Below are 114,797 nucleotides of genomic sequence, written 5' to 3'. Positions count from 1 at the left end.
GGAGTGGCACTGGCGCTGGAGATCGGCATCGTCGTCATCCTTGACGTGGTGATGGTGGCCAACCCGAGCCCGGCCGGAGTCACCTTGAGCTCGTTCGATCCCGCCGTCTTCACTCACGGCACACTGGGCATCGCAGTCCTGTTCGCGCTCACCGGATTCATCGGTTTCGAGGCCACCGCGGTATTCCGAGACGAGGCGCGGGATCCGGAACGCACCATCCCGCTCGCCACCTATGCCGCGGTCATCATCATCGGCGCGTTCTACGCCATCACCGTGTGGGCGTTCGTCGTCGCCCTCGGGCCCGATCAGGTGACCGCGACAGCCGAGAAAACCCTTGCCGGAGAAGGCAATATGCTGCTGGACACCGCCGGTGACATGCTGGGCACGATCGGGCGAGACATCGTCAACGTGCTGCTGTTGACCAGTCTGTTCGCCTGCGTGCTGTCCTTCCACAACGTGATCGCGCGCTACCAGTTCGTGCTGGCCGGAAAGGGGTTGCTACCGGCCAGACTTGCCGGCGTGCACGACAACCACGAGTCGCCGGCATTCTCCTCGGTGGTGCAGACCGTCACTGCCGCCGCCATCGTCGGGGTGCTGGCGATTCTCGGGATCGATCCGCTGGTCGGCGTCTTCGGCTCGATGGCGGGCGTCGCCACTGTCGGCATGGTGGTGCTGATGCTCACCACGTCGATCGCGGTACTGGCGTTCTTCCTGCGCGGGCGCGCCACGGGCTCACTATGGACCACCCGTCTGGCGCCGGCACTCGCGGTGCTCGGGTTGCTGGGCAGTCTGTGGTTGGTGCTGTCGAACTTCACCTTGGTCACAGGCGGCAGTGCCACGTTGAGCGCCATCTTGGCCGCGATCCCGTTCGTCGGCTTGGTCGCCGGTGCGCTCGCCTGGCGGCCGTCGCAGTCGTTGGCACCCTCGACGACCTGATTCGGGACGCGGGGGTGCCGAGCCCGTCCTGCCGCGCGGCCTCTAACGTTCGCGAGGTCGCGCGGTAAGACGCTCGGGGACTAGAAGTTCCAGTCCTCGTCTTCGGTGACGACGGCCTTGCCGATGACGTAGCTCGAACCCGACCCGGAGAAGAAGTCGTGGTTCTGCACTAGCCACAGGTAGGTGTTCCGAAATAGGTTTTGAGCTGGCATAACTCATATCTGCAGTTCCCTCCAGATACCCGGAGATGCCGCACTATTGTGGGCAAAATGTGGGCACGGATGAGATGAGACCACAGACGCGCCCAACGGCTTTGTGATGGAACGGCTGCTGTCGCGAGGCGCACGGCGGCGTTCCACCCGGTCGGTTTGAGATCCATATAGACGATCGAGTCCGGCGCGATGCGACTAGTGGCCCTTGCCGTGCCCCGGCAGACCGCCACTTGTAACGCTCCGCACCGTCGTTGCGTTGCCTAGCCATGCTCGCTTCGGTCTCTGGTCGATCCGCGCATCCTTCGCACGGTCCTTCTCCCAGTACTCCTGCACATCACTTCGGCGCTTTTTGGTTGGAGCCTTCGAGGGATTGGTCTTCTTCAACCTCGCCAACTGCGTCTGCACACGATGCAGTTGCGCTCGCTGGTTGTCGATTTTCTGTTGCAGCTTGGCGACCTTGTCCCTCGACGATTCCAATGACTCGCTGGCCTCTTCCGCTGCCGTTCGCCACCATTTCGCCTCGTAGATGGGCAATAGTTCCTGGCATGCTCGACACACCCGCTTCGGACGGTCAGGGCCTTCTGCGGCGATCTCCGAAAAGGGGTGCCCGCACAGTGCGACAGTGTTGCGGTTACGGATGTAATCCCAATGATGCGCCGACCTCGACGCCACGTCGCGCACGAACCAATACTCCGGCTCCATATCGCACAATTATAGGAACAGCGAAGTAGTAAGCCACCGCAATATCAGTCAGCTCCGCTGACTATGAAGGGCGGGCGGCAGGGTGAGGAAAGGGCGCACCAGAGATGGCTAAGGGCCGTGATGGATGACAGTGATCCAGACGACGCAGTAACGAAGATCATTTCGAGCCTCGTTGTTGGCGCAGTAGTAGTTGCAGCGGTTATCGCGGTTGTTCCGAAAGAGGTTGGGATTACTCTCGGCGTTATCACGGCGGTCGCGCTTCTAATCGGCTTGACGGTGCGGGGTTACAACAATCGCGACAAGCGCCGTGCAGAGTATGCGGCTTACGCCGAACGCGACCGCGAAGCGCGGGCACGAGAAGCAAAGCAACGGCGCATCAGCACCCTCGGCGAGGATTATGCCGCCCTCGTCGAATTTGCACTGAATGCGGTCATGCAGATTGATGGATCTGAAGCTGCTCGCGCAGGGTGGCTTGGTGATGTCGACTTCAGCGCGGATATCCAGGAGATCGCGCAACAGTTCGGGAAAGCACACGCCCTTCGCAAGGTTTCCAGCGAGTTGTCGGCTCTGGACAAGCCTAGCCTCGATGATTGCAAGATCATCGAGGAGGCAATGACCACCATTGCCAATTTGGAACGCCCTGCGATCCATCGCATAGAACTGATCGACAAGTGCGCGACAGAAGCTCTGCTCATCGACGCATCACTTCATGCTGAACGAGTGGACGCTCGGACCGCTGAGCAACGTGCGGAGCTACAGGGAAAACTGAGCGCGATGCTTTACGGAGTCAATACAACATCGAAAACCACTCCAGCAGACTCGTCAGCTAACGCCGTCATGGCACGGATCATGGCCTATCGAGAGATCAAGAACCAGATTCCACGAGCACGTGGCGTCTGACTGGTGTAACGGTTTCCGGGTACGGCACGTTGTGACGATAAACAGCGACGTGGAATTTCGTGGCTGTGTCGGTGCCACAACGCACACAGAGGTGTCGCTGGGTGGCGTAGCTTCCCCGGCATGTCATACCTACACGAACCGTTGCGCATCATCAGCGTGCAACTGCCCGATGAGGCGCTCAAGAGTCACCGCACGCTCAACGACGGAAACCCGGATCTCTATCCGGTCATCGTGGGATTCAGTCGGCCCGTGAACGCCTACGAGCGGCTGGCGTTGCGGGACTTCGGCGTGATCGGCGAGAACGACAACCACCACTGGGCACTCATCGAGGACACGACGCTGGAGGCTATCGCCGATCAGCTCGACGAGTACCACTCGGTGCTCGACTCGGCGGTGGAGAAGGCGCGGCAGATGCGGGAAGAGGCAGAGGCGGAGGACGAACGGCTGCGCAAGGGCACGCTCCAGCTCGTCTACCGCCTACGTCAGGAACACGGTCTCGACGCACCCCACGAGGACGAGAGCTGGCGCAAGTCTTGAGCCGAGTGGCCAAGTCATAAGCTGCGGCGACAAGCATGGTCGTCTTGACACTGGTCGAGTACTCCCGGTCTGGAACGTCATCGGCCAAGGCCTCGGCCCCGTAGCCATTGCTATTGAGCGGCTTGTTGGTTCGGTGCTTTACGAGTCCACGGACCCGTATGGCGCGGACAGCATCGACGACGATGACGATGGTTCGGACTGAGTCTGAGGTTGCGGGACCTGGGAATACAAGGTGGTCATAGTGTGAAGCAATCCGACTTCCCTATGAGAGGACGTAATGGCAGCGCCAGAGTGCATGGTCGAGGGGTGCGGATCATCCGCGTACACGATCGACGACCTGACACCCGATCGCGAGTGGGCGAGCCTTCCTGGCGAGGTGATCGTGTGCAATCACCACCGGGACGAGTTGGCTAAACCGGAGACTGAATGGGTCTTGATCCGGGATGACCGGAAGGTTTACGTCGGCGACCAACTCCGCAAGCTCGACGAATACATCCTGCTGGAGGCTCCACGCGAGTTGATTGGGACCGGCTCGAATCGCGAGTTCAGCGATGAGGCAAGCGATGACGGTTGGTACTTGCCGCTCAAGGTACGCAAGCGCGGTGATCGGCGAGAACAGACTCTGACGATCGTGATCCCGTCGAACGAGCTTCTGCGGGAGATGGCCAGTCTCATCGAGGACATCTAGGCGAGCGCGCTAGAGGTTTGGTAGTCGACGACCAGGCTCGCCGCGCCGCACTGCGCACCTTCACGTGGTCGCCGATAAATACGTCCCCACGTGCGGGTTGACGGGTGATCAGTTCGCTGAACTACTACGCGATTGAGTGCCCTGGGGTGCGCCCAGGACGCACTCAACGTCGGGTACCCGGTCTGCGAGGCTTTCGATTCCGGCCAGAGCGCGGCAGTCAAGGCGGTGCTGAAGGCTTACAACGGGCCGGGCCAGTCGAACGCTGAGTACCACGCAACTCTCTTCGCGACCTATGCGGCGCACGAGCTGTGCCCGCAGCACGACGGCGAGATCGCGCCGATCTGACAACGCAGAGAAGCCCCACCTTGGAGTGATCCAGGTGGGGCTTCTTCGTGTCGGGGACGGTGGATAGTGTCCACAGAGGCGCTGAGGAACCGATGACTGGAGGATCTTGTGACTAGCAACAGCACTGCTGAGGCGGAACTGGCCGAACTCGCTCGCCAGGCTGCATGGGGGCTGATGAAGGGAGGGGACCTCGACACGTGGGACGAGGGGAAGCATGCCCTGAGCCTCCGCCTCGACATCCTCGATGCCGCCAAGCGGGCCGGTATCCACATCAACCGCGCCGCCGCAGGTATCGGCGAGATCTACACCCGCGCTGAGGTAGACGGCGATTCCTGACCCGACAACGCAGAGAAGCCCCACCTTCAATCGAGGTGGGGCTTCTTCGTGCTCGGGGTGAATACCCTCAGACCGCCTGAGGGATTAGCGTCGGGACTCCACCGCCTCGGGCCTCCCCGCCGGGGCGGTGTTTCATGTGTCTGCGGTCTTACTCCGGGTCGCCCTCGCCGACGGGCACGACCTTTGTGATCATCTCGTCGGTGGGATACGTCCAGGTGGCCTCCCCATCAGCAGACGCGGCGAACTGACCATCAGATGCGTTGAAGTCGACCACCGCTGTCTTTCCGGTGAAGCTCACCGACGACTTACCGCCACTGACTGCCCATAATGGGACGGGATCGACCATGACAACGTCCCCGCCTCCGGGAGCCTCCCTGCAAATCCAAAACTGACGTCTCGCCCTTGTGAATCTCGGCGAAGGCATCTCCAGCTTTGACTTTCTTACGGCCATAGAGAGGGTTGTTCATCGCATAGGCCTTTTCGCGTGGCTGGGTGGGTATGCAGTACGGACCATAGGACAAGCCGCCGACACTTTCGGGCGTGTCGCACCAACGAAGTCCTACCGTGACGGCATGGCCGAGGTTGGTGACGTGTTGCGAGCTGGATGGAATCGGTGGATCGTCAAACCGCCGACGCACTGCCCCAACGGCCACGAGCTGAAGCCCGGCAATGTCCTCGTCGGCCATCAGCCGTGCCGGGGTCACGGTGCCGGGCACACCATCTGGCACTGCCTGACGTGTCCCAAGGAGGAACCGCCGACGGACGGACCCGCACTGGGTGCGCACTGCACGATCTTGGACGGACCGGCGTTGGTGCGGACTTGAGCACTTGCTGAATTGCTGCTGCCGACGTTTCCGGCACCGAAAATGCCAAATAGCTTTTAACTTTGAGAGCGTGACGGCCGAAGAGACCGAGCAGCTTGACGACCCGTATCGCTCCGTCGAGTGGTGGCACGACCTCGAATATCCCTTCATCGCCTCGACTGAATTGGTTAGCCGGGGTCAGACATTCACCTCGCCCCTCAAGACCACCGACGGCACCTTCACCATGACGGTCATGCTGCCGAGTCCGCCTGCCGATGAGGCCGACCACGTAGCTAGCCACCTAGCGCCGCCCCCGGATTGGCGCGCAACGCCAGTCGAGACCAGCGAAGACTGGGGCACCGACTACAAGCACCCGGCGTGGGGTTCGGCACATGCGATCGTCAAGCGGCTGGCGTTCAGTGCCGAGATCCCCCCGGAAGATGCGGTGCCTCCTGCTGCACGCGAAGAATGGGGTGTCGACCTTTTCAGCATCGAGATCCGCAACTCAATGGAGCAGTGGTGGGACAACGTTCGAACCTGGATCGAGATCTCGACAGGCCAGCGGATCGCTCGCGTGGGTCACGAGCCACCGCGACTGCGAGGAGCAACCTGGCACGAAAGCTCGATCACCCCGATTTGGCTCGTGTCCGCCAAGGGCAACCGCGAGGAATGGCGGGGCGGTGCTACGGAACTCACCGTGCGTCCGCCAGTTTACGGGCTCACGCCTGAACTGTTCGCGGCTTGCTTGTCGTTGTCCGAAGTAGAACCGGACCTGGCGTGGACCCTGCTTCGGGATGCACGGGCGCTCCAGGATGTGGGTCAGTACCGGCGTGCAGTCATTGATGCGGCGACCGCCGCCGAACTGGCAGTGATCAGACTCGTCGACGCGAGGCTAGATGCTGTGGAAGAGAAGATTCGAGACGCGCTGGCGGAGAAATTCCGGATGCTGGGCGGAAAGGCCAGTCTCCTCAAGAAGCTTGGCAATGGTCTGCCCAAGAGCTTTACCGACGACCTCGTGGAGAAACGAAATGACGCTGTTCACGATGGAGTAGATCCGTCGTGGGCGGAGTGTGACGCCGCGATACAGGCCGCTCTAGCGCAAGTGAGGAGGGCGTTTCCCTTGCCCACTCCACCAGGAGCTGCTGAACCGCTGGTGTGTCGGTGGGACCCGCCCGAAGAGATTGCGAATAGCGGCCTGCCGATAGACCGCGTGCTGTGACGCCCCCACACACCGTCTCGCAACTTCTCACCGCTGCTCGCGCCAGGCGTTCTGGGCTGACCACGACTTCGGATGACTCTTCCACCCGACGCTCCAGCAGCGTCCTGATGGCGGCGATGTCGGTCTTAAAGGCCTCGACGTCGGCCATGAGGTTCTTGGCTCCGGCGGCAGGGAGAACATGCCCACGGTCAGTCCCTCGGGCGGCATTCCGTCTGCATCGATGGTGGGCGGTTATCAGTTCGTCCTCGTGTGGCCAAGTTCGGCGGTGCAGATCAGCACGAGGTGTCTTGGTCAAGGCGTAGCTTGCACTTGAGAAAGCCCCGAGGGGGTAGGCCTCAACGTTGATCCGTCGACCGCGTGCCGATCCGTGTGCAACGGTCCACAAGTCGCGACCCCTGCTCTCGTCATGCTGTTTGACCCACCGGAAGGAGAACGAGTCATGCCCAGGGGACCTGAATGCCAGGTCGAACGCTGCAAGTTCCCGGCGACCAAGATGCATCGACTCAAGGAACAGAACGGTTCATTCGACTTCCCCACCGATTTTGTCGTGTGCGACATCCATAAGGACAAACTCTCCGACCCCGCAACCGAGTGGATGCTCCTCTACGAGGACGACGGCGTGCGACGCCTGCTAGTTGGGCCGATGCTGGCTGAGTTGGACGAATTTTTGGTGCTGGCACCGATCACCAAATTGACGATGCATTCGCAGAGCAGCCGCGTAGTCAGCCATCCTGAGAGCAACGGATATTACGTGCCAATTCGCGTTCGTCGTCGCGGTGGCGAGGAGCAGACGTTGACGCTCGTGCTCCCCTTCGATGCACTGGTAGAGACCGCCGACTTTCTGCATCACATTGCGCACCTGAACGACAAAGTTGACGAACCGTGACCGACCCAGACGCTCAGGTAGCGGAGTTCAACTCGTTGGTCGCGTCGCGCATCAACCGTTTCGCCGAGACTATGGAGTTCGGGAACGACACCGCAGACCGCTACAGACAAGTTCTGCTTGATCATCAGCCGGTAGATGGCCGAGCAAATGCACCCTGTGCCGCTCCGCACACCCAGAGCACTCCTTGGCCTTGCCGAGAAGTACGGCGTCTCAGCAAGGCTGACACGTATCCCACCACTGTTCAGGCCGCCGCACGGTGGCTGGATGTCCTGGCAAGCATGCGGGAGATGATCGGTGCGACGATCCCGCAAGTCATCGACAACATCGAGTACAACCTTCGAGTGGGCAGCCGCAACGCTGAGTACAACCGGCGTTTCGCGTTCAGCGCCTTCACGATGCCGTTCACTTACGCCCTCGCCGCTACACCCCCGCGTACCGGCAGCGAAGCCGAAGCGGCGATCGCTCCTCTGGTCGAAGCCGTGGAACTTGTCATGACCGATCCTGACGTCCGGGGCGCAATGGCCAGATTGGAAGAAACTATGGCTTCGGCTGAAGAGGCGCTCGGCTCGCTGCTGACTGATCCCGAACCCGCCACGGTCACCGAGTTGGTCGAAGAGTTGAAGCGTTCCCTCAAGGTGTCGATGCTCTCTGCGCTACTTGGTTCCTCGGGGATCGTCGAACTGGCGGACGCGGAGTTGAACGCCCGCCTCGAAGAACTCAAATACCCGCCACCGCAGGCTCGTTGGGTCGACTTGGCTGGCGTTCCGGTCAGTGTCGTCGGCACACCAAGTGACACCACTATCAGCATCGAGGAGGTGTATCAGTCGGCAGCACCAGGGGTGCAGGGGCTTCTTCAAGCTATGCGGGGTGAAGTGTCTCCTCCTCGAAGTACCGAGGTCCAACGCATCCAAGGTTCTCAGTGGATCAGCTTCATCTTCGCCGAATGGAACGACCACTACCGATTCGAGCTTGCCAAGGTGTGGGACTGCAGTCACCGTGACTACCAATTTCCCCTACTTGGGGAGCTGGGCAAGGTTCGGAACGACATGATCCACAACGGCGGTATCGCAAAGCGCGCCACTGCCAACTGCCAACTGCTGCGGTGGTTTACAGAGGGTCAGCGGATGCATCTGACTGCGCCGATGTACCTGGAGGTCGTGCAGCTCTGGCCGTGGAACGAACTGCTGGGCCGACCGACGCCAAGTCAAGATTCGCGGAACCAATATGGGGGTCGTGCGCCATTGAATTTGATCGACGCGGTTCAACGGGCCGCAGCCGTCGATGGGATCAAGCCCGATGACGTGATCGAGGAAGCGTTGACGCTTTGGTTACAGCGTGGTGAGTAGTTGTTCCCAAGATCGAGATCGGCAAGTGCGCGAAGCCGTGGCGAGTGGCGTGGATTAGCCTGCAATTTTCGTTCGTACTCACATCCCGCTGAGCGCCAACATCCGCCCCTTCGTGATCGCCGGGACGACGACCTCGTGCAAGTAAGCGCACTTCAGTGACGACCAATTTCCACGGGACGGGTGTCGAAGTGACACCCAGGCGAACCGGTTTCCGCCGAACTCGCAGGCCACGACATTCGGAGCAACTGATTTGGTGACCCCGAGGGTGGAGAAGAGCGTGTTGTCTAGACCCGCCCCTTGCGAGATCACGAGCGTTGGTTGAAGGATTTCGAGACTTGCGCGCAAGTGCCGTGAGCATGACTTCCGCATGACGCCGGTAGCCCGCGACTTTGCAGTTCCGTGATCCACCGCTGAACACAAGAGCAGGTTGGTCATCGCGTATGCGTCGAAGAGATGGGTGCTTGTTCCGTCGGCGAGCTGGATACGCTCGGTATCTGCGTCGACCGGTAGCCCGAACGCCAGGCGGAGTGCGAAGGTAACTCCCCGCATATGCTGATTCCGTTGGCCGAAAGTCAGCTTGCCGGAAGCGAGTACGTCCTGGGTGCGCTGCTCGACCGTTCGATGTTGCTTCGGTTCCCCGGTCTCCATTGGCAGGACAACTACCCGGTGCGGATTGCCGTCTACACGCATGTCGTAGAACGGGCCGACCATGTGCCCTTGAGCTTCGTAGAAGCTGGCACCGCCCTTCTCCGCAGACAAGCGGCACGCGCTCGCCGACTTGCACACGAAGCCCCCTTCAGGGTTCCAGACATTCGCCGACAGATACGACTCAAGGCGTGCCTTGCGCTGCTCCGAAGCTGCGCGATCGACCGAGAAAGCTTGCGACGCAATCGCTGATCGGTCAGCGTCGCTGCGCAATTGGGCGATGTCTTGATGCGGGTTGCGCCAGACCTCGGGGTCGAGTGCGGCAGGACCGACGGTGGTGAGGTCATCGGGAATGGGCACTCCGACGTCGGATACACGCACCGTCACATCCTGGTCGACTTTGGTGGTGGTGACGACGACAGCATCGTTGAGCACGGCGGGATCGACGGTAAGCAGGCCCTTGTCGATGAGGCCCATGAGCATGATGTGGGTGTAGATCACGCGGTCGCAGATGCGGGCGATACCGGGCGCAGCCGCGTAGTACCGCTCGTCGATGCTCAAGTCGCGGATAACGGGAGACCTCGGCGACTTGGCGTGGATGACGTCACCGTAGAGCCAGGAGTACATCAACTTGCGGTCGGTGACAGTCCCGCTGGGCGTGGCGACCCAGTAGGCCTGGGCCGCTAGATTGCCGTCGATCACGTCCTGCCAGTAGTCGCGCCACCACTGCAGATCGATCTCATCGTCGAGCGTGTCGGTGCCTACGAGTTGTTCCAGTGCGTCGAGCGCCGTGCCGTAGTAGATCGGCTCCGACGCAAGGATCAATGGGCGCACACGGCTCGCCAGAGACTCCAACGCCTCCTCGGGCGGGTACTCGACTTGCAGCCGGTGGCTCTCCTCGCCGGTCTTGGTATTGACGGTAACCATGATCGTTACCTCGCCGGTGTGCAGCTTGACCATCAGCGCCGCCTGCTCACGAATCAGTTTGTGCGCCATGACCCGTCGGGTGCGCAGCAGGAAGCCCTCGATGACGGCTCGCGGCGTCAATGGTGCGGAGGCCATGGCGCGATGCTATTGGGATTCGGTAAGTGTTGTAGGCGTGGAAGCCGAATCCGATTCTTCAGAGCGTCCCGCGCTAGGCGGGCGAGCCCCCGGCCACCTCGGCTTGGGTGCAGCGGGGGAACTTCTCTTCGCCAGCCGGATCGCGCTCTTCGGTTACCAGGTGTACCGGCCTCTCGCCGACGATCGCGGAGTGGACCTAGTTGTTGACGTCGGTGATGGCCAACATGCGATGGTCCAGGTGAAGTCCGTCCACCCCGGCAGCTACGTGTTCATGAGGAAGTCAACGTTCGCGTTGAAACCGTGGGTAGCTGTCGGCGTCGTGGTTTTCGACCAGGATCACGAGATCTGGCCGGGCTTGTACTTGATTCCGGCGACGGCGTGGTTGGAGCCCGTCAGCCCGCTCGTCGATCACGAGTATGAAGGCAAGAAGTCAGCTCCCGAGTTCGGTTTGAGTATCCGCAAAAACTGGCAGCAGGAATTGGATCAGTGGAGCGCCACCGAGGCGCACATCGAGGCAGTCTTAGAAGCGGCGCGTCGCCGGTAATCGGTTCAACCATTCTTGTATGTCAGAACCGCGTAATGGATGGCGTTGTTAACGGTGGTTTTTGAGACGCCGAGCTCATCAGCTATCTGCTGCTGCGTCCGTCCTTGGCCGTGCAAGTCCCGGATGGTCTCGTCTCGTTGGTGCCTTCTCTGACGCATAAAACTCGTCCCCATCGCGGCAATCTCGCGAATTGAATATCCCTGTTTCAACAGTGCGCGATGCCGGGCCTTACGCCGCTCCCGCTCCCGCTCCCGCTCAAGGTCGCCACGCACGTACGGTTTCAGAACACGGTTGTTCTTCAAGTCGTACCAGTCCAGGTCGTATTCGCTGCTGCTCATGTGGCGTTCCCTGGTTTCCAGAGGTTGGAAGAGTCTTACTACGCGACACGATGACGAAGCAAGTGTTCAGAGTTCAGCGGCTTTTAGTTACTACGTCCAAGATGTGCCGGCAGCGACATCTGACGAGGACGCCGGTCTCCCATTACCTAAACCGCGTGCATGACGACCTCATCCCCGAATTGGTCAAGCGCCCCGCGTCTTTCGAAGTAATTCACGCGACGGTCGACGGGAACTCCGACAAGTAGCGGTACACCGTGGCGCGAGAGACGCCGAGCATCTTCGCGATGTCGGTGGCCGCGATGCCCTTGTCGCGCAAGTCCGGCGCTTTTGCGGCATCGACGTCGTCGACCTTGCGGGGACGCCCACCCTTACGCCCGTTGGCGGCAGCCGCTGCGAGACCGGCGCGGGTCCGCTCGATCATCGTGTCACGTTCGAGTTGGGCGAACGCCGCCATGATGGTGAGCATGGCTTTACCCATCGCGCCCTCGGTGTGGAGGCCCTCGGTGATGCTGCGGAAGCCGATGCCGTGTGACGTCAGTTGATCGACGACCGTCAGCACATGCTGGGTATTGCGTCCGAGACGGTCGAGCTTCCACACCGTGAGGACATCGCCTTCGCGGAGGTGATCGAGACAAGCATCGAGGCCGGGACGGTCCGAAGTGGAGCCGCTAACGCCTTGGTCGCGGAACACACGCTCAACCCCGGCATCTTTCAGCGCATCGAGCTGCAGCGCCATGTTCTGGTCGGCGGTCGAGACCCTCGCGTACCCAATGACTGCCATTGCACCCCCGTCTCATAAACCCGTCGGATTCCAGGTATTGAGAATATCAGTTATGAGACTAGTTTTCGAGACACATACAGGAGCCCTTTGTTCCAGCTCGCCCGGCGGAGGCGTCCAGTACGCCTATTTCTCGGCAACCCATCGTTTTTAAGACAGCTACGGGAGTTCGCCAGTGTCTTGAATGTCGACTATTCCGAGACGAATGTTCGGGGGCGGTGTTGGCCCATGCCAGCTCACCGTGCGCACGCTGGCCGACATCGAAACCAGTGTGCGCCGCGCGAGTCCGGGAACTTACGCGATGTCGGAGAACAGGCTGGCCTGGGTAGCGGGCACCTTCGACATCGCCGGGGGCAAACTCAAAGAATGCGTGCCACTGCGGCGCGACAGCCCCGAACGGCGATAGTACTTCCACACCACCGACGCGCTGTCGCCTGCCTCCACCGAGGAGCTATTGCCGGAGCTGCGCCGCCCCCGGCACAAGCGAGTGATCTATGAACAGCCATACGTCAATTCAAAAAATGTAAACATGCGCGTTATTGCCACCATTGCATTTAATGAGATTGTCCGCTATCGCCCCACAGTCCATGGGAATTGGTCCCAGGCCGGGAACTGTCGGGCTGATCACTGAAACCCCGCCGCTAGAGCCCATTGCGTACTGCCGTGCGTAGGCGTCCCGCACTGCCATCGCGAAACGGCAGGAAGTGTAGGGTGCTGTACCGGATGCACCTAGGCCTTGAACGCCGAGATCGGCCGCAACTGAAGTAAAGAGTTCACTGGTGCCAGGGTCGCACATATCCGTGTTCCGCGGTTGCGCCGCTTTTGCTGGCGGAGTAGGCGACGTTGTCGATGACACAGCCGTTGGAACACTAAAGAAACCCAATATAGTTATGATCACCAAGCTGAAAAGCGCGGTCAAAATACACTCGACCACTCTTCTAACTGTTCTGGACAATAGAAAAGCCGTCGCAATCGCACCAGCGACTACGGTGACGATCACCGTTATCCCCACACTGAAGCCGATGTAGATTGCCCAGTGAATATACGTCCCAAGGGGAAATCCGATTCGGTTTAACCCAAAGAGTGACGTGACAGCGCCGACGGCGGCCGATATGGCACTCTCAGAGAGGGGATTCACTGCGTCGCCAGCAGGATCACTCATTCCCCTCACCCCCGACAAAGGCCTTGGCCGCAGCAGCTAGCAGGAACCTTCGCGCAGCTGGCCCATAATCTTTCTGCAGCTGGCGACCGGCGGCACGCCAATCATTCATCCTCCTGCAGCTACGCGCCGAACCCCCGCCCCGCTGCCCCGATCGATGGCTACCTGCCACATAACCCCCTCGATTTGTGAACACCGTTACCCGTGAACTCGCTGGGAGGGTTATAGCAACAAAGATGAGGTGCGCTCTATGAATTCGTCAACATTGCAGCAAGTCAATCCGAACGGACCACAGCCGGAAAGGGCGGCGAGGCCGGAAGGGTACTGGCTGGGCTGATCGACCCTGATCATGTCAAGCGCGTCAGCAGGTTCGATGATCGACTTGGCCAGCAAGTCCTCGAATATCAGGAGCGCCGACGAGGAGCGCCCTGGCTATTGCACGCTTGTACCGACTGCGGCCACGTTTGCGTGCCTTCGAGAGTTCTCGTATTTCTAGTTTTCGCTACCCCGCCCCCACCAGCGACTGCGGCAATGAAGTAGACGTTGCAGAGGCCGGGGGGCGGCGCGCCAATTCCCGTTACGAACGGGCGCTATCTGTCAGCGTGATTCCACAAGCGATTCGCGAATACAGCGTTCATGATGTCGACGCTCAACGGGTCAAGTGCTCCGACGTGGCGGCAAGAATCCGAGGTGGTCGAGTACGGGCTCTTTTCCCTGTAGACAGGCATTAGCTGCTTTTCGTGAGGCCTAGCTACCCGCCGTCGGAACTGTTGACGGCATCGCTCACCGCAGCGTGCGACCTGCCATGGAGATACGAGGTCACCCGGACGCGACTCCCCAGAACCAGCCACCTCCAGCGAAGATCTGCTTGCATTCCATAAGGCCAAGCGTTCCGGGTGCGACTGCGCCGGGAGTTTCGCAAGGAACCATCGGCGCAGGGCCTAGGGGGTTCACCTCCGACGGCGGCGGCGGGGTATACGGAGTCATGGCGACGTTGGTGTTCGGAATCACCCCTGGCGTCAAGGACCATTCGTATCCGTCGGTGTATTGAACCCGTGAGCAGTAGTAGATCGCCCCGTCGGGGCCTGTGCCGATAGCTCCGCCTGGTGGCGGACAGGCTGAGCCCAGGGCTCCGGCGGGAGGGTAAGTAGGCCGCGCCGGGGTCGACACAGATTGTGTCGGCTGCGGCGGCGGCGGAGGAGGAGGCGCAGGGGGTAACGGAGGCGCAGTAGTCGCGCTCGTAGTGGTCGGTGCGGTGCTCGACGAAACGGCGGAAGTGTTCGTTTGCGCGGGCAGCCAGAGCACCCCGATGACCACGATCACGACGAGGAGGATTGCGCCCATTCCGCAAAGGACAAGCCGAGATCGCCGAACGGGCGGTTTGGTTAGGGTTCCGCCAATTGCGGAAGCGGGTGTTCGTGGTTGGCCTGCCGCTTGAGTGGCTGCGTTGGCGGACGCACCTGCCTGTCCAGGCATTGCAGCGTTCAAGGCCTGCGTGAACGCGGAACAGGACGCATAACGGTCAGCCGGGTTCTTGGCGAGTGCTTTCTGGAGTGCTTCGTCTAAGCGTGCGCAGTCCGGGCGGCAGTCACGCAAGTTGGGCGGTGTCGTGTTGAGGTGTCTGCTGATGACGACGGCGGGGTTGGAGTGAGGAAACAGTTGTGCGCCGGTCAGCAGGTTGTACGTCGTTGCGGCGAGGGCGTATTCGTCAGCTCGCCCGTCCATCGGCTCGCCCATAAGTTGCTCGGGCGCTGCGTAAGCGACGGTCCCCACCGTCATGTTCGTCGTGGTCAGGCCGTTGGTGTCTTCGAGCGGGCGGGCGATGCCGAAGTCGGAGAGGGAAATGGTCGGGTCGTCGGTGTCGAGGTCAGCGACCACGATGTTGGCGGGTTTGACGTCCCGGTGCAGCAGGCCCTTTTTGTGGGCGTGGTCCAGCGCGCTGGCCACCGCGCTGACGATGGGCACGACGAGTTCGACGGGCATGCCAGCCGGGTACCGCTGCTCCACTAGCTGGCCGAGGTCGGTGCCGTCGATGTAGTCCATGGAGATCCAGAGCTGCCCCTCATGCTCGCCTCGGTCGTGTACGCCGACTATGTGAGGGTGCCGTAGGCCTGCCGCGAGGTCCGCTTCCCGGATAAACCGGTCCCGGAAGGAGGGGTCGCTGGATATGTCCGCTCGAAGCACCTTCAGCGCCTCTTGCCGAGGCAAGCGAGGGTGCTGCACTAAGTAGACCTCGCCCATCCCCCCTGAGCCGAGCAGCCGCAGGACCCGATATCCGGCGAAGGTCTCACCGATTCTCAGAGCCATGGGCGCATGCTAGGGAGTGACCATGTCCGTGTTGATCATGAGGTCGCTTGACGCTTTGCCTCATCCATGGCGCGTTGATGGCGAGGGCATGTGGTGTTGACCGCCATAGCTACAGCCGTGCCCGCATCGCGGCCTCCGTAGCCGTATGGCGCGGCATACAGCACGTGATAGATGTCTTCGACACTCGCCACAGAAACACCGTTTACGTCAAGGTCATTGCAAATCAGCGCGTATACGTCGGCCACGGTCACTGCGTACACGTCCTTAGGGTTGGTTATGGTAGGCGGTCCGCTCGAACCACCTGCAGCCGATCCAGCCGACTCGTCTTGCCAATTACCTCCAAGGCACCCGAGAAACCCGTTCGATGAATACGGGTCGCAATTTCCCGTCGGGCGGCTAGGGCACGCCGGACCTGTCGGAGAATACGGGTCGCAACTGGTTGGTTCGGCCTGTGCAGTTGACCCAAGAACAGCAGGCAGCAACGCGCTGAAGCTGATAGCAGCGAGGCATCCCTGCCTCAAGATGTTTCGCAACATTTCCCCTCGGTGTACCAGTTCATCGTCGCGTCTGGCACCAGCGTTGGTGCCTGTGCGGCGGCGCTACTTGGCGACGGCCAAGATCACCGCATAGAGACTAGGGGCGTTCTTGAAAGTCGACACTAAGGATATTTCTTCAGATAGTCGATGAATACGGGAAAGTAGCTTGGACATGACGCCTTTATCGCGTAACCGATTGCCCTTTGCGTCTGCTTATAGTTCAGGTTCGTCTGCGACATGACGATCGAGACAATTGCCCAAATTTCGTGCGCAGTAGGCGTCTCCGCGACGGTGTTACAGATCTTTTTGTCATGTTCCATCGCGTACGCCTCAGGGCTCGGCCAGTAGTAATCATCGGCCCGAGCAGTAGTGGCGAACGCTGTAGTCAGCGCCACGACTGATGAAAGGAGCAAGGTTGCGCCTGCGACGACAGACCCTACTGGGCGTCCTCCCGTCGAACCAGTGCTCCTCCGGCGTAGACGCCTATTCCTCATCTGCCACCCCCGCCAACGGGCGACGGCGAGATTGAGCGCCCTCGTTGGTTTCGCTCAATGTCCCCCCTCGTCAGCCTCTTTGGGTTGCTAGTTTCCCACCAAGGCGGTTCCTATGTCGTCCGGCCGTTCAACGACGTTACATAGGCTGCGCCAAGATCAACAGCAAATGTATCGACACGGCGCCCCAGAATGAACATTCCAGATGTCCACGTGTTATAGGTCGGTTCCCACCTGCTCGGCGTCAATCGTGTCTCATTGAGGTTCCACTCGCCCGATCGCCAGGCTTCCGGCGGCAGTGTCGCCGCCTCCGCCTCCATCGCGGCGCACAACTCGACGTAGGTGTATCGGACGTCGTACACCGCGTCAGCGTCCATAGGTATCACCACCGACCATCCGGGCTCTGACTGACCCAAAGCGTCTCGATGTCAGACGATTTCGCGTTCCCACTTGAACCGAGGATGGCAACTTGGAGTGAAACTACATGGTTATTGGGCTCTGCAGCAGTGGTTTTCAACATCGTTGTGAGCGTTTTACCAGTTCAGAGGCCAAGAGATCCATATCAAGTAGGCTTGGATACAGCGGTTCTAGTAGCTATAACTTCGTCTTTCATTTTCATTCCACTACAGGCGCGCTACAGGGCCTCAGCGTCGCTTCGTCTTGAATCCACGCTTATTCGTCTGGCGGTTGTCCGGTGTGCGGTAGCGAACCCGGTACCGCTTGCCCTGTTTGGTCTCGCATGCGGCGACGGCTGCCATCTCCACAGCGTAGAGAAATGTGGGCAAGAGTTGCTCTGCGACCGTCTGATTGGCCAACAAGGGCGGACCGCTTTCAGCCCGCCCTTGTTCAAAAATCCCGCCAAACTAGGACTTTAGAAGTTCCAGTCCTCGTCTTCGGTGACGACGGCCTTGCCGATGACATAGCTCGAACCCGACCCGGAGAAGAAGTCGTGGTTCTCGTCGGCGTTCGGCGACAGCGCCGACAGGATCGCCGGGTTCACCTCGGTCTCGTCGCGCGGGAACAGCGCCTCGAAGCCCATGTTCATCAACGCCTTGTTCGCGTTGTAGCGCAGGTACTTCTTGACGTCCTCGGTCAGCCCGACCGAGTCGTAGAGATCCTGCGTGTACTCAATCTCGTTCTCGTACAACGCGAAAAGCAGCTCGTAGGCGTAGTCCTTGAGGTCCTGCTTACGCTCATCGGTCTGGACCGCATAGCCCTTCTGGAACTTGTAGCCGATGTAGTACGCGTGCACGGCCTCGTCGCGGATGATCAGCCGGATCAGGTCAGCGGTGTTGGTGAGCTTGGCCCGGCTCGACCAGTACATCGGCAGGTAGAAGCCGGAGTAGAACAGGAACGCTTCGAGGAAGACCGAGGCGATCTTGCGCTTGAGCGGATCATCACCGCGGTAGTAGTCGAGGATGATCTGCGCCTTGCGCTGCAGGTTGACGTTCTCCTCCGACCAGCGGAACGCCTCGTCGATCTCGGCGGTCGAGCACAGCGTGGAGAAGATCGAGCTGTAGCTCTTGGCGTGCACCGACTCCATGAACGTGATGTTGGTCAGCACCGCTTCTTCGTGCGGGGTGAGTGCATCCGGGATCATGCTGACCGAGCCGACCGTGCTCTGGATGGTGTCCAACAGTGTCAGGCCGGTGAAGACGCGCATGGTGAGCTGCTTCTCGTCGGCGGTCAGCGTGCCCCACGACGGGATGTCGTTGGACACCGGCACCTTCTCGGGCAACCAGAAATTACCGGTCAAGCGATCCCAGACTTCCGCGTCCTTCTCGTCAATGACACGGTTCCAGTTGATCGCCGTCGCCCGGTCGATCAGCTTCGTTCCATCGCTCACCGAAACCCCACTTCACCACGCTGTTTGCCCCGTTTCCGGCTGACGACCAAAACACTACCCCTGGGGTGTGACAACGCGCCGCAACACAACAACTTGTGTTGCGGCGGTGTCGAACCCACAGGTCCGACGCGCGTCGAGGCGGGGCTCGGCGTGTCGGGTCATCGCACCCCGGAGAAGCGGTATTCCGAGCGCTTCAGCGAACGGGTGGACAACCAGTACTGCCACGTCATGCCGCTCCACAGCGTGCGGTTCTTGCCGTGCTCGTCGAGATACCAGCTGCTGCAGCCGCCGGTGCTCCATACCGCACCCTGCAGATCGTCCTGCAGTTCGGCGTTGAAGGCGTCCTGGGCCGAGCGGGTCGGTGCCAGCGCCTGCGCACCGGCCTTGTCGACGGCACCGATCGCCTGGCCGACGTAGCGGATCTGCGACTCGATCATGAAAACCACCGAGTTGTGGCCCAGTCCGGTGTTCGGCCCGAGCAGGAAGAACAGGTTGGGCATGTCGGCGACGGCGATCCCGCGGTGCGCCTGCACGCCCTCGCGGTTCCAGCGGTCCACCAGATCCTCGCCGCCGGGGCCCTTGATGCCGACGTAGGTGTAGGAGTCGGTGACGTGGAAGCCGGTCGCGAACACGATGATGTCGGCCGGACGTTCGGTGCCGTCCTCGGTGACGATCCCGTGCGGGGTGATACGGGCGATGCGGTCGGTCACCAGCTCCGAGCGCGGCTCGGCGATGGCACGAAAATACCTGTTGGAGAACAGAACTCGCTTGCAGCCCACCCGATAGCTCGGCGTCAGCCGACGCCGAAGGTCGCGATCTTTGACCTGGTGGCGGATGTTCCACTTGCCGGCCATCTCCCCCAGCGTCAGCAGCTCGGGGCGTTTGGTCATCGCGAAGCCGAGGGCTTCCTGGAACCAGTAGATGCCGGTGCGCAACGCCGCCCGGGTACCGGGCACCGTGCCGAACGCGTTGCGCATCCACATCGGGATCGGATTGTTGGACCGTGGCAGCACCCATGCCGGGGTGCGTTGGTAGAGCTGCAGTGCGCCGACCTTGTCGACGATCTCCGGGACGATCTGGATGGCACTGGCTCCGGTGCCCACGACCGCGACCCGTTTGCCGGTGAGGTCGACACCGTGATCCCACTGCGCGGAATGGAACGCCTCCCCCTCGAAGTCGGCCAGGCCCTCGATATCGGGGATGGATGGGATGTGCAGCGCACCGGCCCCGGAGATGAGGAATTGCGCGACGTATTCGCGGCCGTCTTCGGTGAAGACGTGCCAGCGATACTCGGCGTCGTCCCAGTGGGCGCGTTCGACGCGGGCGCCGAAATGGATGTAGCGGCGCAGACCGTGCTTATCGGTCACACCCCTGAGGTAGTCCAGGATCTCCGGCTGCAGCGACCACATGTAGGTCCAGTCCGGCTTGGGTTCGAAGGAGAAGGAGTAGAGGTGCGCCGGGATGTCGCAGGCGCAGCCCGGGTAGCTGTTGTCGCGCCAGGTGCCACCGACGTCGTCGGCCTTCTCCAAAATCAGGAAGTCGACGCCGCGGCGCTGCAGCTCGATTCCCATCCCCAGCCCGGAGAAGCCGGTGCCGATGACCAGCGCCCGGGTGTGGACGGGTTCGGTGGTGGCGTCGGCGACGGCAGGCTCAACAACGGTCATGCGACCAAAATACCCAATACCGGCGGTATCGCCTAGGTGTGTTCGGGCTCAGCCGGCAGCGACACGGCGCTGCATGGCGTCGTGAATCGGGCGGTCGGGATCAAGATTGACGCCCAGCAAGTCCGCGGTGCCGTTGACCGTTCCGAGCATGATCGTGGTCAGGTGATTGATGAACTCGTCCGTCGGCATCCGGCGCGGGCTGTCCGGATCGGGGCCCAGCCACCAGTCGGTGGCCGCCGAGCACGCGCCGAACGCAGCCGCCGCAGCCAGTTGTAGCGCAGCGGGATCGAGCTGCATGCCACTGAGCTCGTTGTTGAACGTGTCGGCGAATGCCATCGTGATCTCGCGCCCCTCGTTGAGTGCGCGCTGCGTGGACTCGGACTGCTCGGGAAAGCGCCCCTGGAGCATGAACCGCAGCACATTGGGGTGCTGCTCGACCAGGTTGACGTACTCGGCCACCCCACGGCGGACGACCTCCCGGGTCGGGTCCGTGGCGGCGTCGATGTTGGAGAAAATCGCACTCCAGAGCATGTCGCGCAGCCGCTTGCCGATCGCCTGGAACAGGTCTGACTTGTCGGTGAAGTGCCGGTAGATCTTCGGCTTGGCGGTGCCGGCCTCTTCGGCGATCTCACGCAGGCTCACCTCGGGGCCGTGCTTGTCGATCGACCGGAACGCGGCGTCGACGATCTCGGCACGGACCTTCTTGCGGTGCTCCCGCCAGCGCTCACTGCGCGCGTCGACCTTGCCGGGCTCGGACCCCGACCGCGATCTGGAGACTTTACGCACGTCAAGAACTGTACCTGCAGTGTCGGCTGACCAGGGCCGACCTTGCGTGACGACTATTACATCGGTCTGACGCAGGCCATCGCCGGGCAGAGCGGCAGGGCGTTCTCCGATAGCATCGTCGCATCCGATAATCGAACCGAGACGAGACGTAGTGACCGAGCGATTCGACCTGGTGGTAGCAGGCGGAGGGCCATCAGGATCCGCGGCCGCGTGGCAGGCCGCGCAGACCGGCGCACGGGTGGTCGTGCTGGACAAAGCCCAGTTCCCGCGGGCCAAGCCCTGCGGTGACGGCCTGACCGCCCGCGCCGTGAGCTACCTGCAGAAGATGGGCCTGGCCGACGAGGTCAACACGTTCCATCGGGTCAACCGCGTGACGGTCTTCAGTCCGTCGCAGTGGGAGTTGTCGTTCCCCAAGCGTCCGGGGATGCCCGACCACGGCCACACCGTCAGTCGCGAGCACCTCGACACATTGCTGCTCAAGCACGCCGAATCGGCAGGCGCGACGGTGCGCCAAGGTGCCGAGGTGGCCGGACCAGAGCTCGACGCCAACGGCCGAGTGGTCGGTGTGGTGCTCAAGAGCGGTGAGAAGGTGCTCGGCGACGCGGTGATCGCCGCCGACGGTGCCTACTCCCCGATCAAGCGGGCGCTGAAGATCGATTCGGAATACAACGGCTACTCGGCGATCGCGATCCGCTCCGAGATGCCGGCCAACCGTCCCGACTCGGACAGCCTCGACATCTATTTGAAGCTGGCGTTCCAGGGCGATCAGCTGCCCGGGTACGGCTGGGTGTTCCCGATGGGCAACGGGGTGTTCAACATCGGCCTCGGCTACGTCAACAGCTACAAGAACTGGCAGTCGATCAACGCCACGCAATTCCTCGGCGACTTCCTGCGCACCCTCCCACCCGAGTGGGAACTGCCGCCGATCGAGGAGCTCAAGAAGAACAAGAGCGTTCGGGCCTGGCGACTGCCGATGGGGTTCACGGCCTGGCCCCCGTGGCGGCCGGGTGTTCTGTTCACCGGCGACTCGCTGGGCGCCGGCAAGCCCGCCTCAGGCGCGGGCATCTCCAAGGCCTTGGAGTCCGGTCTGGCCGCAGGCGAGTGCGCGATCGCGGCGCTGCAGAACGGCGGGCCCGACGACTTCACCAACTACGGGCAGCGCATGGAAGCCGCATGGGGACGGGAGTACAAGCGGGGACGCTACTTCCACAAGCTGCTGGGATACCCGCAGGTGGCCAACGCCGGGATCAAGCTGATTGACAACGCCACCTTCCGGGACGCGATGCTCAAGGCGCTGTACAAGAAAGCCCAAGGGCCGCAGCACAAGTACTGAGCGCATGGCGACGAAGGCGGTCGGCCTCAGCGACGAGGAGCTGGCACGGATCGAAGGCGAGTTCGGCTTCGAGTTCGCCGACGACCATCGAGCGTTTCTGTCTTCTGGTCTGCCCGTTGGAGATTCGTGGCCGGACTGGCGTTCGGCGCGGCGCCGGAGCCTGCACCAACGATTGCGGCTGCCCGTCGACGGCATCCTGTTCGCTGTCGAATGGCAGGACTTCTGGGGTTCCGACTGGGGTGTGCGGCCGGCCCGGATGAAGGACGCGTTGCGCAGTGCGAACTACCACCTGGCGCGGGTGCCGCAGCTGGTACCGCTGCACGCCAACCACTACCTGCCCGCGGGGCGCGGCACGTCCGGGCACCCGGTGCTGTCGATCTATCAGACCGACGTGAGTTGTTGCGCCGCAGACGTATTCGACTACGTCAATCCTGATCCGTCGCGGAAGTCGGCGTCGACGGTGCCGTTCTGGTCAGACCTGATCGGCTAGGCGCCAAGCGGGTTGAGCTGATCGGCCGTGGCGTCGTCGGCTGCCGTCGAGATACTCAGCGCCTCGTAGCGTTCGTCGGCGGCAAGCAGATCACGACCGGCAGCGGTGGCATAACGGTAGGCGTCGGGGCCGACCAGCAATCGAGCGGGCGGCGCGTCCATGTCGACGATATCGAGAAGCAGCGCAGCGACTTTCGCCGGATCGCTGGCGCCGAGATTCGCGGACTGGCTCAGCTCGGCGGCAGCGCCCACGGTTGCTTCGTACTCGGGGCGGACTGGTGCGATGCGCATCGACGAGCCGGCCCAATCGGTGCGCATTCCCCCCGGTTCCAGAACGGTCACCTTGATGCCGAGCGGGGCGACCTCCTGGGCGAGGACCCCGGAGTAACCGGTGACAGCCCACTTGGCCGACTGATAGGCGGCCAGCCCAGGTCGCGCCAATCGACCGCCGACGGAGGAGATTTGAATGATGTGGCCCGTGTGCTGTCGACGCATGACGGGCAGCACGGCCTGTGTGAGCCGGACGACGCCGAAGAAGTTCGCCTCGACCTGTGCGCGAAAGTCGTCGAAATCGACGTCTTCGGCGGCAGCCATGTTGGCGTATCCGGCATTGTTGACCAGAACGTCGAGGCGCCCCCACCGTTGGATCGCGGTGTCCACGGCCGCGCGGACCTGCTCGTCGTCGGTGACGTCCAGTTCGACGACGGCCAGGCGCTCGGGTTCCCGATCCGCGAGGTCGTCGAGCGACGTTGTGGAACGAACGCCCGCGACGACGCGATGCCCGGTGCTCAGAGCCGCCTCGGTGATGGCGCGCCCGAGCCCGCGAGATGCTCCGGAGATGAGTATGACGTGCGACATGACGATGACCTTTCGTTGCAGTGGTGGGGTTCAGCTGACGTTGCGGATGGTGCCGCCGTCGACGCGAAGGTCGGCACCGCTGATGTATCCGGCATGCATACTGGCGAGGAAGCACACCGCCGCCGCGATCTCCTCAGGCCGTCCAAGTCGGCCGATGTCGTTGGGGAACCACGTTGTCGCTGCTGCTTTTTCGATGTCCGGCCAGGTGGGTCCCCAGCCGTTGGTGGCCGCAGCCTGCAACACCATGTCTCGGGTGCTGTCGGTGAGGATCGCGCCCGGGGCGACGATGTTGGCTGTGACGCCGGTGCCGGACAACTCCCGCGCGAGTGACACGGTCAGGTTGTGCCGAGCGGCCAGAGTGGCACTGTAGTGAGGCTGTTCCGCGACCGGTTGAACGGCCAGACCGCCGCCGATCTGGATCACCCTGCCCCAGCCCCGTCTCCGCATGCCGGGTACCACGTGACCGATCATCCGCACGACGGATACGACGTTGCTCTGGTGGATGCGGGTCCACTCGTCGGTCGGGAGGTCCGCCCACGATGCGGCGTCGTAGTAGCCGGCATTGTTGACCAGGATGTCGATGTCCCCCGCCGCTTGCGCGACCGCGGCAGCGCCCTCGTCGGTCGAAAGATCACCGAGTACGGCGTCGGCATCGCCGTGGTTCGCACGGATGGCGGCCACCACGGCGTCGGTTCGATCGGCGTCGCGCCCGTGCACCACAACGGACACGCCCTCGGCAGCAAGCATCTCGGCGATCGCGCGGCCGAGGCCGGCGCTCGAGCCGGTCACCAGCGCCCGCTTGTGGGCCAATCCCAGTTCCACCGCGGCCTCCTTGTCTACACCTGTATACCTTCCGATGTATACGAACGTAGACTTACGCTGGTTGATTCCCGGCGTCGCGGTTTGGGCTTGCTAACCTTCGATCAGCGCGGCGATTACCGGCTCGACCAGCTTCTCCAGCTCCGCAGACTTGCTGGTGCGCAGCGCGCGGGTTCCGATCAGACCGCGCATCATGAGCAATCCACTGATGACCGCGAGCAGCATCTCGCTGCGAAGCTCGCGATCAGCCGAGTCGAGTTGCCGGGCCAGGCGTGCGCCGACGTGGCGTTCGATGGCCTTCCGCACGATCGCCACGGCGACCGGATTCGACGCGGACTTCAGCATGATCAGGAACGGCTGCGGCGCCTCGGCCCGCGGCGCGCTCTTCGCCACCAACGCCTTGACGGTGTCACCGATCAGGTCGTCAGACTGCTCACCGATGAACACTGGTGTGGCGAAGGCAGTTTCGACGGCCTCGGTGAACAATCCCTCCTTCGAACCGAAATATCTGTTCACCAGCATGGCGGTGACGCCGGCGTCGTGAGCGATCTGACGCACTCCCACGCCGTCATAGCCGGCGCGGGCGAAGTTGTCGATCGCCGAGCGCAGAATCGCCTCGCGGGTCGCCGCCGCGTTACGTGTCGGTGACGTGGACGCCGTCATGAGAAGTCTCCGTCCTGTCGAGGAGCTGAGGGTTGCTACTGCAGCGGGGAACCCGCGATGGGTTCGAGGGTTCGCGTGTGAGTCGCGACGATGAGCGATGGGTCGAATTGCCGGTGGTCTTCGATGAAGTCCTCGCTGGTGGCATAACGCTCCGCCAGGGCGCCCGGGTCGCCGCTCGAATAGTCGACGAGCGCGAGGACGCGTGGCTCTGCGACAGACGGTTCGGTCCACACGCCGTGCACAATGATGCCGTACTTGGCCAGCGTGCGAATGTGGCGAGGCCAGAACTCGGAGACGTAACCCTCCAGGGCCGCGGCGTCAGCCAATGTGTACGTTCGCAGCTCCATCACGGAGCAAGTCTACGGGCGTAGATCGGCTAGATGTTCGACTCGTCAACCGGAACGCCGCGGGCCGGCGCGGCGGCGCCACCGTCGTCATCCGCTGGGGGCACGACGTCGAGGCCCAGGGTGTACGACGTCATCGACAGGGAACCGTAGGCGCAGCCATCGGTGAGCACGCCGACCTTCTCCGTGTGATCGGCAGCCACTCCCGCGAAGTACAACAGCGGCAGAAAGTGGTCTGGCGTCGGCACCGCGGCCGCGTAGTCCGGGTGCTCGCGCAGCCGCACCGCGTCGGCCGGATCGGTCAGCACCTGCGCGCGGGCCTGATCGTCGAAGCGCTGCGCCCAGTCAAAAGCCCTGTCCTGCAGCGTCGGATCCATCCCGGCCAGGTTGTGAACCACGTTGCCACTACCCAGGATCAGCACACCCCGCTCACGTAGCGCGGCCAGCTTGGCTCCCAGCGCGAGGTGATACTCCAGCGGCTTGTAGGCGTTGATCGCCAATTGCACGACCGGCACCGATGCCTCCGGGAAGGCGTGCACGAGCACCGACCAGGTGCCGTGGTCGATCCCCCAGCTGTCGACGTCGGCACCGACCCACGTCGGCTCCACGACGTCGGCGATCTCGTCGGCAAGCTCCGGCAAACCCGGTGCCGGGTACTGCACGTCGAAGAGTTCGGTGGGAAAGCCGTAGAAATCGTGGATGGTCCGCGGTACGGCCATCGCGGTGACGGCGGTGGCGTTGATGTACCAATGCGCACTCACGACGAGGATCGCCCTCGGCCGCCCGGCTGCTGCCTGCACCGATCGGCCGAACGCCCGCCACGCCGAGGTGTAGCGGTTGAGCTCCAGGGCATTCATCGGGCTGCCGTGCCCGATAAACGCGGCCGGCATGAGTGCGGACATAAATCTAGTTAACCGCGATATCACTCACTGTGGGTGAGCTGGTCGGCGAACGCCGCGCCCGCATCGCCGGTCAGCTTGGCCGCGTCGAAGCCGTAAGCGACGTCGTCACCACGGATCGCCCGTAGCGGGTCCTCGAAGTCGCGGAAATATCCCATCGCCCACGCGCCCTCCTGATAGCCGATCAGCTTCAGCAGATCGTCATCGAGGTCGCGTGCGACTTCCATTGGCACCGAGAGGAATTGGTTCTCCTCCTGACGGACCCAGCCGACGCAGTAGTTCACGTTGATGGCGCGCCGGACCTTCTCACTGCGGTTGGCGGCACCGCTGTGCACGATCTTGCCGGAGTAGAGCAGTACCGACCCCCGCGACATCTCCGCCTGCACGCATTCGTCGTCGGCGTAGTCGGTCGGCTTCTTGTCGCCCACCTGACTGCCCGGCACCACCCTGGTCGCGCCCATCTCTGCGGTGTAGTCGGTCATCGCCCACAGCGTGTTGCACTGCACGTGGTAGTCGTCCGGGAATGGGTAGAAGTCGAAGGCGTTCTGGTCGCGGTGCAGCGACTGATCGGTTTCGCCCGGCTCGATCGAGATCACCTGGGTGAGCATCAGCTGAAATGCGCTGGCATGGCCGAGGAAATCCTCGCAGACCCCGAGGATGGACGGATTCTGGATCAGCGTGCGACAAGCCGGGGACCGGGCGATCAGCGCACCGGTTCGCCGCGTCTTGCGACCGATCATCGCGTTGTAGCCCATCGGCGTCGCGTCGAGGTAGGGCGCGAGTTCGTCGTCGATCGTGTCCATCAAGGAGTCCGGAACCAGGTTGTCGACGATCACGTAACCGTCGCGACGCAGATGGTCGGCGAGCTCCGCCGGCGACGTGGTGGCCGGAACATGCGTCAGCATGGTCATGGTTCGAGTATCGCGGAGCGTATGTGTTGACCAGGTAAAACGGCGTCACACGACGGTTACGGCCGCCGCCGCTTGGTAGCGGCCGGCTTACGGGCGACCTTTCCGGCGGCGGCACGGGCGGCTTGCTTGGCCAGCGTCTTCTCCCGCGCGGTGCGCTTCGGAGTCGGCTGCGCCTGCCCGCGCGACGAACTCGGTTTGCGCCCCCGCACGATCCCGGTGAACTCTTCGACCAATGCCGACGGTTGCCCCGCCGGGAAGGCAAGGGCCACTGGACAAGTCGGCGCATCGGCGATCGGGCGGTACGTGAGGTCGCGACGATGGTACAGCCGGGCCAGCGACTGCGGGACGATCAGCACGCCCAACCCGGCGGCGGCGAGTTCGATTGCAGCCTCGGTGGTTTCGGGGCGGTGATCGATCGCAGTGCCCGGAGTGTCCGCCCAGCCGACGACGTCGTCGAGTGGCAACAGCATCGGTTCGTCGGTGAGATCGGCCGCGGTGATCTCGTCGGCGGCGCTCAGGAGGTGATCGATCGGCACCACGGCCACCGTCGTCTCCTCATAGAGCGGGATGACGGACAGTCCCGAGGTGTCGGCCGACGGGCGCAGCAAGGCGACGTCGACGGTCCCGTCGCGCACCGCGGCGGCCGCGTCCGCCGCGGTGACGGCGCACAGCGTCAGCGGAACATCGGGATGGCGCTCGGCCCAGGTCCGCGCCCACTTCGCGGGCGTCGCTCCGGGCACGTACCCGACGGTGAGCGAGGACTGGGTCACCGACTCAGGCTACCGATAGGCTCGTGCCATGAGCAGGCCGAACGCGCAGTCGATGAAACCCGCCACCGCGGCGAAGAAGCTGGACGTGTACCTGCCGGCGACGCCCGCGGAGTTCCAGGCGAATGCGATCACCCGCGACGAGCTGGCAGCTCTGCAGGCCGACCCACCGCCGTGGCTGCAGGATCTCCGCAAGAACGGGCCACACCCGAAGAACCTGGTGGCGGCCAAGCTGGGCGTGTCGATCGCGGGCCTGGCGCGCGGCGGAGTGGTCGATGCGCTGACCACCGACCAGATCGACGCGCTGCTCGCCGAGAAGCCGGACTGGCTGGTCGCCGAACGCGAGAGCTATCAGAACGTGCTGGCCGAGCAGCGGCGGCTGAAAGCGCTGCAGGCGGACAAGGCCCGGTGACACCTCACGCCACGTCGTCGGTCCAGAAGATCTGCCAGGAATGGCCGTCGAGGTCGTTGTAGCTGCGCCCGTACATGGACCCGTGATCTTCGGAATCCCCATCGGTGCCGCCCGCGGCGATCGCTCGATCGACCAAAGCGTCCACCGCGTCCCGACTGTCGACGCCGAGGCAGACCACGCATTCTTTGACCTTGGTCGCGTCGGCGGTCTCCAGCGGGTGCAATGAGTCGAAGTCGTCACGCTGCAACAACATCGCGAACTGGTTGTCCCCCAGCACGAGCGTGACTGCGCTATCCCCACTGAGCTGTTCGTTGATCGCGTATCCGAGAGCGGAGAAGAACTTTCGCGACCGGTCGACGTCGGCGACGGGCAGGTTGACGAACAGCATTGAGTGCATAGGTGCCTCCGTGGCTTTCGCGGGATCCGGCTGGGTGCCGTCGGAGACTTAGACCGGCCGGGCGCGCGAAACTCATCGTGGAACGCCGTCGATACAGAACTGAGGGCGACGATGTCGCCGTCAGTCTCGCTCTCAGTTCTGAGTCGATGCGACGAGCCGTACCCTGCCCTCTATGACCTACCGTCCAACGTGGGTGCGTGAGCACCGGATCGCACTGGCCACCGCCGGCTATGTGGGCTATTCCGCGGTGATGCTCCGGTTGGATCGTCAGATGCAGGCCACCGGCGGACCCGGCATCATCCCGTTCGAACTCGCGGGCTCAGCCGCCAAGGCCGAAGGCATCATGGCCCGGTGGGGCGAGGAGGGCATGCGCGCCGCCCGCAGGTCGATGTGGCTCGACTTCGGCTACATGACGAGCTACGGAATCCTGTTGGCATTGCTCGTCGACCGTCGGCGTCGACGCCGGGGTCATCCGGCCTGGCTATCAGCCCTGGCCGCGGGCGCGGTCGGGGGCGATGCGGTCGAGGGCGTCGCGCTGCTGCGAGTGCTCGACCACCGGGACGTCGCAACGAACGCGCACATCGCTCAGGTCTCGGCGTCGGTGAAGTTCGCCATCCTCGCGGCGGCTCTCGGTTACGCCGTCTACCCAGGAAAAAGTCAGGCCAGGGGTAATACTCCCTGGCCTGACTTTTACTTAGCTCAGCTCACAACATGCAGCTGACGCAACCCTCCACCTCAGTGCCCTCCAACGCCATCTGGCGAAGGCGGATGTAGTACAGCGTCTTGATTCCCTTGCGCCAGGCGTAGATCTGCGCCTTGTTGACCTCGCGGGTGTCGGCGGTGTCCTTGAAGAACAAGGTCAGCGAAAGCCCTTGGTCCACATGCTGAGTGGCCGCGGCATACGTGTCGATGATCTTCTCGTAGCCGATCTCGTACGCGTCCTGGTAGTACTCCAGGTTGTCGTTGGTCATGTAGGGCGCCGGGTAGTAGACGCGGCCGATCTTGCCTTCCTTGCGGATCTCGACCTTGCTCGCCACCGGGTGGATAGATGATGTCGAGTGGTTGATGTAGGAGATCGATCCCGTCGGCGGCACCGCCTGCAGGTTCTGGTTGTAGATGCCGTGAGCCTGCACAGACTGCTTGAGCCGCAACCAATCCTCTTGCGTCGGAATGCGAATGCCCGCCTCGGAAAACAGCTCACGCACCCGCTCGGTCGCCGGCTCCCACACCTGCTCGGTGTACTTGTCGAAGAACTCACCGGATGCGTACTTCGACTTCTCGAAGCCCTTGAACGCCGATCCGCGCTCGATGGCGATCTTGTTCGACGCCCGCAGCGCGTGGTAGAGCACCGTGTAGAAGTACATGTTGGTGAAGTCGATGCCCTCTTCGGATCCGTAGAAGATCCGTTCGCGCGCAAGGTATCCGTGCAGGTTCATCTGCCCGAGGCCGATGGCATGCGAGTCGTTGTTGCCCTGCTCGATCGACGGCACCGACCAGATGTGCGTCTGGTCGCTCACCGCGGTCAACCCGCGGATGGCCACCTCGATGGTCTGCGCGAAGTCCGGCGAATCCATCGCCTTGGCGATGTTCAGCGAGCCCAGGTTGCACGAGATGTCCTTGCCCACCTTGGCGTACGACAGGTCCTCGTTGAACAGCGAGGGCGTCGACACCTGCAGGATCTCCGAGCACAGGTTGCTGTGCGTGATCTTGCCCTCGATCGGGTTGGCCCGGTTCACCGTGTCCTCGAACATGATGTACGGGTAACCCGACTCGAACTGCAGCTCGGCCAGCGTCTGGAAGAACTCGCGCGCCTTGATCTTGGTCTTGCGGATCCGGGCGTCGTCGACCATCTCGTGGTACTTCTCGGTAACCGAGATGTCGGCGAACGGAACGCCGTACACCCGCTCGACGTCATACGGCGAGAACAGGTACATGTCCTCGTTCTTCTTCGCCAGCTCGAACGTGATGTCCGGAATCACCACACCCAGCGAGAGGGTCTTGATGCGGATCTTCTCGTCGGCGTTCTCGCGCTTGGTGTCCAGGAAGCGGTAGATGTCGGGGTGATGCGCGTGCAGGTAGACCGCACCGGCACCTTGGCGTGCGCCGAGCTGGTTGGCGTAGGAGAACGAGTCTTCCAGCAGCTTCATGATCGGGATGACTCCCGAGCTCTGGTTCTCGATGTTCTTGATCGGCGCGCCATGCTCGCGAATGTTGGTCAGCAGCAACGCAACTCCACCGCCGCGCTTGGACAGCTGCAGCGCGGAGTTGATCGAGCGGCCGATCGACTCCATGTTGTCTTCGATGCGCAGCAGGAAGCAGCTCACCGGCTCGCCGCGCTGGGCCTTACCCGAGTTCAGGAACGTCGGGGTGGCCGGCTGGAACCGGCCGTCGATGATCTCGTCGACGAGCTTCTCGGCCAGCGTGGTGTCGCCGGCAGCCAGCGTCAGCGCCACCATCACCACGCGGTCCTCGAACCGCTCCAGGTAGCGCTTCCCGTCGAACGTCTTCAGCGTGTAGGAGGTGTAGTACTTGAACGCACCGAGGAAGGTCGGGAACCGGAACTTCTTGGCGTAGGCGCGGTCGGTCAGCGTCTTGACGAAATTGCGCGAGTACTGATCGAGAACCTCACGCTCGTAATAGTTCTCGCGAATCAGGTAGTCGAGCTTCTCGTCCTGATTGTGGAAGAACACGGTGTTCTGGTTCACGTGCTCGAGGAAGTACTGACGCGCGGCCAGACGATCCATGTCGAACTGGATCTTGCCGTCTGCGTCGTACAGGTTCAGCATCGCGTTGAGCGCGTGGTAGTCGGTCTCCCCCGGCAACGCGTGCCCTGACGTCGTTACAGGCTCAGCAGCTGTGACTGTAGGTGGCACGTGTCCTCGTCCTTCCAGAATTTCGTTAGCTCCGCGCGGACGGCTTCCACGTCCTCTGCGGTTCCCATCATTTCGAAGCGGTAGAGCAGTCGGACCTTGCACTTGTGCGAAACCAGCCTGGCCGCAAAGCAGTACTCGGCACCGAATTGTGTATTGCCGGCCCCCACCACAGCGCGGATGTGGGACCGATTGTGCGGATTGTTCAAGAACCTGATGACCTGCTTGGGCACGTACCCCTTCGCGTCGAGCGTCGGGCTGTCGCCCCGGCCCCTGCCGTAGGTCGGCAGGAGCAGTACGTAGGGCTGGTGCACCTCGATGCGGTCGTGGAGCGGAATCCGGATGGCCGGCACGCCCAGCTTCTGCACGAAGCGGTGGGTGTTCTCCGAAACGCTGGAGAAGTACACCAACCGCTCCGGGCCTGCCAGGCCTGGGCTGCCATCCGGATTCATTGCTTCGCTTTCCGTGGCGCCCTAGCCGCTAAGCGCTCAGTGCGGTACCGGCGAGAGCCTTGATCCGGTCGGGCCGGAAGCCGGACCAGTGATCGCCGTTGGCAACGACGACCGGCGCCTGCAGGTAACCCATCGACATGACGTAGTCGCGGGCCTCGGCGTCCTCGCTGATGTCGACGACGTCGTAGGTCAGACCGGTCTTGTCCAGGGCCTTGTACGTCATGTTGCACTGCACGCAGGCGGGCTTGGTGTAGACGGTGATGGTCATCTGCGAATGGCTCCTCAGCGAAACATGGCGATGGACTTGAATGCTTGCCGCCTACCCACATGCAACAAGCAGTGCCTCTACCGCCATCCGCCACAATCCCTTCGCTTCGAATCTGCAATCGACATCACAGCAGACCGTCACGAATGGAGTGCTTGGAGTCACACCCTTAGCTGTATTGGCACTAGATGTAGTGTTCCACAACCGCGGCGCATACAACATCTTTTAATCACATCAGTGAAATTTTCCCAGGTCGCCCGGTGTGTCGTGTCTCCGCACTGGCGTGTCGCGGCAGGAGTCACGAACTGTCGAGCTGCCCAGCCTCGACTAAAGTAAAAGTCGTCTGCCATTTATCGGCCAAGGCCATCTCGAGCGCCTCCGCAAACGGGCGACGCGCCGGATAGAGCGCGGACGGAAGTCGTCCCGCCAGGGCGAAAGCTGCCCACGGGCTCCCCGGATCGCACTCCGGGCTATCAATCACGCGACGGACTGCACGCTTCGAGCTGCAGGAGTCTGTGGGTGGAGCCCTCCACCAGTCCATTCGCCGCAAATAAACCACAATTCGTAGTGCAGTAGCCACTCGGCGGCCCAAGGCACGATCGTCTTGGCGAGAAGCATGTCATCTCTCCACTCACCTGGGTAATAGAGACAGAGTTCGTCCCCTGGGTACACATGAGGCAAAACACTTGCCCCGGGACGACAGACAAGCTGCGGCGATACGACGAGCAGCCTGGGCGCGCGCCAATGCTTATAAATCAGCCGCACTGCGTAGCTGCGGCTGGCGGGACACGGTCGAATGGGGAGCAGGCAATCCAGCTCCCCCCGACAAACCGCCCCGCTCGCAGCAGGCAGGGCTATCTTCACCGCGGCGAGTTGCCGGGCGAGATTAATTGCCCGGACCGGAATCGTAGCCATAGAAGGTGTGGCTCCGCACATTCAGGCCAGACCCTGTCGTGAGCATCCCTGTCGGACCCATCCGCAACGCTCCGCTGGCTGTGCGCTCCCTCATCACATCGCCATAGCGTTGAGCGGCGCGGCGGATCGGACCACTGCCGAAACTACGTTCAAGTCGGGCAGCCACGGCGGGAAGACCCGCCCCATCAAGGCGTGCAGCGTCGCAGAGCGCCGACGAAATGTCCGAGCGCCAGTTGAAAAACGCGTCTCTTCTTTCGGGGTACTCACGCCACTTATCGGCAAAGTTCTCTTCCTCGTGCGCCGGATTGGGAACCCACCAAACACCATTCCTGTTCTCCACGAAGCGTTCCATGCCTGCGAGCGCCCGCTGGATGGCAGTGAACAGTTCCGTCTCACCCGCGTAAGCCTGCGCAGCCAAAGTCGTAATGAGAATGGAGGGCGGCCGGTTGTCCGGGTCGTCGGCAAAGAAGTCCATGGCGTGCCACTTCAGTACCTGCACCACACGCTGCAGTGTCGTGCGAAATTCCCACTCGGGCACCTCATCGATGCTGACGTCACGTTCGTGCGCAGCCGCCCGGAGCCGAGTTTGTAGTTCAGTGGACCTACCCCGGAACCAGTGCGCGTAGCCAATTGGGTTGCTGTGCTGCCACCGCTGAAGGTTCTTGTCGGTCAGCAGGATTCCGGAGGCGCCGTACTCGACGTCTGGAATCGACGGCAAGACGTCCATGTGAAATCCATGGTGCGGGTATTCGAGCGTCCAGCAACGCCGCCGCAACTCGCAGCCAGTCGGTCCTTCTCCGCCGCCATGTTGCTTCTTCCATCGAACGTAGCCACGAAGGAGCCGGCCGACCTCATCCCGTAGTTCGCGTTGAGTGACGTCCTCCTTTCGGCGGGAGAGCCGGAAGACTAAGTCGATGTCGTATTCGCCGTTACCGCTATCCGGACGCACGACCGTCCCCAGGCGGAATGAGCCCTGCGGGTAGATATCGCACGAAATGAGTGCATGCTCGCCCAGCCAGTGCGCTACTTCCTGATAGTGAGTCACCGCGCTGGCGTGGAGTTCAGCTGGTATGTCGAGCATGTCAACTGCTCCGTTCAGGAGGGTCGACAGAACCTGTTCCATGGTTTTCATGCAGTCTGCCCCACCGTCAGGTGACAAGGCGAGTACTCCGCGGCCACGTGATCAAGGAAAGTCCGCGCGAAGGCAGGTGCCTGATGCCGGCTCTCGTACCGTGCGAGGCCGATGAGCTCGGCCGAGTCGAGCTTATCGAGTTTCATTGCGCCAGTTGGCACGTTGGCGTTGAGTCGGACCACTCGATCGGCGCCGAGCAAGTGTCGCACCTGATTTGTAGCGTTCTCGCTCTGCGCCCGCATCAAGACGTCGACCGCGTCACCGGCCCAAGCGAGTCGACCACCACGGTCAAGACGTCGCCCTCTTCGCGGAATGTCGCTAGTCGTGCCGACACTGAGTAAACGCACAAAGTCGGATTGAATACCTAGAGGCCCCACGGCCTCAATCACCGCAATCATTGCAGGGTTATTCGCTACGACTCCGCCGTCGATCAAACGGGCGCCGCCGAGGGACACACCGGGAAAGTAAGACGGAGCTGCTGCCGTCGCCATCGCGACATCCACGGCGCATTCGCGCCAATCTCGGGTCAGAGTCGGCAAGTGCGGCGTCCGGAAGAGGTAGACACCACCTGCGTTGAGGTTGTACGAGGTAATCAGTAGGCGCTTACTGCTGTTTCCGAAGGTCTTGTCCCCAAATACTTGTGACAGAGCAGACCGCAGCGGGGCCGACGAGTACTTCGCCCGCAACCAGTGCAGCAGGTCCCGAAACCGCCCGGGATTACTAAAGATGTCTGGGCCGTGCGTTGTGTAAAACTCCAGCACCTCCCGCGGCGACATTCCCATGCCCAACGCGAGGGCAATAATGCCGCCGGTTGACGTACCAGCGATCAGGTCGAAATGATCGACGACCCTGATGTCAAGGTCCTCTTCCAAGCCTGCGAGCACGGCGGCTGCGAACATGCCGCGCAGACCTCCGCCGTCGAGGGACAGTATTTGAAACCTGTCATACGTACGGCCATCAAGACCATGTTGAGACGGAACGCAATGCGTAACCATCGGACCTTCCCTTCACGAGCATCCATAATCGAGCCCGCGCCAAGGAGATCCACTGATTGCCGGGAAGCCACGACGGCCCCTGACTAATCCCTTAAGCTTCTACCGTCTCACCACAGACACGCGAAGCCCTCGTCGGATCACTCTGGCGAGGGCTTCGGCGTTTCACCGGCGGACCCTGCCACCTTTGTCAAACACTACATCTAGTGTCCGACAGCGAGAAGAGATACAACATGTTCTGAATAACAATCTTGAAATTCCCTGGTCGTAAGCCCTTCACCCCTTCCTTGCCCGGCGTGTCGCATGTCACAACACGCCGAACGGCACCAACCAGCCCTAGATGTACCACCGGGCTCCGACATCGCCGGTGATCCGGGGCGACGAATTCACTCGAATAGCAAAAGCCGCCGGCACGACGGCACCGGCGGCTTTGCGAGCGATAACTAAGCGGTCAGCCCACCTCGGCGGCGAGCTTGCCGACCACGTCACGCACCGCGGCGGACACGTCGGAGTTCTCCCGCGGATGCTTGCCGTCGAAGGTCGTGGACGGCACCGACAGCTTCAGCGACTCCACCACCCTGGGGCCGGCGATACCGAACGACTTGCGGGTCTCGTCGTGCGCCCAGACCCCGCCGTATTGACCGAGGGCCGACCCGATGACCGCCAGCGGCTTGTCCTTCAGCGCGCCGTTGCCGTACGGCCGCGACAACCAGTCGATCGCGTTCTTGAGCACACCGGGAATGCTCCCGTTGTATTCCGGGGTCACCACCAGAGCCGCGTCGGCCTGCGCGGCCGCGGCCCGCAATGCCACCACGGGAGCGGGGGCATCCTCGGTGTCGAGGTCCTCGTTGTAGTGCGGCAGGTCTCCCAGCCCGTCGTACACGGTGACGGTGACACCGTCCGGCGCCGCTTCCGCCGCGAGCTCTGCCAGCTGGCGATTGACCGAGGCCGCCCGCAAGCTGCCTACGAGTGCCAGCACATTGATGTCCGCCATGTCGCAATCCCTTCAGTCGTTCGCGATCCTCCCACGGCAGAACCGGACCATGGTCCGGTTTATTTCCCGCTGAGCTAAAGTGTGAGAGTGAGCGCGATCTCCGGGGCCAATGAGCTGCCCCTGTCCGCGCCGCAGGAACGGGGCGACGCCGCCCGAAACCGGCTGCTACTGCTCGACGCGGCCCGCACCCTGATCGCCGAACGCGGCGCCGATGCGGTCTCCATGGACGACATCGCCGCCGCCGCGGGTGTCGGCAAGGGCACGTTGTTCCGGCGCTTCGGCAGCCGCGCCGGGCTGATGATGGTCCTGCTCGACGAGGACGAGCGCGCGATCCAGCAGGCCTTCCTGTTCGGACCGGCTCCACTGGGCCCGGAGGCCCCACCGCTGCAACGACTTCTGGCCTTCGGGCGCGAACGGCTGCGCTTCGTGCAGACCCACCGCGACCTGCTTCTCGACGCCAACCGCGATCCCGATTCCCGTTACAGTGCGCCGTTCGCGGTGATGCACACCCACATCCGGGTGCTTCTGCAGGCCGCAGGCAGCACCGGCGATCTCGACGCGCAGGCCGATGCGCTGCTCGCGCTGCTCGACGCCGACTACGTCAGCCGTCAGCTCCTCGATCGGGGCCGCTCGCTGGACACCCTGGGCGATGCGTGGGACAGCGTTGCGCGCAAGCTGTGCGGGACGTGACCGCACCACCCGCCCGTGACTGGGTCCTGCACGTCGACCTCGATCAGTTCCTGGCCTCGGTCGAACTGCGCCGCCACCCCGAACTCGTGGGCTTACCGGTGATCGTCGGCGGAAGTGGCGATCCCACCGAGCCACGCAAGGTCGTGACCTGTGCGTCGTATGAGGCCCGCGGCTTCGGCGTGCACGCGGGGATGCCGTTGCGTAGCGCAGCGCGCAAGTGTCCAAATGCGACGTTCCTGCCCTCGGATCCGCCCGCCTACGACGAAGCCTCCGACCAGGTGATGGGTCTGCTCCGCGATCTCGGCCACCCGGTCGAGGTGTGGGGCTGGGACGAGGCCTACGTCGGCGCCCGGGTCGCCGACCCGGTGGAGCTGGCCGAGCGGATCCGCACCGTGATCGCCGCCGAGACCGGGCTGGTCTGTTCGGTGGGCATCAGCGATAACAAACAGCGGGCCAAGGTCGCGACCGGCTTCGGCAAACCCGACGGCGTGTACACGCTCACCGATGCCAACTGGATGGAGCAGATGGGCGCCCGCCCGGTGGACGCGCTGTGGGGTGTCGGACCGAAGACCACGAAAAAGCTTGCCGCCCTCGGTATTACGACGGTGCGAGAGCTCGCGTCAGCCGATGCCGAATTGCTCACCGCGACGTTCGGACCGCGCACCGGCCTGTGGCTGTTACTGCTGGCCAAAGGCGGCGGCGACACGACGGTCAGCGCCGAGCCGTGGATTCCGCGGTCCCGCAGTCACGTCATGACATTTCCGCGCGACCTGACCGAGCGCGCCGACATGGAGGCGGCGATCGTCGATCTGGCGCGCCACGCGCTCACCGACGTCGTCGCCCAGTCGCGCATCGTCACCCGGGTGGCGGTCACGGTGCGCACCAACACGTTCTACACCCGCACCAAGATCCGCAAACTCGACGAGCCGACCGTCGCCGGCGAGGTGATCACAGCCGCTGCACTGCGCGTGCTCGACCTCTTCGACCTCGACCGGCCGGTGCGCCTGCTCGGGGTGCGCCTGGAACTGGCCCCACCCGCGTAGCCAAACCTCGCCGAACCGTTTGCTTCCTGGTCGATCGGCGTTCACCTCAACCCCGTTGAATCCCCAGGCAATACACAGCAGACAAGGAGCATCGGGTGGCCGCCAGCAGATACGGGAGAGTGACAGCGATCGTCGGCGTCGTGGTGGTCCTACCACTGGCGGCATGCGCCGGCACCGATCAGAAGAGTTCCGTTGGGGACACCGTCAGCCGTGCCGCCCACGGTGACATTGCCGCCCCTGGTGGGGCCCGCAGGTTGTCCGGCGACCAGTCGAAAGCCCTGAGCGCGAACATCTCTGACGCCAAGGCGAAAAACATCATCCTTCTCATCGGCGACGGTATGGGCGATTCGGAGATCACCATCGCCCGCAACTACGCGAAGGGTGCCGCGGGCGCTTTCGACGGTATCGACGCACTCCCGCTGACGGGGCAGTACACCACCTACGCACTACACAAGAACGGCAAACCCAACTACGTCACCGACTCGGCGGCAAGTGCCACCGGCTGGTCCACCGGCGTCAAGACCTACAACGGGGCACTCGGCATCGACATCAAGGGCGCCAAACACGCCACCATCCTGGAGCTGGCCAAGGCCCAGGGCTTCGCCACCGGCGACGTGAGCACTGCCGCAATCCAGGACGCCACCCCTGCGGCGCTGTTCTCCCACATCAGCGAACGGGATTGCTACGGGCCCGAGGAGACGGCGAAGGACTGCAAGACCGAGACGTTGGAAAGCGGCGGCCCGGGATCGGTGACCGAGCAGATGCTGGCGGCGCGGCCGGACATCACCCTCGGCGGTGGCTTCGAGACGTTCAACCAGACCGCGGCCGGAGGAGATTTCGCGGGCAAGACGCTCGAGGTCCAGGCAAAGGAGCGCGGTTACCAGATCGTCCGCACCGCAGCCGAATTGGCCGCCGTCACCAAGGCGGACAAGGATGCACCGGTGCTGGGGCTGTTCGCCGACGGCAACATGCCGGTGAGCTGGACGGGTGGACCGGCCGTGCGGCAGGGCTACCTGCAGCCCGCGTCGAAATGCACTGACAATCCCAAACACACTGCGAGCGTGCCGAAGTTGGCCGATATGACGCAGAAGGCCATCGACGTCTTGTCGACGAACCAGGCCGGCAAGGACAAAGGCTTCTTCCTCCAAGTGGAAGGCGCATCGATCGACAAGCGCGACCACGCCGCCGACCCGTGTGGCCAGATCGGCGAGACGGTCGACCTGGACGCCGCGGTGTCCAAGGCGCTCGACTTCGCGCGCAAGGACGGAAACACACTGGTCATCTTGACCGCCGATCACGGGCACACCAGCCAGATCGTCGAGGAGTACAGCGAGGACGACCTGCGGGCCTTGTCGGAGGATTCCAAGCAGCCCATCGAGCGGGTGCGCGACGTGATGTATCCGGGCCTCACCAGGGTGCTGACCACTGCCGACGATGCACCGATGATCGTCAGTTATGGCACGTCGGCGGATGTCGGCGTCGAGGACGAGACCCACACCGGCACCCAGGTGCGGCTGGCCGCCTACGGTCCACGAGCAGGCAACGTCGCCGGGCTGACGGATCAGACCGATCTCTTCGTCACAATGACCGACGCACTGGGAATCGACCGGAACACCAAGTAGGACAGTCCCGCTCGGATGACGCCGGTTCAGCCCGGCGGACTCGATGTCGCTCCACGCGGGCGCAACACGCGCGTGAAGAACACGTTCACCCGTCGCATCGCGACGCTGTACGGCCACCACGCCAGCCGTTTGAACGCGTAGAAGGCGCGAATATCGACCGAGGTGTAGATCAGGAAACGGTTCTTGGTGACACCGGCCAGGATCTTGTCGGCGACTTTCTCCGGCGAGACAGCGTGCCCACTGAACCGCTTGACCCACCGCTGCACCTTGGGATGGTCGCGATCCACGCCGGCGATCTGGACCGTCTGCACCAACGGGGTGTCGACGGCGCCGGGCACCACGAGTGAGACCCCGATGTCGTGGCGGGCCAGATCGAAGCGCAGTACCTCCGAAAGTCCGCGCAGGCCATACTTGCTCGCGCTGTAGGCGGCATGCCACGGCAGTGCGACCAGTCCCGCTGCCGATGACACGTTGACCAATTGGCCGCCGCGGCCGGCGGCCAACATCGGCGGCAGGAACGTCTCGATGACGTGGATCGGGCCCATCAGGTTGACGTCAACCATCGACCGCCAATGGTGGTGGGTGAGCTGATCGACGGTCCCCCACGCCGAGATCCCGGCGATGTTCATGACGATGTCCATCGCGGGCCGGCGGGTGTGGATGTCGGCGGCGAACCCGGCCACCGCGTCGTAGTCGGAAATGTCCAGCGCGCGATGCTCGGGAACCTCGGCGCCAAGCGCACGTGCCTCGGCAACGGTCTGTTCCAGGCCGTCGGCGTTGATATCGGTCAGATACAGCTCGGCCCCGTCGCGGGCCAGCCGAAGAGCGGTGGCCCGGCCGATGCCGCTGGCTGCGCCCGTGATGAACACCCTCTTGCCCGCGAAGCCGTCAGCCATCGATCAGTCGCCGACCCGTCCGCCCCACAACGCGTGCAGCCACAGCTTTTCCAGGATGCGCACCGCTTTGTCGAGGTCGCGGTGCGGTCCGACGAATGCGGTCTCCACGGAGAGCGTCATCGCGGTTGTCGCCGTGAGGATCCGGACCAGCCCGTGAATGTCGTCGCTGATCGGGTCGGCGGTGCCGTTGCGGATCTCGGCTTCGACGATCGGCACGATCTGATCGATCACCGCGTCGTTGTAGCGGTCCAGGATCTCGCGGATCTCGGCGTCGGTGTGGCGGGCGGCGTTGCAGGCCGACATCACCGGATCGTTGTGCGCATAAACCACGGCGGCGCTGCGCACCATGCGTTCCGCGAACGCCGTCGGGGTCTCGGCGGGTCCGCGCGGGGCGAACGAGTGGGTGAGTTCCTCGAGTTCGTGGGCGGCCTCGCCGACGATGTGGGCCAGCACGGCGTACTTGGAGTCGAAGTAGAAGTAGAAGCCGGAACGCGCGACCCCGGCCCGATCGCTGATCGTGCTGACCGAGAGCTCGGCGAACGGCTTCTCTTCGAGCAGCTCGCGAACCGCCTGGACGATGGCGTGCCGCTGCTTGTCGCCACGGCGACGCGGCGCCTCGACGGGGTCTTGCTGAGCGGTCACCCGTTCACCTTGCACCACGCCGGGGGCGAAGTGAAACTTGACATGCGTCAAGAAAGTTGGCCAGGATGGAGCAAACCTGTGGTGCTGGCCACATCCGGCCGGCAAGAATGCCTGTTCTCTGTTTCCCGAGGAGCGTCGATGGCGACCATCAGTACCCCCCACTACCTGCTGGATCAGGCTCGTCGCCGATTCACGCCCACCCTCAACACCATCCCCGGCATGGGTGCGGTCGAAAAGCGGCTCCGTGAGCGCGATTGGCCGCAGTTCGAGCTGGCCAAGGCGCCCGCTGGCAGCGGCCTCAAGACGGTCATGGGCGATTCGGGGCTCCCGCTGCTCGGCCACATGATCGAGACCTTTCGCGGCGGCCCCGAATATCTGATGCAGGTCTACCGCAAGTACGGACCGATCCACTACGCCTACTCCCCGGCCCTGCCCGCGGTCACCGCATTGGGACCCGACGCCACCCAGGCGGTGTTCTCGAACAAGAACAAGGACTTCTCCCAGAAGGGCTGGCATCCGGTCATCGGGCCGTTCTTCAACCGCGGCCTGATGATGCTCGACTTCGACGAGCACATGTACCACCGGCGCATCATGCAGGAGGCGTTCACCCGCACCCGGCTGTCCGGCTACGTCGAGCACATCGACCGGGTCGCCTCGCAGGTCATCGCCGACGACTGGGTAGCCAACGACCCGCGCTTCCTGTTCCACCCGGCGGTCAAGGAGCTCACCCTGGACATCGCGTCGGTGGTGTTCATGGGCCACGAGCCCGGATCCGACCACGACCTGGTGACCAAGGTGAACGCGGCGTTCACCATGACCACCCGCGCCGGTGGGGCGATCATCCGCACCTCCGTTCCGCCGTTCAAGTGGTGGCGTGGACTGCAGGCCCGCAAGGTACTGGAGGACTACTTCAGCGAGCGGCTCAAGGAACGCCGCAACGCCGAGGGCACCGACATGTTGACGGTGCTCTGCCACACCGCCGACGACGACGGCAACACGTTCACCGACGACGACATCGTCAACCACATGATCTTCCTGATGATGGCCGCACACGACACCTCGACGTCGACGCTGACGACGATGGCCAACCAGCTCGCCGCGAACCCCGAATGGCAGGAACGCTGCCGCGACGAGTCCGACCGGCTCGGCGACGGGCCGCTGGATATCGAGGCGCTGGAGAAGCTGGAAACCCTCGACCTGGTGATCAACGAGTCGCTGCGGATGGTCACCCCGCTGCCGTTCAACGTGCGCCAGGCGGTGCGCGACACCGAACTGCTGGGCTTCTTCATCCCGGCCGGCACCAACGTCAACGTCTGGCCCGGACTGAACCACCGGCTGCCCGAGCTGTGGACCGATCCGGAGAAGTTCGACCCTGATCGCTTCGCCGAGCCGCGCAACGAGCACAAGCGGCATCGCTACGCGTTCGCTCCGTTCGGCGGCGGCGCGCACAAGTGCATCGGGATGGTTTTCGGGCAGCTGGAGATCAAGACCGTCATGCATCGCCTGCTGCGCAAGTACCGCCTCGAGCTCCCGCACCCGGGCTACCAGCCCCACTACGACTACGCGGGCATGCCCGTGCCGATGGACGGCATGCCGATTGTGCTGCGCCCGCTGCACTGACCGGCGGTCAGCCGATCAGCCGGTTCGCGCAGGCGATGACGGCGCGCAGCGCCGACTGGGTGGGATCCTCCGCCCAGCCCATCGCCCATTCCCGGCGTCGTCCGTCGCTGCCCTGCACAAAGGTCGCGGTGTGCGACCCGGCGGCCAACTGGTGGAATCGGGTCATCTCGACGCCGATACCCCGGTCGTAGAGCATCGCCGTCAGCGCTGCGACCGGACCACTGGCGTGCACGGTCGCACTCTCGATGCGGTCGCCCACGGCAAGCGTCGCGCAGAATCGGTGCGGCTGCGGACCCGACCGGGAGGAGCGGTCGTCGCACTCCCACGACCCCAGCCGAACGGGTCCACCGCTGGGGCTGAATGTGTCGGTGAATGCGCTCCACGACATCGTTTGGGCGTGTTGGCGCAGTTCCGCGGGCAGCGGAGCGCAGAAGCGCGGAGCAGGTTCAAAGATTGTGGTGCTGTGCGGACTCATGTGAATCGGTCTTCTCGTCCAGAGGAGGCTGACCGACGGCGTAGTTTTCGACCCACAGCGGGGGGTCGGTCTGGATCAGACCCCGCTGCGGGCGGTTACTACGGCAAGCACACGGTGCATGGTCGCCAAGGTTAGACCTGCCCGGGCAGGCGACGCAAACGGGTTATCGTCGCCCTAAGCTTTCACCCCAGAGGAGTTGATATGTGCTATCCCGTCGAATGCCCACGCTGCCACAAAACCACTTGGGCGGGTTGTGGCGAGCACGTCGACCAGGTGATGCGCGACGTGCCACCCGCCCAGCAGTGCACCTGCGGGCAGGGCAGCCAGCCCGGCCGCTAGACGAACGGGTTGTCGCCCGTCGCGACCTGTACGCCGAGGGCGATCAGCCGGCTCGCCGAATCATGCAGCCGCTCACCGGCTTCGCGGTGTGCCTGGCCGGCCAGATACCGCGAGTACGTGCCCTCGATGACGATCGCCAGCTTGAAGCACGCCATTGCGATGTACCAGTTCAGGTGTCCGGTGGGGCGGCCGCCGGCGTCGGCGTACGCGGCGACCAATTCGGTGCGCGACGGCAACCCTCCGAATGCGGCCAACTCCCGGCCAGCATTGATCGGGTCCGGATCGTCGGGCCAGCACACCAGGATCCAGCCCAGATCCAGCAACGGATCACCGATGGTGCACATCTCCCAGTCCACGAACGCCGCGACCTCGGGGACGTCGCGACGTAGCAGCACGTTGTTGAGGTGTGCGTCGCCGTGCATGATGCCCGGCTCACCGTCGGGCGGCCGGTGTTCACCGAGCCAGTCCGCGAGGCGGCTGACTTCCAGCATCTCCGGCCGGTAGTTCTCGTGCCGGTAGCTGTCGAGCAGCGCGAGGAAGTTCGGAACCTGGCGCGCCAGAAAGGAACCCGGACGGTGCAGCTGCTGCAACGGGCGACCCCGCCACAGCGCTGCGCTCAGGCGGGCCAGGTCTGCCGCGTAGTTCAGACCCACCTGATGCCGCAGCCATGGGTCGGCGACGTACGCGGGGGCCACCTCGGTCGCCGGGTTGAAGCCGTCGACATCCTCCATCAGGTAGAAGACGACACCGAGCACGCCGAGGTCGTCGCAGCCGGCCACGAATTCGGGATGGGGCACCGAGCTTCCGGCCAACGTCTGCAGCACCGCGATCTCGCGCTGCATGGTGCGATTGCTGTTGGGGCGCGGGTGGGGCGGCGGCCTGCGCAGCACCAGGCGGCGGTCGTCGACACGCATCCGCACCACCACGTTCTGGGTTCCGCCGGCAAGCGGTTCGACATCGCTGACCCGCGAACCGATTCCGCTGTCCCGCACCCAGGTGGTCAGCGCACCGACGGCGGCCGAGTCAAGCGTTCCGGGAACTTCGGCGGCCCGGTCCTCGATGTTGCTCAACGGTCGGTTGATTCCCGGAAAGCATTGCTGCTCATGCCAACTGCAAAGCGTATCGCGACGGCGCAGACATCGTCGTTGCGGGGCGGCGGCGCGAGGCTCTGGGTCAGTTCCCGGCACGCCGACGGCAAAGCCTCGTCTCCCCGCCAGTCGGCGACGATGCGCTCGACGCGCACCATTCCTGATTCGATGTCCTGGCCGCGACGTTCGATGAGCCCGTCGGTGTACATGACGAGGAGGTCACCCTCCCCCACCTCGACATTGCCCTCGCTGTAGGACGCCCGCTCGATCGGACCCAGTACGGGGCCGTGCGCACCGGCCAATCGGATGACCGTCCCGGTCGACGCCCGCCGCAGCAACAGCGGCGGATGCCCGGCCGAGGCGTAGCACAAGGTGGACGAGGACGAATCCAGCAGCGCCACAGCCATCGTCGCGAATTTTCCGTTGCTGGCGTGACGGGTGAACGCGTTGAGTGCCGATAGCAACTGTGCGGGCGCCAACCCTTGTAACGCCAGCGCCCGCCCGGCGCTGCGCAGTTGAGCCATGTCCTCGACGGCGGGCAGCCCGTGGCCCACCACATCGCCGACCGCCAGATACGTTCGGCCGTGCGACAATTCGAGCGCGTCGTACCAGTCGCCGCCGAGGCCCTGCACCAGATCGGCCGGCTCGTAACTCACCCCGACGTCGACTCCGTCGATCGGAATCGGACTGGTAGGCAGAACAGCCGCCTGCAACACCGCCGCGCGGGCGTGTTCGTCGTCGTACATGCGTGCCCGCACCAGCGCCTGGCCGATCATCGTCGCGACCGCCGAGGTGTAGGCGAGTTGCGCGGTGTCCAGCGGCTGGGTGTCGGCCCAGGCCAATACCAGCGCTCCGATTGCCTTGCCGCCCACGGTCAACGGCCAGCTCACGACGGCCGCGCCGCCGCTTGCGACCATCCACTTGGCGTTGTCGGGGTATCGCCGGCGATATTCGGCCACGGTGCGGATCACCACCGGCTGACCGGTGCGGACCGCGTCGGTGGCCGCAGTGGGCTCACTGACCGCCACACTTTCGTGGAGCTCGTTGACCACGAATTCGGGATAGCCACCCATCCCCACCCACTCGAGGGTGGCGCCTTCGTCATTGACCAGGCCCACCGCAACTGCGTGCGCGCCTGCGTCATTGATCACCTGACCGATGACCGCGTCACCGATCTGTTTCTGGGTGAACGCCCCCGACAGCAACCGGCCGAGGTTGGCGAGCGTCTCGAGGCGGGCCCGTTCACGCTGTTCGGCCTGGTGTTGCCTGACCGCAGTGACACGCCCCCCGGCTTCCTGCGCGGTCAGCATCGCGACCAGCACAACCACCGCGATGAACGCCTGGGCGATCGCCAACTGGCCCGGGCGGTGCAGATCGAGGTTCTCGAAGGTCGAGTATCCGGCGTTGGCCATGCCGTTGGCGGTGAACGCCAGCGCGCCGCCGCAGAGGGCCGCGCCGATCATGTCCAGACGTAGGGCCGCCCACGCCATCACCGGTAGCAGGAACAGCGCGGGGGGAAGCGAGAGGCGGAACGAGACCACGGTCAGCACGGCCATGCCGGTCAGGACCAGCACGGTCTCCAGCATCCGCGATCGAAGGATGTGGGATTGGACTGGCCACAACAGGATTGGTGCGCCGATCATCAAGACACCGACCCCGTCGCCGGCCCACCAGTGCAGGACAGCCATGCCCCAGTCGACCTGGGTGCGCAGAGAGCTGGTCAGCCCGCCGATCACGCCGCCCGCCAGCGGGCCCAACACCATGGCTCCGGCCACGAATCGTGCCAGGTCCTCACGCTTGCGCAGATCAGGCGGTCCCTTGCACCACGCCAGCACCAATGAGGCCCCGACCAGCGGCTCCACCGAGTTGGCCACCGCGAATCCAACCGCCGATTGCCACCCCGCTCCGTAGCGAAGGTCGACGGCGAGCTCGGCGACCACGATCGCTGCGACGATCACCGGCCACATCGTCCGGCGGGTCAGCAGCATGGCCGCCACCGTCACCCCGGCCGGCGGGAAGAACGCGGGTCCGATACCGGCACCAAAGGTCTGCCACGACAACACCGACCCGGCCAGATAGGGCAAGGCGACCCAGCCGAACAAGCCGGCGGCGAATCCGATCCGGTCGCGAGTACGCGAGACGCTCACGCGGCCCCGCTTCGTGATCCGTGGATCAGCCGGGCCGCAGGCACGTCACGAGCGTAGTCACCCGTCGGCAAACCTGAGGGATTCTCAGCGAGCCCGCTGGCGTCGTCGCTGATCGAAGAACTCGACCGCTTCCCGGATCGACTCGTGTACGTCGCGCGGGTGCCACCCGAGTTCGCGGGTTGCCTTGCCGTGATCCATCGGTGCCATGATCCCCATCAGCCGCACGGTGGTCGGATTCAGCGGCAGGTCACGTCGGCTGAGCGCGGCGGCTGCACCGCCGAGGACCCCGATCGCGTTCATTACCGGTTTGGGGATTCCCACCCGGGGCGCCGGCCGACCGGCCGCGCGGGCTGCCGTCTCGTAGAGCTCGCGGTAGGGCAGATAGCGCTCGGAGATGATGTAGCGCTCCCCCACCCGGCCGTGGTCGGCGGCCAGCAACAGTGCTCGGGCGGCGTCGGTGATGCCGACGACCTCCGTCGCCATCCCGGCCATATAGAACGGCAACTTGCCGGCCGCGGCGGCGGCCACCAGCGACCCGTGCGGAGTGGGCTGCCAATCGCCTGCGCCGTACGTGTTGGATACGCAGAGCGCCACGGCAGGCAACGCCTTGTCGCGGCTGTAGTCCAGAACCAGCTCCTCGGCCGCGATCCGCGAGCCGATGTAGCCGCCGCCCTTGCCGCCCCAGTTGACCGGGGTGTCCTCGTTCACGACTCCACCGGTGCCCAATCCGATCGTCCCGATGGTGCTGGTGAAGACGAACTTGCGCAGATCGGCGTTCACGGCGGTATCGAGAACGTGACGCAGACCTTCGACGTTGGTGCGGTACAGCGGTGCCGGATCGCGCAGGTGTGCCCGGGTGTCGACGACGCAGTAGTAGACGACGTCGCAGCCGTCCATCGCCTCCTTCAGCGCGGCGTCATCGAAGATGTCGCCGTAGAACCGTCGTACGGGCAGGTCGTCGATGCCGCGCGTGGAGCTGGACTTGCGGAGCATGACGCGGACGGTGTCGCCGCGCTCCACCAACTGCCGCGTCACATGCGAGCCCAGGAAACCGCTCGCGCCCAGAACCAGTGAGTCGGTGCCTGCCACGCCCCGCAGCATGCCCGAAACCGGTCTCGGCGGACAAGATTGCGGATCTGTTCACCGGGACATCGCGGTCGGCGCTGGCAGCCGATCGCCGCGAAATCGACATCATGGTCGCGATTGAGGCGCAACCATGACCATGAGGTAGATCTCGGCGGTTGCCCGCGGCACGCTCAGTCCCTCAGGCAGGTATCCGCGACTACTTGATCAGCGGATCACGCGGCATGCCGAGGATGCGCTCGGCGATCTGGTTGCGGGTGATCTCCGAGGTGCCGCCGGCGATGGACAGTGCACGCGACCCCAGTGCCGCCCGGCCCGCCAATTCACCCTCGCCACCGTCGAGCGCCGCCTCCGGCCCGACGAGGGCAGCGGCGATGGTGCCCTGCTCCTGGAACTGTTCGGCCAGAATGAGTTTGGTGATGTTGCCTTCCGGGCCGGGCCCGGCGCCCTCCAGCGCGCGAACTACGCGGCGCAGGTTCAGCAGGCGCAGCGCCTGGTCCCGAGCCAGGAACCGGCCGACCCACTGGACCGCACCGGCGACCCGGTCGCTGTGAGCCTTGGTCAGCGACACCAGCCACGCCGCCGCGGGCGCGATCGTGCCTGCGCCGCCGCCGATGCTCACCCGCTCGTTGCCCAGCGTGGCGCGCGCGACGGTCCACCCGGCGTTCGGTTCGCCGACGACATCCTCGTCGGGGACGAACACGTCGTTGAAGAACACCTCGTTGAAGTCCGCGCCGCCGGTGATCTGACGCAGGGGCCGGACCTCCACGCCCGGAGCCTCCATGTCCAGGATCACCGTCGTGATGCCGGCATGCTTGGGCACGTCGAAATCGGTACGTACGGTGGCCAAGCCGCGCTTGCAGTAGTGCGCCCCGCTGGTCCATACCTTCTGGCCGGTGATCTTCCATCCGCCGTCCACGCGGGTGGCCCGGGTCTTGACCGCCGCGGCGTCCGAACCCGCCGACGGTTCGGAGAACAGCTGGCACCAGATCTCATCTTTGCGCAGTGCCTTCTCGACGAATCGCTCGATCTGAGAAGGGGTTCCGTGCTGAACCAGGGTCAGGATCACCCAGCCGGTGATGCCGTAGTCCGGCCGCTTGACCCCGGCGGCGGCGAACTCCTCTTCGATCAGCAGCTGCTCGACGGCACCGGCAGCACGACCCCACGGCTTGGGCCAGTGCGGCATGACGTACCCGGTGGCGATCAGCTCGTCGAGCTGCGCCTTGTCGTCCAGTTTGGCGAGTTCGGCTGCATCAGAGCGGATTTGAGTGCGCAGCTCGTCGGCCTCGGGTGGCAGGTCCAGGCTGTTGGCGCGGCCGTGGCCGGCGTCGGTCAGGGTGAACACGTCGGTGGCCGGCCCGTCCCCGCCGAGGATCGCCTGCACGGTCAGTGCCCGTCGCAGATGCAGATGCGCGTCGTGCTCCCAGGTGAAGCCGATGCCGCCGTGCACTTGAATGTTCAACTCCGCGTTGCGAACATAAGCCGGGAACGCCAATGCAGCCGCCGCGGCGGCGACCAGTTCGAACTGCTTCGGATCGTCGGTGAAAGCGCGGGCGGCATCCCACACGACGGCGACCGCAGACTCGGAGCCGACGATCATGTCAGCGCAGTGATGCTTGATCGCCTGGAAGGTTGCGATGGTGCGGCCGAACTGCTCACGCACCTTGGCGTATTCGACGGCGGTGTCCACACAGTCCGACGCTCCGCCCGCGGCCTCTGCCGCGAACAGGGTGCGCGCCAGGGCCAGCGCCGCGGTGCGCGCCCCGGCCAGCACATTGCCGGCCACCGAGACGTCGCGCAGCGTCACCCGCCCGGAGCGGCGCGCCCGGTCGAGGCTGCCCGGCAGTTCGACCGAGACCCCGTCGGCGCTTCGCTGCACCAGCAGCACGTCGTCACCGGCGACGAGCACCAGCAGGTCGGCGAGTCCGGCGCCGAGGACCACGCCGGCGTCGCCATCGGCGGTGTCACCGGTGACGGTGAGGTTGCCACCGAATCCGACTGCGGCAGTGACGGATCCGTCGACCAGACCAGGAAGGAGTCGCGCCTTCTGCTCGTCGCTGCCCATCGCCGACACCACCGCGGATGCGACGACGGTCGGCACGAACGGACCGGGCGCCACCGCGCGTCCGAGCTCGTCGATGACGACCACCAGTTCGGGCAACCCGAAACCCGAACCGCCGTACTGCTCGTCGACGTGCAGTCCGAGCCAGCCCAAGCCGGCCAGCTCGGCCCAGAACGGCGGTGTCGTCTCCTCGGCGTCGTCGGCGAGCAGTGCGCGCGCCGCCGCCCTGGCCTTCTGCGTGCTCAGAAATGAGCGCGCCACCTCGCTGAGTTCACGGTGGTCGTCGGTCAGTGCGATACCCATCGGATCCTCCTCGAGGCGGCGGTGCCCATTCCTCTAATGCCTTACCACAGCCGGTCGAGACCGCAGTATGGCGGCCGGATCACTTGGGGGCGAAGCGCTGCCCGGCGTCGAGACGGATGCACTGGCCGTTGAGCATCGGGTTGTCGACGATCGCGGCGACCAGCTTGGCGAATTCCTCGGGGCGGCCGAGCCGCTTCGGGAAGGCGGCGTCCTTGGTCAGCGCCTTGGCGAACTCGTCGGGAATGCCCTTGGTCAGGCCGGTGGCGAACAGGCTCGGTGCGATCGCGAGCGCGCGAATGCCGACCGGGCCGAGGTCACGGGCCATGGTCAGGCACATGCCGGCGATGCCGGCCTTGGCTGCGGTGTAGGCCACCTGGCCGATCTGACCTTCGAACGCGGCGATCGAGGCGGTGTTGATGATGACGCCGCGCTCTTCGTCTTCGGGCTCGTTGTTGGCCATGTGCGCGGCCGCCAGCCGGCTGATGTTGAAGCTGGCGATCAGGTTGAGGTTGATCGTGCTCTGGAAGGTCTCCAGGGCGTGCGGGCCGTTCTTGCCGAACGTCTTCTCCGCGACACCGCCGCCCGCGGTGGTCAGCACGACGTGCAGGCCACCCAGCGCCTCGACCGCCTCGGCAAGCACCTTCTCGGTGCCCGCGAAGTCGGTGACGTCGACCGGCATGAAGGGGCCGCCCACACTGGACGCGACCTCGGGGCCGTCGGTGCCTTCGCGGTCCAGGATCGCCACCTTGGCGCCGCGCGAGGCCAGCAGCTCAGCGCTTGCCCGTCCGAAGCCCGATGCGCCGCCTACGACGACCACCTTCTTGCCCGAGATCTCCATCCGATACTCCTGTCCGTTGACGCGGCACGGTTCCCGTGCCGCTTACAGTTCGCAGTTCAATTCGCGGGGACACCTCGGTGGCGCCCAAGCCGGTACGCACGTTACCGCTCGTCATCGAACGGTAATGACCAAGGGTGCCTACCCAGCGGTAGGTTGACTGGCATGGCCCGATCCACGATCGGTCTGCGGATGGGAGCGGGGGTGGCTGCGGCCGCCGTCGCCCTCGGTGTAGTCCAACTGACAGCTGCGTTCTTCTCGCCGGCCGCCGACGCGCGTACCGCCGTGGGCACCGCGGTCATCAACGCGACGCCGGGTCCGGTGAAGGAATGGGCGATCCTGACCTTCGGCACGGCCGACAAACTGTTCCTCTCGGTGGCGGTCATCGCCGTGATCGGGGTGCTGGCCGCCGTCGCCGCAATCTGGGAACGGTCCCGCGTCCCGGTCGGCTCCGTGGCGTTCCTGCTGGCGGCCGCAGCCGGAGGCGCGGCAGTGCTGGCCCGGCCGGGTGCACGGCTGGTCGACATCATCCCTACCCTGCTCGGCGCGGTCTGCGGGATCGCGGTCCTGCGGCTGCTCACCTCCGGCCGCATCGTCGACGGCCGCTCCGGCGACGGCCGCGCCACCGACGCCTCCGACGACGCCGGGGTGGATACCGGCCGCCGGCTGTCGCTGGCGACGCTCGGGTTCGCCGGACTCGGGTTGCTCGGCGGCGTCGCGGGTGTGGTGGTCACCCGACGACTGCACTCGGTGTCCGGCGACCGGGACACCTTCGCACTGCCCTCGGCCGCACCACCGTCTCCGGTTCCCGCCGACGTCACACCGGCCGGCGTCCAACTGCCGAGCTTCATCACCAGCAACGGCGACTTCTACCGCATCGACACCGCTCTGAGCGTTCCGCAGCTGTCCCGTGCCGACTTTCGGCTGCGCATCCACGGGATGGTCGACCGCGAAATCACCTACACCTTCGACGATTTGAAGAAGTTCGAGCCGATCGACAAGGTCGTGACGCTGACGTGCGTGTCCAACCCGGTCGGCGGCGACCTCATCTCGAACGCCACCTGGACCGGTTACCGGGTCAGGGACCTGTTGCGGGACAGCGGTATCCACACCGATGCCGACATGGTGCTCTCGACGTCAGTGGACGGGTTCACCGCGGGCACCCCGGTGGAGGCGCTCACCGATGCCCGCGACTCGATCCTGGCGATCGGGATGAATGGCGTTCCGCTGCCGGTCGAGCACGGCTACCCCGCCCGGCTGGTGGTGCCCGGGCTGTACGGCTACGTGTCGGCCACCAAGTGGGTGGTGGACCTTGAGTTGACCCGCTTCGACCGGGTGCAGGCCTATTGGACGAAGCTCGGCTGGTCCGAACGCGGCCCGATCAAGACCGAGTCGCGGATCGACGTGCCGCGTGACGGTCAGAAGGTGGCCACGGGTCCGGTGACCTTCGGCGGGGTGGCGTGGGCGCAGAACCGGGGGGTGAAGACCGTCGAGGTCCGTATCGACGACGGTCCGTGGCAGCCTGCGCAGCTGGGTTCGGCCTACTCGAATGACACCTGGCGGCTGTGGAGCTTCCCGTGGACCGCCACCCAGAGCGGGTTCCACACGATCACGGTCCGCGCCACCGACAACACCGGTGCGGTACAGACTCAGGACCAGGCGCCACCGGCGCCAGACGGTGCCACGGGCTGGCACTCGGTGTCCTTCGAAGTCGCCTGACGCCTGCGGATTGCCGACAGTCTTCGCCACCAACCCTTCGCTACTTCTCGATTGATCAGCTCTACCTGAGCATTTCGTGCAGAGATAGGATAACTATCCTGGTATAGTTATCTGATGCCTCGTAGCGCATTGACACAGACCGAACGACAATGGGGTCAGCAGCTGGGCGTGGAATTGCGCAGGATCCGCGGTGTTAGAACGGCTGCGGAAATCGCCCTAGCAGCTGGTGTGTCATTGGACACACTCCGCAAGTTGGAACAGGGAGGAATACCGTCGCCAGGGTTCTTCCTGGTTGCGCGCCTGGCGAGAGCCCTCGACGCCCCGTTGCCGCGGTTGGCTGACCATGCGATGCGATCAAGCCGGCGGCGAAAATGACCGACATCGAGCCAGTCGCGTTTGTCGACATCACGACCATCGGACGCGATAGTGGGCCGCCACGCACATTCGAGCCGTTGGGTGGCCACGCGGTCTTAGCAGGATCCGCTTGGCAACGAACCATTCGCTGGTATGACCCCAGTTATCTTGGTACTCCCGCTTTCTGGGTGGAGCAGACGCGCCAGCGCTCCAGCCCGAAGACCTATCAGATCGGCTCGAACCTCCTGGAGGAGGTCGCCTTGTGTCTGCTCGGCGGCTATGGAATCTCTGAGCAAATGACTTTGGCGGCATTCGGTCGCTGCCAGGAACTTGGACTACTAACTGGCGAGACCACTGACGAGGCGAGTTTCCTTGCGGCCCTGAGCCAGCCGCTAGAGCTAGCGGGACGTGATCGCCCCGCTCATTATCGGTTCCCGAAGTTGAAGGCGCAGCGGCTGAGCGCCGCGATTCGGCACCTCGCAGCTACGACTCCGCCATCCGCTGATTGCCCGCGGACACTACGCAACTGGCTGGTTGAACTACCCGGAGTGGGCCCAAAAACGGCATCGTGGGCTGTGCGTAACCTCACACGCAGCAACCAAATCGCCGTCATCGATATTCATATTCGCCGTGCAGGCGTCGCAGCAGGCGTGTTCGACCCACTCTGGCGACTTCCCCGCGACTACGAACACTTTGAGGAAGCATTTGTTGCTTGGGCTTACTTAGGCGATGTGGGCACTGCCGATCTTGATGCGTGCATTTGGTCTTCTTTGGCTGCCCTCGGCCGCGGTGCGCGCACCCTATTCGGGGTAGCCACTCTTGGTGATCTGGACTAGTGGCGTCAAATCAGTACCACGACCTGGCGTGGCCGCTAGATTCATGCTGTGATGCTTCGATCTGGGAGGCGATATGGCAGGTAGCGGAGGATCCGACTATCGAGGTTCCGTTGGGGATCCTGGTGTAACCAATTGCGCAACACTTACTTTCGATGCCCCGTTGATGTCACCTAATCCGGACATCGCAGATTCGGTTCGCGTTGGCGATATCTGCGACATCGTGTTGGAGGGAACACCGCGCCAGCTAGCGGTGTATCTGCGAGGCAGAGGTGAGGTCCTGGGCGCGATTACCGAGAGGTGGGCTGACTTGACTCGGTGCATCGATTCTGGATATTCCTACGAAGCAGAAGTTTTGACCCTAAACCCGATCCGATTGCGTATCCGGCTGAGGGGCGCGTGAACGTATCCGCGTAGGCGCGGGGCGACGGGACGCGAAGTACTCTCCACATCGCTCGTCGCTCGCGCGCTGCACCAAGAGATGAGCAAGATGCGAATCACTGTAGTAGGCGGCACATATCGTGAGTTTTGCGCCGACCCAGCCGTCGATCGACTAGTCGGATCTGGACTTCGGGCCGCTGGCCTTCTCGCTAGCTTGGGCGACGATGTTGGCCTTGTAACTGCCATTGAGGACAGCTCTAGGCCTGAGTTCGATGCAGTGTGTGCCACGTTGAGGGTCAAGACCGTCGCTACACCGCGGTCAGATTCGATCGCCTTCACCTACGAGACACCCGTTCACCGTGCGATCAGGCAGGGAGGTGCATCTGCCGAACCCCTGCATGTTGACGAAGACTCAGTCCTGGTGTTCGGAATGGTCGAGACATCGGCGGTTGTGAAAGCCGACACCCTGGTCATTGATCCGCAGCATTCACCCGTTGAAGTTGTGCTCCAAGCGGCGACTGGCAAACGTAGGGCCTTGGTACTAAACGAACACGAGGCCCGCAATTTCACTCGCGCAACCAGTAGCGAGGAAGCCGCCTTGGCGTTATTGGATCGCGGAATAGATGCAGCTATCGTCAAATGTGGAGCACTAGGGGCAGTCGTTGCCCATCAGGGTGTGGTCCAAAACGTCGGCGTAATCCCAACTGCAACAGTTCATCCCATTGGCTCTGGCGACGCATTCTCCGCCGGGTTTTGTCACGCCTGGTCTGGCGGAGACGATCCCGTCGCTGCAGCTAGCTTCGGATCCCGATTGGCCGCGGCACATTCGATACTCGGAACGCCACAGGTAACGCCTGGCACTATGAAACAGCTGGAAGCACCTTTACCGTTTCTGGCCGGCGCAACTCCACGCATTTATCTCGCCGGACCGTTTTTCAGCGTGGCAGAGCGGCACCTCGTGCGAACTGTTCGCCGAGCCCTCAGAAATATCGGGGCCGAGGTGTTCTCGCCGCTAGACGAAATCGGTCCAGGCGGGGACGAAGTTGCAAAGCAAGATCTGCAAGGTCTCACGGGATGCCATAGCGTGTTGGCGCTCCTCGACGGCGCCGACCCAGGAACCGTCTTTGAAATCGGATGGGCTACACATGCCGGCATTCCAGTGATCGGATTCGCTGAGCTGCCCGACGATCACGCCTGGACAATGGCTCGAGGCACAGGAAGTGTGATTACAAATGACCTGTCGTCCGCTCTTTATCAAAGTGTCTGGGCCGCGGTTGTCGAGAGCCAATCGTCATGAGTCGTGTGCTCCTGCTCTCCGGAGGCTTGGACAGTGCCGCCGTCGCCGCCTTGGAGCGCCCGGAGCATTGCTTGTTCCTCGACTATGGACAACTTCCGGCCACAGCAGAGCACCGGGCAGCTCGACAAGTGGCAGCGGATCTCGGCCTCGCGTTTTCAGCGCTGACTGTTCCCCTAAGCACCCTTGGCAGCGGACTGATGGCGGGAAACGGGGATGCGACTAATCCAGCCGGAACATCTCCTGAGTGGTGGCCATACCGCAATCAGCTCTTGATCACGGTCGCCGCCGCTTGGGGGGTACTCCGCAGTTTCGATTGCGTACTCATCGGAACCGTTAACTCCGACAGCGCCCGTCACGCCGACGGAACAAGCGAATTCGTCGCAGTCATGGACAACCTGCTTTCTCTGCAGGAGGGTGCCTTACGACTCAGGGCACCTGCTGCCCGCATGGATTCAGCTGAGTTGGTCTCCGCAGCTGGTCTACCAGATGCTGTTATTGGATGGACTCACTCATGCCATCGAGCAAACCTTCCGTGCGCGAACTGCCCTGGGTGCAGGAAACATACAGAAGTCCTCCGGAAAATTGGCTGGCTGCATTGATTTCGATACGGCCGCTCAGCAACCACATCGGCACAGCGGCTTGGATGGCAGCCTTCTTGGCTAGCATCGTGCTAGCAAACTGGGCGATCATGAACTTGGGGTTCGACAATGGCCCTAGAGAACCACATACCGTGCCGGTTGGGTTCGGGCTAGTCGCACCGTCGGGAGTTCTTTTTGCCGGCGCGCAGTTCACGTTGAGAGACATGATCCATAGACGGATTGGCTCAGCTGGAGCGTTTGGACTCATCGCCATCAGCGCGCCATTGACCGCAGCCTTCGCCACACCCGCACTAGCCGTCGCCTCTGTGTTGACGTTCCTCGTTGCCGAGACCGCTGATCTTGCTGTCTATCAACGGCTTAAACACCGGCACGCAGTCGCAGTACTGGGAAGCAATCTAGTCAGTTCCGCGGTCGACTCGATCATGTTCCTAGCAATAGCTTTTGGAGTGGCCCACGCGGCGGCCGGCAGCCTTGGCCTGACCATTGGCAAGGTGGAAGCTTCGGTTCTCACCTTTGCCAGCATCCTCGCACTAGCTCGAATAGCGCACGCGACTCCCACGCGGCGCGCGCTTGCGAGTCTTCGTGTGTCGAAGCGACCTAGGCCAGCTTGATGGGCGGTAGAGAGCGGCACCGGAGAGCCCTTATCGAAATAACACAGTCTGCGGTTCGGCCGAGGCCAACCATATTGTGAGCAGACGACACTCCAGCGAGAAAGTCGTCTGAAACGAATCTACGATTCGGGATGCTGACTGACCAGATCTGGGGACACCGAAACGACGCGGATCGATAGTACGCAGAACTCGGGATTAAGACCTTCCCCCGACACCGCGCAAGGAACATCCTGCGAAGTCATCGATGTAACAACGACTTTGCAGGATGAACCCGAGTATATCTTCTTCTCCGGATCGTATTCCCGAAGCAGCAATTGGTCCCCGATGCGGTAGTTGCGGTCATTCCGCCGCAACTCGTGCGATCGAGCCCCGGCAACGATGGCTCGAAAGAACTGAGGCCAGCTCTTGAGTTCGTGCGCCCGGCAGTTCATGTTTTCTCCACAGGAGTGAAGTCCGAATAGTCGAAGTTCAAGTGTCCGAGGTGAAGAGTGTTAGGAGCATCGATATCCACCACTTGAAGTGCTTGCCAATCGCCAGGATCGACTGCCGGCGGCACTAGGTCGAGAAGCGCCTCACGCCCCCAGAACTCGGTATTCGCAATGCGCCCGGCGACCGTATCCTTGGCAGCGGATACCGACACCAGGAACGATTGACACATGCGGATCAGCTGCCTCATAAAGGCTTCTCCGATAAAGACGTCCGCGTCATAGCTGTCAAGGTAGAGGACCCCCACGACATTCTGGGACTGCCCTGGGAGTCGTCCGTTCGGGGAGCCTAGCAACGGGATAGCAACGATCGACGAGACACCCGTCGACATCGTCTTCGACGCTACGTTGAGACTTAGCATCGCCATATCGCCGACGATCGCCGGCGACGTAGCACCCGGCTTCGTCCGCACCACACGTCCGAGACCGAACGCGGCGCCTATCGTGCCGTTGTGGCTCGGGAAGGTGCGGCCCGCTTGCCCGCCCACTGCCCCGTCGTCCACACCTTGATAATCGCAGCACTGCTGTAGCACCACCTCGTCTCCGGCAATCAACGTTCGATGCAGTGTGACCCGAAGCCGCGCCGACGAATTCGTAAGGGCAACGACGAGCCCAGCGACCGCGGAACAGAAGGTTGCAGCGATCGCCTCCATCGGGCTTGGCAAGTACTCCTTACGCCAAGTTGCCTTAACTAGGTCACTAGCAAGTGCTTGCTCCGCCTCAGTCACGCCCGGCGTATCGAAGTACCCACCGCGCCAGAGAGGCATATCGCTTTGCCGATACTGCGTATGATCGTTCACACAGATGGCAACCTTTTCGCGAAGGCTGATGGCCAATGGATCCGTCAGACCTGAAAAGTCCCGGATGCCCCTTCGGAAAATGACCCTCTCCGGCGCAACTCCGTATTCAGTAGCGACGCGACGAACATCGCGATCCGACGGCGCAATGACGAAAGTGAAGGCACCGCAACGGTATAGCAGATAAGCCAGGAGCCGATTCTGGAACGACACTCGGTTGCCATCGAACAACGTTGTGAAGTTTTGCCTACGAACGGTCAGGATAACCGCCGTGTCTTGACGCAACCGACCTCGAAGATTCGCCAGGACGCGGGCCGTTGAATGTGCAAGCGACTCGTCTTGCCAGACTGACTGCAATTGCTCAAATGCGATGCCACCAGGCGCCTTACTATCTTCGCCGCGAAGCCTGCCTAGGAGGTCAAACTCACGCGTAAACAGTTCCCCCAGGATGCGATCCTGGCGGTAGTCGGAGATGCGCAGCCGAAACAAATCGACCATCGCGCCGTCACCGGAGCCCGAAACAATGTAGGTTTCTCGCGCTTGGCCAAGGTGCGGTTGTGCCAGGGTCTCATTGCGCCAATACGATGGACGCGCGCCCGACTCAAGGCCGAATCCGACCGCTAGAATCACACAGTCAAACGACTGGGATTCACCAACTGCGCTCGCTCTGCTGTCAGCCGGAATCGAGGGATTCGCCGCAGCTCGCCTCTCGCCAATCCACTCGATCATCAGCTTGTCCGAGTCGAGGCCTTCAGAAACCTTGATATGACTCGTGTTGCAGTAGACATTGACCGTCGGCAACGCCCACACGGTGCCGTCTGGCGCAGGCAGGGCGGCTTCAGTAACCACTCGGGCCCACTCTCGCTGTACTTGCACCACAACATCCGATGCTCTGCTCGCCGTCCAGTTGAGCACCGGCAGCGCCGCGCTGAAGGCCTCGCTGCCCGACCTTGGCCAGTCATAGATGTGCGGATGGAGCCACCGGGAGTCACTTCCGTGTTGCAGAGGCAGGATCGCGTCGCGGCGCTCGAAGAGTGTAATTTCTGCGTTTACACGCTTCTTTAATAGTCCTGCGGCCATAGTCATACCCGCGAAACCTGTACCAACGATAGCGATCTGCTTGGGCGGTAAGTCCAGCGCACACCCTTCGTCCTCCGATCTCAAACTCATTGGTACGCGCCCTGATTCGACAAGCGCCCAGGCCAGATTGAGGGCCCGCACTTGTTGGGAGAGCACCGTTATGCCAGTGTCGAATCTGCCGATGAAGAAAACTGACGAGTCCGGCACGCGGTAACGTTCAAGCAGACGATCCGGGGTGTCGGATGCCGTCGTTACAGTGGTCACGCCGACTGACCCTAAACCGTACGGAAAGATTTGGCGCAGGCCTTCCACGACCCGAGTCTGTCGATGCGGCGCTTCACGATCTCGACGACCCCGATTCGCAGAGGCAAAATCCCAGCTACGATCGGGGCCGCTGATCAGGCACGTTATGGCTCAGGATGCCGTGACAGGCGGTAACCAAACTCAGAGCACCCGCACCAGCCCCGACGTCATGGGCTGAATCCGGGCGAGGCTGAGAACGACGGATCATCGGCTGACAAGGCCTTCTGTCGGCAGGCCGTGCCAACCTGGAGACATGTTGCTCTCCGATGTCGCAGCCGCCTCGGCCGATGTATCAGCGACGTCCTCCCGGCTGGCCAAGGTGGCCCGCATCGCGGAGCTGCTGTCGGGCGTCGGGGATCCGCGGGTGGTCCAGGTCGTGGTGTCGTGGCTGTCCGGCGATCTTCCGCAGCGGCAGATCGGGGTGGGCTGGGCGGCGCTGCGGTCCCTGCCCGCTCCGGCTGACACCTCCACGCTGACGGTGGCCGCGGTCGATACGACGTTCACCGAGATCGGCGCTGTCGCAGGCAAGGGCTCCCAAGCCCGGCGAGCCGAACTGCTCGGTGGGCTGTTCGGTGCTGCCACCGACGCCGAACAGGTGTTCCTGCGCCGGTTGCTCGGCGGCGAGCTGCGCCAAGGCGCACAGGCCGGGGTGATGGCCGACGCGGTGGCCAAGGCCGCGGGCCTGCCCGCCGCCGCCGTTCGCCGGGCCGCCATGCTCGGCGGCGATCTGCCCGCGGTAGCGGCCTCGGCGCTGACCGGCGGAGTCGACGCACTCGACGACTTCACGCTGACGGTGGGTAAACCGGTCGGTCCGATGCTGGCCCAGACCGCAACCGGCGTGGCCGACGCACTCGAACGCCTCAGCGGCAACGCCATTTTCGAGGCCAAGCTCGACGGCGCCCGCGTCCAGATACACCGCTCCGGCGACGACGTCACCGTCTACACCCGCAGTCTCGACGACGTGACGGCCCGGCTGCCCGAGGTGGTGGACGCCGCGCTGGCCCTGCCAGTGAGTTCTCTGATCGCCGACGGCGAGGCGATCGCCCTGCGCCCCGACAACCGCCCGCACCGGTTTCAGGTCACCGCCTCCCGGTTCGGGAAGAGCACCGATGTGGCCGCAGCCCGCGCAGCACAACCACTTTCGGTGTTCTTCTTCGACATCCTCCACCTCGACGGCGTCGACCTGCTCGATGAGCCGACGCATGCCCGGTTGGCCGCGCTGGACGCGATCGTGCCCGCCGAGCAGCGCGTCGACCGATTGATGACCACAGATCCCGTTGCGGCGCAGCAATTCCTGGATACGACTCTGACGGGCGGCCATGAAGGTGTGATGGCCAAATCGCCCGCCTCACCCTACGAGGCGGGCCGTCGCGGCGCCGGCTGGCTGAAGGTTAAGCCGGTGCACTCCCTCGATCTGGTGGTGCTGGCCGTGGAATGGGGGTCGGGACGGCGGACCGGCAAACTGTCGAATATCCATCTGGGCGCGCGCGATCCGGACAGCGGTGACTTCGTCATGCTGGGCAAGACGTTCAAAGGCATGACCGATGCGATGTTGGAGTGGCAGACAGCGCGGTTCAGCGAACTGGCGACCGGTCCGCTCGACAAGTATGTGGTCCCGGTTCGTCCCGAGCAGGTCGTCGAGATCGCATTCGACGGCGTGCAGGGCTCGAGCAGGTATCCCGCCGGGATGGCGCTGCGCTTCGCACGAGTGCTGCGATATCGCGACGACAAGAGCCCGGCTGAGGCAGACACGGTCGATACTGTGCGCACCTTCTACGAGCGGGACTGACCGCGCCGCGACTACACGCGAGCGAAATCAGTTTTGCCGCGCTCGAATTCGGCCAGCATGTCGGCGGTCAGGGTCGGTCGGACCTCGCCGATCGCAGCGAGGTAGTCCTCGGTGGTGGCCGGCTGGCCGAGGCCGTGGCGCATCTCGCGCTCGAAGGCGGCCTGCGCGCCTTTGCGCGCCGCGAACTCGATGTCGGCCGGGGTGAAGAACTCCGAGGCGCCGACCAGACCGTCGACGTCGACATGGACAAGCGCCTTGCCGAGGTAGCGCTGCCACACCGCCCTGCGGGCCGGTTGGTCCGGCGGACCGACGGGGATCACGTAGTCGAAGCGGCCGGGCCGCAGAAACGCCGAGTCCAGGGAGTGGACGGCGTTGGTCGCGCACACCAGAAGCCGGTTGTCCTTCTGCCGGAAGGCCGGGATCAGCTTCAGGAGTTCGTTGGTGACCCCCAGCTCGGCGGTGCTCGCGCCGGAGCGTGCGGTCGCGATCTCCTCCACCTCATCGATGAACAACACCAGTTCGTCGAGTTCAGCCAGTTCGGCGAATGCCTCCCGCAGCGAGGCCGCCAGCCCACCGTTGCCGGTGGCTGCCAGCCGCGACGGGAAGAGCTCCACGAACGGCCAGCCGAGCCGCGACGAGATCGCCTTCGCGAAGCTCGTCTTCCCGGTTCCGGGCGGTCCGAACAGGATCACCGCTTTGGGCGGCTGCACCCCGTAGCGCTCAGCGACGTCCGGGTGCGCCAGCGGGTCGACGATGCGCCGCTCGATGATCTGCTTCTCCTGCTCCATGCCGGCCATCTCGTCGAACAGGCCGGGCGGCAGGAACTGACCGCCGAGTTCGTCGAGCAGATTCGCCTGGTCCAGGCCCAGATGCTCGACCATCTCGAAATAGACCAAACCCTCCCGGCGGGCGTAGCCGGAGTTCTCCATCGCCGCCGCGCCGGTGGCCCCGTCGGGCAACACCGCACAGATGCGTCGCACCCCCTGCGCACGCAGCCGTCGCTCCAGGTCACTGAGCAGAGCGCTGCCGATGCCGCGGTAGCGCCACCGCGAGCCGAGCGCGACCAGCAGAATCCAGGCCCGTTCGCCCTGGGTCTGCGCCACGGCCATGGCGACCACCTCGTCGCCCACTTCGGCGACCACGGCAGGCTGCCCGGAACGCGCGGCGGCCATCACCTCGGCAACGGTGAACACCGGCTCACCCGACCCGGGCGCCCGGCTCTGATCCCACACCTGGATCGCTTGGTCGATGTCATCGTCGCGGTAGTCGCGCAAACGCCATGGCGGCATGGCCCACCTCCTCGGTTGCGATAGAGGGTGACGGCACAAGCCGCGAGGGGCATCCCCCAAGCGGGTGGTTTCGGGATGGGACCGACTGGTCGCAGACCCGCCGAAATCCGCCCCAATTGGAGACTCGCCGAACCTGTGAATGAAAGGATCACCGCACGGCCCGACACTGCACATCTGGCGCAAGGGAGAAACACTGTGGCTGCACCGACCGGCGCGCCGTCGGAACACATGGAAGAGACCAGGGGCGACGTCACCTACATCCGCACCGACCCTGAGCTGCCGCCGGTGGCCATCGTCGACCGGTCACCGATCACGCTCCGGCACAAGCTGATCTTCGGTGCCGTCGCGGTCCTGGGCGCGATCGCATGGGCGATCATCGCGTTCTTCCGCGGCGAGACCGTCAACGCGGTGTGGTTCGTCATCGCCGCGATCTGCACCTACGTCATCGGATACCGGTTCTACGCCCGGCTCATCGAGATGAAGATCGTGCGCCCGCGCGACGAACACGCCACTCCCGCCGAGATCTTCGAGAACGGCACCGATTACATGCCCACCGACCGGCGGGTGCTGTTCGGTCACCACTTCGCGGCGATCGCCGGGGCGGGCCCGCTCGTCGGACCGGTGCTGGCCATGCAGATGGGATATCTGCCCGGCACGATCTGGATCATCCTCGGCGCGGTCTTCGCCGGCTGCGTCCAGGACTATCTGGTGCTGGCGATCTCCACCCGCCGCCGCGGACGGTCTCTCGGCCAGATGGCCCGCGACGAACTGGGTGCGTTCGGCGGGGCGGCGGCGATCATCGCGGTGCTGGCCATCATGGTGATCCTGCTTGCGGTGCTCGCGCTGGTCGTGGTCGGCGCGCTCGCCGAAAGCCCATGGGGGGTGTTCTCCATCGCGATGACGATTCCGATCGCCATCTTCATGGGTCTCTACCTGCGTTTCCTGCGGCCGGGACGAGTCTCCGAAGTCTCCGTGATCGGCGTCGCCCTGCTGCTGCTCGCCGTCGCCAGCGGCGGATGGGTGGCCGGAACCGATTGGGGCGCAGACTGGTTCACCCTGTCCAAGGTCACCCTGTCATGGTGCATCATCATCTACGGCCTTGCGGCCTCGGTGCTGCCGGTGTGGTTCTTGCTGGCGCCGCGCGATTACCTGTCTACGTTCATGAAGGTCGGCACCATCGCGCTGCTGGCGGTCGGGATCTTGCTGGCCCGACCGATCATGGAAGCCCCGGCGGTATCCAAGTTCGCCGAGAGCGGCTCCGGTCCGGTGTTCGCCGGCTCACTGTTCCCGTTCCTGTTCATCACCATCGCCTGCGGCGCGCTGTCGGGCTTCCACTCGCTGATCTCATCGGGCACCACACCCAAGCTTCTGGAGAAGGAAAGCCAGATGCGCTTGATCGGCTACGGCGGGATGCTCACCGAGTCGTTCGTGGCGATCATGGCGTTGATCACCGCCGCCATCCTCAACCAGCACCTCTACTTCGCGATCAACGCGCCGTCGGCGCAGACCGGTACGACGGCCGAAACGGCCGCCAAGTACGTCAACGGCCTTGGCCTGTCCGGCGCCCCGATCACCCCGGCTGAGATCAACGACGCCGCCGCGAGCGTCGGTGAGCACTCGATCATCTCGCGCACCGGCGGGGCACCGACGCTGGCGTTCGGCATGTCCGAGGTGCTGCACCAGGTGTTCGGCGGACCGGGGTTGAGGGCGTTCTGGTACCACTTCGCGATCATGTTCGAGGCGTTGTTCATTCTGACCACCGTCGACGCCGGCACCCGGGTCGCCCGGTTCATGCTCTCCGACGGACTGGCCAACCTCGGCGGCCCGTTCACCCGGTTGCGCAATCCGAGCTGGCGGGTGGGGGCATGGATCTGCAGTGTCGTGGTGGTTGCCGGCTGGGGTTCCATCCTGCTGATGGGTGTCACCGATCCCCTCGGCGGAATCAACACGCTGTTCCCGCTGTTCGGCATCGCCAACCAGCTGCTCGCCGCGATAGCGCTGACCGTCGTGACCGTGGTGGTGATCAAGCGGGGTCTGCTGAAATGGGCGTGGATTCCGGCGATCCCGCTGCTGTGGGATTTGACGGTCACGCTCACCGCGTCGTGGCAGAAGATCTTCTCGGGTGATCCGAAGGTGGGCTACTGGACTCAGCACTTCCAGTACCGCGCCGCCGCGGAGGCGGGCAAGACAGCGTTCGGATCGGCCAAGAACGCCGACCAGCTGCACGCCGTCATCCGCAACACCTTCATTCAGGGCACGCTGTCGATCGTGTTCGCCGCCGCGGTGGTCATCGTGTTCACCGTCGGCGTGATCGTGGCGGTGCGGGCCATCCGGGGCGGCGGCCCGCCGCTGAGCGACGACACCCCGGTGCCGTCGAAAATCTTCGGGCCGTCCGGCTTGATCTCCACCTCCGCGGAGAAGGAGGTGCAGAAGGAATGGGACGCGCTACCCGCGCAGCACGCCAAATCCGTTGGTACGTCGGCGCATTGATGGGCGATAGTCACTACCGCCGCTATGTCGAGCATCGCGCCCGCACCCACCCGGGCGAGCCTGTGCTGAGCGAGGCGCAGTACTGGCGCAAGCGGCACAGCGACGCTGACGCCAACCCGAGCGCCCGCTGCTGCTAACAGCCGTCGACGACGAGATCGCAATGCGGCCTTGCGGTCGCGATCAGCCGGGCGTTCGGTTCGTCGACGGCGTCCACCCACTCCGCCGCGGCCTGCGGGGTGCGACCGCCCTCGACGTGCCGCCGGACCAACCGCACCCGCCGCTGCCGCGCCGGGCAGTCGACGTAGTACAGCCGGTTCAGCAGCGGCAGCACCGGCGCCCACTGCCCATCGGGCAAACCCAGATAGTTGCCTTCGGTGATCACCAGCCGACTGGTCGCGGGCACCACATGACCTGCGGCCACCGGTTCGTCGAGGCGACGCTCGAAGGCAGGCACATAGACATCTTCACGGCCGTACTCGTCGACGATGCGACGCAGGACGGCCAGATAACCGGCGGCGTCGAAGGTGTCGGGCGCGCCTTTGCGGTGACGTCGGCCCAACTCCTCGAGCACCGCGTTGGACAGATGAAAGCCGTCCATCGGGACGTAGGACGCGCCGTCGAAACGGCCCAAGAGCGCTTGCGCCACCGTCGACTTCCCGGCGCCCGGCGGCCCGGTGATGCCCACCAGGACTCGGCCCGGTGCCGTGTCGAGCGGCCCGGCGACGTCGGCGGCGAGTATTTCAACGGCGGACACGATGGACTGAAACCTACCGTGAACAGACGAAAGGCCCGGTCCCTTGTCCAGGGACCGAGCCTCTCAGTGTCACGTGTGGGGGGACGCCCGGCGGCGTCCTCCCGACCTGTTCCCCGGGGTGGGGCACCTCAAACCCGAGAGCGCAGAATGAGTGACACCCAGCGCAAGCCCGCCACCGACGACGGGCTACGGTTACTTCTGAGAACGGCCGTGTGCAGATGGAGGAACAGCTGATGGACCTGTCGTGGTCGGCGAAAGATCTCGAGTTCCAAGACGAGGTGCGGGCGTTCCTCGACGAGAAGCTCACTCCTGAATTGCGGCAGGCCGGCCGGCTGATGACCAGCGTCTACGCCGACCACGAGGCCAGCATGGCCTGGCAGGCGATCCTCCACGAGCGGGGCTGGGCCGCTCCGGCGTGGCCGGTCGAATACGGCGGCTGCGACTGGACCCTGACCCAGCACTACATCTTCAGCCGCGAGTCGACTCTCGCCGGGGCTCCGGCGCTGTCGCCGATGGGGATCTCGATGGTCGCGCACGCCATCATCGCCTATGGCACGCCTGAGCAGAAGGAGTACTTCCTCCCCCGCATCCTCACCGGCGAGGTCTTCTTCTGCCAGGGCTATTCCGAACCCGAGGCCGGCTCGGACCTGGCGTCGCTGTCGATGTCGGCGGTGCGGGACGGCGACGACCTGGTCTGCACGGGCAGCAAGATCTGGACCACCCATGCCGGCGAGGCCAACTGGATCTTCGCCCTCGTTCGTACCTCGCGTACGGGCCGCAAGCAGCAGGGCATCACCTTCGTGCTCATCGATATGAGCGCTCCGGGCATCGAGATCCGGCCGCTGGTGATGACCTCCGGCGAGCAGGTGCAGAACCAGCTCTTCTTCGACGGGGTGCGGGTGCCCACATCGAATGTGATCGGCCAGATCGACGACGGCTGGACGGTGGCCAAGTATCTGCTGGAGTTCGAACGCGGCGGCGGCGCGACGGCACCGGGGCTGCAGGCGATGGCCCGGGCCATCGCCACGGCGGCGACCGAGCAGCCCGGGCCCGACGGGGGCCGGCTGATCGACAACCCGGCGTTCGCCGCCAAGCTCGCCGATGTGGGGATCCGCGCGGAGGTACTCGAGATCCTCGAATTCCGGGTCCTGACAACGGTCGCCGAAGGCGGCCACCCGGGCGCGGCGTCGTCGATGCTGAAGATCCTGTCCACCGAACTCTCGCAGGCGATCACCGAGCTGGCGATGGAAGCGGCCGGCCCGCACGGCCGGGCATACCAGCCGCACGCCACCAAGCCGGGCGGTCCGGTCGCCGACTTCGAGCCGCCGGCAGACGGCTACGTCAGCGGCCAGCCGTGGCAGGCGGTGGCGCCGCTGCGGTACTTCAACGACCGGGCCGGCTCAATCTACGCGGGCAGCAACGAAATTCAGCGCAATATTCTGGCCAAAGCGACCCTGGGGCTGTAATGGACTTCAACCTGAACAAAGAACAAGAGCTCCTGCGCGACGGCCTTGGCAAGTTCCTGGCCACCCGCTACGACCTCGAGAAGAGCCGCACCGCGGCCAAGATCGGACCAGGCTGGCAGCCCGAGATCTGGCGTGCTCTGGCAGACGACCTCGGCATCCTCGGCGCCGCCTTCCCGGAGTCGGTCGGCGGGATCGGCGGCGGCCCCGTCGAAATCATGGTGATCGCCGAGGAACTCGGCCGCGCACTGGTGATCGAGCCCTTCATCGACACCGTCGTGGTCGCCGGTGGCCTGCTACAGCGCGCCGACCACCCCTCCGCTGTCGCGCTGTTGGAGCGCATCGCCGACGGCAGCGCGATCGTCGTCCTGGCCGGCACCGAGCCGGACAACGGTGACCACGCGGTGTCCACCACCGCGGTCCGCGCGGGCGACGAGTGGGTCATCACCGGCAACAAGATCGTCGTCACCGCCGCCCCGCTGGCCACCCATCTGCTGATCACCGCCCGAACCTCAGGTGAACCCGCTGACCCGCATGGGGTTTCGCTGTTTCTCACCGAATTCGACGCCGCCGGCCCGCCGCCCGGAGTCGAGGTGCACGGCTACCGCACCATCGACGACCGGCGCGGAGCCGACCTCACATTCGACGGCCTGCGCCTGCCCGTTGACGCGCTGCTCACCGAGGACGCGTCCGGTTCGCTGGCCCGCGCTCGCGACGAAGGCGCGGCGGCGGTGTGCGCAGAGGCGGTCGGAAGCATGCGAAAAGTGTTGTCCGACACGGTCGAGTACTGCAAGCAACGCCAGCAGTTCGGTCAGCCGATCGGCACGTTCCAGGTTCTACAACACCGCATGGTCGACATGTACATGGAGCTCGAGCAGTCCGTCGCCGCGGTCTACCTCGCGGTGCTGAACCTCGAGGCCGAGCCGAAGGTTCGGGCCCGGGCGGTCTCGGCGGCCAAAGCGACCATCGGGCGAGCCGCGCGGTTCATCGGCCAGAACGCCGTCCAACTCCACGGCGGCATGGGGATGACCGAGGAATTGGCGATCGGCCACTACTTCAAGCGACTCACCGCGCTGCAATACGAGTTCGGCTCCACCGATGAGCACCGCGCTCGGTACGCGAAACTGACTCGCCCTTAGGCGTTTTGGGTGGCCACCCGGGCCCGTTCGCGCATCGAGGCGATCACGCCGCCGTCGTTGAGGATGTCGGTTCCGGTCAGATAGGTGGCCCGGTCGCTCGCGCAGAACGCGAACAGTTCGGCCATCTCCTCGGCCTTCCCCCAGCGGGGCACCGCGGCGTTGGCGACCATCGCGCCGGCACCGGCGTCGGCTTCCAACAGACCCATCTCGGTGTCCACAGATCCCGGCGACACCGAGACGATGCGCAGGCCGCGGCCGTTGAACCGCTCGGCCTGTGCGGAGCTGTACCACCTGACAAAGGTCTTGCTCACGCTGTAGGCCAGCCCGGAGCGCATCTCATCCCCCGCGATGTCGCACGCCGCCAGCATCTCGGTCAGGAACCGTGGTTCATCGGTGAAGGCCAGATCGAAATGCTGGGCGGGGACGATTTCGTCGGGCAGCATGTGCGACGCCATCGACGCCACGTTGACGATCGCCGATCCGTCGGCGGCCGTGGCGAAAAACGCTTCGTTGACCCGGAGAGTGCCGATGGCGTTGGTGGTCATGACGTAGTCGGCGTCGCCCATACTCGGGCTGACACCCGCGGTGTGGATCACCGACGCGATCGGCCCGAGGCCGGCGGCGGTCTCGAACAGTCGCGCGACGGCATCGCGGTCGGTGACATCGCAGTGCACCGGTGTCGCCGAGATCCCCAGGCTCTCCAGCTCCGCGACGGCGCCGTCGAGCCGGTCCTGCCGGACGTCGCAGAGCACCACCGTGTGATCCCGGCCGACGATCCTGGCGGTGGCCCGACCCATGCCGCCCGCGCCCCCGGTGATTACCGAAACCCGTGTCATGCCCGGACGATATCTGGCCCGTTCGCGCGGGCCGACAGCAGGGGAGAAAGTGCGTCAGAAACAGGTAATCGACTTTCACCTGCCGGGAGGGTATGCCTGCAATAGAACAAGGAGGCGCTCGTGTTGAAGACTGTTGCGACAGCGGTGGTGCAAGTCGCCGAGGGCGTGGGCAACATCGTGGGAATTCGGGTTGGCACCGAGGAGCCGGCCTTCACCGTCGAGCGCGTGGTCGATGGTGTGGAGATTCGCCGGTACGGACCCCGCGTCGCGGCCGAGACGGCGATCGATGCCGATGAGGAGTCAGCCCGCAATCAGGGATTCCGGTTGCTGGCGCGCTACATCTTCGGCGGCAATTCCGGCAGCGCCAAGATTGCGATGACCGCGCCGGTGGCCCAACAGCCCAGCGAGAAGATCGCAATGACCGCGCCGGTCGCGACGCAACGCAACGCCTCGGGCGAATGGGTGATCCGTTTCTTCATGCCGTCGAAGTACACCCTGGAGACCTTGCCCACCCCGAATGACGACCGGGTGCGGCTCGTGGTGGTTCCCCCCGAGACCGTCGCGGTGCTGCGGTTCAACGGCAGCATCGGCCCCGACGCGGTCTCCGAGCGCACCAGCCAGCTCATGAAAGCCTTGCACCGCAACGACATCGAGCCCACGGGTGAACCCCTGGCGTGGTTCTACGATCCGCCGTGGACGCTGCCGTGCCGCCGCCGCAACGAGGTGGTGGTCGGCGTCGCCGACAGTGCGTGATGGGCTGACCTGCTTCGTAACGCACACGGAACGCGTCCAGGTGCCACAATTCCGGGCGTGCCCACCACCGCACCGCCTACCTGGCTGGCACCGGCCATCCGGCCCTATCGTGCGCACTGGCTGAAGGCCGACCTGCTGGCCGGGCTGAGCACCGGCGCCGTGGTCATCCCGCTGGCGATGGCGTACGCGACAGTGGCCAACATGCCCGTCCAGATCGGGTTGTACACCTGCATGGTCCCTGTGGTGGTGTACGCCTTCATGGGAGGCTCCCGGGTCGCCAGTGTCACCACATCGTCGACGGTGTCGACCCTGACCGCGTCGACGATGCTCGCCGGCGGGGTTCTCATCGGCAGCGACGACCAGCGCGGCGATCTCGTGACCCTGACCCTGCTGGTAGGGCTTTTCCTGTTGCTGGCCAGGGTTTTTCGGTTAGGCATGCTCGTCGACAACATCAGCGATATGACCTTGGTGGGCATCAAGGTCGCCGTCGGACTCACCGTCATGGCTGCGCAGCTACCCAAGCTGCTCGGTGTGGCGCCCCATCCACACACCACGGGATTCTTCAAGGTGGCATGGTCGGCGCTGTCGGACATTCCGCGGGCCAGCCCGCTGACGGCGGCGATCTCGATCGTCTGCCTCGCCGCGCTGCTCGTGTTGGCGAAGGTGGCCCCACGCGTTCCCGGCCCGCTTGTGCTGATCGCTGCCGGCATCGCGGTGAGTGCCGTGGTGGCACTGCCCGCACACGGAGTCGCTCTCGTTCCGACGGTGCCGTCCGGGTTCCCGATGCCGGATCTACCCCGCCTCGATCGCCACATCGTGCCCCTGGTCCCGGGCGCCTTGGCGATCGCCGTGATGGCCTTCCTCGAGACGATCGCGGTGGCACGTACCTCGCGCCGCGCCGAGGAGAACCCGACCGAACCTGACCGTGAACTGCTCGCGCTGGGCGCAGCCGCGGTCGCGGGCTCGTTCTTCCATTCGTTGCCTCCGGCCGGTGGTTTCGCCCAGACGTCGGTGAACCTGCGCTCCGGTGCGCGGAGCCAGATCAGCGGCTTGGTGTTGGCGGCGCTGGCCGTGGTCGTCGCGCTGCTCATCGCGCCGGTCCTGAGCCTGCTTCCCCAAGCAGTGCTCGGGGCGGTCGTCGTCGTGGCGGTCACCCGGCTGGTCGATATCGCGGCACTGCGCCGGCTCTACCGCCTCAACCCGCGCGAGTGCGTCGGCGCCGTCGGGGTCGCGCTGATCGGGTTGGCGTTCGGGCTCATTCCCGCGGTGGCCGTCGCGGTCGCGGTCACTCTGCTGTTGGTGCTGCACGTGGTCAACGCGCCACATGTCGTCCAGGTGATCCGTCACGACAACTGCGCATGGGTCGAGCAGCCCGAGAACGCGACCCTGATACCGGCCGATCCCTTGGTGCTGCGGTGCCTGGTTCCGCTCTACGCCGCCAACGTGCGTCCCAACGTCGCCGCGATCCGGGACGCCGCGCTGGAGGTGCAGCCGCGCTCGAGCACGTTGGTATTGGACTTGGTTCGCCAGACCGTGCTCGAGTCGACGGTGCTGCACATCCTCGTCGAGCTCGACCTCGAGCTCCGCGGGGCAGGCATCCGGCTGATGATCACCGCACTTCCCGACCGCACCCTGCAGATGCTGCAGCGCACCGAATGGTGGCATGAATTCGACGCCGACGGACGCTACCAAGCCGACCTCGACGCCGCACTCGAGGCGGTCGGGAGGTTCTAACTCGCCGGCGCGCCCGCGTCGGCGACGGGCGGCGCAGCTGATGTTCCGACCGGCCCGGTCGGAGTCGACGACATGCCGGGCGGCGGCGCCGCGTTGGCGTCGAGCGGTCGTTGGGTGAGCAACAGCAATGCGTCGCTGCCCGACACCTCCTGGGTGCGCATCGCATGCAGCAGGTCCCGCAGGTAGCTCAACCGGCCTTGCGGCGCGGTGTCGGTGCCCGTGGTGGTGGTGCCCGGCGGCGGGTTGTCCGGGCTGGACAGATGCTGCACCGGCGCCGGCGTCGGCGCGGTCGTTGGCGCGGGGGCCGATACATCTGCCGGCGGGGCGCTGGTGTCGCCGGCCACGACCGTCGGTACGACAGGATCAGCGGGATCGGCCGGGTCGGCGCCCGCCATCGGGGCCGACAAGATGGCCGCGGACACGCCCAGCGCGCCGATCCCCAGACAGGCGCTACGGACCCAGACAGGTGCGTTCGTCATGCGCTTCACCGTCATATCCTCCGCGGTTCGCAGGGCAGCGTCCCCAAGCCGTGAACGCCCTGTACCGGTGTTGTCGGACCAGAACGCATTTTGTTACATCCGTCACTTGTGTCACCGAAGCCTCAGAAACCGTCAGTTGTTCATGCACGCAAAGAAGCCGCTTGAAAACGAACCGGTGGACGGTGTAGAAAAAAATGCCCGCAGAACCTGGGATGGCGATGGGTTCTGCCTACACGGCACTCGTCGGCGTCCAGGTTCCTGCGGAGAATCGTGGAGGGCGACAACCGAACGGGTTGTCGGACGAGGGGTGTCAATGGTTGCGGATCAGAATCCGGCGACAGACAGCGACGACGGTTTGGCCGGCGTCCGTCCGCAGCAGGTCGGACAGTTTCGGTTCTACTTCGCCGACGAGCGCTGGGAATGGTCGGACGAGGTCCAGATGATGCACGGCTACGAGCCGGGCACGGTCTCGCCCACCACCGAGCTGGTGCTGTCCCACAAACATCCGGACGACTACCAACAGGTGGCAACCACGCTCGACGACGTCCGACGGCACCACCAGGCCTTCAGCACCCGGCATCGGATCGTCGACACCACCGGCCAGATCCATCACGTGATCGTGGTGGCCGACAAGCTGCTCGACGACAGCGGCGAGGTGGTCGGCACCGAGGGCTTCTACGTCGACGTCACGCCCACCGAAGACCGTAATCAGAAGCAGTTCAGCCAGGCTATCGCCGAGATCGCCGAGAACCGGGCGACCATCGAGCAGGCCAAGGGCATGCTGATGGTTGTGTACGGCATCGAGTCCGAGGCGGCGTTCGAGCTGCTGCGCTGGCGGTCCCAGGAGGCCAACATCAAACTGCGACTCCTGGCCGAGCAGGTGGTCGCCGATTTCGTCGCCCTCTCCCAGTCGGACAGTTCACCGTCGCGGGCGGCCTACGACAACCTGTTACTCACCGCCGACCGGCGGCTGGAGACTCCGCCGCAGACCCAGTCGTCCTGACATGAGCGCGATTCGGACGGTGCCGACCCTCGCAGCAGCGGTCGTGATCGGCATCGGGGCGGCGGTGCCGGCCGGTGCCGCACCCGGCGCCGAGGTTCCGCCGGTGAGCCCGCAGGCCGCGGCGGCCGGCTTCGTCGATGTACGAACGGTGGTACCTGACGCGGTCGTCGATCTGCGCTATGCGACCCCGAACAACTTTGTCGGTGTGCCGCTCTACCCCGCTGACGCGCGGTGCCTGGTGCACAACTCGATGGCGCCGGGGCTGGCGAAGGCCGCCGACGATCTCCGAGCGCAAGGAGATGTGCTGGTGTTCTGGGATTGCTACCGCCCGCACGACGTTCAGGTCCGGATGTTCGACGAGGTGCCCAATCCGGCGTGGGTGGCCAAGCCCGGTCCGTATGCGCGCAGCCACGAGGCGGGACGGTCCGTCGACGTGACGATCGCCGAGCGCGGCCGGCTCGTCGACATGGGCACGGACTTCGACGACTTCTCCGCCCGTGCGCAGGCATACGCCACCGCCGGGGTCAGCGCGGCGGCACAAGCGAACCGCGCCCGGCTGCGTGCCGCGATGGCCGACGGCGGCCTGGCGGTCTATTCCGGTGAGTGGTGGCATTTCGACGGCCCCGGCGCCGGGGTTCAGCGCCCGATCCTCGACGTACCGGTCAACTAGCGCGCCGCCGGTCAGGCCGCCACGAGTCGCAACGGAAGCCGCTCATAGCAGCGGATGATGTTGTTCACCGCCCACGTTGGGGGGCCGACGAGTTCGATCCGGCTGACGCCGTCACACAGCGCGCGCAGCATCGCCTGCATCTCCAGGCGCGCAAGCGCCTGGCCCGCGCAGGCGTGTGTTCCGTGGCCGAACCCGAGGTGTCGGCCCGCATTGCGACGGATATCGAACTCATCGGGCTGCTCCCATTCGTGCTCGCAGCGATTGGCCGAGGCATAGAGCACCAATACTCGTGATCCGGAAGGCAATTCGACGCCGGACACCTCGGTGGTGCGACGGACTTTGCGACTGAACGCGCGCAGTGGCGATTCGTAGCGCAGCACCTCGTTGACGGCACCAGGAACCAGCGCCGGGTCAGCGCGAAGCAGATCCCACTGGGCGGGGTGGCGTGCGAACAACGCCAGTGCGCTGGCGATTCCGCTGATGGTGGTGTCCAAGGATGGCACCAGATAGTCCACCATGAGCGCGGAGCATTCCTGCGCGCTCATCGCGCCGCCCTGCGCCGCCTCGAGGATTTCATGACCCATGCTGCCGGGCAGCACAGTGCGGTCGCGGACCACGGCGCGCGCGAACCGCAGCATCTGGAGGCTGGCCGGCACCGACCGCGCGGCGTGCCGATTCAACGGACCCAGCACATCGAACGTTGCACCGCCCCAGCGCAACAGGTACTGTCGCCGGTCCCGGGGCCAACCGACCAGGTCGGGTACCACTGAAACCGGAAGCGCCGTAGCGAGATCCGCGACGCCGTCGACGTTGCGCCGGCGAACCGCATTCGCGACGAGATCCCTGGCTTGGCTGTCGATGACCTCGTCGAGCTCTCGCAGGGCTCTGGGGAGCATCCGGTGGGCCAGCAGCTTGCGCCGTCGGTCGTGCTCCTCACCGTCGCTGTTGAGCGTTGTGCCCCGCGAGAGCTTGTTGAACACCGCGGAAAGACCGACGCCATCGCCGGAGATGAACCCGTCGTCGTCGCGCAACACCGTCTTGCATTCGGTGTAGCGAGCCAGCGCATACACCCGCTGTTTGGGCAACCAGACCACCGGGCCCAGCTGTCGCAGCCGCGCGTAGTGCGGGTATGGGTCGAGGATCGCCTGCGTCGAGTAGAGGTCCGGCTCGTAGGTCGGGACCGCGATGGCCGGCCTAGACATGGGCGGCCTGGACGTGCGGTGCGAAAGCCGGCACTGCGTCAAGCACTTTCGCCACGCTCCGGCCCGCTGTCAGCACGGTACGGTCCGGACGGACCACCGCCACCGCGGCCCGCCCGGCGCGTAGCCATGACGCCAATTCCGTACCGGGCTGCGCCGCTATCACGACGGCGCCACGGCGATCCATCTCGTCGCGTTGCGCTGTGGTGATTGGCACCGCGGTGACCACCGCGAATGCGCGGCCCACGATCTCGTCGAATCGTTTGCCGTTCGACACAATCGGGTTCGGACAGAGTCTGCCGGCAAGCTGTCGCCGTCCCGGCGACCTCATGACCAGGCCACTGGCGCGCAGTCCCGGTGTCGCACTGTCCACGGCCTTGTCTCGTACGCCGGGGATCAGGTGCAACCGGGGCACGACGATTCTGCGCAGCGCATCTCCGACGCGACCCCCTGCGGTCATTGCCGCTCCCACAGCCAGCGCGAAGCGGATGAGATTGCGGGCGTGCGGCTTTCGCTCGTCCTCGTAACTGCCGAGCACCGCCTCGGGCAGCCAGCCGTTGATCACGCCCGCCAGCTTCCACGACAGATTCATCGCGTCGCGCAGTCCCGCACACAATCCCTGGCCGATGAACGGCGGGGTCAGGTGAGCGGCGTCGCCCAGGATGAACATGTTCGACCGGCGCCACCGGGTGGCGATCTGAGCCCGGAAGGTGTACTCGGCGACCCGCACGAGATCCAGTTCTTCGGGGGCCACTCCGTCCACCCAGGGACGGATCAGCGGATACAGCGCCGCAAGCGTGGCATAGTCGTCGGCGGTTTCCTCCTCGAGCAACCGGAACTCCCACCGGTAGCGGGATGGTCCGATGCGCATGTAGGTGGCGGCGCGGCCGGGATCGCAGACTTGGTGCACGCCGTCCCACTGGCCCAGGTCGGCGTCGGTCATCACGTCGGCGACGAGCCAGCGTTGCTGAAACTTCAGGTCGTCCATGTGCGAACCGATCGCCTTGCGCACCAGACTGTTCGCGCCGTCGCAACCGAGCACATAGCGCGTCTCGACACAGTGCTGCTCGCCGGTGGACCGGTCGGTGACGGTGACGCGTGCACGGTCGGCGCTGATCGGCACGACGTCGATAACTTCGGCGTTGCCCCGTAATACGGCGTTCGGATGCTTCTCGAGGTTGTCGCGCAGCAGTCGTTCCAGATCCGGCTGGTCGAACATGTTGGCCTGCGGATAGCCGTTGGCGCTCAGCGCCTCTTCACGGCGGAACTCGGCCAGCACACGCATGTCCGGATCGCGGAGCTGAAGCCCACGGGCCGGTCGCGAGATCGCCGCGAACTGCTCGCCGACTCCCAGTCCCGCCAACAGCCGGAACACCTCGTCGTCGAGGTGGACCGCGCGCGGCTGAGGATAGACATCAGTCCAGCGGTCCAGCACCAGGCAGTCGACGCCGTATCGGGCGAGTGCGGTCGCCGCCGATACGCCTGTCGGGCCGGCACCGACGATCACCACAGGCATGAAGGCGGGCAGCGCCGTCATGCGAATCTGATTGGGTTGCGCTGAGTTCCGAGGTCGATCTTGCCGTCGTCGGTTCCGACCGTGGCCTCGACGATGTCGCCATCATGCAGATAACTGGTGTTCTTGGCCTGGCCCGCGAAGAACAGTTTCCACTTCAGTTCGTCAGGCAGCAGGGCGGAGAGCTTCTGCACCGCCTTGGGGGGTGCGGACAGTGCTGTACCGACCGGGGTGCCGGTCAGTATCAGGTCACCGGCGGACAGTGTCTGGAAGCGGGTCAGCGCCGCCAGGGCCTGGACCGGTTTGTAGATCATGTCGGCCTTGACCGTGCTGTCCTGCCGGAGTTGCCCGTTGACCTTGAGTCGTAGCCGCAGGTCGTCGAAGCGGGCCAGTTCGTCGCGGTCCACCAGCACCAGGGCTGGTCCCACCGGGGTGAAACCTGGATACGACTTGCCTTCGTAGAACTGAGTTTTGGTCAACTGGACATCGCGCGCGCTGACATCATTGGTCACCACAAGTCCGCAGATATAGTCGGCGAGGTTGTCCGCGGTGACAGTGGTGCCGACGGGGACGTCGGCCCCGATCACCAGGCCGATCTCCACCTCGTAGTCCAGCAGTCGGACGTGGGTGGGCTTGACGATGTCGTCGACGGGGCCGGTGATGGACCCCGATGCCTTCCGAAAGAACGTCAGCGGCACCGACTTCGGGTCGCCTCCGGTGTCGATGACATGCGACGCGAAGTTCGTCATCTGCGCAACGACCCGACACGGGGCGGTGACCGGCGAGAGCAGTTCGAGCGTCGCAGGCGCCACCGTCTCGGTGTTGGCGACCGCGGCATCGATGGCAGACCGGTCGGCCAGCAGCGCAGCGGTGGTGGTTGCTGTGGTGGCGATCCGGGCGACCGAGTCGGCTGTGCCGGCCCACCATCCGTCAGCTGTGCGATAGACCGAAATCGTCATGAGCGTGCCACTTTCAGTAGTCCCCGCAGGCGGGTGAGGTCGAATTCGTTGTCGTCGCGGACAGCGTTCAGCATCGAGCGCAGCTCGCGTAGTGATTCCTTGCCGGGGGCGATGCCGAGGAAGTCTTTGGTCACCGGCGGTCCCCACTGGGCGAGCCCGGAGGCCGTCATCGGCGCCCATCCTGGTTCCAGGGTGTTGTCGAACAAGTCGCCGTCGCTGAAGTGTTCGACCAGGAAGCCGTCCGGATCGCGCCAGTAGTCGAAGATCTGACTTCCCTGAATATGACGACCGATACCCCATGACCTGCGAAAGCCGCGCTCTCGCAGGTACTCGCCGCCGGCGGCGATCGCATCGAGATCGCTTACCTGATAGGCGGAGTGGACATAACGGTCCGCCGGTCCGAGCACCATGGCCATGGTGTGATGGTCGGTGGGTGTCGCCCCCTGGTCGCACCGGATGAAACTCATGGTCGGCCCCCGCTCGCGCTGGCCGGGGTAGTAGAGAAAATCACTGACTATCAGACCGAAGTGCTCCAGATACCAGTCCAGCGACCGCCGGTACGTGGTGCTCTGCAGCACCACGTGTCCGAGCCGCTGAATCCGCGCCGGCTCGCGCACCGGTCGCTGAGTCGCGTTCGTACGCAGCACCTCTCGACCGAAATTGAACGTATGAACGGGCTGGGCCGGCTGTTCCGGAAGGTCACGCATGCCGGCCACGACGCGCACCGGCATTCCGGCCGGGTCCACGAGTTCGACGGTCACGCCGCCGATGCTGTCCGGCGACTGACGGGTCAGTGTCCCGGTGGCCGCCGCCAGCCGCTCGACGTCAGCGACGTCGTGCGCGGCGAACGCCGGACCGACGAATCGTGAACGCGGCCCGCGACGGATGATCACGCACACCGTGCCGCTGTCCGCGCCGCGCAGGTGCAACTCCCGATCGGTGCGCAGCTCGGTGGTGAACCCGAATGCGTGCGCGAACGTCTCGGCGCGGGTCAGGTCCGGCTTCTCGAACTCCAACCACGCGAGGTCACGCACTTTGATGATGGGGTTCTTCGCCCGGCCCGGGTGTTCGCCGCGCAACGCACCCTGGTCGCTGTGCAGATTGCGATGGGTGTCGAGGTGCTGCGTCACAGCGTCCCCTTTCCTCCACTATCGAAGACTGACGAAATCATCACTTACGAGGACATCATCAGTCAAGACTTCTGACGAAATCATCAGAAATGACATTTGCTGCTAATATCTGCTGATGGCAAGTGATGCCGCGGCGGGAAACCGCCTGGAACGACGCAAGATGCAGACCCGGGCTGCGCTCGTTCGCGCAGCTCAAGGCTTTATCGCCACCGGAAAGCTGAATGCGCCGGTACTGGAGATCACCCAGGCCGCCGATGTCGGGATGGGCTCGTTCTACAACCACTTTGATAGCAAGGAACAGCTGTTCGAGGCCGCGGTCAACGACATCCTGGATGCACTGGGCGCACTGTTGGACAGGCTCGCGGTGGACGGCGAGGACCCGGCACTGACCTTCGCCCGCAGCTTCCGGATCGTCGGGCGCTTATTCCGCCAGCAACCCGAAACCTCGCGCGTGCTGCTCAACGCGGGCCTGACGCTGATGTTCGCCGACCGAGGGCTGGGCCCACGGGCGCTGCGCGACATCACTGTCGCGGCCGAAGCGGGTCGATTCACGGTGACCGATCCCGAGCTGGCTCTGTCCGTCGCCGCAGGGGCACTGATGGGCCTGGGCCAGCTCCTGCAGAATCAGCACGAGCGCGACGGTGCCGAGGCCGCGGACAGCGCCACCCGCAGCGTCCTGATGATGCTCGGTGTCAGCCCGGGCGAAGCCGAGGACATCTGCCGCCTGCCGCTCCCCGATCTCGACGAACTGATGGGGTCGGACTCGGCTGCGTGATCAGCCGTGACCTCGGGGTGCGCCGGCGAGCACATCGAGTGCGATGTCGACGAGCATGTCTTCTTGCCCGCCGACCATCCTGCGACGCCCCGCCTCCTCGAGAAGAGTTCGGGCATCGACGCCGTAGCGCTCGGCGGTGGCCTCGGCATGCCGCAGAAAGCTCGAGTAGACCCCGGCATAACCGAGGGTCAGCGTCTCCCGGTCGACCCGCACCGGGCGGTCCTGCAGCGGGCGAACCAGATCATCGGCGGCATCTTCGAGTGCATGGAGGTCGCAGCCATGCGACCAGCCCATCCGGGACGCAGCCGCGATGAACACCTCCAGCGGAGCGTTGCCGGCGCCGGCGCCCATCCCCGCCAGCGACGCATCGACGCGGCAAGCCCCGTGCTCCACGGCGACAAGCGAATTCGCCACGCCCAGAGACAGATTGTGGTGGGCGTGGATGCCGATCTGTGTGCTGGGCAGGAGCGTCTGGCGAAGCGCGTCGAACCGGTCGGCGACGGCGGGCATCACCATCGCGCCACCCGAGTCCACAACGTAGATGCAGCTCGCCCCAAAGTTCTCCATCAGCCTGGCCTGACCAGCCAGCACGTCGGGAGTGGCCATGTGGCTCATCATGAGAAACCCGACCGCATCCATGCCGAGCTCGCGCGCGACGGTGATGTGTTTGGCGGCGGTGTCCGCTTCGGTGCAGTGGGTGCCCACCCGCACCACGGTGGCGCCGGCCCGGTGCGCGTCTCTGAGGTTGCGCACGGTCCCGATACCGGGCAGCACCAGGGTCGCGATCCTGGCCGAGCGCACCACCGACGCGACGGCTTCGATCCACTCCAGATCGGTATGCGCACCGAAACCGTAGGCGCACGTCGAGCCGGCCAGACCGTCGCCGTGGGCCACTTCGATGGAGTCCACCCCGGCGTCATCGAGCGCCCCGGCGATCGCCGCGACCTGGTCGAGGCTGTACTGGTGGCGGACGGCGTGCATACCGTCCCGCAGCGTGACGTCGCTGATGTACAGCTGGCCATTCACGCCGAGGCTCCTGCGGTTTTGTTGGTGTGCAGAGCAATTCGCTCCGCCGTCGCTTTGGCGGCTGCGGTCATGATGTCGAGGTTGCCCGCGTAGGCAGGCAGATGATCGGCGGCACCGGTCACCTCGATCAGCGTGGTGACCCGAGTACCGACGAACGTGCCCGTCTCCGGAATGAACAGCGGATTGTCGGCGGTGAAGAACTCGAACTGGACCCGCTGCTTGAGCCGGTAACCGGGGACGTACGCCCGCACCCTATCGACCATGACCTCGATAGACTGCTCGATCGCGCCAGGGTCGACGTCTCCGGCCACCAGGCAGTACACGGTGTTGCGCATCATGACCGGCGGGTCCGCGGGGTTGAGGATCATCATGGCGCGTCCTCGCTGGGCTCCCCCGACCGAAACCACCGCGGCCGCAGTGGTTTCAGTGAACTCGTCGATACTAGCCCGCGTTCCGGGGCCGGCCGACTTCGAGGCGATCGCGGACACAATCTCGGCATACGACACGTGGCCGACCTGCCCGACCGCTGCGACGATCGGCACCGTCGCCTGCCCACCGCAGGTCACCAGGTTGAGATTGGGCACGTCGAGGTGATCGTCGAGGTTGACCACCGGCACGGCGTAGGGGCCGACCGCTGCCGGAGTCAGGTCGAGCACGCGAACACCCGTGTCGGCCAGCCGGTCCCAGTTCGCGTAGTGGGCCGAGGCCGAGGTCGCGTCGAAAACCAGCCTGATGTCCGGAAATTCCGGCATTTGCACCAGTCCGTCGACACCTTCCGCGGTCGTCGGCACGCCCAGTTGCCTCGCGCGAACCAGACCCTCGGAATCCGGGTCGATACCAACCATCGCTGCCAGTGCGAGCGGCCCGTCGCTGCCCTGGATCTTGACCATCAGATCCGTGCCGATGTTGCCGGAGCCGAGGATCGCGACCGGCCAGCGCGGTCCCGGCGAGACGGCTCTACTCACGTGAATCTCACGGACACGGCACCCAAACCGGTAATCGAGGCAGAGGCGATATCACCGGAACTGACAAACGCGGCCGCGGTGAAGGAGCCCGACATCACGAATTGCCCTGCCGCGAGCTCTGTTCCGAACTCGCTGAGCGAATTGGCCAGCCAGGCGACCGCGGCTGCCGGGTCACCGAGGACGGCCGAACCCAAGCCGGTGTCGACCTCATGCCCGTTGAGCCGCAGGGATGCTCGGCTGGCGGCCAGGTCGAGGTGTTCGGAGTACGGAACCCACTCACCGACGACCACCGCACCGGAACTCGCGTTGTCGGCCACCGTGTCGCGCAGAGTCAGCTTCCAGTCGCGGATTCGGCTGTCGACGATCTCGAGGGCCACCGCCACCGCGCTGGTCGCTGCACGCACGTCGCGGACGGTGACGTTCGGGCCGCGCAGCGGAGCCCGCAGCAGGAAGGCCACCTCGGGTTCGACCCGGGGCGCGCAGAACCGAGCGCACTGCGCCGTCGAGTCGTTGGCCAGCACCATGTCGTCGAGGATGTAACCGAAGTCGGGTTCGTCCACGCCCAGAAGGGTTTGCATCGGCTCGGAGGTCAAACCGATCTTGTGGCCTACCACGTAGCTGCCGGCGCGGAGGTGGCGAGCCAGGTTCACCTTCTGGATGGCGTAGGCGTCCCCGACGTCCATTCCGGGATAGCGACCGGTCAGCTGATCGGTCGGGCGGGCCTGCTCGGCAGCAACCGCGAGTATGCCGGCAGCGTCTTCGATCTCACTGCGCGACAGCATCATCGAGCGTTCTCTTCGACCATCCGCATCGCGGTCGCATACAGGGCTTGCCCGTGCAGGGTGAACAAGGACACCAGATCGACCGCGTCTCCCCCGATCTCCTTGGCGATGAACAGCCCGTCGGCACCGGCGATCGCATACGTCGCGAGCTCCCGGACCTGCCCCTCGGTCAGTCCGATCGCCAGACGATCGAGGCTTCGACTCATCGCGTCGAAGGCTTCTTCGCGGACCTTGACGAACATCGCCCGCGCCCTCGGTTCGACCGGCCGGCGCTCGAGCGCCAGCATGAGGCCCAGGCGCAGGAAGTCGGGTGACTCCATCAGTGCCTTGGCCGTCCCCGTTGCGACATCCATCAGACGGTCGACCGCAACCAGATCCTCGGGCAACTGCCAGACCGCCATCCAGTTGTTGAAGCTGCGTTCGATCACCGCGGCGATCAGGTCGTCCTTGTCGGCGAAATGCCAGTAGATCGAGCTGGCGGGCAGTCCGCACTTTGCGCTCACCGCACCGATACTCGTCCCCTCGTAACCGCGTTCGGCTGCGATCTCGGTGGCGGCGTCGAGGATTCTGGTGCGCGACAGTTCGCCGTCCACCCGCTTGGCACGGCGCTTCGGCTTGTCCGCTGTGGCCATTTCCGCCTCATCTCTTGACTCTGTAGTGATCACTACACTACCGTAGCGATCACTACGGAACAAGTGCCCGTCACCGTGGACGCGGCAGCCGGGATCGGAGACAGCTATGAACAGCGCATCGACGTACGACGTCGCGATCGTCGGCTACGGCCCGGTGGGTGCGACCGCCGCCAACCTGCTCGGCCAGCTGAGCCTGAGAGTCGTGGTGGTGGAACGCGACCCCGATGTCTACTTCCGGGCCAGGGCCATCTCCACTGACGAGGAGGTCCTGCGGATCTGGCAACAGGTCGGGTTGGCTGACCAGCTCAACGCCGACATGCTGCCCGGTGCCGGCGCTGACTTCGTCGACGCCCGCGGCGTGAGCATCGTCAAACTGCTCCCCGCGGATCGGGGCAACGGCCACCCGCCGCAGCAGTTCATCTACCAACCGGCGGTGGAGGGCGTCCTGCGAAACGGCGTGGCCCGATTCCCCAACGTGTCGCTGCTTCTCGAACACGAGTGTCTACGTCTGACCCAGCGGTCCGACTCGGTCGAGTTGATGCTGGCCGACCTCACTCACGACCAGTTCAAACGCATCAGGGCCAGCTATGTGATTGCCGCAGACGGCGGCTCGAGCGCGATTCGCGGGCAGTTGGGCGTCGGTTTCACCGGCCGAACGTATTCGGAGCGCTGGATCGTCATCGACACCAAGGTGATCGAAAGCTGGCCGGGTCACGACCAACTCCGCTTTCACTGCAACCCCGAACGTCCGACGGTCGATTGCCCCACTCCGCTGGGCCACCACCGATGGGAATTCCCGGTGCGCGAGCACGAAGACGAGGATGACCTCCTCACCGAGGATGCGATCTGGAAAGTATTGCACCAACAGGGAATAACGCGAGCGAACGTCCAGATCATCGGCTTCGCCTGCTACAACCACCACGTCCGATTCGCCGACCGGTGGCGAGTGGGCCGGGTCTTTCTCGCCGGCGATGCCGCGCATGCGATGCCGCCATGGATCGGCCAGGGTATGTGCGCGGGCATCCGCGACGTCGCGAACCTGTGCTGGAAACTGCACGCCGTGGTGACCGGTTCTCTTCCAGATTCAGTGCTCGACACCTATCAGGAAGAACGGCTGCCGCACGTCAAGGAAGTCACCAGTCGCGCGGTGAAGGTCGGCAACATCATCATCGAGCACAACCCCTTTCGAGCGGCCGTGCGCAGTCGATTCTTCCGATTCGCAGGGAAGCTCCCCGGCTTCACGGCGTGGTTGCGTAATCACCGATGGCTTCCGGATGCGCACTACCGGGCCGGCCTGCTCGCGCACAACGGCACCGCGGCCACCGGCTGGCTGATGCCTCAGCCATGGGTCCTCGACGAGCACGGTGCCAGCGTTCGCCTCGATGACCTCATCGCAGGCAAATGGACGATCGTGCACACCGGCACCGAACAATCCTGGTTGCCTTGGCGATTGGCGGGCGTCCCGGTCGTGAAGATCGCTGCGCCAGGTAGCGCCCCGGGTGCCGACGGCATCGTCGACCGCGACGGCAGGCTCACCGACTGGCTGGCCAAGAAGAAGGCAACGGTCCTGGCGGTGCGGCCCGACGGGTTCGTCTACGCGGCCGGCGACGACGCCCACCCCCTGCCCGCTCCCCCGACCGCGCTCACCGTACGAGCCATCCGAGTGAAGGACCACGCATGACCACTGTGCAATCCGAGTGCCACGTCCGCGCCAACGGCGCCGATATCTTCGTGACGGACACCGGCGGTGACGGCCCGCCTGTCATGCTGCTGCACGGTGGTGGTCCCGGGGCGTCGGGGTTGTCGAATTTCTCGCGCAACATCGACGCGCTGGCCCGCCGTCACCGAGTCGTGGTCCCCGACATGCCCGGCTACGGCCGGTCGAGTAAGTACGTCGATCATCGTGATCCGTTCGGCTACCTGGCCGACACCCTGCGCGTCCTGCTCGACGAATTGGGGTTCGCCACAGCGCATCTGGTGGGCAACTCCTACGGCGGTGCGGCCGCGCTTCGCCTGGCGCTGGACACCCCGCACCGAGTCAGCAAGCTGGTCCTCATGGGCCCGGGCGGGATCGGCACCACCCGCGGCCTGCCCACCGCCGGATTGAAGAACCTGCTGTCGTATTACACGGGTGACGGACCCAGCCGCGACAAGCTCGCCACGTTCATCCGCGACTATCTGGTCTTCGACGGCGCGGCAGTCCCCGACGAGCTGATCGATCTGCGGTATCAGGCGTCGATCGATCCTGAGGTGGTCGCCAACCCGCCGCTGCGCCGGCCGTCCGGGATACGCATCCTGTGGCGAATGGATCTGACCCGGGACAAACGACTGCGCCGGCTCGGCACCCCCACCCTGGTGTTGTGGGGCCGCGACGACAAGGTCAACCGCCCCACGGGCGGGCCGATGCTGGCCAATCTGATGCCCAACGCCGAACTCGTCATGACCTCGCACACCGGGCACTGGATGCAGTGGGAGCGAGCTGATCTGTTCAACGATCTGGTGGCCGAGTTCCTGTCCCCCGCATCGAAACTGGCCCTGGCATGAACACCGACGTATTCGGCCGAGTGCATCTGGGCTACCTCGTCGTCGAAACCGAGAAGTTCTCCGACTGGGTCAGATTCGGCCGCGACGCCATCGGCATGCACCTCGACGACGCGCTGCCCGACGTGCTGCGGTTCCGCCTCGACGACAACGCCTGCCGCTTCCTGGTGCAGCGCGGACCCGCTGAAGACACCGTCGCCCTGGGCTGGGAGGTCGACGACCACCGGTGCTTCGAGACCATCGAAGCACGGGTGCGCGGCCATGGAGTGCTGGTGACCCAGGGTTCACCGGAGGAATCCGCATTGCGCGGTGTCGAGCGTTTCATCCGCTTTCCGGGTCCCAACGGGCTGACCCAGGAGGTGTACGTCAGGTCCGGCTCCGCGCATACGCCGCTGCAACTCGGCACCAGTGGATTCGTCACCGGCACAGGTGGACTCGGCCATGTCGCGATCGCGACCAGTAAGCCACACCAGATGCGCGGCTATTACAGCACGGTGTTCGATGCGCGTCTGTCCGACTACATCGACGAGACGATCAGCGGACTGAAGTTCAAGATCCGGTTCCTGCGGGTCAACGAACGTCATCACAGCGTCGCCATCGCCTCGGTGAACCGACTGCCGGTCAACCCCATCCGTACCCGAATCCAGCACTGCAACGTCCAGGTCGCCGAACTCGACGACATGACACTGGCCTACCAGAGAGTGAAGGAACTCGGATTCGACATGGCGCTGTCCATCGGTCAGCACACCAACGACAAGGAGCTGTCGTTCTACGCGGTGAGCCCGTCGGGCTTCGAATGGGAAGTGGGCTGGAACCCCATCGTCGTCGACGAATCCACCTGGGAACCAAGTACGCACGCAGGTATCAGCATCTGGGGCCACACCCCGGAGGGCAGCACGGTCGTCCAGCTGATGGAGCGCTTCAAGACGGGTGCGCACTCGATGCTGCACCGCGAAGCCACCATGCCCGCTCTGGCCGGAGCTGGCATAGCCGATGACTGAGCAAGGACAGCACGTGACTCGCATGCGCTGAGATCACGCGTTGGCGCGCTCCAGGAATGGCAGCAGCAGGTCGGCAAACCGCTTCGGGCATTCGAGCTGCGGCATGTGGCCAACGCGGTTGAGCAGGTGGACCTCGGCGTGGGGATATACCTTCATCGCCGTACGGATGTGGTGTGCGGGCAGGATGCGATCCCGGGTGCCCCAGACGATCAGCGTCGGACGCGGCGTCCGGGCCACGCCCGCGGCGAGCTCACGGCGCCACTCCGGACGCACCCCGCGTGGCGTGCCGAGCGCCAGCGCGGTCTCGCGCATCACCGCGCCGGCACCGGGCACAGACCCGACGGCGAACGCGTGGTCGATGCGCTCTTTGGTGGCGATTGCTTTGTCCCCGTGGATCAGACGTTCCATCAGCACGGCACTCGCGCGGGTAGGTCGCCGGATGCTCATCGGGCCGAGTACCGGCATCGTGAGCATCCGCAGCAGCATGGTCACCTCGCTGCCGAAGCCGGCGCTGTTGACCAGAGCCAGGCTCGCGATCCGCTCCGGCTGATCGACGAGCAGCTGCTGGGCGATGGCGCCGCCAAGCGAGTTACCCACCACATGGACGGGCCTGTTCTCCCCCAACGCATCGAGGGCGGCGGTGACGCCCTCCGTCAGCACCGGCAAGGTGATGGTTTCTTGCGGGCGCTCGGAGAAGCCGAAACCGGGCACGTCGAGCGAGATCGTCCGGTACGACTTGGCCAGCCGTTCGTGCTGCGGCGCCCAATCCTCCAGGCTGCGACCGATCCCGTGGATAAGCAGAACCGGTGGGTTTCCGGGATCACCGTCCACCCGGACCCGGGTGCGACGGCCCTCCACCTCGACGAAGGCGGTGCGACTCATGCCCGGGCCAGGCCCGAAACTGCCTCCGCGCCAACGGCTGTGCTGAACCGCAACGCCGGATCCTCGACGGAGCCCTTACGCAGCCGGTCGTGATCCGCCCAATAATCCATCTCGACCGTCCAAGGACCGGACGACCCCTGCTGGGGGAACAGGTCGACCGACCGCTGCACGTAGCCGGCCGAGAAGTCGAGCATCGGGCGCTTGTCCATGTGCGGGTCATCGACGATGGGAACCACCGTCGTATAACCATGCCGATCCATGTACGCCATCAGGCGGCACAGGTGCTCGCACACCAGGCCGACCTTCAACGTCCACGACGAGTTCGTGTAGCCGAACGCGAACGCCAGGTTGGGGATGTCCGAGATCATGAAGCTCTTGTACAGCAGCGAATCGTGCGGGTTCTTCACCTCGCCGTCGACGGACACCTGGATTCCGCCGAGCGGAAGCAGCTTCAAACCTGTTGCGGTGACGATGATATCGGCGTCGAGCGTCGTCCCGGACTCCAGCAGGATCCCGGTCTTGGTGAACCGCGCGATGCGGTCGGTGACCACCGACGCCTTGCCCCGCGCGATCGAGCGGAACAGGTCCGCGTCGGGCACCGCGCACAGCCGCTGGTCCCAGGGGTTGTAGGTGGGGTTGAAGTGAGTGTCGACCTCGAAGCCTTCGGGCAGAGCCTTGACGTTCAACGAACGGATGATCCGGCGTGCCAGCTTGGGGTGGCGCTGGCACAGGTTGTAGATGAACCGTCCCTTGCCGATGTTGAAGCGACGCGTCGCGGCGTAGGCAGCCTTGGCCGGCAGCACCTTGCGCAGCGAGTTGGCGATGGGGTCCTTGCGCGGCAACGGCATCACATAGGACGGCGAGCGCTGCAGCATGGTGATGTGTTCGACCTCGCCGGCCATCGCGGGGATCAACGTCACCGCGGTGGCACCACTGCCGATCACGACAACCTTCTTACCCGTGTAGTCGAGATCTTCCGGCCAGGACTGCGGATGCACGATGCGTCCCTCGAAGTCCTCTTCACCCTCGAAGTGCGGTCGGTGCCCGCCGGCGTAGTCGTAGTAGCCGGTGGCCCCGAACAGCCAGTCGCAGGTCACCTCGAACTGCTCGCCGTCACGTTCGAGGACGACCGTCCACTGCGCGGTGGCCGAGTCGAAGTCAGCCTTCAACACCTTGTGGTGCAGATAGATTCGACGACCCAAGTCGTCCTCATCGACGACCTCGTGCAGGTAGTCGAGGATCTCGTGGGCGTCGGCGATCGCATTGTCCGACGTCCACGGCTTGAACTCGTAGCCGAAGGTGTGCAGGTCGGAATCCGACCGGATGCCCGGATAGCGGAACAGATCCCAGGTGCCGCCGATCGCATCGCGACTGTCGACGATCGCGAAGCTCTTGCCGGGCTGCATAGTGGCCAGATAATGGCCCATCCCGAGGCCGGAGATACCGGCACCGACGATCAGTACATCGACGTGGCCGCGCAGCGGCTGCGTCGGGCGGACCTGGTTGAGCGAGTTCACGGTCATTCGGACACCCTCTGGCGTAGAAACTGTAACGTGAATAGTGTTATAGTTTCGCGGATCAGTGTCAAGGGTTCGAGGGAGTTGCGATGACCACGGTGTCGGTTCCGCGGCGGGCGCCGGTTCAGGCCCGCAGCCGCCAGACCGTCGCCCGGATCCTCGACGCGGCCGCCGCCATTGCCGATGAGCAGGGCATTGACGCCGCAACCACCCGCACGATCGCCGACCGCGCCGGAGTGTCATACCCCTCGCTGTACCGGTTCTTCGCCGACCGCGACGCGATTTTCGACGAGCTGATGGAGCGGCACTGCACCGAGATCGACGCCCGGTGCGTCGCCGCCGAGCAGACGTGGACGATCACCTCGATCTCCGATCTGCTCAACAACGAGATCGACCTGCACGTCGACTACTACCGCAGGCATCCGAGCGCGGCCGGGATGTGGATGGGTGGTCGGACCTCCCCCACCGTGACCAAACATGTGCACGCACGAATGCACACCCTCGCCGACCGGCTGCACAACATCCTCGTCGGCGTCGGCCTGCTCCCCGCCGACACCGACCCGCGAGCAATGCTGGTGGCCGTGGAGATGGCCGATCGAATGCTGGAGCTCTCCTACCGAGACAACAGCGAGTTCGACGAGGCGATTCTCGACATCGGCCGGGCTGCGCTGCTCGCCTTCGGTGAATCGCTGGCGGCTCGTCTGCACGCCTGACGGCTAACCCGTCGAAGTCGTTGCAGCCCAATCAGTCTGGATAATCCTGCGCCCGGCTCAGCGGCGTTCGAAGTGTTGATAGTCGACGGGGTTGCGCCAATCGCCACCCCAGGCCCAGCCGCGATCGGTGAAAGCGCGCACCGCCACGTCGTCGGCGTGCAGAATCCCCGGATCGGTGCGGCGACGATCGAGATATCCTCCCGCGGTTGCCGGTTCGAGATCACCGTTTCGATCGAGGTACGGATTGAACAGTGGGTTGAGATCGATTGCACGGCCGTAGGCATGCAGCGACCAGGTGGTGCTGCCGGGCATTGGCCGGCAGTTGAAGGCGGACGTGTTGTTGTCCTCCATCGACAGTTCGTCGACCGCCCCCGGATAGTCCTGCGGCATTCGCATCTTCGCGATCGGATATCGCTGCCGGTGAAGGTCGGCGAAGATCGCGATCACCTCGGCAACTACATCTCGGTGCACGACGAGCACGCCGCGATGGTCTCGCCCGTCCAGGCCGACATAGTCCAGCTCGACGCGACGTAACTCGTCGGGAGCCACCGGACAACCGGGACGCCAGGTGGCCCCAAGGTCCGCGACGGTCACCGGCAGCACCACCGGCGCCGTGGTGATGGGCGCGATCACTGACGACGGCGCGGCCTGGTGCGGCTCAGGGGCCGGACTGCATTGCACGAGGACAGCGGCGGCGGCGAGCGCCACCGACAACGCTGCCCGCGGGTCTACGGAGCGACCTCCGGCGCCGGCGTGCGACGTCGGGTGGCACCCCAGAGACCGACGCCGATGCCCACCACCGCGCCGCCGAGTCCGATGATCTGCTGACCGCGGGTGAGTTCACTGTGCACGCTGGTCCCGCCGAGCAAATCGGCGGCGTCCGCTCCGCCCGAAGCCAGGAACCATCCCCGGGTATTGCGCCCGCGCAATCCTGCCGACAGCAGGAGTCCGCCGATCAGCGCGTCGCGGTAGCCCATCGACCGCAGCAGCAACCGAGCCGACGGGCCCGGGTCGTTGGGCTCACCCCACAGCTTGTTGGCGCCCAGCGGGTCCGCCAGGAAGTGCACTCCGGATGCCAGCCGGATGCTGCCCGCGATCACCGCGGCCTTGTCGATCGACATGTGGTTCCTACAGGGTCGCGGTGAACGGGCCGAGGAGCTGACAATCGGGCGCGACGTTCTGTCCCATCCATACGGGGCAGCCGCGGCCGGTCGCGATATAGGTGAAGCCCGGCTGGTAGGGCACCGAGATCACCGCGGGATCCGAACCGTGCGCCTGCGTGCAGTGCGTCACCCCGTCGGCGCCCAGCAGACACGCGACCGCCAAGTAGGGGCCGCCGCCCGGTCCGCATCCCGCGAGATCGGCAGTGGCGGTGACCCCGCCGGGGCCGACAACGGGTGGCGAGAGGGTGTACGTGCACGGCGGCAGCGGCCCGGCGGTCGCCATGGGAGCCGCCACGGCGGCACCGCCGAGGGCCACTGCGAACGCTGTCAACACCACGTACGTCGGCCGGATCATGGCCGAATCCTAGATCACCTAGGTGATTCGTCGACGTGGATTGGGCGGATCGTGAGCGGTTCCCGACCTGCGGAGATCAACTATGCGACACACTATGTCCATGCATACCGCAGCACCCCGCCTGCTGATCGCGGGCGGCCTGGCCGCGCTGGGCACCGTCGGCGTCCTGGCCACCGCGCAACCCGCCCACGCTGACAACATCGGCTACCTCGTCAATGTCACCGTGCGGCCCGGGTACAACTTCCCCAACGCCGACGCGGCGCTGTCCTACGGCTACGGCGTGTGCGATCAGATCAACTCCGGGGTGAGCTACGGCCGGCTGGTCAACACCATCAAGACCGACTTCTCCACCGGCGACGAGTTCCAAGCGTCGTATCTCATCAGCCAATCCGCCCAGGAACTCTGCCCCGCCGCCATCTGGCAGCTGCGCCAGTCCGCTGCCGGCTACGTGCCGTCCACCTAGTAAGGAACGGCCCGTGCTCCATCGAGTGATCCACACCGCCACCGCAGTCGGCGCGGCCACGGTACTGGCCATGGCCATCGCACCGGCCGCGCACGCCGACAACACCCGCCTCAACAACGGTGTGGTCGCCAACGTCTACACCGTCCAGCATCAGGCGGGTTGCTCCACCGACATCAAGAAGAACCCCGCATTGACGCAGGCCGCCGAGTGGCAAGCCAACGACGTCCTGACCAACCGCGCACTCGACGGCGATTTGGGATCGGACGGCTCCACACCTCAAAGCCGGGCTGCTGCAGCCGGTTTCACCGGAACGGTCACCCAGACGGTGGCGATCAATCCCGCGCTGGCGATCAACAACCTCGACGTCATCAACCAGTGGTACAACGACCCGGCCGCGTTCGCGATCATGTCGAACTGCGCCAACACCGCGATCGGCGTCTGGTCCGTCAACAGCCTGGACCGGTCGGTTCTGGTCGCGGTGTACGGCCAGCCGGCCTGACCGGCTAGGAGAGCCACGAATCGTCCACGGTGTGGTTCTCGGCGCGTTGAACTGGGCGGCGCAATGGTGGGATCCGCGGAGCGCACCACTCGACCGCGTCGTCGCCAATGCTCACGACCTGGTGCGCAGGGGCATCCCGCCTGTTGCAGGAGCCGCTACCGATTCAGCCACTACGGCAGGATCCGTAACCCCCACTGCGCCAGCAAGGGCTGCACGAGGGTGAAGTACGTCGTGTAGTCGTCGCCGTCGGGCGAGGACATCAAGATGCCGGCCGCGCTGACGGTGCCGTCCGGGTTCTTGACGAAGCCCGGACTGCCGCTGTCCCCTTCGAGGCTGTAGACGCTGGCTTCGACGACATCGCCCTCGACGCCCTTGACTTCACCGCAGGTCTCCCCGGTGACCGCACCGACCTTGCAGAACGGCATACCGGCGCGAATCTGGCTGGCGCCCAGCACGTCCCGCACCGAGTACCGGCCGCCGACGTCGCCATTAGGTGCGCCAACGCCGGGGTCGAGGCGAATGATGGCAGCGTCCCGCTTGTCGCCATTCACCTCGCTCGCACTGATGGTCCCCAGCAGAGTGTCGTCTTCGCCGTACGTCCACGCCGAGCCGTCGTGCGCATCGCAGTGCCCGCTGGTCAGCAAGTAATAGTTGCCGTCGTTATCTTGCGCAGCGAAACCCGATGTGCAGCGGCCGCTTTCGTCGTCGACCTCGATACCCGGCGTGGGCGGCGGGGCCGCCATCGCCGGGCTTGCCAACCCGACCGCAGCGCTCAGAGTCACACTCGCCAGGCGCGCGATCCGCCACCCAACACCCATGTCAGCCTCCCTTGGAGTGAATCGAGGCGATCGTACGACGAGACCGTGGAAGACTTCGGCCAATGACGGCGAACGTCGCGGTGATCGGTGCCGGTCCGGCCGGGCTGGTGGTGTCGCGGTGGCTGCTGTCGCAGGGCCTCGAACCGTCGATCTTCGAGCAGGGTTCCAGCCTCGGCGGACAGTGGACCGCGCAGCCCGGCCGAAGCGGCGTGTGGCCGGGTATGCACACCAACACCAGCCGCATCCTGACCGCGTTCAGTGATCTGCCGCTCGACGGAGATCTCGTATTTCCCTCGGGCGCACACATTCTCGACTACTTGCATCGCTATGCCCGCCTGTTCGAGTTGGACTCCCGGATTCGATTCGGGGTGCGGGTCGATGCCGTCGCCCGCGCCGGGCATCATTGGGTAGTCAGCCATGACGGGATCGACGAGCACTTCGACGGAGTCGTCGTCGCCACTGGGCGGTTTCACTCCGCGTTCGTCCCGCCGGTGCCCGGCCTGGACACCTTCACCGGATCAGCCGGTGCGATCACGTCGTATGAGTACCGCGGCCCGTCCGCTTATCGCGACAAGCGCGTGCTGGTCGCGGGGTGCGCGGTGAGCGCCCTGGAGGTCGCCGCCGACCTCGCCGGCGGCGGTGCGGACCGCGTGGTCGTCACTCAGCGACGCCAGCGGTACGTGCTGCCGAAGTTCGTGGCAGGCGTGCCGTCGGACCACCGGATGTTCACCCGCTACGGGGCGCTGGCCGACGAGACTCTGCCGGCCGCCGAGATCGACCGCCAACTCAAGGAGATCGTCCTCGAATCCGCCGGCAATCCCGAGCAGTACGGCGCCCCGCGTCCCGCCGAGTCACTCTTCGCTGCCGGCGTGACGCTCAACCAAAATTTCCTACCCGCCGTCGCCGAAGGCTCGATCACGATCCGACCCTGGCTGCAGTCGGTCGACGGCCCCACAGTGAAGTTCGGTGACGGACACACCGAAGAATTCGACGGCATCGTGTTCGGAACGGGTTTCACGCTGAGCCTGCCGTTCCTCGCCGACGATGTCCGGGCGACGCTCAACGTCGACGCCGGGAAGTTCGGCACCGACCGTCATACCTTCCACCCCGATCTCCCGGGCCTGGCCTTCATGGGCATGTGGGATCAGTCGGGCGGATACTTCGTCCCCCTGGAACTGCAGGCCCGGTGGATCGCCTACACCTGGGGCGGCACGGTCGTGCCACCGGACGACGCCCAGCAGCGCGAGGCCGTCGCCGCGTGCCACTCACTCGGGCCGCGAAAAACTCGAATGAACCTGGCCGCCATCACTTTTGCCCGCGCGGCGGGTGTAGAACCTCGGTTGGAGAATTGGCCGGGCCTGCGGCGCGCGCTGCTGTTCGGTCCGCTCGCGCCGAGTTGCTTTCGGCTGGAGGGTCCCGACGCGCTGCCGGCCGCCGCGGCGCGGTTCGCCCGGGAGGCGGCCGCCTTCGGCGCCATCACCGACAATGACCTGACCGGCCGAGAGCGCAGCTACTGGTCGGACGTCGAACAGGCCAGTGCGCAGGCCCACCCGACGGTTTCGGGGAAGTAACGGTCGAGCAGCGTTATCGCAAACAAAGCCCTCACACTCCCCCGCACGGAACCGCAGGCCAGCCGGAAAATAATGGCGCTCTGGCAAATTTTCTTAGCGACGTATTACCGCTAGAAGCTTGCCACCTTAATTTTGGCCCATACGTTGAACCTCATGTTGATCGACGTTCGCTGGCTTCAGTTCCTGCTGAAGCGCCCCGCGCACAAGTAAGCCCGCCACCGGCGGCGATGCTGACCTGCCCATGGGTATGGTCGGCCGCCTCCGCACCACCGGCGCTCAGCCGGGGAATCGGACGGTGGTTCCCGGCGTGAGCGCGACGACGCGACCATGGCATTCCACGTCGACTCGGCCGGTGTCGCGCGGGTCCACGCTGATGATCACACCCTTGCCGCTGACCCGAAGGTGCAGATGTAGGCCCCGATAGTGGATCGGAACTGCCAGCACACCCAGTGTCTCCGGCCAGTGCGGGGACAGAATGATGCGGCCCGAACGGGTCTCCAGCCCGGTGAAGCACCGCTGCATCAGGTCGACGCTGCCGGCCATCGCTGCGAGGTGAATGCCCTCGGACGTGGTGCCACCCTGGATGTCGGAAACGTCGGACGTCAGAACCTGTTGGAAGAACTCCATGGCGCGATCACGATTCCCCCGGGCCAGCACCCAACTGTGGACCACACCACTGAGCGTCGACCCGTGCGATGTGCGGGCGATGTAGTAGTCGACCGTCTTCGGGATCTGTTCGCGCGTGAAGCGGTAGCCGAGCCGGTCGAGTATCTCCCGCAACTCGTCTGACGACATGAGATAGAGCAGCATCAACGCATCGGCCTGCTTGGAGGCCTGGTAGCGATTTACGTCGTCGTCCTCGGCCTCCAAGATGCGGTCGAGGCGCTGGATGTTGCCGTACTTCTCGCGGTAGGCGTCCCAATCCAGCTCCTTGAGATCGCCGTAGCCTTCGAACTGACTGATGACATCCCCACCGGGCTCCGACCCGGTGCTCGGGGCAGAGTGGAACGGGACGAACATCCGGCGGCTCACCTGCTCCCAGTTCGCCAATTCGGCACTGTGCAGTCCCAGCGTCTCCCTCAGGTCGAGGCGGTTCGGCAGGGGCAGCAGATTCAGCGCGTCGAGGGCCCGCATGATCACCCACACCGCCATCACGTTGGTGTACGCGTTGTTGTCGATGCCGTCGTACGGCGCATTCGGATAGCCGGAGTGGAATTCGTCCGGCCCGATCACGCCCCGGATGCTGTAGCGGTCCCGCTCCTCGTCGTAGCTTGCTCTGCTGACGAAGAAGCGTGCGATCTCCGCCAGCATCTCCGCGCCGTAGTCGATCAGATACGCGAGATCGCCGGTGGCCTGGTAGAACTTCCACGCGTTGTAGGCAACGGCGATTCCGATGTGGTGCGCGCGAGCGCTCGAGTCGGGGTTCCACCGGCCGCTGCGCGGATTCAGGTGCAGCAGTGGGCTTTCCTCGCGCCCATCGCTGCCCGACTGCCACGGAAACATCGCGCCGGCATAACCGGCCGCCGCAGCGGCGTGCCGGGCCTCCGGCAGTCTCCGGTAGCGGTATCGCAACAGGGAACGGGTGATCATCGGCAGCCGCAGGTTGAGCACGGGGAAGATGAAAAGCTCGTCCCAGAAGATGTGGCCGCGATACGCCTCGCCGTGCAGTCCGCGCGCCGGCACCCCGACGTCGAGATCGGAACTGTTCGGCGACACCGTCTGCAGCAGATGCAGCAGATGCAGTCGTAGGATTCGCACTTCGTCGGTGAAGTCCTCGAACTCGATGGACAGCCGCTCCCACAGATGCACCCACTCGGTCAGGTGCCCGTCGAGTAGATCCGCGAACCGGCCGATCTGGCTCAACCGGCGTTGGGCGTCGACGCTGGGTTCGGATATCGCGACGTCGCGCCCCGTATAGAGGGTTACCACCTTCTCCACCGTCACCGACTCACCGACTGACAGCCGAACGGAGATGTCGTGGCCGATTTCTGCGTCCTTGTCGAATGGCTGATAGGCAGCCGGCACGGGCTCGCCGTCGCGCCAGACGGTGCTACGCGCCGCCATTGCGATGGGAATACGAGACTGGTTCGTCTGCACCGCCAAAAGCACTGAATTGCCTGAGATTTCGCGCTTCTCCAGCATTTCGAGATGAGCGTCGGCCAAGTCGCGATAACGCTCGACCAACGCGTTGCGGACATTGCCGTCCAGCGTCGAGCGAACCTCGATCACCCCTGACCAATTCTCGGCGACGATCGTCGTCGCGAGCGCACCAACGTGCGGCATGTGCATCGCGATGAACCGTTGTTGGGTCAGTGCGCTCGTGCGGCCTGCGTCATCGGTGAAACGGACCTCGCGCGTCAGAACCGCGCCGCGAAGATCCAGGGTCTGCCGGTAGGACAGCACCGTGACCGCGTCGATGTCGAACCAACTGCCGTCGTCGATCCGGAAGGTCAGCGCCAGCCAGTTGGGCAGGTTCACCAGACTCTCGTTGTCGATCGTCTCGCCCGAAATGTCGTCGACGAGACGGTTGTACACCCCTGCGGCATAGGTGCCCGGGTAGTGCACCTGCCCGGCTTTCGACTCGGGCGCAGCACCCCGGGTGGCGAAATAGCCGTTCCCCACTGTGCACAACGCCTCCCGGAGCTTTTCGCTCTGCGGGTCATATCCCTCGAAGGTGAAGTCCCAGGCCTCGCCCGACGCGTGATTCTTGTAGGCCAGCCACCGAGACCCGCGCTCGATGAACGCACGCACCTGATCGGGACCGGCCAGGGTGAAATGAGCAGCGGTCTTGCGGTCGCCGTCCTCGTCGTGCCCCACGACGATCCCGATACCGTCGAATTGCACTGCATCGAAAGCATCTTCGTCGGTCATATCGTCGCCGATGTAGATCGGCAGCAGGGAATCGGACCCATCGATTCGGTCGAGGATCCAGGCCAGCGTGGTTCCTTTGTCCCAGTCGATATCCGGTCGCAGCTCGACGAGCATGCGCCCGCTGGTGACCCGTAGATCATCGTGCTGTCCGAGCCGGTGCGTCGCGGCGACGATCTCGCCGACGTGTTCAGGGGCGACCTCGCGGTAATGCACCGCCACGGCGAAGCGCTTGTGCTCCACTCGTACACCGGGAATGTGCGCCAGGGTTGCGCGTAGCTCGTCGGCTGCGTTGCGCAGGGCGGCCACGGCCGCAGCGGCCGCCTCGTTCTGGTGGTACGTGCCGTCGGGTCCGATCAGCTCGAACCCATGGCTGCCGGCGTACCAGATGCCAGGTATGCCCACCCGGTCGCGGATGTCGGCGAGGTCGCGGCCGCTCAGGACCGCCACGGGGCACACCGCGGAGACGAGTTTCAGCGCCTCGGCCCCTCCCTCGACGAGCTCGGCTGCGGCGGGATCGGACACGATCGGGGCCAATGTTCCGTCGTAGTCGAGAAACAACACCGACTGTCGGGCATTGATGACACCGATGAGCTGACCGTAGGCTTCCAGCGCATTCGGGAGGTCGGAGATGCGCTTGTCCCCTGCCCGAACCGCGACGTCGGCAAGGTCTGCCAGCACGACATCGGCTCCGCACCGCACCAGCGTCTCGGGGTCCCCGGTTCCGTCGAGGCCGATAACAAGTGCGAATCCGCCATCGTGAGCCGCGGTCACCCCGGCGTCGGTGTCCTCCACGACGGCCGCACGTTGTGGACTGACCCCGAGGCGGCGTGTGGCGCCCTCCAGACTGTCGATGCAGACATCGAACAGATCATCTACCCCGGCTGCTTTCAACACGTCCTGAAAGCGCGGGTTGGACCCGTGGGCCGCCGTTGCGACGCCGCCGCCGCGCAGCTTGCGCGCCAGTTCGACCATCGCCCCGAACAGTCTCGGGTCGTCGATCAGCGCACCATCGAGGTCGAAGATCACCGCGTCGTGATAGCGGGGGTCGACAGTGACCGGCAACTTCACTGCTCAGCTCCTCAACAGATTGGCGTTGGTCCGCAACGGAAGTCGGCGGCGTTCATGACGAGTGCGCAAGCTGTTGCTCGAGCTGCAGCAACTGGCCGGTGGTCCTCACCACCGTGTCAGGATTGAGGCTGATCGAATCGATACCGAGGCGGACCAGGAACTCGGCCATGTCGGGATAGTCCGACGGCGCCTGACCACACAGACCCGAGTGGATCCCGTTGCGGCGGCAGCCCTCCACGGCCAGGCGGATCATCTCCATGACTCCCTCGTCGCGTTCGTCGTAGTCGAACGCGACGATCTCGCTGTCTCGGTCGACACCGAGGGTTAGCTGAGTCAGATCGTTGGAACCGATGGAGAATCCGTCGAAGCGTTTGGCGAACTCGTCGATCAGGATTACGTTGTTGGGGATCTCGCACATCGCGTACACCTTGAGCCCGTTCTCGCCGCGGCGCAGACCGAGCTCGGCCATCGTCGCCAGAACCAGGTCCGCCTCGGCGACCCTGCGGACGAACGGCAGCATGAGCACGACGTTGGTCAGGCCCATCTCCTCGCGGACCCGCCGCATCGCGCGGCACTCCAGCGCGAAGCCCTCGGCGTACGCGGGGTGGGCGTAGCGCGAGGCGCCACGGAAACCCAGCATCGGATTACTTTCGGAGGGTTCGAAGCTCGCTCCGCCGACCAGGCTGGCGTACTCATTGGTCTTGAAGTCCGACATCCGCACCACGACGGGCTTCGGCCAGAAGGCGGCCGCAATCGTGCCGATCCCTTCGGAGAGCCGCTCGGCAAAGAAGACAGCCCCGTCGGGATAACCCTGGGTGAGCCGGTCGATGGTGCGGCGAGCCTCGGCGTCGTCGACCTTCTCCGGGTGCAGCAGGGCCATCGGGTGGACCCTGATGTATTCGCTGATGATGAATTCCATCCGCGCCAGTCCCACACCATCGTTGGGTAGGAAGGACGTCTTGAAGGCGAGGTCGGGGTTCCCCAGGTTGATCATGATCTCGGTGCGCGGCCGCGGCATGTCCCCCACTTCGGTGCTATCCACACGGAAGGCCAGCGCGCCGCGGTAGACGCGTCCCGAGTCACCCTCGGCGCACGACACCGTCACAACGGTGCCGTCGGGGACGGACGTGGTCGCGTCGCCTGCGCCCACCACGGCCGGGATGCCGAGTTCCCGGGCGATGATCGAGGCGTGGCAGGTGCGCCCGCCCCGGTTGGTGACGATCGCGGCGGCGGTCTTCATCACCGGCTCCCAGTCGGGAGTGGTGGTGTCGGCGATCAGGACCTCGCCCGGCTGGAACTGCGCCAGATGCGTGACGTTCTCGATCCGCCTTGCGGTGCCGGAGGCGATCCTCTCCCCAACAGAGCGGCCCTCGGAGAGGATCTCGCCCCGGCCCTCGAGCACGTAGCTCTCCAGCGCGGTCATGCTGCGCTGGGAGGCCACCGTCTCCGGCCGGGCCTGCACGATGTAGAGCTTTCCGTCCAGGCCGTCCTTGGCCCACTCCATGTCCATGGGGTGCCCGTAGTGCCCCTCGATCGTGCACGCATAGCCGGCCAGCTCCAGGACGTCGTCATCGGAGAGGCAGAATCGGGCGCGGTCGGCTTTGGGGGTGGGAATGTTGCGCGTGGTGTACTTCGTCTGCCCCTCGACGAAGATCATCTTCACCGCCTTGTCGCCAAGCAGGCGACGCAACACCGCGCGATGCCCGGCCAGGTAGGTCGGCTTGTGGACATAGAACTCGTCGGGGTCGACCGCGCCCTGAACCACGTTCTCGCCGAGACCGTATGCGCCAGTAACGAACACCACGTCGCGAAAGCCCGATTCGGTGTCCAGGGAGAACATCACCCCCGACGAGGCAAGATCGGAGCGCACCATTTTCATCACGCCGATCGACAGCGAGACCTTGAACTGGTCGAAACCCTGATCGAGGCGGTAGTGAATGGCGCGATCGGTGAACAAGCTCGCGAAACACCGGCGGCACGCATCGAGGAGGCTCTCTTCGCCCTTGACGTTGAGATAGGTGTCCTGCTGGCCGGCGAAGCTCGCGGTCGGCAGGTCCTCGGCGGTCGCCGAGGACCGCACAGCCAGACTGACCTCGTCGCCGTACTCGTCTTGGAGCCTGCGGTAGGCCTCGACGATCTCGGTGGCCAGGTCATCGGGAAGCCCGGCGCCGTAGACGATCTCCCGGGCACGTTTGGCCTTGCGTGCCAGCGCGGTGACGTCGGTCGGGTCGAGATCGTCCAGTTCGGCATGCAGCGGTTCCCAGGCGCCGGCGGCATCCAGCATGTAGCGATACGCCTCGGCGGTGATGGCAAAACCGTTCGGGATGCGCACGCCCTGTCCGGCCAGCTTTTGGTACATCTCGCCCAGCGAGGCGTTCTTGCCGCCCACCAACGGCACATCGGCGATGCCGAACTCCTCGAAGAAGCGGACGTATTTGGGCATGCTCATGATCTATCCCTTCCCGACGCGCAAATGCGGTCGGATCCTGGCTCCCGCATGCAGTGGGGCCAAGATCCGCGAGTGCCGTTGCCCGACAACGCCTTCTCCACACCTGTCAACTTCGCACGGGGCGACACCCGCAGACAGGGCCGAAGGTCACCACATCGACAACACGGCCGCAAGTCCCGTCGGAAAATGGCGTGGCGTATCTGCTGGTTCGCGTGGCGGGAGACGCCCACAGCGGGGCTTGCGGTTGGTCGCTCTTTTAGCTGTTGTGCCGCACCGGGTTTCCGCGACGCTCTTGATGACAGACAACTCGGTGTTGACGTGCTTCCGGACGAGGGTCGACGGGTGTCAGGCGTGACGACTTCTGCCGGTGGAGCCGTCCGCACTGCCCACGACTCGGTGACCTTGGACCCTTATCCATCCGGAATTGTGGGCGCAACATCGCCGGGATGATCACCTACGACCTGGACAAAGCGAGTTCCATCCTCACGGTGCACCCGGAGTCCTCGCTCGACAAGGACGACTTCGATCAGATGGCCAAGGCGATTGACCCCGAGATCGAGGCCCACGGCGATCTCGCCGGCCTGATCATCAACGCGCAGGCCTTCCCCGGTTGGGACAGCTTCGGCTCGATGGTGACCCATTTCCGCTTCATCCGCGACCACCAGAAGCACATCAAGAAGGTTGCGGTGGTGACCGACTCCCACATGGGGGACGCCGCCGAACACTTGGCGTCGCATTTCGTCTCAGCGGAGGTCAGGCATTTCCCCGCCGACCACGTCGAGCAGGCTCGACAGTGGATATCCGGCGGTCCATAAGTGCTGTGCTGCAACGCCACTGGTGCCTCAGCTTGCTGGCTACACCCGAGTGGTGAATAGCGATGTGAATGCTCGATTCGTGACCGAGTCGGCCATCGGGCTTTGCGAACGAAAGACCACCGTGCTCGGCGTTCGCCTCAGCCGTCGGGCCGATGCTTGTACGATGCACATCATTTGCAAGCGCGATAGAGAACCGGTCCGTGTCAGAACCAACGATTCAATTCCGCCGCCTCGCCGAGCAGGTTGCTGATCAACTTCGACGGCGAATTCTGTTGGGCGAGCTGGCCGACGGCAGCATCCTGCCCAAAGAGGACGAACTGCTGCGCGAGTTCCCGGTGAGCAAGCCGTCGCTGCGCGAAGCGATGCGCATCCTGGAGGCCGAGGGACTGCTGCGGGTGCGGCGCGGCAAACTCGGGGGCGCGGTGGTGCGCCGCCCCAACGCCGCGAACGTCGCCTACACGATCGGACTGGTACTCGGCTCGCAGGACGTGAGCCTGTCGGATGTGGGTGGGGCGCTGCGGCAGATGGAGCCGGCGTGCGCGGCATTGTGCGCCGAACGGCCCGACCGAGGACACATGGTCGTTCCGGCACTGCGTGAACTGCACGCCGAGGCAGTCGAGGCCGCCGACGACTTCCAGAGCGCGATTTCGGCGAGCCGTCGCTTCCACGAGGCGCTGGTCGCCCTGTGCGGGAACCAGACCATGATCATGCTGGCCGGGGCGCTCGAGACGCTGTGGTCGGCGCACGAGCAGGGCTGGTCGACGCGGGTGAGCGACGAGGGCATCGTCCCCGTCGACGAGCGTCTGGCCGTCCTCGAGGAGCACCGGCAGGTGATCGACGCGATCGAGGCCGGCGATGCCCGCCGGGCTCATGACCTCGCCGCCGCGCATTTGATCACCGCCCAGCACTACCCCGGTTCGGCGGGAATGGTCGACCCCGCGATGGTGCGGCACTGGGATCATTGACGCCGGTCCTTATTTTCATATGATTTGGTGATGGCTGATCCCGCCGTCGTGACCAGCGCCGAAGCGGCGCACTACCGGGCCGCCGGCTGGTGGACGGACACGACACTGTCCGACTGCGTACGTCGCAACGCGGCGGGCTCCCCCGACAAGGCCGCCTACGTCGACTTCATTCTCGACTCTTCGGAACGGGCGCTGACCTGGTCGGAGTTCGACAACGCCGCCACCAACCTGGCCGTGCGGCTGCAGCGTCTGGGCGTGGCCCCGGGCGACCGGGTGGCGGTCTGGCACGGCGACAGCATCGCCATCCACGTCCTGCTGGTGGCGATTGAGCGCTGCGGCGCGGTGAGCGTCGGCCTCGGGGCGCGCGCCGGGGTCCGCGAGGCCGCGCAGATCATGCGGACCGCGCAACCCTCGCTTCTGGTCAGCGACGAGGCGCGCGCCGCGCAGGCCGCGCAGGCCGCCGCCGACGCATCCGTGCGAGCCGTGGTGATCGGGGCCGGCGACCTCACCATCGACACCGCTCCGGGCTCCATGACCGAGCTCTCACCAGTCGGCCCCGACGACGCCTTCCTGATCAACTCCACCTCGGGCACCACCGGGCTGCCGAAATGTGTCGTGCACACCCAGAATCGGTGGCACTACTTTCATCAGAAGGCGGTCGCCAACGGCGAGTTGACCTCCGACGACATCTTCCTTCCGGTCATCCCCACCCCGTTCGGCTTCGGGATCTGGACCTCCCACACGACACCCATCTACCTCGGGGCGACGACCGTGCGCATCGAGCGGTTCGACGCCGCGGCGACATGCGCCGCCATCGAACGCCATCGAGCGACCGTACTGTGCTGTGTGAGTACGCAATTGATGATGATCCTGGCCAACGACGCCTCGCGCGAGCATGACCTGTCCAGTCTGCGGGTGGTGTTCACCGGCGGCGAGCCACTGCCGTACACCCAGGCCGCGCGGTTCGAGGAACTCACCGGCGTCACGATCCTGCAGTTCTACGGGTCCAACGAGACCGGCATGCTCAGCGCCACCACCGTCGACGACTCACTGCACCATCGGCTGCGGACCGCCGGGCGCATCGTCCCCGAGATGCAGGTCCGGCTCTTCGACGGCGACGACGATGTCACGAAATCCGGTCGGGGGCAGCCCGCTTGCCGCGGGCCTGCGCTCAGCCTCGGCTATCTGGGCGGCACCGATCACGACAAGCTGTACACCAAGGACGGCTGGATGCGGATGGGCGACATCTGCGAGCTGGACGACGACGGCTACCTGGTGCTGGCGGGACGAACCTCGGATTTCATCCTGCGCGGCGGTAAGAACATCAGCGCGGTCGCGGTGGAGGAGGTCGTGGCCAGCCACCCCGCCATCGCGGTGGCCGCCGCCGTGGCCATGCCCGATCCCCTGTTCGGGGAGCGGGTGTGCGTGTTCGCCGAACTCAAGAATCCCGGTGCCACGCTCGTGCTCGGCGACCTCGTCGAGCACCTGCTGGCGCAGGGGGTCTCCAAAGAGCTGCTGCCCGAACGGCTCGAGGTGCTCGACGAGTTGCCCCGGTCGTCCGGCGGCAAGATCGCCAAAGGCCAACTCCGCGAAACTATTCGATCAATACTGGAGCAATCATGAGCACACCGGAAGTGCGCCGGGGCGGCCTGGGAGTATGGGCGCCCTCGACGATGCCGCCCATCGGCGTCGACCTCACCGACGAGCAGAAGATGGCGATCGCGTTTCGCCACCTCGCCGACATCGGGTTCGCGGAGAACATGGCCGGGCACATCACCTGGCAACCCGACGGGCACCGCGAGATGTTCGTCAACCCCTGGGGGCTGTGGTGGCAGGAGCTCACCGCATCCGATATCTGCGTCGTCGACGAGGACGCCCACGTGGTCCGCGGCCGCTGGGATGTCACCCCGGCCATCCACCTGCACACCGAGATCCACCGGCAGCGGCCCGACGCCCGGGTGGTGATCCACAACCACCCGTACTACGTCAGTCTCATCGCCGCGCTGGGAATGCTGCCCGAACTCGTCCACCAGACCGGAGCGCTGTTCCTCGACGACATGTATCTGGTGGACAAGTACGACGGCGAGATCGACGCTCCCTGGCGCGCAGCCGAACTCGCAGGCCAGATCGGATCGGCCAACCTGATCATCCTGGCCAACCACGGCGTGATCGCCACCGGGCATGATCTGGCCTCGGCGGTGTACCGGGCGGTGTCCATCGAACGGGTGTGTCGACTGGCCTACGACGTCCTGGTCAGCGGGCGCGAGCCGTCGAAGATGAATCACGGCGACCTGGTCGGCATGCAGGCCTCGCTGATCGAACGTGCCGCCGACGTGTACTGGGCCGGGGCGGCGCGCATGACCATCAAGGCCGACCGCGGCGTGCTGGACTGAAAGGAACTCTGCCATGGCTTCCATCGAGGATCTGCAGTCGAATCTGAGCTTCACCACCGCCAAGACCGGTGCCGACCGCACCGTGACGTTCCTGCCCGAACCCGAACGTGCCGAACGGTTTTACACAGTCATCTCGGTCGACGATCACATCGTCGAACCACCGGACACCTTCGAGGGCCGGGTACCGAGCAAGTTCGCCGACCGGGCGCCGCGGGTGGTCGACACCGAGGACGGCGGCCAGACCTGGATGTACGACGGTAAGTCGCTGCCCAATGTCGGGTTCAATGCGGTGGTCGGCAGGCCGGTGTCGGAGTACGGCTTCGAGCCGGCCAGGTTCGACGAAATGCGCCGCGGTGCCTGGGATATCCATGCCCGGGTCAAGGACATGGATGTCAACGGCGTGTACGCGTCGCTGAACTTTCCGTCCTTCCTGCCCGGCTTCGCCGGCCAGCGCCTGCAGCAGGTGACCACCGATCGGGACCTGGCGATGGCGTCGGTGCGAGCCTGGAACGACTGGCACATCGACGCGTGGGCCGGTGCCTACCCCGACCGGATCATCCCCTGCCAGCTGCCCTGGCTGCTCGACCCCGACGTCGGCGCACAGATGATCTACGAGAACGCCGAACGGGGATTCCATGCGGTGACGTTCAGCGAGAACCCCGCGCTGCTGGGGCTGCCGACCATCCACTCGGGGTACTGGGAGCCGATGATGGCGGCCTGCGCGGAGACAGGCACGGTGGTGAACCTGCACATCGGCTCGTCGGGAACCTCACCGTCGACCACCGATGACGCCCCGCCCGACGTGCCGGGTGTGCTGTTCTTCGCCTATGCGATCAGCGCGGCCGTCGACTGGCTGTACTCGGGCGTGTGCACCCGATATCCGGACCTTCGAATCTGCTTGTCGGAAGGCGGAATCGGCTGGGTGGCCGGCCTGCTGGACCGCCTCGACCACATGCTGAGCTACCACGAGATGTACGGGACCTGGAAGCGCCTCGGGGAGACGCTGACGCCGGCGGAGGTGTTCACCCGCAACTTCCGGTTCTGCGCGGTCGAGGACCAGTCGTCGTTCGTCCAGTACGACCGGATCGGCGCGGACAACATCATGCTGGAGGCGGATTACCCGCACTGCGACTCGACGTGGCCACACACCCAGCGCACCATCCGCGAACAGATCAGCGGCCTCCCTGACGAGATCATCCGCAAGGTGACATGGGAGAACGCCTCACGGCTCTACCAGCATCCGGTGCCAGTGGCCGTGCAGCAGGATCCGAACGCCTACTGATTGCGGTCGAGCCACTCCCCGATGGCGGCGACGGCATCGCGAAAGAAGATGCGGTACGGGCGGTCGGCGACATACCCGATGTGCGGGGTGGCGATGACGTTGTCGAGGGTGCGCAGCGGATGCCCGGGCGGTAGCGGCTCGGTGTCGAAGACGTCGAGCGCGGCCGTGATGGTGGTGGATCTCAGCGCGTCGACCAGTGCCGATTCGTCGACGATCGGACCGCGAGAGGTGTTGACCAGCACCGCTTTTGGCTTCATCTGCGCCAGCTCGGCCGCACCGACCAAGCCCGTGGAACGCTCGCTGAGCTTCATGTGGATGGTCAGCACGTCGGATCGGCTGAACAGCTCGTCCTTGCCGACGTAGGTCGCCCCGGCCTCGGCAGCCGCCTCCGGGGTGAGGTTCTCACTCCAGGCGATGACGTCCATGCCGAACGCCTCACCGATGCGGGCGACGCGGGCACCGATGCGGCCCAACCCGAGGATGCCGAGGACCCGGCCGGACAGTTCACGGCCCACCCCGGTCTGCCATCCACCGTCGCGCACCGACCGCGCCTCCGTGACCAGATCGCGGGCGCCGGCCAGGATGAGGGCCCAGGTCAGTTCGACCGTCGAGGCCACAGTGCCACCGGTGGTCCCGACATGGATGCCGTGGTCGTCGGCGGCAGCCATGTCGATGGACGCGTTGAACGGGCCCGTCGAGGCGATCATCTTCAGATTCGGCAGGCGTTCGATGATGCTGCGCGGCAACGGGGTTCGCTCCCTCATCACGAACACGACATCGAACGGGGCCAGACGCGCGACGAGTTCGTCAGCATCGGACACGTGGTCGTTGAACACCGTGATGTCTGCGCGGCCGGCGACCGCGGACCAATCGGTCATGGTCAACGCCACGTTCTGGTAGTCGTCGAGGACCGCCACTTGCGCCCGTCCGGTGTCACTGATCATGCCCGCAGGCTAACCCGATCGGCGCTAGAGTCAACGATCAGTGACCCTGCTGCCGTCGTGATCCGGCGCGATTTCCGGCGCACAGCGCCGATTACCGCGCCCAAGATGAGGGAATAGTCCAACCACGAGAGGAGTTGAGCGGTCCATGACTGAGAATGCGGAGTTGAGCCCCACTGATTGGGTGCGGGAGCAGACCGAACAGATTCTGAAGCAAGGCACCACCGACGGCGTCCACATCATGGATCGCCCGGTCGTCCTGTTCACCACCACCGGCGCCAAGTCCGGCAAGAAGCGCTACGTGCCGCTGATGCGCGTCGAGGAGAACGGCAAGTACGCGATGGTCGCCTCCAAGGGCGGTGACCCGGCGCATCCGTCGTGGTATTTCAACGTCAAGGCCAATCCCACGGTGACCGCCCAGGATGGCGAAACGACCGTGACGCTGACCGCCCGCGAGGTGTCCGGCGAGGAGCGCGAGCACTGGTGGAAGCTGGCCGTCGAGGCCTACCCGCCCTACGCCGAATATCAGACCAAGACCGATCGTCTGATCCCGGTTTTCGTGCTGGAGTAGCACTAGCATTCGGCCTGTGTCGGGGCAGATGTCCCGCCAGGAATTCATCCGGCGGGCAGTGGGCGGGCTGGCGGGCGCGGCCCTACTGAGCGCGTGCCGCACCGTCACACCCCGCGCGGTGTCTAGTCCCGGCCCGCCCGACTGGGCGGGTCTGCGCGGCCGACTCGACGGCACGCTGTTGCTGCCCGCCGACCCGCAGTATGCGGCGGCGAAAAGCACCTTCAATTCACGCTTCGACGGATCCGCGCCGGCGGCGGTGCTGGCGGCCGCCTCCGTCGCGGACGTGCAGAGGGCGGTCGAGTTCGCGTCGAGTCACCACATCGGGGTCAGTGTGCGCAGCGGCGGGCACTCCTACATCGGCGCGTCGTCGCTCGATGCCACGCTGGTGATCAACCTGCGTCGGCTGCCCGGTGGCATCGACGCCGGCAGCGACACGATGACGGTGTCCCCCGCCACTGACCTGGATCCCGTCCAGACCGCACTCGCGTCGCGGGGCCGGTCGATTCCGTCCGGCAGCTGCCCGACGGTCGCCGTCGCGGGACTGACGCTGGGTGGTGGTCTGGGTTCGGACGCCCGCCTGCACGGGCTGACGTGCGACGCGCTGGTGTCGGCGACGTTGGTGTTGCCCAGCGGCGACGTGCTGTCGGCGTCGGCTGACGACCATCCCGAGGTGTTCTGGGCGCTGCGGGGTGGCGGTGGCGGCAATCTCGGCGTCGTGACGTCGATGACGTTTCGCACCTTCCCCGTCACCGACCGCGACGTGGTCACCATCGCCTTTCCGATGGATGCGGCGGCCGCCGCCATCGCCGGTTGGCAGCAGTGGCAGCAGGCGGCCGATCGTGACATCTGGGGCATGGTCAACATCACCGCCGGGGACGGTCCTGGCCGCTGCACGGTCATCCTGGCAACTCCGCCGGGCAGCGGGCCTGCGGTCGCCGGCGACATGCTTGCCGCCGCCGGGTTGTCGGCGTCGTCGACCCGAACCCGCACACTCAACCGGACGGACTTCGTGCACTACTTCGAGGGCGGCGACGCCGCCCGGCTGCCGCGCGCGTTTGTCGCCGGATCCGACATCGTCGGCGAAATGACCTCGGCGGCAGCGGAATCCATTGTCACCGCGATGGCGGCATGGCCGGCCGGCGCGGGCTCGGCGACGGCGGTGGTGGAGTCGCTGTCCGGCGCGGTCGGCGACGTCGATCCGGCGGCAAGCGCCTTCCCGTGGCGTCGGCAGGCGGCCTCTGTTCAGTGGTACACCGAGGCAAGCTCCGACGCGGCCACCGGCTGGCTCACCGCGGCACACCAGGCGCTGGGGTCGGCATCGGTGGGCGGCTACATCAACTACCCCGAAAGCGGCGAACCGCTTGGGCGGTACCTCGGGCCGAACCTGCAGCGGTTCAACGCCATCCGCCACAGATACGATCCGGCCGGGGTGATGGTGTCCGGTATCGGCGGATGACACGCGCGCCGCTTACGGCGCGGGGCTCACCACGACGTTGACGGTGGTGGCGCCGGAATCGGAGGCGACGACGAGTTGTGCGGCGTTGGCAGCCGAGACGACATGGCCGCCGGTGACCGTCACCTGGTAGCCGTTCGGGAACTCCACTCCTGGTACCGAGATAGCGGTCAGAGCACCGTCGGCGAACGTTCCGGAACCATCGACCTTCGCGGTGGAATATCCAAACGTGAAGGTGCCGTTGGTGAACGACCAGGACTTCGGCGTGCCCGACACCAGCTGCGGGTAGGGCGACGCCAAGGTCAGCAGGTTGCCGGTATTCACGTTGTCGCCGACCGGCGGCTTGGTCGGGTCGTACACCAGACCCTCGACATCCGGCGATCCGGTGATGTCACCGGCGCCGGTGTAGGCCCATTCGGCCCAACTCATGAAGTACCGGTCGCCGGACTTCATTTCCTTGGTGAGGGTGTCGATGTCACTGGTGGCACCGAACTCGTTCATCATCGCCGGGACGTTGTGCCGCTTGGAGTAGTTCTCGGCTTGTACCGCAAGTGTATTGGCGATCTTGGTGCACAGCGCACCACCGATCGGGCCGCAGTAGTTGTGGAATGCCAGGACGTAGTTCGGGTCAGCGACCCGGCCGAGCAGCGCAACCGGGATGCCGAGCAGGGTCGGCACTTCGGTGACCGCGGGGTTGGGCGGTTCCAGATAGAGCGGCGTCGTGCCGTCGACCGAGCGGATGGCGGCAGCGACCTGGTTGTACATCGGGGTCAGTTGTTGCGTGACGAAGAACGAGCCGCCGAGCAGCGCGACCGGATAGTTCGAGCCGGGGAACGGTTCGTTCATGATGTCGTAGCCGATGACCGCGGAATTGCCCGCGAAATAGCTCGCGACGTGCTGCCAGGTCAGCGCGTAATTGTCCAGCAGCCCAATATTGTTCGGCGCATCGGCGTTGCCCCAGAACGCATCCCAGGCATGCCCGAGGGCGCCGTTGACGTAATAGTTTCCAGGGAATCCGGAGTTCTTGTTGGGCCGTCCGCCGCCGTCGGATGCCCATTCGGGTGCACCCTCGCCGTAGAAGGTGCCGCTGTAGAGGTCTTGGTGCATGTCGATGACGGTGTAGATCCCGTGGTCGGCCAGCATCTGCACCGTGGCTTTGATCGAGTCGAGGTAGGCGGTGTTGATCACTCCCGGCTGCGGCTCCACCCCCGCCCAGATGACGCCCAGCCGCACCACATTGAATCCGTTGTCGGCCAGGAACTGTGCGTCCTGCTCGTTGAAGCCGCTGGCGGACGGTTCGTACGGGGCCAGTTTGTAGACCTCGTTGACACCATGCAGGAGGACGGCCTGTCCGGCACCGTTGGTGAGCCAGGTACCGATCTGCGACAGCGGCGGTACCGATCCGGTGGTGGGCGCAGCCGCGGCTTGTGCACCCGAGTTGCCCACGGCGCCATGGTTTCCGAGCCAGCCGGCCGAGCCGCCGGCTCCACCGAGCGCCGGTAGACCCACGGAGGCCCCGCCCACACCGCTCTTACCCGCATTGCCACCACCGCCGCCGCTGCCGAGGAACGTCGCGCCGTTGCCGCCGTTACCGCCCCGTCCGCCGTCGGTCCCGTCACCGCCGACCCCGCCGTGCCCGCCGACACCGAAGACCAGGCCCGTTGCGTCGCCGCCGGCACCTCCGCGTCCTCCGACGGCGCCGACGACAGCAGCGCCGGCATTACCGCCTGCGCCGCCGATCCCCATCAGCTGCCCGCCGGCACCGCCCGCGCCGCCATCAGCCCCCGCCCCGCCGGTTCCACCGGCTCCGCCGTTGCCCAGTGCGCCGGCTCGGCCACCTGCACCGCCCGACACCCCGGCCTCGGTGCTGTTCCATCCGGCGCCACCGTCGCCGAGAAGCCACCCGCCTGCGCCGCCGTTGTGGTTGGCAGCGGTGCCGTCGACGCCGTTGCCGATTACGTAAGACCCGGCAGCGGAGTTGATGAAGTCGTCGACCTGCCGGCCGATCTCGCTGGCGATCCACGCCTGCACGACAACGTGAAGCGGGGTGTAGACCAGCTGCTGAAACACCGCCGTCAGGTTCGGCGGTGCCGAAATGTGGGCCACCGCCGAGGCATTCGTCGGCGAGGTGGCAGCTGCGATCGGTGCCGCCGCTGCAACCCGTGCGGACCTGCTTTGGCTAGCTGAGGTTTCCAACGTCCCAACCGCGGTGGCCAGGGCGAGTTCGGCGGCGTTGACCGGCTCCTTGGGCTCAGCTGCGGCGGCCCGGACGGTCGATTTCACCGTCGTCGACGTCACCTTCTGCGTCGGAGCCTGCCGTTTGGGCACCGAATTGGCGCCCGCCTTGGTTGCTCGCGGAGTGCTCGGACCGGCCGCATGGCCACGGGCAGAGGAGGCCGCCGGGCGGGCGTTGCCGGAGTCGTCAGAGTCTGCCCATGCGACCGCCGCCGACGAGGCCAGTGCCGCACCGATACCCAGCGCGACCGCCAGACCACCGACTCGACCGATATGAGCAGACGCTTTCATGCATCTGTGTATACGGGACCTGGCTCAGCAGTGGAGTCAATTTGCCGCCACTGTCTCATTCCGCGGCGCTCAGCAACCGCTCCGCGAAGTCGGCGGGCTGGACGAACGGAGACATGTGAGCCCACTCGTCCACGATCTGAAGACGGGCATCGGGCAGGTCAGCCGCCAGTGTCGACATCACCTCGGGGGTGCACCCGAGATCCTGTCGGCCGCAGAGCAGGGTTGCCGGCGACCGAATCTGCGCAAGCTCCGCCCTGCGGTCGTAGGTTGCCAGCGCCTCCAGTGTGGTCGCGTAGGCCGACGGTGACACCTGTGTCAGGCGCCGGCGGACGTCGTAGATCACCGGGCCCTCGTCGGCGATCTCGGCTGCGGTGAACCAGCGCGCGATGGTGGCCTCGATGTCGAGCGGCGTTCCCGCGCGCAACGCGCGTGCCGCATCGTGAAATTCGGGCACCGGGATATCGCGCGTGCAGACCAGAATCAATCGGCGAATGCGATGCGGCGCAAGCAAAGCCATTTCCATCGCCACTTGTCCGCCTAGGGAGTGCCCGACCACGATCAGCGGCGGGTCAGGCTCGTCGTCCAACACCGCCTCGGCGAGGCGCTGTTGAAGGAGACCGTCGGCCTGCGGTCGGTTGAGGTCGGGGGCACTCGAATCGGCAGGCAGATGGGCACGGACCGCATCCCAGATGCTGGGGTCGAGCGGCGTGCCGTGAAGAAGCATCCATCGCGCTGTGGGTTTCGACATAGGTCCTCGACGTGATTGTCCACGAGCGCTTGGCGCCGGTTGGTCCGATGCGCGCTCGACACCCCGACGCGGTCACATCAGCGGCATCAATTCGGGTGCCGTCGTCTCTCGGTTCGGTGACTTTCGTCCCTGGTCGGTGGCGGTAGCGAAGCGGAAGGTGATGCCGTGGCGGCATCGACTGCCGAGGTGACGCCTGCACGCGATTGGAGGCCCTTCGTGATCGTCCGCGACGTTGACGTGTTCACGCCACTGCCCGGAGGTAGAGCAACCCATGACAGCTGAAGCGCCTCCCCTCGAAAAGCTCGAGGCCGGCCGGCCGTTTCCGGCCCGGACTGGCCCCAAAGGCAGCCTGATTTACAAGCTGGTCACGACGACCGATCACAAGTTGATCGGCATCATGTACTGCGTCGCCTGCTTCATTTTCTTCTTCATGGGCGGTTTGATGGCGCTGTTCATCCGCGCCGAGCTGGCCGTGCCCGGGCTGCAGTTCCTGTCGAATGAGCAGTACAACCAGCTGTTCACCATGCACGGCACGGCGATGTTGCTGTTTTATGCGACGCCGATCGTGTTCGGGTTCGCCAACCTGGTGTTGCCGTTGCAGATCGGCGCCCCCGACGTCGCGTTCCCACGGCTGAACGCATTGTCGTTCTGGCTGTTCGTCTTCGGCGCGATGATCGCGCTGGCCGGGTTCATCACCCCGGGTGGTGCGGCCGACTTCGGCTGGACCGCCTACGTCCCGCTGTCGGATGCGGTCCACAGCCCGGGTGCCGGCGCCGACCTGTGGATCCTGGGCGTCGCGGTCGGTGGTCTGGGCACCATCCTCGGCGCGGTGAACATGATCACCACGGTGGTGTGCATGCGCGCCCCGGGCATGACCATGTTCCGGATGCCGATCTTCACCTGGAACATCTTCGTCACCTCGATCCTGGTGCTGATCATCTTTCCGCTGCTCACCGCGGCGCTGTTCGGCCTGGCCGCCGACCGTCGCCTCGGTGCGCACATCTACGACCCCGCCAACGGCGGGATGATCCTGTTCCAGCATCTGTTCTGGTTCTTCGGGCACCCCGAGGTGTACGTGCTGGCCTTGCCGTTTTTCGGCATCATTTCGGAGATCTTGCCGGTGTTCTCCCGTAAGCCGATCTTCGGCTACACGACCCTCGTGTACGCGACGATCAGCATCGCGGCGCTCTCGGTCGCAGTGTGGGCTCACCACTTGTATGTGACCGGAGCCGTTCTGCTGCCGTTCTTTTCGTTCATGACGTTCCTGATCGCGGTGCCCACCGGCATCAAGTTCTTCAACTGGATCGGGACCATGTGGAGGGGCCGGCTGACGTTCGAGACGCCGATGCTGTTCTCGATGGGTTTCTTGGTGACGTTCTTGCTCGGTGGCCTATCCGGTGTCCTACTGGCCAGCCCGCCGCTGGACTTCCACGTCAGCGATACGTATTTCGTTGTCGCACACTTCCACTACGTGCTGTTCGGCGTAATCGTGTTCGCGACGTTCGCCGGCATCTACTTCTGGTTCCCGAAGATGACCGGCCGCCTGCTCGACGAGCGGCTGGGCAAGGTGCACTTCTGGTTGACGTTCATCGGCTTCCACACCACGTTCCTGGTGCAGCACTGGCTCGGCGACGCGGGCATGCCCCGCCGCTACGCCGACTACCTGCCGTCCGACGGCTTCACCACCCTCAACATCATCTCCACAATCGGCGCCTTCACCCTCGGCATCTCGATGCTGCCGTTCGTCTGGAACGTGTTCAAGAGCTGGCGTTACGGCGAGGTCGTCACCGTCGACGATCCGTGGGGTTACGGCAACTCGCTGGAGTGGGCCACCTCGTGCCCGCCGCCGCGGCACAACTTCACCGAGCTGCCCCGAATCCGTTCGGAGCGCCCGGCATTCGAACTGCACTACCCGCACATGATCGAGCGG

General features: G+C 64.9%; 110 protein-coding genes and 1 pseudogene (1 of these 111 running past the window's edge). 51 read left to right on the top strand and 60 right to left on the bottom strand.

Annotation, left to right across the window (positions count from 1 at the left end):
- On the top strand, window positions 1–936 hold the 3' portion of the coding sequence (locus tag AB4879_RS04005; protein ID WP_370506554.1) for an APC family permease. Its footprint begins 414 nt before the window's first position; 936 of the gene's 1,350 nt are visible here — the last part of the coding sequence; its start codon lies off the left edge, out of view; it ends in the stop codon at window positions 934–936.
- An 80-nt stretch (window positions 937–1,016) separates the two neighbouring features.
- On the opposite strand, the pseudogene AB4879_RS04000 reads toward AB4879_RS04005, so the two are convergent.
- Together AB4879_RS04000 and AB4879_RS03995 are read right to left on the bottom strand one after the other, a co-directional pair.
- Window positions 1,017–1,103: pseudogene (locus AB4879_RS04000) on the bottom strand (hypothetical protein); the annotation flags it as partial.
- A gap of 240 nt (window positions 1,104–1,343) precedes the next feature.
- Window positions 1,344–1,850, bottom strand: a complete 507-nt coding sequence (locus AB4879_RS03995; protein ID WP_370506537.1) for a hypothetical protein — start codon at window positions 1,848–1,850, stop codon at window positions 1,344–1,346.
- A gap of 120 nt (window positions 1,851–1,970) precedes the next feature.
- Here AB4879_RS03995 and AB4879_RS03990 point away from each other — a divergent pair, with 120 nt between their 5' ends.
- The 5 genes from AB4879_RS03990 (at window position 1,971) to AB4879_RS03970 (ending at window position 4,656) form a co-directional block, all read left to right on the top strand.
- Window positions 1,971–2,750 carry a hypothetical protein gene (locus tag AB4879_RS03990; RefSeq protein WP_370506536.1) on the top strand — a complete coding sequence of 260 codons (780 nt, stop codon included), beginning with the start codon at window positions 1,971–1,973 and terminating at the stop codon, window positions 2,748–2,750.
- 120 nt (window positions 2,751–2,870) lie between these two features.
- The gene (locus AB4879_RS03985) at window positions 2,871–3,287 is read left to right on the top strand and encodes a hypothetical protein (protein ID WP_370506535.1); all 417 of its coding nucleotides are present in this window, start codon (window positions 2,871–2,873) and stop codon (window positions 3,285–3,287) included.
- Window positions 3,288–3,582: 295 nt separating this feature from the next.
- Complete coding sequence (locus AB4879_RS03980) at window positions 3,583–3,975, top strand: hypothetical protein (protein ID WP_370506534.1); 393 nt, start codon at window positions 3,583–3,585, stop codon at window positions 3,973–3,975.
- Between the two features lie 132 nt (window positions 3,976–4,107).
- Window positions 4,108–4,320, top strand: coding sequence for a DUF732 domain-containing protein (locus AB4879_RS03975; RefSeq protein ID WP_370506533.1), 213 nt, complete (start codon window positions 4,108–4,110; stop codon window positions 4,318–4,320).
- Window positions 4,321–4,428: 108 nt separating this feature from the next.
- Window positions 4,429–4,656, top strand: a complete 228-nt coding sequence (locus AB4879_RS03970) for a hypothetical protein (protein ID WP_370506532.1) — start codon at window positions 4,429–4,431, stop codon at window positions 4,654–4,656.
- Window positions 4,657–4,804: 148 nt separating this feature from the next.
- Here the strand turns inward: AB4879_RS03970 and AB4879_RS03965 are convergent, their stop codons facing one another.
- A complete protein-coding gene (locus AB4879_RS03965) occupies window positions 4,805–5,002 on the bottom strand; it encodes a hypothetical protein (RefSeq protein WP_370506531.1) in 198 nt (65 codons plus the stop codon).
- A gap of 226 nt (window positions 5,003–5,228) precedes the next feature.
- Here AB4879_RS03965 and AB4879_RS03960 point away from each other — a divergent pair, with 226 nt between their 5' ends.
- The 4 genes from AB4879_RS03960 to AB4879_RS03945 all read left to right on the top strand — a co-directional run bounded on the left by AB4879_RS03960 (window position 5,229) and on the right by AB4879_RS03945 (window position 8,910).
- Window positions 5,229–5,480 (top strand): hypothetical protein, encoded by a 252-nt coding sequence (locus tag AB4879_RS03960; RefSeq protein ID WP_370506530.1) that lies wholly within the window; start codon window positions 5,229–5,231, stop codon window positions 5,478–5,480.
- Between the two features lie 70 nt (window positions 5,481–5,550).
- A complete protein-coding gene (locus AB4879_RS03955) occupies window positions 5,551–6,678 on the top strand; it encodes a hypothetical protein (RefSeq protein ID WP_370506529.1) in 1,128 nt (375 codons plus the stop codon).
- Window positions 6,679–7,117: 439 nt separating this feature from the next.
- Complete coding sequence (locus tag AB4879_RS03950; protein WP_370506528.1) at window positions 7,118–7,564, top strand: hypothetical protein; 447 nt, start codon at window positions 7,118–7,120, stop codon at window positions 7,562–7,564.
- Window positions 7,561–8,910: a hypothetical protein gene (locus AB4879_RS03945; protein ID WP_370506527.1), complete on the top strand. Its 1,350-nt coding sequence runs from the start codon at window positions 7,561–7,563 to the stop codon at window positions 8,908–8,910. Before AB4879_RS03950 ends, AB4879_RS03945 begins: the two co-directional genes overlap by 4 nt.
- A gap of 78 nt (window positions 8,911–8,988) precedes the next feature.
- Here AB4879_RS03945 and AB4879_RS03940 read toward each other — a convergent pair whose 3' ends face one another.
- Window positions 8,989–10,617 carry a hypothetical protein gene (locus tag AB4879_RS03940; RefSeq protein ID WP_370506526.1) on the bottom strand — a complete coding sequence of 543 codons (1,629 nt, stop codon included), beginning with the start codon at window positions 10,615–10,617 and terminating at the stop codon, window positions 8,989–8,991.
- Between the two features lie 37 nt (window positions 10,618–10,654).
- Here AB4879_RS03940 and AB4879_RS03935 point away from each other — a divergent pair, with 37 nt between their 5' ends.
- Complete coding sequence (locus AB4879_RS03935; protein ID WP_370506525.1) at window positions 10,655–11,161, top strand: hypothetical protein; 507 nt, start codon at window positions 10,655–10,657, stop codon at window positions 11,159–11,161.
- Between the two features lie 5 nt (window positions 11,162–11,166).
- Here AB4879_RS03935 and AB4879_RS03930 read toward each other — a convergent pair whose 3' ends face one another.
- Both AB4879_RS03930 and AB4879_RS03925 read right to left on the bottom strand, forming a co-directional pair.
- Complete coding sequence (locus AB4879_RS03930) at window positions 11,167–11,499, bottom strand: sigma factor-like helix-turn-helix DNA-binding protein (protein WP_370506524.1); 333 nt, start codon at window positions 11,497–11,499, stop codon at window positions 11,167–11,169.
- A 211-nt stretch (window positions 11,500–11,710) separates the two neighbouring features.
- On the bottom strand, window positions 11,711–12,280 hold the full coding sequence (locus AB4879_RS03925) for a recombinase family protein (RefSeq protein WP_370506523.1): 570 nt from the start codon (window positions 12,278–12,280) through the stop codon (window positions 11,711–11,713).
- A 181-nt stretch (window positions 12,281–12,461) separates the two neighbouring features.
- Here AB4879_RS03925 and AB4879_RS03920 point away from each other — a divergent pair, with 181 nt between their 5' ends.
- Entirely contained in the window at window positions 12,462–12,683 is a 222-nt protein-coding gene (locus AB4879_RS03920) for a hypothetical protein (RefSeq protein WP_370506522.1), read from the top strand.
- 1,572 nt (window positions 12,684–14,255) lie between these two features.
- Here AB4879_RS03920 and AB4879_RS03915 read toward each other — a convergent pair.
- From AB4879_RS03915 to AB4879_RS03890, 6 genes are all read right to left on the bottom strand, one after another.
- On the bottom strand, window positions 14,256–15,677 hold the full coding sequence (locus AB4879_RS03915; protein WP_370506553.1) for a serine/threonine-protein kinase: 1,422 nt from the start codon (window positions 15,675–15,677) through the stop codon (window positions 14,256–14,258).
- Window positions 15,678–15,778: 101 nt separating this feature from the next.
- The gene (locus tag AB4879_RS03910) at window positions 15,779–15,994 is read right to left on the bottom strand and encodes a hypothetical protein (protein WP_370506521.1); all 216 of its coding nucleotides are present in this window, start codon (window positions 15,992–15,994) and stop codon (window positions 15,779–15,781) included.
- Window positions 15,995–16,883: 889 nt separating this feature from the next.
- On the bottom strand, window positions 16,884–17,147 hold the full coding sequence (locus tag AB4879_RS03905) for a hypothetical protein (protein ID WP_370506520.1): 264 nt from the start codon (window positions 17,145–17,147) through the stop codon (window positions 16,884–16,886).
- Window positions 17,148–17,641: 494 nt separating this feature from the next.
- Window positions 17,642–18,616: a class 1b ribonucleoside-diphosphate reductase subunit beta gene (gene nrdF, locus AB4879_RS03900; protein ID WP_083116674.1), complete on the bottom strand. Its 975-nt coding sequence runs from the start codon at window positions 18,614–18,616 to the stop codon at window positions 17,642–17,644.
- A gap of 158 nt (window positions 18,617–18,774) precedes the next feature.
- The gene (locus AB4879_RS03895) at window positions 18,775–20,280 is read right to left on the bottom strand and encodes a flavin-containing monooxygenase (RefSeq protein ID WP_370506519.1); all 1,506 of its coding nucleotides are present in this window, start codon (window positions 20,278–20,280) and stop codon (window positions 18,775–18,777) included.
- 48 nt (window positions 20,281–20,328) lie between these two features.
- Window positions 20,329–21,066, bottom strand: coding sequence for a TetR/AcrR family transcriptional regulator (locus AB4879_RS03890; RefSeq protein WP_370506518.1), 738 nt, complete (start codon window positions 21,064–21,066; stop codon window positions 20,329–20,331).
- Window positions 21,067–21,217: 151 nt separating this feature from the next.
- Between AB4879_RS03890 and AB4879_RS03885 the strand changes: the two genes are divergently transcribed.
- A complete protein-coding gene (locus AB4879_RS03885; protein ID WP_370506517.1) occupies window positions 21,218–22,399 on the top strand; it encodes a geranylgeranyl reductase family protein in 1,182 nt (393 codons plus the stop codon).
- 4 nt (window positions 22,400–22,403) lie between these two features.
- A complete protein-coding gene (locus AB4879_RS03880; protein WP_370506516.1) occupies window positions 22,404–22,889 on the top strand; it encodes a hypothetical protein in 486 nt (161 codons plus the stop codon).
- Here the strand turns inward: AB4879_RS03880 and AB4879_RS03875 are convergent.
- The 7 genes from AB4879_RS03875 to AB4879_RS03845 form a co-directional block, all read right to left on the bottom strand.
- Window positions 22,886–23,746, bottom strand: coding sequence for an SDR family NAD(P)-dependent oxidoreductase (locus tag AB4879_RS03875; protein WP_370506515.1), 861 nt, complete (start codon window positions 23,744–23,746; stop codon window positions 22,886–22,888). The genes AB4879_RS03880 and AB4879_RS03875 overlap by 4 nt on opposite strands.
- A gap of 30 nt (window positions 23,747–23,776) precedes the next feature.
- A complete protein-coding gene (locus tag AB4879_RS03870; RefSeq protein WP_370506514.1) occupies window positions 23,777–24,568 on the bottom strand; it encodes an SDR family NAD(P)-dependent oxidoreductase in 792 nt (263 codons plus the stop codon).
- A 90-nt stretch (window positions 24,569–24,658) separates the two neighbouring features.
- Window positions 24,659–25,228, bottom strand: a complete 570-nt coding sequence (locus AB4879_RS03865; protein ID WP_102808930.1) for a TetR/AcrR family transcriptional regulator — start codon at window positions 25,226–25,228, stop codon at window positions 24,659–24,661.
- A gap of 35 nt (window positions 25,229–25,263) precedes the next feature.
- Window positions 25,264–25,575, bottom strand: coding sequence for an NIPSNAP domain-containing protein (locus tag AB4879_RS03860; protein ID WP_370506513.1), 312 nt, complete (start codon window positions 25,573–25,575; stop codon window positions 25,264–25,266).
- A gap of 29 nt (window positions 25,576–25,604) precedes the next feature.
- Entirely contained in the window at window positions 25,605–26,462 is an 858-nt protein-coding gene (ygiD, locus tag AB4879_RS03855; protein ID WP_370506552.1) for a 4,5-DOPA dioxygenase extradiol, read from the bottom strand.
- A gap of 32 nt (window positions 26,463–26,494) precedes the next feature.
- Entirely contained in the window at window positions 26,495–27,382 is an 888-nt protein-coding gene (locus tag AB4879_RS03850) for a phytanoyl-CoA dioxygenase family protein (RefSeq protein WP_370506512.1), read from the bottom strand.
- A gap of 56 nt (window positions 27,383–27,438) precedes the next feature.
- Window positions 27,439–28,152: a LysR family substrate-binding domain-containing protein gene (locus tag AB4879_RS03845; RefSeq protein ID WP_370506511.1), complete on the bottom strand. Its 714-nt coding sequence runs from the start codon at window positions 28,150–28,152 to the stop codon at window positions 27,439–27,441.
- A gap of 28 nt (window positions 28,153–28,180) precedes the next feature.
- Here AB4879_RS03845 and AB4879_RS03840 point away from each other — a divergent pair, with 28 nt between their 5' ends.
- On the top strand, window positions 28,181–28,561 hold the full coding sequence (locus tag AB4879_RS03840; protein ID WP_370506510.1) for a DUF5997 family protein: 381 nt from the start codon (window positions 28,181–28,183) through the stop codon (window positions 28,559–28,561).
- Between the two features lie 4 nt (window positions 28,562–28,565).
- Here AB4879_RS03840 and AB4879_RS03835 read toward each other — a convergent pair whose 3' ends face one another.
- Window positions 28,566–28,958 carry a VOC family protein gene (locus tag AB4879_RS03835; protein ID WP_370506509.1) on the bottom strand — a complete coding sequence of 131 codons (393 nt, stop codon included), beginning with the start codon at window positions 28,956–28,958 and terminating at the stop codon, window positions 28,566–28,568.
- 172 nt (window positions 28,959–29,130) lie between these two features.
- Here AB4879_RS03835 and AB4879_RS03830 point away from each other — a divergent pair, with 172 nt between their 5' ends.
- Window positions 29,131–29,679, top strand: coding sequence for a hypothetical protein (locus AB4879_RS03830; protein ID WP_370506508.1), 549 nt, complete (start codon window positions 29,131–29,133; stop codon window positions 29,677–29,679).
- Here AB4879_RS03830 and nrdE read toward each other — a convergent pair.
- From nrdE to AB4879_RS03800, 6 genes are all read right to left on the bottom strand, one after another.
- On the bottom strand, window positions 29,663–31,831 hold the full coding sequence (nrdE, locus tag AB4879_RS03825; protein WP_370506507.1) for a class 1b ribonucleoside-diphosphate reductase subunit alpha: 2,169 nt from the start codon (window positions 31,829–31,831) through the stop codon (window positions 29,663–29,665). The genes AB4879_RS03830 and nrdE overlap by 17 nt on opposite strands.
- Window positions 31,798–32,280, bottom strand: a complete 483-nt coding sequence (gene nrdI / locus AB4879_RS03820; RefSeq protein WP_370506506.1) for a class Ib ribonucleoside-diphosphate reductase assembly flavoprotein NrdI — start codon at window positions 32,278–32,280, stop codon at window positions 31,798–31,800. Before nrdI ends, nrdE begins: the two co-directional genes overlap by 34 nt.
- Window positions 32,281–32,308: 28 nt before the next feature.
- Window positions 32,309–32,548 (bottom strand): redoxin NrdH, encoded by a 240-nt coding sequence (locus tag AB4879_RS03815; protein ID WP_370506505.1) that lies wholly within the window; start codon window positions 32,546–32,548, stop codon window positions 32,309–32,311.
- A gap of 883 nt (window positions 32,549–33,431) precedes the next feature.
- The gene (locus tag AB4879_RS03810; protein ID WP_370506504.1) at window positions 33,432–34,592 is read right to left on the bottom strand and encodes a nucleotidyltransferase; all 1,161 of its coding nucleotides are present in this window, start codon (window positions 34,590–34,592) and stop codon (window positions 33,432–33,434) included.
- A complete protein-coding gene (locus AB4879_RS03805; RefSeq protein ID WP_370506503.1) occupies window positions 34,589–35,587 on the bottom strand; it encodes a CBASS cGAMP-activated phospholipase in 999 nt (332 codons plus the stop codon). The genes AB4879_RS03810 and AB4879_RS03805 overlap by 4 nt, the downstream gene beginning before the upstream one ends.
- A gap of 448 nt (window positions 35,588–36,035) precedes the next feature.
- Window positions 36,036–36,578 carry an NAD(P)H-dependent oxidoreductase gene (locus tag AB4879_RS03800; RefSeq protein WP_102808939.1) on the bottom strand — a complete coding sequence of 181 codons (543 nt, stop codon included), beginning with the start codon at window positions 36,576–36,578 and terminating at the stop codon, window positions 36,036–36,038.
- Between the two features lie 87 nt (window positions 36,579–36,665).
- Here AB4879_RS03800 and AB4879_RS03795 point away from each other — a divergent pair, with 87 nt between their 5' ends.
- The 3 genes from AB4879_RS03795 (at window position 36,666) to phoA (ending at window position 39,933) form a co-directional block, all read left to right on the top strand.
- Window positions 36,666–37,268 (top strand): TetR/AcrR family transcriptional regulator, encoded by a 603-nt coding sequence (locus AB4879_RS03795; RefSeq protein WP_199189986.1) that lies wholly within the window; start codon window positions 36,666–36,668, stop codon window positions 37,266–37,268.
- Window positions 37,265–38,311, top strand: a complete 1,047-nt coding sequence (locus AB4879_RS03790) for a DNA polymerase IV (protein WP_370506502.1) — start codon at window positions 37,265–37,267, stop codon at window positions 38,309–38,311. Before AB4879_RS03795 ends, AB4879_RS03790 begins: the two co-directional genes overlap by 4 nt.
- 95 nt (window positions 38,312–38,406) lie before the next feature.
- The gene (phoA, locus tag AB4879_RS03785) at window positions 38,407–39,933 is read left to right on the top strand and encodes an alkaline phosphatase (protein ID WP_370506501.1); all 1,527 of its coding nucleotides are present in this window, start codon (window positions 38,407–38,409) and stop codon (window positions 39,931–39,933) included.
- Window positions 39,934–39,959: 26 nt separating this feature from the next.
- On the opposite strand, the gene AB4879_RS03780 is transcribed toward phoA, so the two are convergent.
- Together AB4879_RS03780 and AB4879_RS03775 are read right to left on the bottom strand one after the other, a co-directional pair.
- On the bottom strand, window positions 39,960–40,829 hold the full coding sequence (locus AB4879_RS03780; protein ID WP_370506500.1) for an SDR family oxidoreductase: 870 nt from the start codon (window positions 40,827–40,829) through the stop codon (window positions 39,960–39,962).
- 3 nt (window positions 40,830–40,832) lie between these two features.
- Window positions 40,833–41,471 carry a TetR/AcrR family transcriptional regulator gene (locus tag AB4879_RS03775; protein ID WP_102808998.1) on the bottom strand — a complete coding sequence of 213 codons (639 nt, stop codon included), beginning with the start codon at window positions 41,469–41,471 and terminating at the stop codon, window positions 40,833–40,835.
- 138 nt (window positions 41,472–41,609) lie between these two features.
- On the opposite strand from AB4879_RS03775, the gene AB4879_RS03770 reads away from it, so the two are divergent.
- Window positions 41,610–43,091, top strand: coding sequence for a cytochrome P450 (locus AB4879_RS03770; protein WP_102808943.1), 1,482 nt, complete (start codon window positions 41,610–41,612; stop codon window positions 43,089–43,091).
- A gap of 7 nt (window positions 43,092–43,098) precedes the next feature.
- Here the strand turns inward: AB4879_RS03770 and AB4879_RS03765 are convergent, their stop codons facing one another.
- The 6 genes from AB4879_RS03765 to AB4879_RS03740 form a co-directional block, all read right to left on the bottom strand.
- Window positions 43,099–43,566 (bottom strand): homocitrate synthase, encoded by a 468-nt coding sequence (locus AB4879_RS03765; protein ID WP_370506499.1) that lies wholly within the window; start codon window positions 43,564–43,566, stop codon window positions 43,099–43,101.
- Between the two features lie 335 nt (window positions 43,567–43,901).
- Complete coding sequence (locus tag AB4879_RS03760; RefSeq protein WP_370506551.1) at window positions 43,902–44,966, bottom strand: phosphotransferase family protein; 1,065 nt, start codon at window positions 44,964–44,966, stop codon at window positions 43,902–43,904.
- Window positions 44,967–44,971: 5 nt separating this feature from the next.
- Window positions 44,972–47,140: a SpoIIE family protein phosphatase gene (locus tag AB4879_RS03755; RefSeq protein WP_370506498.1), complete on the bottom strand. Its 2,169-nt coding sequence runs from the start codon at window positions 47,138–47,140 to the stop codon at window positions 44,972–44,974.
- Window positions 47,141–47,224: 84 nt separating this feature from the next.
- Entirely contained in the window at window positions 47,225–48,229 is a 1,005-nt protein-coding gene (locus AB4879_RS03750; RefSeq protein ID WP_370506497.1) for an NAD-dependent epimerase/dehydratase family protein, read from the bottom strand.
- A gap of 193 nt (window positions 48,230–48,422) precedes the next feature.
- Complete coding sequence (locus AB4879_RS03745) at window positions 48,423–50,588, bottom strand: acyl-CoA dehydrogenase (protein WP_370506496.1); 2,166 nt, start codon at window positions 50,586–50,588, stop codon at window positions 48,423–48,425.
- Window positions 50,589–50,667: 79 nt separating this feature from the next.
- On the bottom strand, window positions 50,668–51,426 hold the full coding sequence (locus tag AB4879_RS03740; protein WP_370506495.1) for an SDR family NAD(P)-dependent oxidoreductase: 759 nt from the start codon (window positions 51,424–51,426) through the stop codon (window positions 50,668–50,670).
- Between the two features lie 162 nt (window positions 51,427–51,588).
- On the opposite strand from AB4879_RS03740, the gene AB4879_RS03735 reads away from it, so the two are divergent.
- The 5 genes from AB4879_RS03735 (at window position 51,589) to AB4879_RS03715 (ending at window position 56,606) form a co-directional block, all read left to right on the top strand.
- Entirely contained in the window at window positions 51,589–53,142 is a 1,554-nt protein-coding gene (locus AB4879_RS03735; RefSeq protein WP_370506494.1) for a molybdopterin-dependent oxidoreductase, read from the top strand.
- A 114-nt stretch (window positions 53,143–53,256) separates the two neighbouring features.
- Window positions 53,257–53,517: a helix-turn-helix domain-containing protein gene (locus AB4879_RS03730; protein WP_370506493.1), complete on the top strand. Its 261-nt coding sequence runs from the start codon at window positions 53,257–53,259 to the stop codon at window positions 53,515–53,517.
- Window positions 53,514–54,332 carry a hypothetical protein gene (locus tag AB4879_RS03725; RefSeq protein WP_370506492.1) on the top strand — a complete coding sequence of 273 codons (819 nt, stop codon included), beginning with the start codon at window positions 53,514–53,516 and terminating at the stop codon, window positions 54,330–54,332. Before AB4879_RS03730 ends, AB4879_RS03725 begins: the two co-directional genes overlap by 4 nt.
- 808 nt (window positions 54,333–55,140) lie before the next feature.
- The gene (locus tag AB4879_RS03720) at window positions 55,141–56,007 is read left to right on the top strand and encodes a PfkB family carbohydrate kinase (RefSeq protein ID WP_370506491.1); all 867 of its coding nucleotides are present in this window, start codon (window positions 55,141–55,143) and stop codon (window positions 56,005–56,007) included.
- On the top strand, window positions 56,004–56,606 hold the full coding sequence (locus AB4879_RS03715; RefSeq protein ID WP_370506490.1) for a 7-cyano-7-deazaguanine synthase: 603 nt from the start codon (window positions 56,004–56,006) through the stop codon (window positions 56,604–56,606). The genes AB4879_RS03720 and AB4879_RS03715 overlap by 4 nt, the downstream gene beginning before the upstream one ends.
- Here AB4879_RS03715 and AB4879_RS03710 read toward each other — a convergent pair.
- Complete coding sequence (locus tag AB4879_RS03710) at window positions 56,500–56,889, bottom strand: hypothetical protein (protein WP_370506555.1); 390 nt, start codon at window positions 56,887–56,889, stop codon at window positions 56,500–56,502. The two genes, AB4879_RS03715 and AB4879_RS03710, sit on opposite strands and share 107 nt — an antisense overlap.
- Between AB4879_RS03710 and AB4879_RS03705 the strand changes: the two genes are divergently transcribed.
- Window positions 56,810–57,217: a VUT family protein gene (locus AB4879_RS03705; protein ID WP_370506550.1), complete on the top strand. Its 408-nt coding sequence runs from the start codon at window positions 56,810–56,812 to the stop codon at window positions 57,215–57,217. The genes AB4879_RS03710 and AB4879_RS03705 overlap by 80 nt on opposite strands.
- A gap of 119 nt (window positions 57,218–57,336) precedes the next feature.
- On the opposite strand, the gene AB4879_RS03700 is transcribed toward AB4879_RS03705, so the two are convergent.
- Window positions 57,337–57,648, bottom strand: coding sequence for a DUF3850 domain-containing protein (locus AB4879_RS03700; protein ID WP_370506489.1), 312 nt, complete (start codon window positions 57,646–57,648; stop codon window positions 57,337–57,339).
- Window positions 57,645–59,843 carry a hypothetical protein gene (locus AB4879_RS03695; protein WP_370506488.1) on the bottom strand — a complete coding sequence of 733 codons (2,199 nt, stop codon included), beginning with the start codon at window positions 59,841–59,843 and terminating at the stop codon, window positions 57,645–57,647. Before AB4879_RS03695 ends, AB4879_RS03700 begins: the two co-directional genes overlap by 4 nt.
- Before the next feature lie 292 nt (window positions 59,844–60,135).
- On the opposite strand from AB4879_RS03695, the gene AB4879_RS03690 reads away from it, so the two are divergent.
- Window positions 60,136–61,671, top strand: a complete 1,536-nt coding sequence (locus tag AB4879_RS03690) for an ATP-dependent DNA ligase (RefSeq protein WP_370506487.1) — start codon at window positions 60,136–60,138, stop codon at window positions 61,669–61,671.
- Between the two features lie 11 nt (window positions 61,672–61,682).
- Here the strand turns inward: AB4879_RS03690 and AB4879_RS03685 are convergent, their stop codons facing one another.
- Window positions 61,683–62,960 carry an ATP-binding protein gene (locus AB4879_RS03685; protein ID WP_102808953.1) on the bottom strand — a complete coding sequence of 426 codons (1,278 nt, stop codon included), beginning with the start codon at window positions 62,958–62,960 and terminating at the stop codon, window positions 61,683–61,685.
- A gap of 195 nt (window positions 62,961–63,155) precedes the next feature.
- On the opposite strand from AB4879_RS03685, the gene AB4879_RS03680 reads away from it, so the two are divergent.
- Entirely contained in the window at window positions 63,156–65,450 is a 2,295-nt protein-coding gene (locus AB4879_RS03680; RefSeq protein WP_370506485.1) for a carbon starvation CstA family protein, read from the top strand.
- Window positions 65,396–65,587, top strand: coding sequence for a YbdD/YjiX family protein (locus tag AB4879_RS03675; protein ID WP_370506484.1), 192 nt, complete (start codon window positions 65,396–65,398; stop codon window positions 65,585–65,587). Before AB4879_RS03680 ends, AB4879_RS03675 begins: the two co-directional genes overlap by 55 nt.
- Here the strand turns inward: AB4879_RS03675 and AB4879_RS03670 are convergent.
- Window positions 65,584–66,204: a nucleoside/nucleotide kinase family protein gene (locus AB4879_RS03670; RefSeq protein ID WP_370506483.1), complete on the bottom strand. Its 621-nt coding sequence runs from the start codon at window positions 66,202–66,204 to the stop codon at window positions 65,584–65,586. The genes AB4879_RS03675 and AB4879_RS03670 overlap by 4 nt on opposite strands.
- A 233-nt stretch (window positions 66,205–66,437) precedes the next feature.
- Between AB4879_RS03670 and AB4879_RS03665 the strand changes: the two genes are divergently transcribed.
- Complete coding sequence (locus AB4879_RS03665; protein ID WP_370506549.1) at window positions 66,438–67,670, top strand: acyl-CoA dehydrogenase family protein; 1,233 nt, start codon at window positions 66,438–66,440, stop codon at window positions 67,668–67,670.
- On the top strand, window positions 67,670–68,806 hold the full coding sequence (locus AB4879_RS03660; RefSeq protein WP_370506482.1) for an acyl-CoA dehydrogenase family protein: 1,137 nt from the start codon (window positions 67,670–67,672) through the stop codon (window positions 68,804–68,806). The genes AB4879_RS03665 and AB4879_RS03660 overlap by 1 nt, the downstream gene beginning before the upstream one ends.
- On the opposite strand, the gene AB4879_RS03655 is transcribed toward AB4879_RS03660, so the two are convergent.
- The gene (locus AB4879_RS03655; protein WP_370506480.1) at window positions 68,803–69,642 is read right to left on the bottom strand and encodes an SDR family oxidoreductase; all 840 of its coding nucleotides are present in this window, start codon (window positions 69,640–69,642) and stop codon (window positions 68,803–68,805) included. The two genes, AB4879_RS03660 and AB4879_RS03655, sit on opposite strands and share 4 nt — an antisense overlap.
- Window positions 69,643–69,762: 120 nt before the next feature.
- Between AB4879_RS03655 and AB4879_RS03650 the strand changes: the two genes are divergently transcribed.
- Both AB4879_RS03650 and AB4879_RS03645 read left to right on the top strand, forming a co-directional pair.
- Window positions 69,763–70,395, top strand: coding sequence for a heme-binding protein (locus AB4879_RS03650; protein ID WP_102808958.1), 633 nt, complete (start codon window positions 69,763–69,765; stop codon window positions 70,393–70,395).
- Window positions 70,396–70,452: 57 nt separating this feature from the next.
- A complete protein-coding gene (locus AB4879_RS03645) occupies window positions 70,453–72,129 on the top strand; it encodes a SulP family inorganic anion transporter (protein WP_370506479.1) in 1,677 nt (558 codons plus the stop codon).
- Here AB4879_RS03645 and AB4879_RS03640 read toward each other — a convergent pair.
- Window positions 72,126–72,608, bottom strand: coding sequence for a hypothetical protein (locus tag AB4879_RS03640; RefSeq protein WP_370506478.1), 483 nt, complete (start codon window positions 72,606–72,608; stop codon window positions 72,126–72,128). The two genes, AB4879_RS03645 and AB4879_RS03640, sit on opposite strands and share 4 nt — an antisense overlap.
- A gap of 313 nt (window positions 72,609–72,921) precedes the next feature.
- Between AB4879_RS03640 and AB4879_RS03635 the strand changes: the two genes are divergently transcribed.
- Complete coding sequence (locus tag AB4879_RS03635; protein WP_370506477.1) at window positions 72,922–73,611, top strand: PAS and ANTAR domain-containing protein; 690 nt, start codon at window positions 72,922–72,924, stop codon at window positions 73,609–73,611.
- Between the two features lies 1 nt (window position 73,612).
- Entirely contained in the window at window positions 73,613–74,281 is a 669-nt protein-coding gene (locus tag AB4879_RS03630; protein ID WP_102808961.1) for a M15 family metallopeptidase, read from the top strand.
- An 11-nt stretch (window positions 74,282–74,292) separates the two neighbouring features.
- Here AB4879_RS03630 and AB4879_RS03625 read toward each other — a convergent pair whose 3' ends face one another.
- Genes AB4879_RS03625 through AB4879_RS03610 form a run of 4 tightly spaced genes read right to left on the bottom strand, consistent with a single transcriptional unit; the run spans window position 74,293 to window position 79,082 of the window.
- Complete coding sequence (locus tag AB4879_RS03625; protein WP_370506476.1) at window positions 74,293–75,483, bottom strand: cytochrome P450; 1,191 nt, start codon at window positions 75,481–75,483, stop codon at window positions 74,293–74,295.
- A complete protein-coding gene (locus AB4879_RS03620) occupies window positions 75,476–77,017 on the bottom strand; it encodes a bifunctional 3-(3-hydroxy-phenyl)propionate/3-hydroxycinnamic acid hydroxylase (protein ID WP_370506475.1) in 1,542 nt (513 codons plus the stop codon). Before AB4879_RS03620 ends, AB4879_RS03625 begins: the two co-directional genes overlap by 8 nt.
- A complete protein-coding gene (locus tag AB4879_RS03615) occupies window positions 77,014–77,952 on the bottom strand; it encodes a fumarylacetoacetate hydrolase family protein (protein WP_370506474.1) in 939 nt (312 codons plus the stop codon). Before AB4879_RS03615 ends, AB4879_RS03620 begins: the two co-directional genes overlap by 4 nt.
- Window positions 77,949–79,082, bottom strand: coding sequence for a VOC family protein (locus AB4879_RS03610; RefSeq protein ID WP_370506473.1), 1,134 nt, complete (start codon window positions 79,080–79,082; stop codon window positions 77,949–77,951). Before AB4879_RS03610 ends, AB4879_RS03615 begins: the two co-directional genes overlap by 4 nt.
- 112 nt (window positions 79,083–79,194) lie before the next feature.
- Between AB4879_RS03610 and AB4879_RS03605 the strand changes: the two genes are divergently transcribed.
- The gene (locus AB4879_RS03605; protein ID WP_370506548.1) at window positions 79,195–79,857 is read left to right on the top strand and encodes a TetR/AcrR family transcriptional regulator; all 663 of its coding nucleotides are present in this window, start codon (window positions 79,195–79,197) and stop codon (window positions 79,855–79,857) included.
- Here AB4879_RS03605 and dmpG read toward each other — a convergent pair whose 3' ends face one another.
- From dmpG to AB4879_RS03585, 4 genes are read right to left on the bottom strand one after another with little or no spacing between them, the layout of a single operon-like run.
- The gene (gene dmpG, locus AB4879_RS03600; RefSeq protein ID WP_370506472.1) at window positions 79,858–80,883 is read right to left on the bottom strand and encodes a 4-hydroxy-2-oxovalerate aldolase; all 1,026 of its coding nucleotides are present in this window, start codon (window positions 80,881–80,883) and stop codon (window positions 79,858–79,860) included.
- Window positions 80,880–81,848, bottom strand: a complete 969-nt coding sequence (locus AB4879_RS03595; RefSeq protein ID WP_370506471.1) for an acetaldehyde dehydrogenase (acetylating) — start codon at window positions 81,846–81,848, stop codon at window positions 80,880–80,882. The genes dmpG and AB4879_RS03595 overlap by 4 nt, the downstream gene beginning before the upstream one ends.
- Window positions 81,845–82,633, bottom strand: coding sequence for a 2-keto-4-pentenoate hydratase (locus AB4879_RS03590; protein ID WP_370506470.1), 789 nt, complete (start codon window positions 82,631–82,633; stop codon window positions 81,845–81,847). The genes AB4879_RS03595 and AB4879_RS03590 overlap by 4 nt, the downstream gene beginning before the upstream one ends.
- Window positions 82,630–83,262, bottom strand: a complete 633-nt coding sequence (locus AB4879_RS03585) for a TetR/AcrR family transcriptional regulator (RefSeq protein WP_102808968.1) — start codon at window positions 83,260–83,262, stop codon at window positions 82,630–82,632. Before AB4879_RS03585 ends, AB4879_RS03590 begins: the two co-directional genes overlap by 4 nt.
- 106 nt (window positions 83,263–83,368) lie before the next feature.
- On the opposite strand from AB4879_RS03585, the gene AB4879_RS03580 reads away from it, so the two are divergent.
- Genes AB4879_RS03580 through AB4879_RS03570 form a run of 3 tightly spaced genes read left to right on the top strand, consistent with a single transcriptional unit; the run spans window position 83,369 to window position 86,804 of the window.
- Window positions 83,369–84,943, top strand: coding sequence for a bifunctional 3-(3-hydroxy-phenyl)propionate/3-hydroxycinnamic acid hydroxylase (locus AB4879_RS03580; RefSeq protein WP_370506469.1), 1,575 nt, complete (start codon window positions 83,369–83,371; stop codon window positions 84,941–84,943).
- The gene (locus tag AB4879_RS03575; RefSeq protein WP_370506468.1) at window positions 84,940–85,806 is read left to right on the top strand and encodes an alpha/beta fold hydrolase; all 867 of its coding nucleotides are present in this window, start codon (window positions 84,940–84,942) and stop codon (window positions 85,804–85,806) included. Before AB4879_RS03580 ends, AB4879_RS03575 begins: the two co-directional genes overlap by 4 nt.
- The gene (locus AB4879_RS03570) at window positions 85,803–86,804 is read left to right on the top strand and encodes a VOC family protein (RefSeq protein WP_370506467.1); all 1,002 of its coding nucleotides are present in this window, start codon (window positions 85,803–85,805) and stop codon (window positions 86,802–86,804) included. Before AB4879_RS03575 ends, AB4879_RS03570 begins: the two co-directional genes overlap by 4 nt.
- Window positions 86,805–86,837: 33 nt before the next feature.
- Here AB4879_RS03570 and AB4879_RS03565 read toward each other — a convergent pair whose 3' ends face one another.
- Complete coding sequence (locus AB4879_RS03565) at window positions 86,838–87,686, bottom strand: alpha/beta fold hydrolase (RefSeq protein ID WP_370506466.1); 849 nt, start codon at window positions 87,684–87,686, stop codon at window positions 86,838–86,840.
- Window positions 87,683–89,209: a flavin-containing monooxygenase gene (locus AB4879_RS03560; RefSeq protein WP_370506465.1), complete on the bottom strand. Its 1,527-nt coding sequence runs from the start codon at window positions 89,207–89,209 to the stop codon at window positions 87,683–87,685. The genes AB4879_RS03565 and AB4879_RS03560 overlap by 4 nt, the downstream gene beginning before the upstream one ends.
- Window positions 89,210–89,292: 83 nt before the next feature.
- On the opposite strand from AB4879_RS03560, the gene AB4879_RS03555 reads away from it, so the two are divergent.
- Window positions 89,293–89,916 (top strand): TetR/AcrR family transcriptional regulator, encoded by a 624-nt coding sequence (locus tag AB4879_RS03555; protein WP_102808974.1) that lies wholly within the window; start codon window positions 89,293–89,295, stop codon window positions 89,914–89,916.
- A 57-nt stretch (window positions 89,917–89,973) separates the two neighbouring features.
- Here AB4879_RS03555 and AB4879_RS03550 read toward each other — a convergent pair whose 3' ends face one another.
- From AB4879_RS03550 to AB4879_RS03540, 3 genes are read right to left on the bottom strand one after another with little or no spacing between them, the layout of a single operon-like run.
- Window positions 89,974–90,624: a M15 family metallopeptidase gene (locus tag AB4879_RS03550; RefSeq protein WP_370506463.1), complete on the bottom strand. Its 651-nt coding sequence runs from the start codon at window positions 90,622–90,624 to the stop codon at window positions 89,974–89,976.
- A 20-nt stretch (window positions 90,625–90,644) separates the two neighbouring features.
- Window positions 90,645–91,037, bottom strand: a complete 393-nt coding sequence (locus AB4879_RS03545; RefSeq protein WP_036339526.1) for a DUF4267 domain-containing protein — start codon at window positions 91,035–91,037, stop codon at window positions 90,645–90,647.
- Between the two features lie 7 nt (window positions 91,038–91,044).
- Window positions 91,045–91,434: a hypothetical protein gene (locus tag AB4879_RS03540; protein ID WP_370506462.1), complete on the bottom strand. Its 390-nt coding sequence runs from the start codon at window positions 91,432–91,434 to the stop codon at window positions 91,045–91,047.
- A 100-nt stretch (window positions 91,435–91,534) separates the two neighbouring features.
- Here AB4879_RS03540 and AB4879_RS03535 point away from each other — a divergent pair, with 100 nt between their 5' ends.
- On the top strand, window positions 91,535–91,897 hold the full coding sequence (locus AB4879_RS03535) for a DUF732 domain-containing protein (protein ID WP_370506461.1): 363 nt from the start codon (window positions 91,535–91,537) through the stop codon (window positions 91,895–91,897).
- 70 nt (window positions 91,898–91,967) lie between these two features.
- Entirely contained in the window at window positions 91,968–92,396 is a 429-nt protein-coding gene (locus tag AB4879_RS03530) for a CAP domain-containing protein (protein ID WP_370506547.1), read from the top strand.
- Between the two features lie 170 nt (window positions 92,397–92,566).
- On the opposite strand, the gene AB4879_RS03525 is transcribed toward AB4879_RS03530, so the two are convergent.
- Window positions 92,567–93,214: a S1 family peptidase gene (locus AB4879_RS03525; RefSeq protein ID WP_370506460.1), complete on the bottom strand. Its 648-nt coding sequence runs from the start codon at window positions 93,212–93,214 to the stop codon at window positions 92,567–92,569.
- Between the two features lie 62 nt (window positions 93,215–93,276).
- Here AB4879_RS03525 and AB4879_RS03520 point away from each other — a divergent pair, with 62 nt between their 5' ends.
- Window positions 93,277–94,785: a flavin-containing monooxygenase gene (locus tag AB4879_RS03520; protein ID WP_370506459.1), complete on the top strand. Its 1,509-nt coding sequence runs from the start codon at window positions 93,277–93,279 to the stop codon at window positions 94,783–94,785.
- A gap of 276 nt (window positions 94,786–95,061) precedes the next feature.
- On the opposite strand, the gene otsB is transcribed toward AB4879_RS03520, so the two are convergent.
- Window positions 95,062–98,724, bottom strand: a complete 3,663-nt coding sequence (gene otsB, locus AB4879_RS03515) for a trehalose-phosphatase (RefSeq protein WP_370506458.1) — start codon at window positions 98,722–98,724, stop codon at window positions 95,062–95,064.
- Between the two features lie 52 nt (window positions 98,725–98,776).
- Window positions 98,777–101,173 (bottom strand): phosphoenolpyruvate synthase, encoded by a 2,397-nt coding sequence (gene ppsA / locus AB4879_RS03510; RefSeq protein WP_370506457.1) that lies wholly within the window; start codon window positions 101,171–101,173, stop codon window positions 98,777–98,779.
- A gap of 446 nt (window positions 101,174–101,619) precedes the next feature.
- On the opposite strand from ppsA, the gene AB4879_RS03505 reads away from it, so the two are divergent.
- The 5 genes from AB4879_RS03505 (at window position 101,620) to AB4879_RS03485 (ending at window position 106,628) form a co-directional block, all read left to right on the top strand.
- The gene (locus AB4879_RS03505; protein ID WP_370506456.1) at window positions 101,620–101,988 is read left to right on the top strand and encodes an STAS/SEC14 domain-containing protein; all 369 of its coding nucleotides are present in this window, start codon (window positions 101,620–101,622) and stop codon (window positions 101,986–101,988) included.
- Between the two features lie 200 nt (window positions 101,989–102,188).
- Entirely contained in the window at window positions 102,189–102,953 is a 765-nt protein-coding gene (locus AB4879_RS03500; RefSeq protein WP_370506455.1) for a FadR/GntR family transcriptional regulator, read from the top strand.
- Between the two features lie 30 nt (window positions 102,954–102,983).
- Window positions 102,984–104,576: a class I adenylate-forming enzyme family protein gene (locus tag AB4879_RS03495; protein WP_370506454.1), complete on the top strand. Its 1,593-nt coding sequence runs from the start codon at window positions 102,984–102,986 to the stop codon at window positions 104,574–104,576.
- On the top strand, window positions 104,573–105,346 hold the full coding sequence (locus AB4879_RS03490) for a class II aldolase/adducin family protein (protein WP_370506453.1): 774 nt from the start codon (window positions 104,573–104,575) through the stop codon (window positions 105,344–105,346). The genes AB4879_RS03495 and AB4879_RS03490 overlap by 4 nt, the downstream gene beginning before the upstream one ends.
- 13 nt (window positions 105,347–105,359) lie before the next feature.
- Window positions 105,360–106,628: an amidohydrolase family protein gene (locus tag AB4879_RS03485; RefSeq protein WP_370506452.1), complete on the top strand. Its 1,269-nt coding sequence runs from the start codon at window positions 105,360–105,362 to the stop codon at window positions 106,626–106,628.
- On the opposite strand, the gene AB4879_RS03480 is transcribed toward AB4879_RS03485, so the two are convergent.
- Complete coding sequence (locus AB4879_RS03480; RefSeq protein WP_370506451.1) at window positions 106,622–107,572, bottom strand: D-2-hydroxyacid dehydrogenase family protein; 951 nt, start codon at window positions 107,570–107,572, stop codon at window positions 106,622–106,624. The genes AB4879_RS03485 and AB4879_RS03480 overlap by 7 nt on opposite strands.
- Before the next feature lie 145 nt (window positions 107,573–107,717).
- Between AB4879_RS03480 and AB4879_RS03475 the strand changes: the two genes are divergently transcribed.
- Together AB4879_RS03475 and AB4879_RS03470 are read left to right on the top strand one after the other, a co-directional pair.
- On the top strand, window positions 107,718–108,140 hold the full coding sequence (locus AB4879_RS03475) for a nitroreductase family deazaflavin-dependent oxidoreductase (RefSeq protein ID WP_083116609.1): 423 nt from the start codon (window positions 107,718–107,720) through the stop codon (window positions 108,138–108,140).
- 16 nt (window positions 108,141–108,156) lie between these two features.
- Window positions 108,157–109,596, top strand: a complete 1,440-nt coding sequence (locus AB4879_RS03470) for an FAD-dependent oxidoreductase (RefSeq protein ID WP_370506450.1) — start codon at window positions 108,157–108,159, stop codon at window positions 109,594–109,596.
- Window positions 109,597–109,608: 12 nt separating this feature from the next.
- On the opposite strand, the gene AB4879_RS03465 is transcribed toward AB4879_RS03470, so the two are convergent.
- Together AB4879_RS03465 and AB4879_RS03460 are read right to left on the bottom strand one after the other, a co-directional pair.
- Entirely contained in the window at window positions 109,609–112,119 is a 2,511-nt protein-coding gene (locus tag AB4879_RS03465; RefSeq protein WP_370506449.1) for a cellulase family glycosylhydrolase, read from the bottom strand.
- A gap of 55 nt (window positions 112,120–112,174) precedes the next feature.
- Entirely contained in the window at window positions 112,175–112,867 is a 693-nt protein-coding gene (locus tag AB4879_RS03460; RefSeq protein ID WP_370506448.1) for an alpha/beta fold hydrolase, read from the bottom strand.
- A 271-nt stretch (window positions 112,868–113,138) separates the two neighbouring features.
- Between AB4879_RS03460 and ctaD the strand changes: the two genes are divergently transcribed.
- A partial coding sequence (ctaD, locus tag AB4879_RS03455; RefSeq protein ID WP_370506447.1) for a cytochrome c oxidase subunit I occupies window positions 113,139–114,797 on the top strand: 1,659 nt, incomplete at its 3' end.

This window comes from Mycobacterium sp. SA01, from assembly GCF_041287105.1.
Classification (GTDB): Bacteria; Actinomycetota; Actinomycetes; order Mycobacteriales; family Mycobacteriaceae; genus Mycobacterium.
This window is presented reverse-complemented; position numbering and strand designations above follow the sequence as displayed.

Coding starts and splice junctions, on each gene's coding strand:
- AB4879_RS03880 (WP_370506516.1), top strand. CDS start 22,404: ATGGCGACGAAGGCGGTCGGCCTCAGCGACGAGGAGCTGGCACGGATC.
- AB4879_RS03560 (WP_370506465.1), bottom strand. CDS start 89,209: ATGACCGTGAACTCGCTCAACCAGGTCCGCCCGACGCAGCCGCTGCGC.
- AB4879_RS03810 (WP_370506504.1), bottom strand. CDS start 34,592: ATGAAAACCATGGAACAGGTTCTGTCGACCCTCCTGAACGGAGCAGTT.
- AB4879_RS03915 (WP_370506553.1), bottom strand. CDS start 15,677: ATGGGCGAGGTCTACTTAGTGCAGCACCCTCGCTTGCCTCGGCAAGAG.
- AB4879_RS03590 (WP_370506470.1), bottom strand. CDS start 82,633: ATGATGCTGTCGCGCAGTGAGATCGAAGACGCTGCCGGCATACTCGCG.
- AB4879_RS03525 (WP_370506460.1), bottom strand. CDS start 93,214: ATGGGTGTTGGGTGGCGGATCGCGCGCCTGGCGAGTGTGACTCTGAGC.
- AB4879_RS03460 (WP_370506448.1), bottom strand. CDS start 112,867: ATGTCGAAACCCACAGCGCGATGGATGCTTCTTCACGGCACGCCGCTC.
- AB4879_RS03585 (WP_102808968.1), bottom strand. CDS start 83,262: ATGGCCACAGCGGACAAGCCGAAGCGCCGTGCCAAGCGGGTGGACGGC.
- AB4879_RS03905 (WP_370506520.1), bottom strand. CDS start 17,147: ATGGACGCTGACGCGGTGTACGACGTCCGATACACCTACGTCGAGTTG.
- AB4879_RS03630 (WP_102808961.1), top strand. CDS start 73,613: ATGAGCGCGATTCGGACGGTGCCGACCCTCGCAGCAGCGGTCGTGATC.
- AB4879_RS03700 (WP_370506489.1), bottom strand. CDS start 57,648: ATGAACTGCCGGGCGCACGAACTCAAGAGCTGGCCTCAGTTCTTTCGA.
- AB4879_RS03960 (WP_370506530.1), top strand. CDS start 5,229: ATGGCCGAGGTTGGTGACGTGTTGCGAGCTGGATGGAATCGGTGGATC.
- AB4879_RS03505 (WP_370506456.1), top strand. CDS start 101,620: ATGATCACCTACGACCTGGACAAAGCGAGTTCCATCCTCACGGTGCAC.
- AB4879_RS03715 (WP_370506490.1), top strand. CDS start 56,004: ATGAGTCGTGTGCTCCTGCTCTCCGGAGGCTTGGACAGTGCCGCCGTC.
- nrdI (WP_370506506.1), bottom strand. CDS start 32,280: ATGAATCCGGATGGCAGCCCAGGCCTGGCAGGCCCGGAGCGGTTGGTG.
- AB4879_RS03805 (WP_370506503.1), bottom strand. CDS start 35,587: ATGGTTACGCATTGCGTTCCGTCTCAACATGGTCTTGATGGCCGTACG.
- AB4879_RS03480 (WP_370506451.1), bottom strand. CDS start 107,572: ATGATCAGTGACACCGGACGGGCGCAAGTGGCGGTCCTCGACGACTAC.
- AB4879_RS03615 (WP_370506474.1), bottom strand. CDS start 77,952: ATGACGATTTCGGTCTATCGCACAGCTGACGGATGGTGGGCCGGCACA.
- AB4879_RS03720 (WP_370506491.1), top strand. CDS start 55,141: ATGGTCGAGACATCGGCGGTTGTGAAAGCCGACACCCTGGTCATTGAT.
- AB4879_RS03830 (WP_370506508.1), top strand. CDS start 29,131: ATGACCTACCGTCCAACGTGGGTGCGTGAGCACCGGATCGCACTGGCC.
- AB4879_RS03540 (WP_370506462.1), bottom strand. CDS start 91,434: ATGATCCGGCCGACGTACGTGGTGTTGACAGCGTTCGCAGTGGCCCTC.
- AB4879_RS03495 (WP_370506454.1), top strand. CDS start 102,984: ATGGCTGATCCCGCCGTCGTGACCAGCGCCGAAGCGGCGCACTACCGG.
- AB4879_RS03580 (WP_370506469.1), top strand. CDS start 83,369: ATGAACAGCGCATCGACGTACGACGTCGCGATCGTCGGCTACGGCCCG.
- AB4879_RS03950 (WP_370506528.1), top strand. CDS start 7,118: ATGCCCAGGGGACCTGAATGCCAGGTCGAACGCTGCAAGTTCCCGGCG.
- AB4879_RS03765 (WP_370506499.1), bottom strand. CDS start 43,566: ATGAGTCCGCACAGCACCACAATCTTTGAACCTGCTCCGCGCTTCTGC.
- AB4879_RS03490 (WP_370506453.1), top strand. CDS start 104,573: ATGAGCACACCGGAAGTGCGCCGGGGCGGCCTGGGAGTATGGGCGCCC.
- AB4879_RS03565 (WP_370506466.1), bottom strand. CDS start 87,686: ATGAGTCGCACCGCCTTCGTCGAGGTGGAGGGCCGTCGCACCCGGGTC.
- AB4879_RS03635 (WP_370506477.1), top strand. CDS start 72,922: ATGGTTGCGGATCAGAATCCGGCGACAGACAGCGACGACGGTTTGGCC.
- AB4879_RS03875 (WP_370506515.1), bottom strand. CDS start 23,746: ATGTCGCACGTCATACTCATCTCCGGAGCATCTCGCGGGCTCGGGCGC.
- AB4879_RS03475 (WP_083116609.1), top strand. CDS start 107,718: ATGACTGAGAATGCGGAGTTGAGCCCCACTGATTGGGTGCGGGAGCAG.
- AB4879_RS03620 (WP_370506475.1), bottom strand. CDS start 77,017: ATGACGGCGCTGCCCGCCTTCATGCCTGTGGTGATCGTCGGTGCCGGC.
- AB4879_RS03980 (WP_370506534.1), top strand. CDS start 3,583: ATGGTCGAGGGGTGCGGATCATCCGCGTACACGATCGACGACCTGACA.
- AB4879_RS03740 (WP_370506495.1), bottom strand. CDS start 51,426: ATGGAGATCTCGGGCAAGAAGGTGGTCGTCGTAGGCGGCGCATCGGGC.
- AB4879_RS03745 (WP_370506496.1), bottom strand. CDS start 50,588: ATGGGTATCGCACTGACCGACGACCACCGTGAACTCAGCGAGGTGGCG.
- AB4879_RS03730 (WP_370506493.1), top strand. CDS start 53,257: ATGCCTCGTAGCGCATTGACACAGACCGAACGACAATGGGGTCAGCAG.
- AB4879_RS03520 (WP_370506459.1), top strand. CDS start 93,277: ATGACGGCGAACGTCGCGGTGATCGGTGCCGGTCCGGCCGGGCTGGTG.
- AB4879_RS03655 (WP_370506480.1), bottom strand. CDS start 69,642: ATGACACGGGTTTCGGTAATCACCGGGGGCGCGGGCGGCATGGGTCGG.
- AB4879_RS03625 (WP_370506476.1), bottom strand. CDS start 75,483: ATGTCTAGGCCGGCCATCGCGGTCCCGACCTACGAGCCGGACCTCTAC.
- AB4879_RS03770 (WP_102808943.1), top strand. CDS start 41,610: ATGGCGACCATCAGTACCCCCCACTACCTGCTGGATCAGGCTCGTCGC.
- AB4879_RS03895 (WP_370506519.1), bottom strand. CDS start 20,280: ATGACCGTTGTTGAGCCTGCCGTCGCCGACGCCACCACCGAACCCGTC.
- AB4879_RS03575 (WP_370506468.1), top strand. CDS start 84,940: ATGACCACTGTGCAATCCGAGTGCCACGTCCGCGCCAACGGCGCCGAT.
- AB4879_RS03930 (WP_370506524.1), bottom strand. CDS start 11,499: ATGAGCAGCAGCGAATACGACCTGGACTGGTACGACTTGAAGAACAAC.
- AB4879_RS03850 (WP_370506512.1), bottom strand. CDS start 27,382: ATGACCATGCTGACGCATGTTCCGGCCACCACGTCGCCGGCGGAGCTC.
- AB4879_RS03685 (WP_102808953.1), bottom strand. CDS start 62,960: ATGCCGCCATGGCGTTTGCGCGACTACCGCGACGATGACATCGACCAA.
- AB4879_RS03985 (WP_370506535.1), top strand. CDS start 2,871: ATGTCATACCTACACGAACCGTTGCGCATCATCAGCGTGCAACTGCCC.
- ygiD (WP_370506552.1), bottom strand. CDS start 26,462: ATGCCGGCCGCGTTTATCGGGCACGGCAGCCCGATGAATGCCCTGGAG.
- AB4879_RS03995 (WP_370506537.1), bottom strand. CDS start 1,850: ATGGAGCCGGAGTATTGGTTCGTGCGCGACGTGGCGTCGAGGTCGGCG.
- AB4879_RS03570 (WP_370506467.1), top strand. CDS start 85,803: ATGAACACCGACGTATTCGGCCGAGTGCATCTGGGCTACCTCGTCGTC.
- AB4879_RS03940 (WP_370506526.1), bottom strand. CDS start 10,617: ATGGCCTCCGCACCATTGACGCCGCGAGCCGTCATCGAGGGCTTCCTG.
- AB4879_RS03965 (WP_370506531.1), bottom strand. CDS start 5,002: ATGGTCGATCCCGTCCCATTATGGGCAGTCAGTGGCGGTAAGTCGTCG.
- AB4879_RS03735 (WP_370506494.1), top strand. CDS start 51,589: ATGGCCCGATCCACGATCGGTCTGCGGATGGGAGCGGGGGTGGCTGCG.
- AB4879_RS03815 (WP_370506505.1), bottom strand. CDS start 32,548: ATGACCATCACCGTCTACACCAAGCCCGCCTGCGTGCAGTGCAACATG.
- AB4879_RS03535 (WP_370506461.1), top strand. CDS start 91,535: ATGCATACCGCAGCACCCCGCCTGCTGATCGCGGGCGGCCTGGCCGCG.
- AB4879_RS03640 (WP_370506478.1), bottom strand. CDS start 72,608: ATGACGAACGCACCTGTCTGGGTCCGTAGCGCCTGTCTGGGGATCGGC.
- AB4879_RS03555 (WP_102808974.1), top strand. CDS start 89,293: ATGACCACGGTGTCGGTTCCGCGGCGGGCGCCGGTTCAGGCCCGCAGC.
- AB4879_RS03925 (WP_370506523.1), bottom strand. CDS start 12,280: ATGGCAGTCATTGGGTACGCGAGGGTCTCGACCGCCGACCAGAACATG.
- AB4879_RS03705 (WP_370506550.1), top strand. CDS start 56,810: ATGATCCATAGACGGATTGGCTCAGCTGGAGCGTTTGGACTCATCGCC.
- AB4879_RS03725 (WP_370506492.1), top strand. CDS start 53,514: ATGACCGACATCGAGCCAGTCGCGTTTGTCGACATCACGACCATCGGA.
- AB4879_RS03465 (WP_370506449.1), bottom strand. CDS start 112,119: ATGAAAGCGTCTGCTCATATCGGTCGAGTCGGTGGTCTGGCGGTCGCG.
- AB4879_RS03860 (WP_370506513.1), bottom strand. CDS start 25,575: ATGGAGCTGCGAACGTACACATTGGCTGACGCCGCGGCCCTGGAGGGT.
- AB4879_RS03690 (WP_370506487.1), top strand. CDS start 60,136: ATGTTGCTCTCCGATGTCGCAGCCGCCTCGGCCGATGTATCAGCGACG.
- AB4879_RS03485 (WP_370506452.1), top strand. CDS start 105,360: ATGGCTTCCATCGAGGATCTGCAGTCGAATCTGAGCTTCACCACCGCC.
- AB4879_RS03545 (WP_036339526.1), bottom strand. CDS start 91,037: ATGTCGATCGACAAGGCCGCGGTGATCGCGGGCAGCATCCGGCTGGCA.
- AB4879_RS03530 (WP_370506547.1), top strand. CDS start 91,968: ATGGCCATCGCACCGGCCGCGCACGCCGACAACACCCGCCTCAACAAC.
- AB4879_RS03780 (WP_370506500.1), bottom strand. CDS start 40,829: ATGGCTGACGGCTTCGCGGGCAAGAGGGTGTTCATCACGGGCGCAGCC.
- AB4879_RS03800 (WP_102808939.1), bottom strand. CDS start 36,578: ATGGCGGACATCAATGTGCTGGCACTCGTAGGCAGCTTGCGGGCGGCC.
- AB4879_RS03990 (WP_370506536.1), top strand. CDS start 1,971: ATGGATGACAGTGATCCAGACGACGCAGTAACGAAGATCATTTCGAGC.
- AB4879_RS03865 (WP_102808930.1), bottom strand. CDS start 25,228: ATGACGGCGTCCACGTCACCGACACGTAACGCGGCGGCGACCCGCGAG.
- AB4879_RS03840 (WP_370506510.1), top strand. CDS start 28,181: ATGAGCAGGCCGAACGCGCAGTCGATGAAACCCGCCACCGCGGCGAAG.
- ppsA (WP_370506457.1), bottom strand. CDS start 101,173: ATGAGCATGCCCAAATACGTCCGCTTCTTCGAGGAGTTCGGCATCGCC.
- AB4879_RS03920 (WP_370506522.1), top strand. CDS start 12,462: ATGTCGACTATTCCGAGACGAATGTTCGGGGGCGGTGTTGGCCCATGC.
- AB4879_RS03665 (WP_370506549.1), top strand. CDS start 66,438: ATGGACCTGTCGTGGTCGGCGAAAGATCTCGAGTTCCAAGACGAGGTG.
- AB4879_RS03660 (WP_370506482.1), top strand. CDS start 67,670: ATGGACTTCAACCTGAACAAAGAACAAGAGCTCCTGCGCGACGGCCTT.
- AB4879_RS03675 (WP_370506484.1), top strand. CDS start 65,396: ATGGGACGCGCTACCCGCGCAGCACGCCAAATCCGTTGGTACGTCGGC.
- AB4879_RS03835 (WP_370506509.1), bottom strand. CDS start 28,958: ATGCACTCAATGCTGTTCGTCAACCTGCCCGTCGCCGACGTCGACCGG.